The 111,863-nt window shown below is 66.1% G+C and carries 106 protein-coding genes, 1 tRNA gene, 1 other RNA gene and 1 pseudogene (1 of these 109 running past the window's edge); 71 read left to right on the top strand and 38 right to left on the bottom strand.

Annotation, left to right across the window (positions count from 1 at the left end; translation table 11 throughout):
- Positions 1–629 carry the beginning of an ABC transporter ATP-binding protein gene (locus M4J39_RS21780; protein ID WP_251730598.1) on the bottom strand. It extends 1,252 nt beyond the left edge of the window, so 629 of the gene's 1,881 nt are visible here — the first part of the coding sequence; it begins with the start codon at positions 627–629; its stop codon lies off the left edge, out of view.
- Positions 630–970: 341 nt separating this feature from the next.
- Between M4J39_RS21780 and M4J39_RS21775 the strand changes: the two genes are divergently transcribed.
- The 4 genes from M4J39_RS21775 to hemF all read left to right on the top strand — a co-directional run bounded on the left by M4J39_RS21775 (position 971) and on the right by hemF (position 3,706).
- Entirely contained in the window at positions 971–1,444 is a 474-nt protein-coding gene (locus M4J39_RS21775; RefSeq protein ID WP_251730597.1) for a tRNA (cytidine(34)-2'-O)-methyltransferase, read from the top strand.
- 79 nt (positions 1,445–1,523) lie between these two features.
- Positions 1,524–2,177: a glutathione S-transferase family protein gene (locus M4J39_RS21770; protein WP_251730596.1), complete on the top strand. Its 654-nt coding sequence runs from the start codon at positions 1,524–1,526 to the stop codon at positions 2,175–2,177.
- A 71-nt stretch (positions 2,178–2,248) separates the two neighbouring features.
- Positions 2,249–2,680 (top strand): BA14K family protein, encoded by a 432-nt coding sequence (locus M4J39_RS23135; protein ID WP_371875498.1) that lies wholly within the window; start codon positions 2,249–2,251, stop codon positions 2,678–2,680.
- 108 nt (positions 2,681–2,788) lie between these two features.
- Complete coding sequence (hemF, locus tag M4J39_RS21760) at positions 2,789–3,706, top strand: oxygen-dependent coproporphyrinogen oxidase (protein ID WP_251730595.1); 918 nt, start codon at positions 2,789–2,791, stop codon at positions 3,704–3,706.
- 4 nt (positions 3,707–3,710) lie between these two features.
- Here the strand turns inward: hemF and M4J39_RS21755 are convergent, their stop codons facing one another.
- The gene (locus M4J39_RS21755) at positions 3,711–4,433 is read right to left on the bottom strand and encodes an SDR family oxidoreductase (protein WP_251730594.1); all 723 of its coding nucleotides are present in this window, start codon (positions 4,431–4,433) and stop codon (positions 3,711–3,713) included.
- 137 nt (positions 4,434–4,570) lie between these two features.
- On the opposite strand from M4J39_RS21755, the gene M4J39_RS21750 reads away from it, so the two are divergent.
- The 4 genes from M4J39_RS21750 (at position 4,571) to M4J39_RS21735 (ending at position 7,679) form a co-directional block, all read left to right on the top strand.
- A complete protein-coding gene (locus M4J39_RS21750) occupies positions 4,571–5,200 on the top strand; it encodes a TetR family transcriptional regulator (RefSeq protein ID WP_251730593.1) in 630 nt (209 codons plus the stop codon).
- Positions 5,201–5,305: 105 nt separating this feature from the next.
- Complete coding sequence (locus M4J39_RS21745; protein ID WP_251730592.1) at positions 5,306–6,076, top strand: DeoR/GlpR family DNA-binding transcription regulator; 771 nt, start codon at positions 5,306–5,308, stop codon at positions 6,074–6,076.
- A 71-nt stretch (positions 6,077–6,147) separates the two neighbouring features.
- A complete protein-coding gene (locus M4J39_RS21740; protein WP_251730591.1) occupies positions 6,148–7,287 on the top strand; it encodes an MFS transporter in 1,140 nt (379 codons plus the stop codon).
- Between the two features lie 11 nt (positions 7,288–7,298).
- Positions 7,299–7,679, top strand: a complete 381-nt coding sequence (locus M4J39_RS21735; RefSeq protein WP_251730590.1) for a VOC family protein — start codon at positions 7,299–7,301, stop codon at positions 7,677–7,679.
- A gap of 3 nt (positions 7,680–7,682) precedes the next feature.
- Here the strand turns inward: M4J39_RS21735 and epmA are convergent, their stop codons facing one another.
- The gene (gene epmA / locus M4J39_RS21730) at positions 7,683–8,732 is read right to left on the bottom strand and encodes an EF-P lysine aminoacylase EpmA (protein ID WP_251730589.1); all 1,050 of its coding nucleotides are present in this window, start codon (positions 8,730–8,732) and stop codon (positions 7,683–7,685) included.
- A 107-nt stretch (positions 8,733–8,839) separates the two neighbouring features.
- Between epmA and efp the strand changes: the two genes are divergently transcribed.
- The 18 genes and pseudogenes from efp (at position 8,840) to ftsZ (ending at position 29,568) form a co-directional block, all read left to right on the top strand.
- Positions 8,840–9,409 carry an elongation factor P gene (efp, locus tag M4J39_RS21725; protein WP_251730588.1) on the top strand — a complete coding sequence of 190 codons (570 nt, stop codon included), beginning with the start codon at positions 8,840–8,842 and terminating at the stop codon, positions 9,407–9,409.
- A 156-nt stretch (positions 9,410–9,565) separates the two neighbouring features.
- The gene (locus M4J39_RS21720; RefSeq protein WP_251730587.1) at positions 9,566–9,727 is read left to right on the top strand and encodes an entericidin; all 162 of its coding nucleotides are present in this window, start codon (positions 9,566–9,568) and stop codon (positions 9,725–9,727) included.
- A gap of 567 nt (positions 9,728–10,294) precedes the next feature.
- Positions 10,295–10,798: a division/cell wall cluster transcriptional repressor MraZ gene (gene mraZ, locus M4J39_RS21715; RefSeq protein ID WP_371875497.1), complete on the top strand. Its 504-nt coding sequence runs from the start codon at positions 10,295–10,297 to the stop codon at positions 10,796–10,798.
- Complete coding sequence (rsmH, locus tag M4J39_RS21710) at positions 10,795–11,796, top strand: 16S rRNA (cytosine(1402)-N(4))-methyltransferase RsmH (RefSeq protein WP_251730586.1); 1,002 nt, start codon at positions 10,795–10,797, stop codon at positions 11,794–11,796. Before mraZ ends, rsmH begins: the two co-directional genes overlap by 4 nt.
- A complete protein-coding gene (locus tag M4J39_RS21705; protein WP_251730585.1) occupies positions 11,793–12,170 on the top strand; it encodes a hypothetical protein in 378 nt (125 codons plus the stop codon). The genes rsmH and M4J39_RS21705 overlap by 4 nt, the downstream gene beginning before the upstream one ends.
- Entirely contained in the window at positions 12,167–13,894 is a 1,728-nt protein-coding gene (locus M4J39_RS21700; protein WP_251730584.1) for a penicillin-binding protein 2, read from the top strand. The genes M4J39_RS21705 and M4J39_RS21700 overlap by 4 nt, the downstream gene beginning before the upstream one ends.
- A 108-nt stretch (positions 13,895–14,002) precedes the next feature.
- A pseudogene (locus M4J39_RS23130) lies at positions 14,003–15,439 on the top strand (UDP-N-acetylmuramoyl-L-alanyl-D-glutamate--2,6-diaminopimelate ligase); the annotation flags it as partial.
- Positions 15,440–15,460: 21 nt separating this feature from the next.
- A complete protein-coding gene (locus tag M4J39_RS23125) occupies positions 15,461–16,888 on the top strand; it encodes a UDP-N-acetylmuramoylalanyl-D-glutamyl-2,6-diaminopimelate--D-alanyl-D-alanine ligase (RefSeq protein WP_371875500.1) in 1,428 nt (475 codons plus the stop codon).
- A gap of 118 nt (positions 16,889–17,006) precedes the next feature.
- On the top strand, positions 17,007–18,110 hold the full coding sequence (mraY, locus tag M4J39_RS21690) for a phospho-N-acetylmuramoyl-pentapeptide-transferase (RefSeq protein ID WP_251730582.1): 1,104 nt from the start codon (positions 17,007–17,009) through the stop codon (positions 18,108–18,110).
- Between the two features lie 14 nt (positions 18,111–18,124).
- Entirely contained in the window at positions 18,125–19,534 is a 1,410-nt protein-coding gene (murD, locus tag M4J39_RS21685) for a UDP-N-acetylmuramoyl-L-alanine--D-glutamate ligase (RefSeq protein WP_251730581.1), read from the top strand.
- Positions 19,534–20,691: a putative lipid II flippase FtsW gene (gene ftsW, locus M4J39_RS21680; protein WP_251730580.1), complete on the top strand. Its 1,158-nt coding sequence runs from the start codon at positions 19,534–19,536 to the stop codon at positions 20,689–20,691. The genes murD and ftsW overlap by 1 nt, the downstream gene beginning before the upstream one ends.
- A 3-nt stretch (positions 20,692–20,694) precedes the next feature.
- Positions 20,695–21,834 carry an undecaprenyldiphospho-muramoylpentapeptide beta-N-acetylglucosaminyltransferase gene (gene murG / locus M4J39_RS21675; protein ID WP_251730579.1) on the top strand — a complete coding sequence of 380 codons (1,140 nt, stop codon included), beginning with the start codon at positions 20,695–20,697 and terminating at the stop codon, positions 21,832–21,834.
- The gene (murC, locus tag M4J39_RS21670) at positions 21,831–23,246 is read left to right on the top strand and encodes a UDP-N-acetylmuramate--L-alanine ligase (RefSeq protein ID WP_251730578.1); all 1,416 of its coding nucleotides are present in this window, start codon (positions 21,831–21,833) and stop codon (positions 23,244–23,246) included. The genes murG and murC overlap by 4 nt, the downstream gene beginning before the upstream one ends.
- A gap of 223 nt (positions 23,247–23,469) precedes the next feature.
- Positions 23,470–24,420: a UDP-N-acetylmuramate dehydrogenase gene (gene murB, locus M4J39_RS21665; RefSeq protein WP_251730577.1), complete on the top strand. Its 951-nt coding sequence runs from the start codon at positions 23,470–23,472 to the stop codon at positions 24,418–24,420.
- A gap of 61 nt (positions 24,421–24,481) precedes the next feature.
- A complete protein-coding gene (locus tag M4J39_RS21660; RefSeq protein ID WP_251730576.1) occupies positions 24,482–25,405 on the top strand; it encodes a D-alanine--D-alanine ligase in 924 nt (307 codons plus the stop codon).
- Positions 25,406–25,413: 8 nt separating this feature from the next.
- A complete protein-coding gene (locus M4J39_RS21655) occupies positions 25,414–26,310 on the top strand; it encodes a cell division protein FtsQ/DivIB (protein ID WP_251730575.1) in 897 nt (298 codons plus the stop codon).
- 29 nt (positions 26,311–26,339) lie between these two features.
- Positions 26,340–27,623, top strand: a complete 1,284-nt coding sequence (gene ftsA / locus M4J39_RS21650; protein WP_251730617.1) for a cell division protein FtsA — start codon at positions 26,340–26,342, stop codon at positions 27,621–27,623.
- 130 nt (positions 27,624–27,753) lie between these two features.
- A complete protein-coding gene (ftsZ, locus tag M4J39_RS21645) occupies positions 27,754–29,568 on the top strand; it encodes a cell division protein FtsZ (RefSeq protein WP_251730574.1) in 1,815 nt (604 codons plus the stop codon).
- A 71-nt stretch (positions 29,569–29,639) separates the two neighbouring features.
- Here the strand turns inward: ftsZ and M4J39_RS21640 are convergent, their stop codons facing one another.
- The 4 genes from M4J39_RS21640 to M4J39_RS21625 all read right to left on the bottom strand — a co-directional run bounded on the left by M4J39_RS21640 (position 29,640) and on the right by M4J39_RS21625 (position 31,960).
- Positions 29,640–29,939, bottom strand: a complete 300-nt coding sequence (locus M4J39_RS21640) for an AzlD family protein (RefSeq protein ID WP_251730573.1) — start codon at positions 29,937–29,939, stop codon at positions 29,640–29,642.
- Entirely contained in the window at positions 29,936–30,655 is a 720-nt protein-coding gene (locus tag M4J39_RS21635) for an AzlC family ABC transporter permease (protein WP_251730572.1), read from the bottom strand. Before M4J39_RS21635 ends, M4J39_RS21640 begins: the two co-directional genes overlap by 4 nt.
- 125 nt (positions 30,656–30,780) lie before the next feature.
- Positions 30,781–31,404, bottom strand: coding sequence for a bifunctional nicotinamidase/pyrazinamidase (gene pncA, locus M4J39_RS21630; protein WP_251730571.1), 624 nt, complete (start codon positions 31,402–31,404; stop codon positions 30,781–30,783).
- Positions 31,405–31,480: 76 nt separating this feature from the next.
- Positions 31,481–31,960: a GNAT family N-acetyltransferase gene (locus M4J39_RS21625; protein WP_251730570.1), complete on the bottom strand. Its 480-nt coding sequence runs from the start codon at positions 31,958–31,960 to the stop codon at positions 31,481–31,483.
- Between the two features lie 160 nt (positions 31,961–32,120).
- On the opposite strand from M4J39_RS21625, the gene M4J39_RS21620 reads away from it, so the two are divergent.
- Positions 32,121–32,972, top strand: coding sequence for a helix-turn-helix transcriptional regulator (locus M4J39_RS21620; protein ID WP_251730569.1), 852 nt, complete (start codon positions 32,121–32,123; stop codon positions 32,970–32,972).
- On the opposite strand, the gene recN is transcribed toward M4J39_RS21620, so the two are convergent.
- The 4 genes from recN to M4J39_RS21600 form a co-directional block, all read right to left on the bottom strand.
- Positions 32,959–34,623 (bottom strand): DNA repair protein RecN, encoded by a 1,665-nt coding sequence (gene recN / locus M4J39_RS21615; protein ID WP_251730568.1) that lies wholly within the window; start codon positions 34,621–34,623, stop codon positions 32,959–32,961. The genes M4J39_RS21620 and recN overlap by 14 nt on opposite strands.
- A 9-nt stretch (positions 34,624–34,632) precedes the next feature.
- Positions 34,633–35,460 (bottom strand): outer membrane protein assembly factor BamD, encoded by an 828-nt coding sequence (locus tag M4J39_RS21610; protein ID WP_251730567.1) that lies wholly within the window; start codon positions 35,458–35,460, stop codon positions 34,633–34,635.
- A gap of 227 nt (positions 35,461–35,687) precedes the next feature.
- Complete coding sequence (lpxC, locus tag M4J39_RS21605; protein ID WP_251730566.1) at positions 35,688–36,617, bottom strand: UDP-3-O-acyl-N-acetylglucosamine deacetylase; 930 nt, start codon at positions 36,615–36,617, stop codon at positions 35,688–35,690.
- A gap of 214 nt (positions 36,618–36,831) precedes the next feature.
- Complete coding sequence (locus tag M4J39_RS21600; RefSeq protein WP_251730565.1) at positions 36,832–38,646, bottom strand: M24 family metallopeptidase; 1,815 nt, start codon at positions 38,644–38,646, stop codon at positions 36,832–36,834.
- Between the two features lie 418 nt (positions 38,647–39,064).
- On the opposite strand from M4J39_RS21600, the gene M4J39_RS21595 reads away from it, so the two are divergent.
- Positions 39,065–39,277, top strand: coding sequence for a hypothetical protein (locus M4J39_RS21595; protein ID WP_251730564.1), 213 nt, complete (start codon positions 39,065–39,067; stop codon positions 39,275–39,277).
- 17 nt (positions 39,278–39,294) lie between these two features.
- On the opposite strand, the gene M4J39_RS21590 is transcribed toward M4J39_RS21595, so the two are convergent.
- The 10 genes from M4J39_RS21590 to M4J39_RS21545 all read right to left on the bottom strand — a co-directional run bounded on the left by M4J39_RS21590 (position 39,295) and on the right by M4J39_RS21545 (position 48,874).
- Complete coding sequence (locus tag M4J39_RS21590) at positions 39,295–40,206, bottom strand: ABC transporter permease (RefSeq protein WP_251730563.1); 912 nt, start codon at positions 40,204–40,206, stop codon at positions 39,295–39,297.
- Positions 40,203–41,297 carry an ABC transporter permease gene (locus M4J39_RS21585; RefSeq protein WP_251730562.1) on the bottom strand — a complete coding sequence of 365 codons (1,095 nt, stop codon included), beginning with the start codon at positions 41,295–41,297 and terminating at the stop codon, positions 40,203–40,205. The genes M4J39_RS21590 and M4J39_RS21585 overlap by 4 nt, the downstream gene beginning before the upstream one ends.
- A complete protein-coding gene (locus tag M4J39_RS21580; protein WP_251730561.1) occupies positions 41,294–42,802 on the bottom strand; it encodes an ABC transporter ATP-binding protein in 1,509 nt (502 codons plus the stop codon). The genes M4J39_RS21585 and M4J39_RS21580 overlap by 4 nt, the downstream gene beginning before the upstream one ends.
- Positions 42,803–42,810: 8 nt before the next feature.
- Positions 42,811–43,908, bottom strand: a complete 1,098-nt coding sequence (locus M4J39_RS21575) for a BMP family ABC transporter substrate-binding protein (RefSeq protein ID WP_251730560.1) — start codon at positions 43,906–43,908, stop codon at positions 42,811–42,813.
- Between the two features lie 25 nt (positions 43,909–43,933).
- On the bottom strand, positions 43,934–45,313 hold the full coding sequence (locus M4J39_RS21570; RefSeq protein WP_251730559.1) for an amidohydrolase: 1,380 nt from the start codon (positions 45,311–45,313) through the stop codon (positions 43,934–43,936).
- Between the two features lies 1 nt (position 45,314).
- On the bottom strand, positions 45,315–45,980 hold the full coding sequence (locus M4J39_RS21565; protein WP_251730558.1) for a glutathione S-transferase family protein: 666 nt from the start codon (positions 45,978–45,980) through the stop codon (positions 45,315–45,317).
- The gene (locus M4J39_RS21560; protein ID WP_251730616.1) at positions 45,977–46,816 is read right to left on the bottom strand and encodes an aromatic ring-hydroxylating dioxygenase subunit alpha; all 840 of its coding nucleotides are present in this window, start codon (positions 46,814–46,816) and stop codon (positions 45,977–45,979) included. The genes M4J39_RS21565 and M4J39_RS21560 overlap by 4 nt, the downstream gene beginning before the upstream one ends.
- A gap of 2 nt (positions 46,817–46,818) precedes the next feature.
- Positions 46,819–47,448, bottom strand: coding sequence for a Rieske 2Fe-2S domain-containing protein (locus M4J39_RS21555; RefSeq protein WP_251730557.1), 630 nt, complete (start codon positions 47,446–47,448; stop codon positions 46,819–46,821).
- Between the two features lie 208 nt (positions 47,449–47,656).
- The gene (locus M4J39_RS21550) at positions 47,657–47,905 is read right to left on the bottom strand and encodes an acylphosphatase (RefSeq protein ID WP_251730556.1); all 249 of its coding nucleotides are present in this window, start codon (positions 47,903–47,905) and stop codon (positions 47,657–47,659) included.
- A 96-nt stretch (positions 47,906–48,001) separates the two neighbouring features.
- Complete coding sequence (locus tag M4J39_RS21545; RefSeq protein WP_251730555.1) at positions 48,002–48,874, bottom strand: 50S ribosomal protein L11 methyltransferase; 873 nt, start codon at positions 48,872–48,874, stop codon at positions 48,002–48,004.
- A 166-nt stretch (positions 48,875–49,040) separates the two neighbouring features.
- On the opposite strand from M4J39_RS21545, the gene M4J39_RS21540 reads away from it, so the two are divergent.
- The 4 genes from M4J39_RS21540 to M4J39_RS21525 all read left to right on the top strand — a co-directional run bounded on the left by M4J39_RS21540 (position 49,041) and on the right by M4J39_RS21525 (position 54,644).
- Positions 49,041–49,691 carry a TetR/AcrR family transcriptional regulator gene (locus M4J39_RS21540; protein ID WP_251730554.1) on the top strand — a complete coding sequence of 217 codons (651 nt, stop codon included), beginning with the start codon at positions 49,041–49,043 and terminating at the stop codon, positions 49,689–49,691.
- A 109-nt stretch (positions 49,692–49,800) separates the two neighbouring features.
- Complete coding sequence (locus tag M4J39_RS21535) at positions 49,801–50,883, top strand: efflux RND transporter periplasmic adaptor subunit (RefSeq protein ID WP_251730553.1); 1,083 nt, start codon at positions 49,801–49,803, stop codon at positions 50,881–50,883.
- Positions 50,880–53,933, top strand: coding sequence for an efflux RND transporter permease subunit (locus M4J39_RS21530; protein WP_251730552.1), 3,054 nt, complete (start codon positions 50,880–50,882; stop codon positions 53,931–53,933). The genes M4J39_RS21535 and M4J39_RS21530 overlap by 4 nt, the downstream gene beginning before the upstream one ends.
- A 36-nt stretch (positions 53,934–53,969) precedes the next feature.
- On the top strand, positions 53,970–54,644 hold the full coding sequence (locus M4J39_RS21525; protein WP_251730551.1) for a hypothetical protein: 675 nt from the start codon (positions 53,970–53,972) through the stop codon (positions 54,642–54,644).
- A gap of 233 nt (positions 54,645–54,877) precedes the next feature.
- Here the strand turns inward: M4J39_RS21525 and M4J39_RS21520 are convergent, their stop codons facing one another.
- Complete coding sequence (locus tag M4J39_RS21520) at positions 54,878–56,512, bottom strand: bifunctional UDP-sugar hydrolase/5'-nucleotidase (protein ID WP_251730550.1); 1,635 nt, start codon at positions 56,510–56,512, stop codon at positions 54,878–54,880.
- Positions 56,513–56,710: 198 nt separating this feature from the next.
- On the bottom strand, positions 56,711–57,139 hold the full coding sequence (locus M4J39_RS21515) for a MarR family winged helix-turn-helix transcriptional regulator (RefSeq protein WP_251730549.1): 429 nt from the start codon (positions 57,137–57,139) through the stop codon (positions 56,711–56,713).
- Between the two features lie 404 nt (positions 57,140–57,543).
- On the opposite strand from M4J39_RS21515, the gene ectA reads away from it, so the two are divergent.
- The 9 genes from ectA to ehuA all read left to right on the top strand — a co-directional run bounded on the left by ectA (position 57,544) and on the right by ehuA (position 65,525).
- Complete coding sequence (gene ectA / locus M4J39_RS21510; RefSeq protein WP_251730548.1) at positions 57,544–58,044, top strand: diaminobutyrate acetyltransferase; 501 nt, start codon at positions 57,544–57,546, stop codon at positions 58,042–58,044.
- 51 nt (positions 58,045–58,095) lie between these two features.
- Entirely contained in the window at positions 58,096–59,385 is a 1,290-nt protein-coding gene (gene ectB, locus M4J39_RS21505) for a diaminobutyrate--2-oxoglutarate transaminase (RefSeq protein WP_251730547.1), read from the top strand.
- Between the two features lie 14 nt (positions 59,386–59,399).
- Positions 59,400–59,789 (top strand): ectoine synthase, encoded by a 390-nt coding sequence (locus M4J39_RS21500; protein WP_251730546.1) that lies wholly within the window; start codon positions 59,400–59,402, stop codon positions 59,787–59,789.
- Positions 59,790–59,829: 40 nt separating this feature from the next.
- Positions 59,830–60,759 (top strand): ectoine hydroxylase, encoded by a 930-nt coding sequence (thpD, locus tag M4J39_RS21495; protein WP_251730545.1) that lies wholly within the window; start codon positions 59,830–59,832, stop codon positions 60,757–60,759.
- 77 nt (positions 60,760–60,836) lie between these two features.
- On the top strand, positions 60,837–62,279 hold the full coding sequence (locus M4J39_RS21490; protein ID WP_251730544.1) for an aspartate kinase: 1,443 nt from the start codon (positions 60,837–60,839) through the stop codon (positions 62,277–62,279).
- 64 nt (positions 62,280–62,343) lie between these two features.
- Positions 62,344–63,207, top strand: a complete 864-nt coding sequence (gene ehuB, locus M4J39_RS21485) for an ectoine/hydroxyectoine ABC transporter substrate-binding protein EhuB (protein WP_251730543.1) — start codon at positions 62,344–62,346, stop codon at positions 63,205–63,207.
- 183 nt (positions 63,208–63,390) lie between these two features.
- The gene (gene ehuC, locus M4J39_RS21480) at positions 63,391–64,062 is read left to right on the top strand and encodes an ectoine/hydroxyectoine ABC transporter permease subunit EhuC (protein WP_251730542.1); all 672 of its coding nucleotides are present in this window, start codon (positions 63,391–63,393) and stop codon (positions 64,060–64,062) included.
- Between the two features lie 3 nt (positions 64,063–64,065).
- Positions 64,066–64,758 carry an ectoine/hydroxyectoine ABC transporter permease subunit EhuD gene (gene ehuD / locus M4J39_RS21475; RefSeq protein ID WP_251730541.1) on the top strand — a complete coding sequence of 231 codons (693 nt, stop codon included), beginning with the start codon at positions 64,066–64,068 and terminating at the stop codon, positions 64,756–64,758.
- On the top strand, positions 64,755–65,525 hold the full coding sequence (gene ehuA / locus M4J39_RS21470) for an ectoine/hydroxyectoine ABC transporter ATP-binding protein EhuA (protein ID WP_251730540.1): 771 nt from the start codon (positions 64,755–64,757) through the stop codon (positions 65,523–65,525). The genes ehuD and ehuA overlap by 4 nt, the downstream gene beginning before the upstream one ends.
- Before the next feature lie 16 nt (positions 65,526–65,541).
- Here ehuA and M4J39_RS21465 read toward each other — a convergent pair whose 3' ends face one another.
- Positions 65,542–67,956, bottom strand: coding sequence for an ATP-dependent helicase (locus M4J39_RS21465; protein WP_251730539.1), 2,415 nt, complete (start codon positions 67,954–67,956; stop codon positions 65,542–65,544).
- Between the two features lie 164 nt (positions 67,957–68,120).
- On the opposite strand from M4J39_RS21465, the gene M4J39_RS21460 reads away from it, so the two are divergent.
- Both M4J39_RS21460 and M4J39_RS21455 read left to right on the top strand, forming a co-directional pair.
- Complete coding sequence (locus M4J39_RS21460) at positions 68,121–68,915, top strand: RDD family protein (protein WP_251730538.1); 795 nt, start codon at positions 68,121–68,123, stop codon at positions 68,913–68,915.
- Between the two features lie 234 nt (positions 68,916–69,149).
- Positions 69,150–69,365: a hypothetical protein gene (locus M4J39_RS21455; RefSeq protein ID WP_251730537.1), complete on the top strand. Its 216-nt coding sequence runs from the start codon at positions 69,150–69,152 to the stop codon at positions 69,363–69,365.
- A 317-nt stretch (positions 69,366–69,682) separates the two neighbouring features.
- Here M4J39_RS21455 and ligA read toward each other — a convergent pair whose 3' ends face one another.
- Positions 69,683–71,839 carry an NAD-dependent DNA ligase LigA gene (ligA, locus tag M4J39_RS21450; protein WP_251730536.1) on the bottom strand — a complete coding sequence of 719 codons (2,157 nt, stop codon included), beginning with the start codon at positions 71,837–71,839 and terminating at the stop codon, positions 69,683–69,685.
- 331 nt (positions 71,840–72,170) lie between these two features.
- On the opposite strand from ligA, the gene M4J39_RS21445 reads away from it, so the two are divergent.
- From M4J39_RS21445 to M4J39_RS21415, 7 genes are all read left to right on the top strand, one after another.
- Entirely contained in the window at positions 72,171–75,848 is a 3,678-nt protein-coding gene (locus M4J39_RS21445) for an AsmA-like C-terminal region-containing protein (RefSeq protein WP_251730535.1), read from the top strand.
- Positions 75,845–76,372: a GNAT family N-acetyltransferase gene (locus M4J39_RS21440; protein WP_251730534.1), complete on the top strand. Its 528-nt coding sequence runs from the start codon at positions 75,845–75,847 to the stop codon at positions 76,370–76,372. Before M4J39_RS21445 ends, M4J39_RS21440 begins: the two co-directional genes overlap by 4 nt.
- Positions 76,369–76,884, top strand: a complete 516-nt coding sequence (locus tag M4J39_RS21435) for a dihydrofolate reductase (protein ID WP_251730533.1) — start codon at positions 76,369–76,371, stop codon at positions 76,882–76,884. Before M4J39_RS21440 ends, M4J39_RS21435 begins: the two co-directional genes overlap by 4 nt.
- A gap of 202 nt (positions 76,885–77,086) precedes the next feature.
- Entirely contained in the window at positions 77,087–78,220 is a 1,134-nt protein-coding gene (gene hflK / locus M4J39_RS21430) for an FtsH protease activity modulator HflK (RefSeq protein ID WP_251730532.1), read from the top strand.
- Entirely contained in the window at positions 78,220–79,134 is a 915-nt protein-coding gene (gene hflC / locus M4J39_RS21425; RefSeq protein ID WP_251730615.1) for a protease modulator HflC, read from the top strand. Before hflK ends, hflC begins: the two co-directional genes overlap by 1 nt.
- Positions 79,131–79,319, top strand: coding sequence for a DUF2065 domain-containing protein (locus M4J39_RS21420; RefSeq protein ID WP_251730531.1), 189 nt, complete (start codon positions 79,131–79,133; stop codon positions 79,317–79,319). The genes hflC and M4J39_RS21420 overlap by 4 nt, the downstream gene beginning before the upstream one ends.
- A gap of 207 nt (positions 79,320–79,526) precedes the next feature.
- Complete coding sequence (locus M4J39_RS21415) at positions 79,527–81,065, top strand: DegQ family serine endoprotease (RefSeq protein ID WP_371875496.1); 1,539 nt, start codon at positions 79,527–79,529, stop codon at positions 81,063–81,065.
- Between the two features lie 341 nt (positions 81,066–81,406).
- Here M4J39_RS21415 and M4J39_RS21410 read toward each other — a convergent pair whose 3' ends face one another.
- The 3 genes from M4J39_RS21410 to M4J39_RS21400 are packed head-to-tail and all read right to left on the bottom strand — an operon-like array spanning position 81,407 to position 84,599.
- Positions 81,407–82,423 carry a DUF4424 domain-containing protein gene (locus M4J39_RS21410; RefSeq protein ID WP_251730530.1) on the bottom strand — a complete coding sequence of 339 codons (1,017 nt, stop codon included), beginning with the start codon at positions 82,421–82,423 and terminating at the stop codon, positions 81,407–81,409.
- The gene (locus M4J39_RS21405; protein WP_251730529.1) at positions 82,420–83,214 is read right to left on the bottom strand and encodes a thymidylate synthase; all 795 of its coding nucleotides are present in this window, start codon (positions 83,212–83,214) and stop codon (positions 82,420–82,422) included. The genes M4J39_RS21410 and M4J39_RS21405 overlap by 4 nt, the downstream gene beginning before the upstream one ends.
- Positions 83,215–83,246: 32 nt before the next feature.
- Positions 83,247–84,599: a chloride channel protein gene (locus M4J39_RS21400; protein WP_251730528.1), complete on the bottom strand. Its 1,353-nt coding sequence runs from the start codon at positions 84,597–84,599 to the stop codon at positions 83,247–83,249.
- A 112-nt stretch (positions 84,600–84,711) separates the two neighbouring features.
- On the opposite strand from M4J39_RS21400, the gene ssrA reads away from it, so the two are divergent.
- The 5 genes from ssrA to M4J39_RS21375 all read left to right on the top strand — a co-directional run bounded on the left by ssrA (position 84,712) and on the right by M4J39_RS21375 (position 87,076).
- Positions 84,712–85,078, top strand: a transfer-messenger RNA (tmRNA) gene (gene ssrA, locus M4J39_RS21395).
- 145 nt (positions 85,079–85,223) lie between these two features.
- Complete coding sequence (locus M4J39_RS21390) at positions 85,224–85,823, top strand: SspB family protein (protein WP_251730527.1); 600 nt, start codon at positions 85,224–85,226, stop codon at positions 85,821–85,823.
- Between the two features lie 6 nt (positions 85,824–85,829).
- Positions 85,830–86,042 carry a DUF4169 family protein gene (locus M4J39_RS21385; RefSeq protein WP_251730526.1) on the top strand — a complete coding sequence of 71 codons (213 nt, stop codon included), beginning with the start codon at positions 85,830–85,832 and terminating at the stop codon, positions 86,040–86,042.
- Positions 86,039–86,272, top strand: coding sequence for a ribbon-helix-helix domain-containing protein (locus M4J39_RS21380; protein WP_251730525.1), 234 nt, complete (start codon positions 86,039–86,041; stop codon positions 86,270–86,272). The genes M4J39_RS21385 and M4J39_RS21380 overlap by 4 nt, the downstream gene beginning before the upstream one ends.
- Positions 86,273–86,287: 15 nt before the next feature.
- Positions 86,288–87,076, top strand: coding sequence for a TSUP family transporter (locus tag M4J39_RS21375; protein WP_251730524.1), 789 nt, complete (start codon positions 86,288–86,290; stop codon positions 87,074–87,076).
- A gap of 41 nt (positions 87,077–87,117) precedes the next feature.
- On the opposite strand, the gene serB is transcribed toward M4J39_RS21375, so the two are convergent.
- Positions 87,118–88,008, bottom strand: a complete 891-nt coding sequence (gene serB / locus M4J39_RS21370; protein ID WP_251730523.1) for a phosphoserine phosphatase SerB — start codon at positions 88,006–88,008, stop codon at positions 87,118–87,120.
- A 16-nt stretch (positions 88,009–88,024) separates the two neighbouring features.
- Between serB and miaA the strand changes: the two genes are divergently transcribed.
- The 6 genes from miaA (at position 88,025) to M4J39_RS21340 (ending at position 95,083) form a co-directional block, all read left to right on the top strand.
- A complete protein-coding gene (gene miaA, locus M4J39_RS21365; protein ID WP_251730522.1) occupies positions 88,025–88,963 on the top strand; it encodes a tRNA (adenosine(37)-N6)-dimethylallyltransferase MiaA in 939 nt (312 codons plus the stop codon).
- 252 nt (positions 88,964–89,215) lie between these two features.
- Positions 89,216–90,982, top strand: a complete 1,767-nt coding sequence (locus M4J39_RS21360; protein WP_251730521.1) for an acetolactate synthase 3 large subunit — start codon at positions 89,216–89,218, stop codon at positions 90,980–90,982.
- A 54-nt stretch (positions 90,983–91,036) separates the two neighbouring features.
- Positions 91,037–91,594 carry an acetolactate synthase small subunit gene (ilvN, locus tag M4J39_RS21355; protein ID WP_371875495.1) on the top strand — a complete coding sequence of 186 codons (558 nt, stop codon included), beginning with the start codon at positions 91,037–91,039 and terminating at the stop codon, positions 91,592–91,594.
- A 268-nt stretch (positions 91,595–91,862) separates the two neighbouring features.
- Positions 91,863–93,608 carry an acetolactate synthase 3 large subunit gene (locus tag M4J39_RS21350; RefSeq protein WP_251730612.1) on the top strand — a complete coding sequence of 582 codons (1,746 nt, stop codon included), beginning with the start codon at positions 91,863–91,865 and terminating at the stop codon, positions 93,606–93,608.
- Positions 93,609–93,617: 9 nt separating this feature from the next.
- Positions 93,618–94,271, top strand: coding sequence for a VOC family protein (locus M4J39_RS21345; protein ID WP_251730520.1), 654 nt, complete (start codon positions 93,618–93,620; stop codon positions 94,269–94,271).
- A gap of 62 nt (positions 94,272–94,333) precedes the next feature.
- A complete protein-coding gene (locus M4J39_RS21340; RefSeq protein WP_251730519.1) occupies positions 94,334–95,083 on the top strand; it encodes a pyridoxine 5'-phosphate synthase in 750 nt (249 codons plus the stop codon).
- Positions 95,084–95,258: 175 nt separating this feature from the next.
- On the opposite strand, the gene M4J39_RS21335 is transcribed toward M4J39_RS21340, so the two are convergent.
- On the bottom strand, positions 95,259–95,975 hold the full coding sequence (locus M4J39_RS21335) for an aspartate/glutamate racemase family protein (RefSeq protein WP_251730518.1): 717 nt from the start codon (positions 95,973–95,975) through the stop codon (positions 95,259–95,261).
- Between the two features lie 163 nt (positions 95,976–96,138).
- On the opposite strand from M4J39_RS21335, the gene M4J39_RS21330 reads away from it, so the two are divergent.
- From M4J39_RS21330 to M4J39_RS21320, 3 genes are all read left to right on the top strand, one after another.
- Positions 96,139–96,603, top strand: coding sequence for an Lrp/AsnC family transcriptional regulator (locus M4J39_RS21330; protein ID WP_251730517.1), 465 nt, complete (start codon positions 96,139–96,141; stop codon positions 96,601–96,603).
- A gap of 85 nt (positions 96,604–96,688) precedes the next feature.
- On the top strand, positions 96,689–97,198 hold the full coding sequence (locus M4J39_RS21325; protein WP_251730516.1) for a DUF1993 domain-containing protein: 510 nt from the start codon (positions 96,689–96,691) through the stop codon (positions 97,196–97,198).
- Positions 97,199–97,290: 92 nt separating this feature from the next.
- On the top strand, positions 97,291–97,881 hold the full coding sequence (locus M4J39_RS21320; protein ID WP_251730515.1) for a hypothetical protein: 591 nt from the start codon (positions 97,291–97,293) through the stop codon (positions 97,879–97,881).
- Positions 97,882–97,926: 45 nt separating this feature from the next.
- Here the strand turns inward: M4J39_RS21320 and fumC are convergent, their stop codons facing one another.
- Complete coding sequence (gene fumC, locus M4J39_RS21315) at positions 97,927–99,390, bottom strand: class II fumarate hydratase (RefSeq protein ID WP_371875499.1); 1,464 nt, start codon at positions 99,388–99,390, stop codon at positions 97,927–97,929.
- Between the two features lie 145 nt (positions 99,391–99,535).
- On the opposite strand from fumC, the gene M4J39_RS21310 reads away from it, so the two are divergent.
- The 3 genes from M4J39_RS21310 to M4J39_RS21300 all read left to right on the top strand — a co-directional run bounded on the left by M4J39_RS21310 (position 99,536) and on the right by M4J39_RS21300 (position 103,294).
- Positions 99,536–100,159: a TetR/AcrR family transcriptional regulator gene (locus tag M4J39_RS21310; protein ID WP_251730513.1), complete on the top strand. Its 624-nt coding sequence runs from the start codon at positions 99,536–99,538 to the stop codon at positions 100,157–100,159.
- 77 nt (positions 100,160–100,236) lie between these two features.
- Positions 100,237–101,256 carry a ketol-acid reductoisomerase gene (gene ilvC / locus M4J39_RS21305; protein ID WP_251730512.1) on the top strand — a complete coding sequence of 340 codons (1,020 nt, stop codon included), beginning with the start codon at positions 100,237–100,239 and terminating at the stop codon, positions 101,254–101,256.
- Between the two features lie 364 nt (positions 101,257–101,620).
- Complete coding sequence (locus tag M4J39_RS21300; protein WP_251730511.1) at positions 101,621–103,294, top strand: methyl-accepting chemotaxis protein; 1,674 nt, start codon at positions 101,621–101,623, stop codon at positions 103,292–103,294.
- Positions 103,295–103,467: 173 nt separating this feature from the next.
- Here the strand turns inward: M4J39_RS21300 and M4J39_RS21295 are convergent, their stop codons facing one another.
- Complete coding sequence (locus M4J39_RS21295) at positions 103,468–104,295, bottom strand: ergot alkaloid biosynthesis protein (RefSeq protein WP_251730510.1); 828 nt, start codon at positions 104,293–104,295, stop codon at positions 103,468–103,470.
- The gene (locus tag M4J39_RS21290) at positions 104,292–104,735 is read right to left on the bottom strand and encodes a nuclear transport factor 2 family protein (protein WP_251730509.1); all 444 of its coding nucleotides are present in this window, start codon (positions 104,733–104,735) and stop codon (positions 104,292–104,294) included. Before M4J39_RS21290 ends, M4J39_RS21295 begins: the two co-directional genes overlap by 4 nt.
- Positions 104,736–104,801: 66 nt before the next feature.
- Here M4J39_RS21290 and M4J39_RS21285 point away from each other — a divergent pair, with 66 nt between their 5' ends.
- Together M4J39_RS21285 and M4J39_RS21280 are read left to right on the top strand one after the other, a co-directional pair.
- On the top strand, positions 104,802–105,434 hold the full coding sequence (locus M4J39_RS21285) for a TetR/AcrR family transcriptional regulator (RefSeq protein WP_251730508.1): 633 nt from the start codon (positions 104,802–104,804) through the stop codon (positions 105,432–105,434).
- A 111-nt stretch (positions 105,435–105,545) separates the two neighbouring features.
- Positions 105,546–106,256 carry an NUDIX hydrolase gene (locus tag M4J39_RS21280; protein ID WP_251730507.1) on the top strand — a complete coding sequence of 237 codons (711 nt, stop codon included), beginning with the start codon at positions 105,546–105,548 and terminating at the stop codon, positions 106,254–106,256.
- A 72-nt stretch (positions 106,257–106,328) separates the two neighbouring features.
- Here M4J39_RS21280 and M4J39_RS21275 read toward each other — a convergent pair whose 3' ends face one another.
- A complete protein-coding gene (locus M4J39_RS21275; protein ID WP_251730506.1) occupies positions 106,329–106,751 on the bottom strand; it encodes a BA14K family protein in 423 nt (140 codons plus the stop codon).
- Between the two features lie 184 nt (positions 106,752–106,935).
- Between M4J39_RS21275 and M4J39_RS21270 the strand changes: the two genes are divergently transcribed.
- Both M4J39_RS21270 and M4J39_RS21265 read left to right on the top strand, forming a co-directional pair.
- The gene (locus M4J39_RS21270) at positions 106,936–107,847 is read left to right on the top strand and encodes a PhzF family phenazine biosynthesis isomerase (RefSeq protein ID WP_251730505.1); all 912 of its coding nucleotides are present in this window, start codon (positions 106,936–106,938) and stop codon (positions 107,845–107,847) included.
- Positions 107,848–108,091: 244 nt separating this feature from the next.
- Positions 108,092–108,167: transfer RNA gene (locus tag M4J39_RS21265), tRNA-Lys, on the top strand.
- Positions 108,168–108,224: 57 nt separating this feature from the next.
- On the opposite strand, the gene M4J39_RS21260 is transcribed toward M4J39_RS21265, so the two are convergent.
- From M4J39_RS21260 to M4J39_RS21245, 4 genes are all read right to left on the bottom strand, one after another.
- Positions 108,225–108,371 (bottom strand): hypothetical protein, encoded by a 147-nt coding sequence (locus M4J39_RS21260; protein ID WP_251730619.1) that lies wholly within the window; start codon positions 108,369–108,371, stop codon positions 108,225–108,227.
- 212 nt (positions 108,372–108,583) lie between these two features.
- Entirely contained in the window at positions 108,584–109,147 is a 564-nt protein-coding gene (locus M4J39_RS21255; RefSeq protein ID WP_251730504.1) for an invasion associated locus B family protein, read from the bottom strand.
- Between the two features lie 43 nt (positions 109,148–109,190).
- Positions 109,191–110,759 (bottom strand): ShlB/FhaC/HecB family hemolysin secretion/activation protein, encoded by a 1,569-nt coding sequence (locus M4J39_RS21250; protein ID WP_251730503.1) that lies wholly within the window; start codon positions 110,757–110,759, stop codon positions 109,191–109,193.
- A 329-nt stretch (positions 110,760–111,088) separates the two neighbouring features.
- The coding region (locus M4J39_RS21245) for an MBG domain-containing protein (protein WP_251730502.1) at positions 111,089–111,863 on the bottom strand (775 nt) is incomplete at its 5' end.

Genomic DNA, 111,863 nt, shown 5'->3' with positions numbered 1-111,863 from the left:
GACTTCCGGGCGATGGCCGGAATGAAGCGCCGGAGCACCATCAGGTAGGCGACGATCCAGATGATGAGCGGGATCGCGAGGCGAATGTCGGCCTCGATGAACAGCACCAGCGCCGACACCGTGTAGATCAGCACGAACCAGATGGCGTCCGCCGCCTGCGTGGTGGATTCGCGCAGGGACGGTCCGGTCTGGATGATCTTGTTGGCGACGCGGCCGGCGAAGTCGTTGTTGAAGAAGGCAATCGACTGGCGAAGCACATAGCGGTGGTTCTGCCAGCGGATCAGGTTGGTGACGCCGGGGGCGATGGTCTGGTGGATCAGGAGATCGTGCATGGTCTGGAACACCGGGCGAGCGATCAGGATCACCGCGCCCATGCCGATGAAAGCCCAGCCATGGCGGGACATCACCTCGGAGGGCGGAGTGGTGCTGAGATAGTCGACGATGGCGCCGATGTAGCGGAAGATCGACACCTCGATCAACGCGACGAAGAAGCCCACCACCATGACGGCGGCGAAGCTCGGCCAGACCTGGCGGAGATAGTGCCAATAGAAGGGAATGAGGCGGTCCGGCGGCTGGCCGCCCGGCCCCTTGGCATAGGGGTCGATCAGACGTTCAAAAAAGGCAAACATGACAGCACCGAATGCAGGCGGTGAGCCGGCGACCGGATGGCCGCGGCTGAAAGCTGGAGGTTGAAATCAGGGGGCGAATGGGTCCGGGACGGCGCACGCCATGCGGGCGCGGTCCGAAACTGGCCACGGATGTGCGAGCCGGAAAAACGGCCCGACCGGGTCAAGCTATAAGCAGAGAACCACCATTCGACGCTCCTCCTTGTGACTGGAGCCGGCAAACGGTAGCAGAAGGCGTTCTCAGTGCAACCGTTCACACGTCGGTGCGCTAATACGATTCAACAAGGGTGGCGGAAATGCCACTCTCCATCACGCCCATCGATCGAAATCCATCGGAATCGTTGATGATCGACCTTGCTCTCTACCAGCCGGACATCGCCCAGAACACCGGAACGCTGATCCGGCTCGCCGCCTGCCTCGGCACGACGCTGCATGTCATCGGGCCGGCGGGTTTCGACATGTCCGACCGCAACCTCAGGCGGGCCGGCATGGACTACATCGAACTGGCGACGGTGGTCCGGCACATCGGCTGGACGGATTTCGAGGCCTTTGCCACGACGGCGGGCCGGCGGCTGGTGCTGGCGACCACCAAGGGGTCGGTTCCCTATGCCGACTTCGTCTTCCGGGACGGCGACATCGTGCTGATGGGGCGGGAATCGGCGGGCGTGCCGGAGGCGGTGCACGAGCGTGCCGATGGCCGGGTGGTCATCCCGATGCGACCGGATGCCCGGTCGATCAACATGGCGTTGTCGGCCGCCATGATCATGGGTGAAGCGCTGCGGCAGACCGCTGGTTTCCCGATGCTTCAGGGAGCGTGATCGTCGGCATCATCGAAATGCGTTGGACGGCGGCATGACATTGTCCGATCTTCCGCGCTTCGGATTTCGGAGAGACGACATGAAGCTGCTCATCGCCAACAAGAGCTATTCCACCTGGTCACAACGCGCCTGGCTGGTGCTCAGGCACTTCGGCATTCCCTTCGAAGAGATCATGCAGCCGCTCTACGTCGATGGCTGGAAGGAAGCCATCCTGAAGCTGTCGCCGTCCGGCAAGGTTCCCTGCCTCCTGGATGGCGACATCACCGTCTGGGAAAGCCTGGCCATCATCGAGTATCTCGCCGAGAAGTACCCCGATCGCGGCATCTGGCCGGTCGACGCGGCGGCGAGGGCGCATGCCCGATCGGCGGCGGCCGAGATGCACGCGGGTTTCCAGAACCTCCGGCGCGACTACACGGCCAACTGGCGGCGGACCTATCCGTGGAAGGCGCGGGGCGACGGTTCGGCATCGGAGGACGCCAAGCGGATCTTCGCGCTCTGGAAGGAGGCGCGGCAACGGTTCGGCCAGGGTGGGCCGTTCCTTTACGGGGCGTTCACGGCGGCGGACGCCATGTATGCGCCGGTGGTCGGCCGCTTCACCACCTATTCCTGGGTGGTCGACGCGGAGACCGAGGCCTATATGGGGGCGGTGCGCAGCCTGCCTGCCTATGCGGCATGGGTCGAGGCCGGACGGGCCGAGCCTTGGACCATTGCCCAGTACGAGTACGACGAGTAGCGGCGGGGCTGGCAGGAACCCCTAGGGGCGTGGTGCGTTTAGGCACCATGCCCAGCCAGGAGGCTTCTACGATGTTCAAAGCCATTACCACCACCGTCCTTGCCGCCGTCATGGCGGCCACTTCCATCGTTCCCGCCGGGGCGACGTCATTCTCCATCGGCGGCTATTCGAGCCCGATCGAGATGGTTCAGTATCGGTCCGGGCGGCACTGGGATCGTGACCGTGCCCGCTACTGGCACGGTCATCGCGGTTATCGCCACCATCGCCCGGGTTATCGCCGTCACAATGACGGCTGGTGGTATCCGCTGGCCGCCTTTGGGCTTGGCGCGGCGATCATTGGCGGCATGGCGGCGCAGGCGCCACGATCGAGGCTCGGGCCTGCGATGCCGGTGAACCACGTGCGCTGGTGCCAGGGGCGCTATCGTTCGTACGATCCCCGGACCAACACCTTCCAGCCCTATCACGGGCCGCGTCGGATCTGCGTGTCGCCCTATTCTCGCTGATATTTGAACGGCGCGAGGCGGCGGCAAAACCCGCCGTTTCGCTTCGGCGCTTGGCAAGAACGGGTGAAAGCGCCTAAATCACGCTCCGTCAAAACCCGGAGTTCGTTCATGCCGACCAGCGCCGCCTCTCTCGCTTCGACCGAGCTGCCGCCCGACATCGAGGGCAAGAAGGCGCTTGCCACCGACTGGTTCGCCGACCTTCGCGACCGCATCTGTGCCGTTTTCGAGGAGATCGAGGACGAGGGGGCGCCCGCGGCGGGCATGGAGCCCGGCCGTTTCGTGCGGACGCCCTGGCAGCGCACAGATCACAGCGGTGCGCCCGGCGGCGGTGGCGCCATGAGCGTGATGCGCGGCGCCGTGTTCGAGAAGGTGGGTGTTCACGTCTCGACCGTGCACGGCGAATTCGCACCCGAGTTCCGGGCGCAGATGCCGGGCGCCGAGGAAGATCCGCGCTTCTGGGCCAGCGGCATTTCGCTGATCGCCCACATGCAGAACCCGCACGTGCCGGCCGTTCACATGAACACCCGCACGGTGGTGACGACCCGCCAGTGGTTCGGCGGCGGCGCCGACCTGACGCCGACGCTCGACGCCCGGCGGACCCAGGACGACCCCGACACCATCGCCTTTCACTCGGCGATGAAGTCGGCCTGCGCCGCCCATCCGCACATCGACTATGCCGACTACAAGGCCTGGTGCGACGAGTATTTCTTCCTCAAGCATCGCGGCGAGGCGCGCGGCGTCGGCGGCATCTTCTACGACTATCTGCATTCGGATGCCGGCTGGGCGGCGGATTTCGCCTTTACCCGCGACCTCGGGCTCGCCTTCCTCGACATCTTTCCCCGCCTCGTCCGTTCCAACATGCGCACCCCCTGGACGGCGGCCGAGCGCGAGGAACAGCTGGTGCGGCGCGGCCGCTATGTCGAGTTCAACCTTCTCTATGATCGCGGCACGGTGTTCGGCCTGAAGACCGGCGGCAACGTCGACGCCATTCTGTCGTCCATGCCGCCGCTCGCCAAATGGCCCTGATGCCTCACCAGGGCGTCTCGCCGTCGGGCTCCACAAAGCGCCCTGATACGGCGTCCTCGCCGAGCAGAGCATATTTGACCGGCAGCTTCGCCCCTTCCTCGGCCGTCATGAAGCCGGTGTGGCCGGTAAGGTCGGTCTTCACGTAGCCGGGGCTCACCGAGTTGACGACGATGGCGGTGTCGCGCAGCTCCGCCGCGAGCTGGACGGTGAGCATGTTGAGCGCGGCCTTGGAGGCGTTGTAGCCGATGAGGCGCGCGGAATAGTAGGGCGAGGTCGGGTCGCCGTTGACCGCGAGCGAGCCGAGCGAGCTCGACAGGTTGACGATCCGCCCGGCTGGCGATCGGCGCAGCAGCGGCAGCATGGCCTGCGTGACGGCCAGGGTGCCGATGAAGTTGGTCTCCATGATCCGCCGTGCCGCCTCGGGCGAAGCCGACGATGGCGGGCCGTCCTGGGCGTCGACGATGCCGGCGTTGTTGACGAGAATGTCGAGGCGGCCATGGCGGTCCCGTATCGTCTCGGCCGCTGCGGCGATGCTCTTGTGGTCGTTGAGGTCGATCCGGATGGGCTCGGCCTTCAGGCCTGAGGCGGCAAGCTCCTCCGACGCCGCCTGTCCCCGCCCGGCATCGCGGGCGCCGAGGACGACGGTGACGCCGGCCTCGGCGAGCTGTCGGGCAATCTCCAGTCCGATGCCCTTGTTGGCGCCGGTGATGAGGGCGATGCGTACCATTGAACTGTCCTTTCGTTCTCAAGTTTGTGCTAGACCTGAGAATATGAAGGATCGTTCAGTTTGAGGATTCGCTTTTGCTGACCAGCCCGCCGCCGTATCTGTCGCCGCGGAAAAGGCCGCGCCAAGCGCGTGCGGCCGTGACGCTCGACGCGATTTTCGAGGCGACCATTCAGGTTTTGATCGCCGACGGACCGCGCCGGCTGACGACGACGCGGGTGGCCGAAAGGGCCGGCGTCTCGGTCGGCACCATGTACCAATACTTCCCGCACAAGCAGGCGTTGTTCTATGCGCTCAACGAGCGCTACCTCGATATCGTCGCCGAGAAGGTGGAGGCCACCTGCCGGGCGCAGCGGGGCGCCGAGGCCGAGGCGATGGTCGAGGCGCTGGTGACAACCTACTGGCAGGCCAAGACGGAGCGGGCCGAAGTGACGCAAGCGCTCTACAAGTCCGTGGTCGAGCTCGACAACGAATCGCTGATCGAAGCCTTCGCCCGACGCGTCGACGTGGCGACCGCCGCCATGTTCGCCAGCGCCGCCAATACCGCCTTCGCCGATCTCAACACGGTGGTGCTGACGCTGCTCACCAGCATCTTCGGCACGGTTCGCAGCGTGTTCGAGCGCAATCTGCCGGTCGAGGAGGCGGAGGCCGTGCTGCGGCAACTCGTCCTGATGTGCGTCGCCTATCTGCAGGCGGTCAAACTTCCGGCCGAAGGCGTGACGGCATCGGTGCGCCGGCAAGCTCATCTTTCCGCGCGTGATGTCGCCTGATCCTCAGCGGATGGGACCCTCGCTCATTTGTGTACCGATTCATAAAATCGGTTCATACTTGTTTATGCGTGTTGTTGTTCTCGTTTGTGCACGCTATAAGGCGGCATGACCGATGAACTGCCGCTTGCCCGCCGTGATCTGATCGCCGCCCGTCTCGCTGAGGGGCAGTCGGTGGCGTCCGTCCAGTTGGCCGCCGAGTTCGGCGTGTCGGAAGATGCCATCCGGCGCGATCTCCGGGCGCTGGCGGCCGATGGGCTTTGCCGGCGCGTCTATGGCGGCGCGTTGCCGCTGGCCGTCAGGCCGCTGTCGGCGCGGCTGGGCGAAGGCGTCGAGGCCAAGCGGGCGCTGGCGGCGCGTGCGGCGACACTAGTCGAGCGGGGCGACCTGATCTTTCTCGATGCCGGCAGCAGCCATGTGGCGCTGGTCGACGCCCTGCCGGAAGACTTCGGGTTGACGGTGGCCACCAACTCCGTGGATGTCGCCGCCGCCGTGATGGGGCGGCAGGACCTCGATCTCCTGATGATCGGCGGGGCCGTGGATGCCGCCATCGGCGGGGCGGTCGACGCCGTCGCCATCGAGGCGGTGACACGCCTTGCCTTCGACCTGTCCTTCATCGGCGTCTGCGGCGTTTCGGCCGAGGACGGCGTCGGCGCCCTCAATCATGCCGATGCCATTTTCAAGCGCGCGGTGATGGCGACGAGCCGCCGGCGGGTCGCGCTTGTCACCTCGGACAAGTTCGAGGCTCGCGCGCCCTATCGGATCGGGCCGGTGCGCGCCTTTTCGTTTTTCGTGGTCGAGCAAGATGCCGCCGAGGCTTTTGTCCCTGGTCTTGTCAAAGCCGGGGCCGAGGTCGTCTCGGTTGGTGATCCTCCATGAGTTTCAGTTTTTCGCGCGTCCGCCGGTCCGGGACATCTCACGGATTTGGGGCGGATGCCTTGGGAGCCAACATGATATCCGCAGATCGACCGGCCACCCGGCTCGCAACGCGCCTCGCCTTCCTGGTGGCCGGCTTCGGCGTCGCCTGCTGGGCGCCGCTCATTCCCTATGCCAAGGCGCGCCTTGGCGTCGACGACGGCGTTCTCGGCGTGCTGCTGCTGTGCCTGGGCATCGGCTCGGTGGTCGCCATGCTGATGACGGGCATGCTGAGCGCCCGTTACGGCAGCAAGCCGATCATCATCGGCGGCGCCGTGGGCATGGCTCTGTTCCTGCCGCTTCTGGCGGTGGTGTCGACGCCGCTGACGCTCGGGCTGACGCTGTTCGTGTTCGGCGGCTCGCTGGGCTCGCTCGACGTCGCCATGAACATTCACGCCGTCGAGGTGGAAAAGGCGGCCAAACGGCCGCTGATGTCGGGCTTCCACGGTCTCTACAGCGTCGGCGGCTTCATCGGCTCGATGTTTGCCATCTTCCTGCTGTCGGTGCAGCTCGGGCCGTTGCCGACCATGCTGGTCGCTTCTGCGCTGATGCTGGCGGCGACGCTGGTCATCGCGCCGCGCCTGTTGACGGCGGCGAAGGCCGATGGCGGCCCGTTGTTCGCCGTACCTCGCGGCTTCGTGCTGCTGCTCGCCATACTCACGGCCATCGTCTTCCTGGTGGAAGGGGCGGTGCTCGACTGGGGCGCGCTCTACCTGACCGGCGCCGGACTGGTGGGGCCAGAGCAGGGCGGCATGGGCTACATGGTGTTCTCCATCGCCATGACGGTGATGCGGCTCGCCGGTGATGCTGTGGTCGGTCGAGTTGGCGACCGGGCCACGCTGTTCTGGGGCAGTGTGATCGGCATCGCCGGCTTCGCGGTGGTGCTCCTGGCGCCGTTCGCCGCCGTCGCCATGCTCGGCTTCCTGCTGGTGGGCTTCGGCCTTGCCAACATCGTGCCGATCCTGTTCCGCCGGGCCGGCAACCAGACGGTCATGCCGGGCGGGCTCGCCATCTCCGCCGTCACCACGGCCGGTTATGCCGGCGTTCTGCTGGGACCGGCCGGCATCGGCTTCGTCGCCCAGATGACCAGTCTTCCCGCGTCGCTGTGGATGCTGACGGCGCTGATGCTGCTGGTGACGCTGACCGCCGGTCGCGTGACCGGATCGATGCACTGAAGGAAATGCCCATGCGTCTTGCCCATGTCGCCCTGTGGACCCTCGACCTCGATGCCGCCGCCGCGTTCTGGGTGCGCTATTTCGATGCCGAGGTCGGCGAAGTCTACGAGAGCCGCAACCGGCCGGGCTTCCGGTCGCGCTTCGCGCGGCTGCCGGACGGTGGCGCCGTCGAGCTGATGGCCGGGCCGTGGGTCGAGCCGACCGCGGAGGTCGAACGCACCGGCTGGGATCACATCGCCGTCTCGCTGGGCAGCGCGGCCACCGTCGATGCGCTGGCCGCCCGCTGCAAGGCGGATCGATGCCTCGTCTCGGGGCCACGCTGGACCGGCGACGGCTTCTATGAGGCGGTGATCGCCGCGCCCGACGGCATCCGCGTCGAAATCACGGCGTAAAAGCTAGACCGGCGCCCAGACGACATCCTCGATGGAGCGGGCGCCGCTCGCCAGCACCACAAGCCGCTCGAAGCCCAGCGCGATGCCGGAGGCTTCGGGCATGTGGGCGAGGGCGGCGAGGAACTCCTCGTCGATCGGGTAGCGTTCGCCGTAGATGCGTTCCTTGATCTCCATCTCCTCCTCGAAGCGGCGGCGCTGCTCGGTCGGATCGGTCAGCTCGCCGAAGGCGTTGGCGAGCTCGACGCCGCAGGCATAGAGCTCGAAGCGCTCGGCAAGGCGCGGGTCGCGGGCGACGGGGCGGGAGAGGGCGGCCTCGCACACGGGATACTCGTAGAAGATGGCCGGCCGTCCGAAGCCGAGGTTCGGCTCGATGCTCTCGACGAGGATGCGCGAGTAGATGTCGGTCCAGCTGTCGTCGGCGACGACGCGGTAGCCGCGCGCCTCGGCCCGCGCGGCGAGGCCGTCGCGATCGGGCGCGCCGGGGTCGTCGGTGAGCGTTGCGAGAAGATCGATGCCGGCATGGCGCTCGAAGGCCTCGGCGACGGTGAGCCTTTCCGGTTCGGCGAAGGGATCGGCGGTGTGGCCGCGCCAGACGAACCGGTCGCGCCCGAGCGTTTCGGCGGCGAGCCGCATCAGCGCCACGGCGTCGTCCATCAGTTGCTCGTAGGGCTCGTTTGCCCGGTACCATTCGAGCAGCGTGAACTCGGAGGAATGCAGCGCGCCCTTCTCGCGGTTGCGGAAGACGCGGGCGAAATCGAAGATGCGCGTCTCGCCGGCCGCCAACAGCTTCTTGGCGGTGAACTCGGGTGAGGTGTGGAGGTAGCGCGGCGTCCGGCTGCCATCGAGGCCGACCTTTTCGGTGGCGAAAGCGTGCAGATGCGCCTCGTTGCCCGGCGAGACCTGCAGGGCGGGGCATTCGACCTCGGTGAAGCCGGTGTCCTCGAACCAGGAGCGGATGGCGCGCTTGATCTTGCCGCGCGCGGCAAGGAACGGACGGCGGGCAAGATGCCGTTCGACCGACCACCATGGCGATTCTCCGGCCGTTTCGTACATTCCGCCTCTTCCTTTTCCGCTTCAAAAATGTCAGGAGAGACGCGAAGCACGCCCGGAGCCAACGTTCCGAGGCCACGCCACCCTTTTGTCAGGATATCCGATACGTCATGGTCAAGGTCATCGCTAGCCAAATCCGCAAGGGCAACGTCGTCGAGCTGGATGACAAGCTCCACGTCGTCCTGCTGGCCGAAAGCTTCCACCCGGGCAAGGGCACGCCCACCACGCAGATCGACATGCGCCGCATCAACGACGGCGTGAAGGTGTCGGTGCGCTACAAGACCACCGAAATGGTCGAAAAGGCGATGATCGACGAACGTCCCTACACCTTCCTCTATGAGGAAGAGCATGGCTTCGCCTTCATGCAGATGGAATCCTACGAGCAGATTTCCGTTCCGAAGGAAGTGGTCGGCGATCGCGCGCCCTTCCTGGCCGAGAACATGGAGTGCCATGTCGGCGTCTATAACGACATTCCGGTGTCGATCGAGCTGCCGGCGCGCATGACGCTGGAAGTCGTCGAGACCGAGCCGGCGGTGAAGGGCCAGACGGCCGCTTCTTCCTACAAGCCGGCCATCCTGTCGAACGGCGTACGCACCATGGTGCCGCCCTTCGTCTCCGTCGGCACCCGCATCGTGGTGATGACCGAGGACGCCTCCTACGTCGAGCGTGCCAAGGATTGATCGGTTTCAACCGGCGAGAGTCTTGCCGGTTTGCCCATGCGACGCCCGGAAGCCAGTCTTCCGGGCGTTTTTCTTTGTCGGGATGGAACCGAAGACACGTTCCGCGCGTCTCTGGAACAGGCCGTTCGGCCGCGATCCAACTGGAAAGGATCTTCCATGTCCGTAAAATCCATCCTCAGCATCGGTGTCGTCGCTCTTTCGGTCGTCGCTTTCGGCGGCTGCGCCAACACCATCCGCGGCGCGGGCCAGGACACGGCCAATGCCGTCAATGCCACCCAGGCCGCCGGCAACAATATCGGCAATGCCGCTGCCCGCTGATCTTCCTCCGGCGTTCGCCGGCATGGGATGACATGGGCGAACGGGTTCGTTTCGGCCTCCAAACGCCCTTTTCCAGGCTCCGCCGGTCCGTGAGGATGGCGGGGCCTTTTGTCGTTCCACAAAAGCCGCTCAGTTTCTATTCGGCAGCTTCTGCCGGCCGAGGAGCCGGGCGGCTGCCCTGTGCGCCCGAGTTGGAAGAGATGGTCCGCCGATTGCCCTGTATATCTGCCGGGGATCGGCCCGATCCGGTCTCCCTGCGGCCGATGAACCACTTGTTAAGCCTAACGCCTCATAAATGTGGAGAGCTGCCCTCAGGCAGTGCGTGACGCTTGGCTTTCGTTGACGCCCATATGATCCCATGCTATCCCAAATCATCCCGGCAAGCAGGTGATCCGAACCCGATGTCTCCCTCGATTCGAGAGTCGGACGGGCATTCGAAGCGGGGGTCTGCCGAGACGGAGGCTTGCAAAATGCAACGACCGTCCTGGCCGTCGGTCGTGTCCGCGTTACGCGAGCCGCCAGGTCGGATTGCTTCGCAAGAGGCAGGGTTCCGACCCCAAGAACAGGATGTCAGGCACCGCTCGCGGCGGGCTGCGGGGATCGATGAACGGCTTCGTATCGCGCGTCACCAACAGGATCGACCGGAAGGGGCGGGTATCCATCCCGGCGCCTTTCCGTCAGGTTCTGGCGCGCGACGGCTTCGAGGGGCTCTACTGCTATCCCTCCATCGACATGGAAGCGGTGGACTGCGGCGGCAACCTGCTGCTCGCCGAGATCGAGCGCAATCTTGCCCGCTACGCCCCCTTTTCCGAGGATCACGACCTCCTGTCGACGGCCTTCTACGGCTCGTCGGACCGGCTGACCATCGACAGCGAGGGGCGCATCGGCCTGACGCCGGCGCTCCTGGACATTACCGGCATCACCACCGAGGTGACCTTCGTCGGCCAGGGCTACAAGTTTCAAATCTGGGAGCCTTCGCGCTTCGCGGCCTACGAACTGACGGCGCGCGAACGGGCGAGGGCGCTTCGGCGTTCGTCGAGGCCCGCCCCGCAGCCGGAGGGCGGCGCATGACCGAGCTTGCTGCCGCGCCGCACGTTCCCGTTCTTCTCTCTGAGGTGCTGTCCGCGCTGTCGCCGCTTGAGGGCGTCGTCGTAGTCGATGGCACCTTCGGCGCCGGTGGCTACAGCCGCGCCATTCTGGCCGGTGGCGCCGGTCGCGTCATCGCCATCGACCGCGACCCTACGGCCATCGAAGCCGGCGCCGCCGTGGTTGCCGCAAGTGGCGGCCGCCTGACGCTGGTGCCCGGCACCTTCTCCGAGCTCGACAGGCTGGCCCGGGAAGTCGGCGAAGCGTCGGTCGACGCCGTCGTGCTCGACATCGGCGTGTCGTCCATGCAGCTGGATCGGGCCGAGCGCGGCTTTTCCTTCCGCGCCGACGGTCCGCTCGACATGCGCATGAGCCTTTCCGGCCCGACGGCGGCCGACGTGGTCAACACGCTCGACGTCAAGGAACTCGCCCGCCTGTTCTGGATCTACGGCGAGGAAAAGCAGTCGATGCGCATCGCCAGGGCGATCGTGGCGCGACGCGACAGCCAGCCGTTCAGCCGCACGGCCGAGCTGGTCTCGGCTATCGAAAGCGTGCTGGGCGGCAAGCGCTTCGGCGAGATGCACCCGGCGACGCGCGCCTTTCAGGCGCTGCGCATCCACGTCAATGGCGAACTCGATCAGCTGTCCGATGCCCTGGCCGCCGCCGAACGCGTGCTGAAGCCGGGCGGCCGGCTCGTCGTCGTCACCTTCCATTCCCTCGAGGATCGCATCGTCAAACGCTTCTTCGCCGACCGCTCTCGCGAGCGGGCCGGCGGATCGCGCCACCAGCCGGAGGCCACCGTGCCGCCGGCTACCTTCCGTCTCGATGGGCGGCAGCCGGTCGAAGCCGGCGAGGCGGAGCTTTCCACGAACCCGCGCGCCCGATCGGCCAAGCTCAGGTTCGGCATTCGCACCGAGGCGCCGGCCCGTCCGATCGACCGCGCCGCGCTCGGCGTGCCCAGTCTTGCGAGGGAACGGCCATGACCCGCTATATCAACGCCCTCCTGGTGTTCCTGATGGTGCTGTCGGCGGCGGCCGTCTACGACATGAAATACGAGGCGGAGATCGCCGCCGAGAACATCAAGCAGACGCAGGCGGAAATCACCCAGGCGCGAGAGGACATCTCGCTGCTCAAGGCGGAGTGGGCGCTGCTCACCCGCCCGGCCCGCATGCGCGATCTTGTGGAGCGGCATCAGGACATCCTGAATCTCACGCCGCTGTCCTCCAACCATATCGGCACGCTCGCCGACATCCCCGAAAAGCCGGTGGCGCCGCCGGTCGAAGCGCCGGTCGAACGTTCGGCCGACGGTTCGGCGGTCCTGCCCCAGATTCAAGACGATACGAGACGGGTACAATGAACTTCCGGTTTGGTCCGTTCAGAAAGTCCGCCGAGCCGGTGGCCGCCGCCACCGGCCAGGAGTTTCGCGCATCGGCGCGGCGCGGCGCGGGCGATACCATGCGCGGCCGGATCATTCTCGCCTCGGCGTGCTTCATTCTCGTCTACGGCACCATCGTCGGCCGCCTCGTCCAGATGGGCGTCAGCCTGCCGCAGGAGTCGGTGACGCTGGGCAACGCCCAGGCGGCGGTGTCGGCCGCCCGTCCCGACATCCTCGACCGCAACGGCGAGATCCTCGCCACCGACATCAAGTTCGCTTCGCTCTATGCCGAGCCGCGGCGCGTCGTCGATCCCGACGAGGCGACCGAGCAGCTTGCCACCGTTTTCCCCGACCTCGGCACCGACGCGGTGCGCCAGCGCCTCGCTTCCAAGCAGGGTTTCCTGTGGCTCAAGCGTGAGATCACGCCGGCCCAGCAGGCGGCGGTGCATGCCCTCGGCATTCCCGGCATCGGCTTCCTGACCGAGAACAAGCGCTTCTATCCGTCGGGCCGGACGGTCGCCTTCGTGACCGGCCACGTCAACATCGACAACCAGGGCATCGCCGGCATCGAGAAATACATCGACGACCAGTGGCTCGGCGACCTGCAGAAGGCCGGCATGGCCACCAACCTCGAGCCGATCAAGCTGTCGATCGATCTGCGCGTGCAGCAGGTGCTGCACGACGAGATCACGGCGGCGATGCAGCGCTACACGGCGAAGTCCTCGGCGGCGGTGGTGCTCAACGTCAAGACCGGCGAAGTCCTCGGCATGACCTCGGCGCCCGACTACGACCCGATGAATCCGGCCGAGGCGCTCGACCCCAACAACATGAACCGCGCTTCGGCGGCGGTCTACGAGATGGGCTCGACGTTCAAGATATTCGCCACCGCGATGGCGCTCGATTCGGGCAAGGTGACGATGAACGACACCTTCGACGCCACCAAGGGCCTGACCATCGGCGGCTTCACCATCCACGACTTCCACGGCAAGCACCGCGTGCTGACCGTGCCGGAAATCTTCATCTACTCCTCCAACGTCGGCACCGGCCGCGAAGCGCTCAAGGTCGGTTCCGCCGGCCAGCAGGAGTTTCTCAAGCGCCTGGGGCTGATGGACAAGGTGCCGACCGAACTTCCTGAGATCGCCCGGCCGATCCTTCCCCGGCGTTGGTCGGATCTCGTCACCGTCACCATCTCCTTCGGCCACGGCATCTCCGTGTCGCCGCTTGCCACCGCCATGGCGGCCAGCTCGGTGATGAACGGCGGCATCCTCATTCCGCCGACCTTCTTCCCGCGCAGCGAAGAACAGGCCCGCCTGATCGGCAAGCGCGTGCTGAAGCAGTCGACGTCGGACCAGATGCGCTACCTGATGCGCCTCAACGTGCTGGCACCGGGCGGTTCGGGCAAGTCGGCCGACATTCCCGGCTATCGCATCGGCGGCAAGACCGGCACCGCCGAGAAGGTCGAGAACGGCCGCTATTCCAACAACAAGCGCTTCAACGCCTTCGTCGCCACCTTCCCGATCGACGATCCGCAGTATCTCGTGCTGGTGGTTATCGACGAGCCCAATCCCGAGCGTCCCGGCCTGCCGGCGACCGCCGGCATGAACTCCGGCCCGACGGCCGGCAACATCATCGGCCGCATCGCGCCGATGCTCAACGTCGAGCCGCGTTTCGACGACGTCGACGTGCCGCTGATGGCCGCTTACTGAGAAAACCGTCCCTCGCCGGCGGCGAAGCGAAGGACGGTGTGGATAGAGTGAGTTGTCCTCATTTAGATCGCAAATCGAGGACAGTGTGCGGCGTCCCGCGATCAAATAATGGACGGTCATATGAAACTCGCCGAACTTGCGCCCGACATCCTCACGCTCGATCCGGCCCTTCGCCGCGTATCGATTACCGGCGTTACCGCCGACAGCCGCGAGGTGGTACCCGGTTCGCTGTTCGTGGCGCTGCCCGGCACCCGTGCCAAGGGTACCGATTTCATTCCCCAGGCCATCGAGAAGGGCGCGGCGGTGGTGCTCGCCGACACCGAGGACGACCTGCCGTCCGGCCTCACCGTGCCCGTCCTGCGCGACAACGATCCCGCCCGGCGCTTCGCCCGCATGCTCGCCCGCTTCTATGGCCCGCAACCGAAGACAGTCGTGGCCGTGACCGGCACCAACGGCAAGACCTCGGTGGCCGCCTTCGTCCGGCAGATCTGGCTCGCCGCCGGCTACGAGGCGGCGTCGATCGGCACGGTCGGCGTGACGACCAAGGCCGGCAACGCCTACGGCAACATGACGACGCCGGATGCCGCGACACTGCACCGGACGCTGCACGACCTTGCCGCCGACGGCATCGACCACGTGGCGATGGAGGCCTCCTCGCACGGGCTCATCCAGCGCCGGCTCGACGGCGTCGAGGTGGCCGCCGGCGCCTTCACCAATCTGTCGCGCGACCACCTCGACTATCACGGCTCCATGGAAGCCTACATGGCCGCCAAGATGCGGCTGTTCGACACCATCCTGCATCCCGGCTCCGGCGCGGTGGTCAACCTCGATGACGTCTACGGCGAGGCCTTCGCTTCGGCGGCGCGCATCTCCGGCCTCGATCTCCAGACGGTCGGCGCCGCCGGCAGCCGCATCCGCATTCTCGACGTCGCCCGCGACGGCTGGGCGCAGGTCGCCACCGTCGACATCGGCGACGGGCCGCGTCCGGTGCGCATTCCGCTGGTCGGCGCCTTCCAGGTGTCGAACGCGCTGGTCGCGGCGGCGTTGGCCGCCGCCGACGGCTCGGTGTCGCTCTCCGACGCGCTCGACGCGCTCGACGGCATCAAGGGCGCCAAGGGGCGACTGGAGCTGGTCGGCTATGCGCCGTCCGACGCGCCGGTCTTCGTCGACTTCGCTCATACGCCGGCCGCCCTCGAAGTGGCCTTGCAGACGCTTCGCCCCTTCACCTCCGGCCGCCTGATCGTCGCCTTCGGCGCCGGCGGCGACCGCGACAAGGGCAAGCGGCCGCAGATGGGCGAGGTTTGCGCCCGCCTCGCCGACGTCGCCATCGTCACCGACGACAATCCACGCACCGAGGATGCCGCGACCATCCGGGCCGAAGTGATGGCCGGTTGTCCCGGTGGCGTCGAGATCGGCGATCGCACGACGGCGGTGCGCGAGGGCATCGCCATGCTCGGCCCGGACGACGTGTTCCTGATCGCCGGCAAGGGCCACGAGACCGGCCAGATCATCGGCCGCGAGACGGTGCATTATTCCGACCATGAGGCGGTGCTGGCGGCGCCGGGCGTGACGCCGGCCGACCGTTCGCTGTGGCCGGCCGACGACTTCGTCAAGGCGCTCGGCGGAAAGGCCGAAGGCGAGATCCCACCCGTCGACAGCATTTCCATCGACAGCCGCACCGTCGAACGGGGCGGGGCCTTCTTCGCCATCGCCGGCGACCGTTTCGACGGCCATGACTTCGTCGAGGGCGCGCTTGGCAAGGGCGCGGCGGTGGCCGTGGTGTCGAGCGAGAAGCGCGCCGCGCTGCCGGCCGACATCGGCCCGCTGGTGGTGGTCGACGACGTGCTCGCCGGTCTCGGCCGGCTGGGCGTCCGGGCGCGCGAGCGCACCGCCGCCAAGGTGATCGCCATTACCGGCTCGGTCGGCAAGACCTCGACCAAGGAAGCGTTGCGCGAGGCGCTGACGCCGTCGGGCTCGGTGCATGCCTCGGCCAAGTCCTTCAACAACCACTGGGGCGTTCCGCTGACGCTCGCCCGCATGCCCTCCGGCAGCCGCTACGGCGTGTTCGAGATCGGCATGAACCACCCCGGCGAGATCACGCCGCTGGTCGGCATGGTGCGTCCGCATGTCGCCATCGTCACCACCGTGGCGCCGGTGCACCTTGAGCATTTCAGCTCCGTCGAGGCGATCGCCGAGGCCAAGGCCGAGATCTTCTCCGGTCTCGAACCGGGCGGCACCGCCATCCTCAACCGCGACGGAGAGTTCTCCTCGCTGCTGGCCGAGCGCGCCCGCGCCCATGGCGCCAAGGTGGTGTTCTTCGGCGAACATGCCGAAGCCGAGGCGCGGCTCATCAAGTGTTCGCTGAACGAGACCTGCACCGCTATCACCGCCGACATCCTCGGCGAGGTCGTCACCTACAAGCTCGGCGCGCCGGGTCGGCACATCGCCCAGAACTCGCTCGCCGTCCTGGCGGCGGTCAAGATCGTCGGCGGTGACCTCACCCGGGCGATGCTGGCCTTGCAGGCGCATCAGCAGCCGAAGGGGCGCGGCAAGCGCCACGAACTCGTGGTGTTCGGCGGCACGGCGCGGCTGATCGACGAAAGCTACAACGCCAACCCCACCTCCATGCGGGCGGCCATCGAGCTGCTCGGCTCGGCCACGGTGGAGGGGCAGGGGCGCCGCGTCGCCGTGCTCGGCGACATGCTGGAACTGGGGCCGGGGGCGGCGGACCTGCACGCGGGGCTGGCCGAGCCGCTCAAGGCGGCCAAGGTGGATACGGTGTTCTGCGCCGGACCGCTGATGCACAACCTCTGGCAGGAGCTGCCGCGCGCCATGCGCGGCGCCTATGCCGAGACGTCGAAGGCGCTGACCGACACGCTTCTCGACGACGTCAGGGCCGGCGACGTGCTGATGGTCAAGGGCTCGCTCGGCAGCGCCATGGGGCCGCTGGTCGAGGCGCTGATCGCCCGCTTCGGCAGCGAGGCGTCGAGCTGAGTTGTCATGCCCCGACGCGGGTAGGCAACGCGTGGAAGAGGGACTAATACGGGGCCGCGCCGCGAACCACGAGGGCAAAGATGCCCGGACGCGACGATGGAATGGAGAGCTTTAAAAAATGCTGGTCTACTTGGCCGATTGGGCGGGGCAGTTGTCGGTCCTGAACGTGTTTCGCTACATCACCTTCCGCACCGGCGCGGCGGTGATCACGGCGCTTCTGTTCGTGTTCCTGTTCGGCCCGGCCATCATTTCCTCGCTGCGCATCCGCCAGGGCAAGGGGCAGCCGATCCGCGAGGACGGCCCGCAGACCCACCTTGCCAAGAAGGGCACGCCGACCATGGGCGGCCTGATGATCCTCTCGGGCATCCTGGTGGCGACGCTGCTCTGGGCCGATCTCGCCAGCCCCTACGTCTGGACGGTGCTGCTCGTCACCGTCGCCTTCGGCACCATCGGCTTCTATGACGACTACCTCAAGGTGACCAAGCAGTCGCACAAGGGCCTGTCGGGCCGCGCCAGGCTGATGCTGGAGGCGGTGATCGCCATGCTGGCCTGCCTCGTCATCATGTCGGCCGGGCAGGCCGGCGCCGTGCCCAGTGAGGAACACCTCGCCACGTCGCTGACCTTTCCCTTCGTCAAGACGCTGATGATCAACCTCTGGTACTTCTATGTGCCGTTCGGCGCCTTCGTGATCGTCTCGGCCGGCAATGCGGTGAACCTGACCGACGGCCTCGACGGCCTCGCCATCGTGCCGGTGATGATCGCGGCGGCGAGCTTCGCGCTGATCTCCTACCTCGCCGGCAACTACGTCTTCGCCAACTACCTGCAGATCCACTATGTGGTCGGCACCGGCGAGCTCGCGGTCATCTGCGGCGCGGTGATCGGCGCCGGCATCGGCTTTCTGTGGTTCAACGCGCCCCCGGCCGCCATCTTCATGGGCGACACCGGTTCGCTGGCCCTCGGCGGCCTGATTGGCACGGTGGCGGTGGCGGTGAAGCACGAGATCGTGCTGGCCATCGTCGGCGGCCTGTTCGTGCTGGAGGCGGTGTCGGTGATCATCCAGGTCGCCTCCTACAAGCTGACCGGCAAGCGCGTCTTCAAGATGGCACCCATCCACCATCATTTCGAACAGCTCGGCTGGACCGAATCGCAGGTGGTGATCCGCTTCTGGATCATCGCCGTCGTGCTGGCGCTGATCGGTCTGTCGTCCCTCAAGCTGCGCTGACGGAGGCTCCGGCGATGATCCCCATCACCTCGATGAAAGGCAAGCGAGTCGCGGTTTTCGGCCTCGGCGGTTCCGGGCTGATCACGGCCGAGGCGCTGATGGCCGGCGGGGCGGATGTCATCGCCTGGGACGACAATGAAGCGGCGCGCGCCGCCGCCGAGGCGCGCGACATTCCGGTCACCGACTGGCGGGGCAGCGAGTTCGGCGCCTTTTCGGCGCTGGTGCTGGCGCCCGGCGTTCCGCTCACCCACCCCGAGCCGCACTGGACGGTGAAGATCGCCCGCGACGCCGGCGTCGAGATCATCGGCGACATCTGCCTGTTCGCCCGCGAACGGACCTACCGGTCGCCGACGACGCCCTTCGTCGCCATCACCGGCACCAACGGCAAGTCGACGACGACGGCGCTGGTCCATCACATCCTGAAGTCGGCCGGCAAGGACGTCGAGATCGGCGGCAACTTCGGGCCTGCCGTGCTCGGTCTCAGCGACTTCGCGCCCGACCGCTTCTATGTCGTCGAATGCTCGTCGTTCCAGATCGACCTCGCGCCGGGCATCGACGCCAGCATCGGCATCCAGCTCAACCTCACCGAGGACCACCTCGACCGCCACGGCTCGATCGAGGGCTACGCGGCGGTGAAGGAGAAGCTGGTGGATGGCGCCAAGGTGGCGGTCGTCGGCGTCGACGATGCCTATAGCGCCGCCATGGCGACGCGACGCGAGTCCAAGGGGCTGGAGACGATCCGCATCTCGACGCGCGGCGCCGTGGCGCAGGGCGTCTGGGCGGTGTCGGGCCGGATCATCGAGCCGATGGGCCTTGCCCAGACGGTGGTCTACGACCTGCACGGCCATCCGATCCTGAAGGGCGTCCACAACGCCCAGAACGTGGCGGCGGCGGTGGCGGCGACGCGCCGGCTCGGCCTGGGGCTCGATCAGGTGCGCAAGGGCATCGAGACCTTCCCCGGCCTTGCCCATCGCATGGAGCCGATCGGCCGGTCCGGTTCGGTCATCCTCGTCAACGACAGCAAGGCGACCAACGCCGACGCCGCGGCCAAGGCGCTCGCCAGCTTCGACAACATATACTGGATCGCCGGCGGCAAGCCGAAGAGCGGCGGCATCGCCCCGCTCAGCGGCTTCTTCCCGAAGATCGCCAAGGCCTACCTGATCGGCATCGCCGCCGAAGAGTTCGCCGCCACCATCGACGGCGAGGCGCCGCATGCCGTCGTCGAAACGCTCGACCGCGCGGTGTCCGAGGCGCTGACCGACGCGCTGGCCGCCACCGAGGCGTCCGGCGGCGAGGCGGTGGTGCTCCTGTCGCCGGCCTGCGCCTCCTACGACCAGTTCAAGAACTTCGAGGTGCGCGGCGATCACTTCCGCGAACTCGTGCTGACCGACCCCCGCGTCAAGCCGTTCCAGGAGAAAGCCTGATGGTCTCGCGTGCCGAACGCAACCCGGTGGCCGACTGGTGGTTCACCGTCGACAAGCTCCTGCTCATCGCCTTCCTGGCGCTGATCTTCGGCGGCATCGTGCTGTCGCTGGCGGCAAGCCCCGCCGTCGCCGAGCGCATCGGCATCGCCGACAGCTACTACTTCGTGAAACGGCAGGCGATGTTCGCCATCCCGGCGATCGTCACGCTGATCGGGGTTTCCTTCCTCAACCCCAAGCAGATCCGCCGGGCGGCGCTGGCCGGCTTCGTCGTCTGCGTCGTGCTGCTGGTCCTGACGCTGCTGATCGGCCCCGAGGTCAAGGGATCGCGCCGCTGGATCACCATACTGGGCATGTCGGTGCAGCCGTCGGAGTTCATGAAGCCGATGTTCGCCATCCTCGTCGGCTTCCTGCTGGCCGAGGGGCAGAAGCGGCCCGACCTGCCGGGGCGCAGCTTCTCGATGCTGCTGCTCGGCATCGTGGCGGCGCTGTTCGTGGCCCAGCCCGACTTCGGCCAGACCATGCTGATCTGTCTCACCTGGGCGGGCCTGTTCTTCATCTCCGGCATGAGCTGGATGTGGATCGTGGCGTTCGCCGGGGCCGGCGTCACCGGCATCCTTTCCGCCTACACGATGGTGCCGCACGTGCGCTCGCGCATCGAGCGCTTCATGAACCCCGAAGCCGGCGACACCTTCCAGGTGCAGACCGCGCAGGAGGCCTTCATCAACGGTGGCTGGTGGGGGCAGGGGCCGGGCGAGGGCACCTTCAAGCGCATCCTGCCCGACAGCCACACCGACTTCGTGTTCGCCGTGCTGGGCGAGGAGTTCGGCCTCGTGCTCTGCATGTGCCTGGCGCTGGTGTTCGCCTTCGTGGTGCTGCGCGGCATGAGCCACGCCATGAGGGAGAACGACGGCTACGTCCGCCTCGCCACCACCGGCCTCATCATGCTGTTCGGCTTGCAGTCCTGCATCAACATGGCGGTGAACCTGCACCTGATGCCGGCCAAGGGCATGACGCTTCCCTTCATCTCCTATGGCGGTTCGTCGCTGGTGGCGGTGGCCCTTTCGATGGGCATGCTGCTGGCGCTGACCCGCAAGCGGCCCGACCAGACCCGGTTCGTGGCGCCGATGGAATTTTCGCCGCTGCCCGGCCGAGGCTGACCCATGACCCGCACAATCCTGATCGCCGCCGGTGGAACCGGCGGTCATCTCTTTCCCGCCGAATCCCTCGCCCATGCGCTGGCTCCGCGCGGTTTCGACATTCATCTCGCCACCGACCACAGGGCCAACAACTACGGCTCGGAGTTTCCCGCCCGCGAGATCCACATCATCGCCTCGGCGACCTTCGGCGATCGCTCGCCGCTCGGCCTCGCGAAGTCGGCCGCCAACCTGGCGCGCGGCGAGGTGCAGTCGCTGTCGCTGGTGCGCAGGCTCGACCCGGCCGTGACCATCGGCTTCGGCGGCTATCCGACGCTGCCGCCGCTCGTCGCCGCCTGGCTGACGAAGCGCCCGACCATCGTTCATGAGGCCAACGCGGTGATGGGCCGGGCCAACCGGTTTCTGGCGCCGCGCGTCACGGCCATCGCCACCACCTTCAAGGACACCGGCCTGATGGGCTCGGGCGCTGCCCGCGCCGTCGTCACCGGCAATCCGGTGCGGCCGAAGGTGCTGGCCGCCGTCGCCCCCTATCGCGAGCCCACCGAGGGCGGCAAGATCGACCTCCTGGTGTTCGGCGGCAGCCAGGGCGCGCGGGTGTTCGGCGATCTGATGCCGCCAGCGCTCGAGAAGCTGCCGTCTGATGTGGCGGCGCGGCTCCACCTCGTGCAGCAGGTGCGGCCCGAGGACATGGAGCGCGTCGGCGCCGTCTACGCCCGGCTCGGCATCGAGCACGCAATCGCGCCCTTCTTCGTCGACCTGCCGGACCGCATCGCCAACGCTCACCTCGTCGTCTGCCGGTCGGGCGCCTCGTCGGTGGCCGAGCTGACCGTCATCGGTCGGCCCTCCATCCTGGTGCCGCTGCCGCACGCGCTCGACAACGATCAGAAGACCAACGCCCTCGGCCTGGAAAGGGCGGGCGGCGCCATCATGGCCGAGCAGGCGTCACTGACGCCAGCCAAGATGGCCGATCTCATCACCGGTCTCGTTCGGGCGCCGGAGCGCCTTTCCGCCATGGCTGCCGCGGCCAGGGGCGAGGGACGTCCGGACGCGGTGGAACGACTGGCCGATCTCGTCGAGTTCATCGCTTCCGGCGGCAAGCCCGCCGATTTCGCTTCCAGTTTTGCTTCCAGGGAACTACGTCCATGAAAATGCCCCGCGACATCGGGCCGGTTCATTTCGTCGGCATCGGCGGTATCGGCATGAGCGGCATCGCCGAAGTCCTGCAGGATCTCGGCTACCGCGTGCAGGGCTCCGACCAGGCCGAGAATGCCAACGTCGAACGCCTTCGCGCCTCGGGCATTCCGGTGACGGTTGGCCACAAGGCCGAGAACCTCGGCGCGGCCGAGGTGCTGGTGGTCTCCTCGGCCATCAAGCGCGACAATCCCGAACTGGTGGCGGCCCGCGAGCGGCACCTGCCGATTGTCCGCCGCGCCGAGATGCTCGCCGAGCTGATGCGCTTCAAGCAGGCGATCGCCATCGGCGGCACCCATGGCAAGACGACGACCACCTCGCTGGTGGCGGCGCTGCTCGACGCTGGCGGGCTCGACCCCACCGTCATCAACGGCGGCATCATCAACGCCTATGGCACCAATGCCCGCATGGGCGCCGGCGACTGGATGGTGGTGGAGGCCGACGAGAGCGACGGCACCTTCGTCAAGCTGCCGGCCGACATCGCCATCGTCACCAACATCGATCCCGAGCATCTCGATCACTACGGCACCTTCGACGCCGCCCGCGCCGCCTTCCGGCAGTTCATCGAGAACGTGCCCTTCTACGGCTTCGCGGTGATGTGCCTCGACCATCCGGAGGTGCAGGCGCTGGTGTCCAAGATCGAGGACCGGCGCATCATCACCTACGGGCAGAACCCGCAGGCCGACGTCCGCTTCGCCGATCTCCGCATCGAAGGCGGCCATTCGCGCTTCTCGGTGGAGATCCGCGACCGCGTCACCGGCGTCGAGACCGTCATTCCGGCGCTGGAGCTGCCGATGCCCGGCCGGCACAACGTCTCCAACGCCACGGCGGCGATCGCCGTCGCCCATCGGCTCGGCATCTCGGCCGAGGCGATCCGCAAGGGGCTCGGCGCCTTCGGCGGCGTCAAGCGTCGCTTCACCCGCACCGGCGACTTCAACGGCGTCACCATCTACGACGACTACGGCCACCATCCGGTGGAGATCATGGCGGTGCTCAGGGCGGCGCGCGAGGGCGCGACCGGCAAGGTGGTGGCGGTGATGCAGCCGCACCGCTACAGCCGCCTGCAGTCGCTGTTCCCCGACTTCTGCAAGGCGTTCAACGACGCCGACACGGTGATCATCGCCGACGTCTATCCGGCCGGCGAGCAGCCGATCGAGGGTGCCGACAAGGACCATCTCGTCTCCGGCATCAAGGCGGCCGGCCATCGCGATGCCCGCGCCCTCGAAGGGCCGGACAAGCTGGCGGCCACCATCGCCTCGATCGCGCGGCCCGGCGACATGGTTGTCTGCCTCGGCGCCGGCAACATCACCCAGTGGGCCTATGCGCTGCCCGGTCAGCTCAAGGCGCAGGCGGAGGGCGAGGGATGACCGTGGTTCTCTCGTCGGGCCGCTTGACCGCTACAGAGGGCTACCCCTCTCCCTGTCCCTCCCCCACAAGGGGGGAGGGGACGATGGGACCAGCGACCAAGCCGTTGAAGTCGCGCCGAGTATTCCAGCTGGCCAAGTCGCACCAGCCGCGTTCCCTCCCCCCCTGTGGGGGAGGGACAGGGAGAGGGGTAACCCTTTCCAAACGCGAGCGGAGTATCCAGTCATGACCGTCTCGTTGCGCGACCGCCTCGGCGACACCTCGCATATCCGTGGTCCGATCGAGGACAGCCGGTCGCTGAAGGACCTCGTGTGGTTCCGGGTCGGCGGTCCGGCGGAGATCCTGTTCCAGCCCGCCGACGAGGCCGATCTCCAGGCCTTTCTGAAGCTCGTGCCGGCCGATGTGCCGGTCACGGTCATCGGTCTCGGCTCCAACTTGCTGATCCGCGATGGCGGGATTTCCGGCGTGGTGATCCGCCTGTCGGTGCGCGGCTTCGGCGGCACCGAGGCGCTGTCGCCCACCCGCATCCGGGCCGGCGCCGCCATTCCCGACAAATTTCTGGCCGCCAAGGCGCTGGAGCTCGGCCTCTCCGGCTTTGCCTTCTACCACGGCATTCCCGGCGGCCTTGGTGGCGCGCTGACCATGAACGCCGGCGCTCATGGCTCGGAGACCGCCGAACGGGTGGTCGAGGTGCGTGGCGTCACCCGCGAGGGCGAGTTGCTCACGCTGCCGGTCGGCGACCTCGGCTATTCCTATCGCCATTCGGCCCCGCCGCCGGGCTTCATCTTCACTTCGGCGGTGCTGGAAGGCATCCCCGCCGACAAGGAAAGCATTTCGGCCGCGATGAAGGCGGTGACCGAGCACCGCGAGGCGGCGCAGCCGATCAAGGCACGCACCGGCGGCTCCACCTTCAAGAATCCGCCGGGGCATTCGGCCTGGAAGCTGATCGACGCGGCCGGCTGCCGCGGCTTCAAGGTCGGCGACGCCCAGGTCAGCGAACTGCACTGCAACTTCCTGATCAACACCGGCGAGGCGACCGCGCATGACGTCGAGTTGCTCGGCGAGACGGTTCGCGCGCGCGTGCTGGAGACGGCCGGCATCCGCCTCGATTGGGAGATCAAGCGACTGGGCGCCTTCGCGCCCGGCGCAGAGGTCGAGCCGTTTCTCGGCAAGTGATCCGCACGGCGGAATTTGAGCGGCTGTATCGCGTCGGGCCGCCAGCAAGGGGGACAGAGCGATGGCCAAGCATGTGGCGGTACTGATGGGCGGTTGGTCGTCGGAGCGGCCGGTCAGCCTCAATTCGGGCAAGGCCTGCGCCGACGCACTGGAGGCGCGCGGCTACCGCGTCACCCGCGTCGACGTCGATCGCACCATCGCTTCCGTGCTGGAGGAGCTTCGCCCCGACGTCTGCTTCAACGCGCTGCATGGCATCTACGGCGAGGATGGCACCGTGCAAGGCATCCTCGAAGTGATGGACATTCCCTACACCCACTCGGGCGTGCTGGCCTCGGCGCTGGCCATGAACAAGCCCAAGGCCAAGCATGTGATGAAGGCGGCTGGCATTCCCGTGGCCGAACACAAACTTGTCCACAGGCTTGAAGTGGTTAACGAGCACGTGCTGGAACCGCCCTATGTGATCAAGCCGCCGGCCGAGGGGTCGAGCTTCGGCGTGCTCATCGTTCCGGCCGGCGCGGCCCATCCGCCGCAGGAACTCGCCCGTCCCGACTGGCGGTTCGGCGACATGGTGATGGTGGAAAAATACATTCCGGGGCGGGAACTTACATGCGGCGTGATGGGCGACCGCGCCCTCGACGTCATCGAAGTGTTGCCGCAAGGCGATGCTTTCTATGATTATGACGCCAAGTATAGGCCCGGTGGCTCCAAACACGTTCTGCCGGCCAACCTTTCACCCTTTATTTACCAAAATATTCAAACATTAGCCCTCGAAGCGCACCGTTCGCTCGGCTGCCGCGGCGTCAGCCGGGCCGATTTCCGCTTCGATGACAAGGGCGACGGCACGGGGCAGGTGATCTGCCTCGAAGTGAACACGCAACCGGGAATGACGGCGACCTCGCTCGTGCCGGAGATGGCCGCCTACGCGGGCATCGGCTTCGGCGAGCTGGTCAGTTGGATGGTGGAGGACGCAAGTTGCAGGCGATGACGACAGGCATGGCGAAGCCGGCGGGGCGAAAGAGGTTCTTCCTCTTCGGTCGTCGCGGTGTTTCGCGCCTGCGTCGCAAGCCCGTCTGGCGTCCGGCCGGCCTGCTCGCGGCGCTGCCGCGCGGCGCCGGCGTCGCCATGTCCGTCGCCTATCTTCTCGCCTGGGGCGCCTACGGCATGGTGCTGTCGGACCGTACCGGCGAAGTTCTGAACGACACCACCGCCGAGCTCGGCTTCCGCGTCTCCGCCGTCCGCATCACCGGGCAGCGCGAGATCGACGAGGCCGACGTGCTCGACACCCTGTCGATCCATTCGGGCCAGTCGCTGTTCTTCTATGACGCCGCCGCCGCCCGCGAGCGCCTGCAATCCATTCCCTGGGTGAAGGACGTCTCGGTCATGAAGCTTTATCCCGGTACGCTCCGGGTGATCATCGAAGAGCGCGTGCCGGCCGCCCTGTGGCAGCCGACGATCGACGCGCCCGTGGTGGTGATCGACAGCGCCGGCAAGGTCATCACCGACCGTCTCGAAACCCGCTATTCCCGTCTGCCGCGCGTGGTGGGCGAGGGCGCCCAGCTCAAGGTCGCCGAGATCACCTCGCTGCTCGACGACGTGCCGGACCTGCAGAAGAAGGTGCGCGCCTCGATGCTGGTCTCCGACCGGCGCTGGGACCTGTTCCTCGACAATGGCGTGCAGGTGATGCTGCCGGAAGTGAATGCGCAGAAGGCGGTGACCGAGCTGCAGGAAACCGACAAGGAATCCGGCCTGCTCGACCGCGACATCACCGTCGTCGACCTGCGCCTGCCCGACCGGCTGGTGGTTCGCCTCAGCGACGAGGCGCGCAAGGCCCGCGACGAGCTGGTGGCGGCGCGCAACAAGGCCCTCAAGAAGCGGGAGCAGGGCGCATGACGCACGCATCCGACGCCCGCGTTCAGCGCATGCGGCCGCTGCCGCCCAAGCGGCCGGTCATCGTTTCGGTGCTCGATGTCGGCACCTCCAAGATCTGCTGTGTCATCGCCCGGCTGACGCCGCGGCCGATCGGCGACATTCTGCCCGGCCGCACCCATCTCATCGAAGTGCTCGGTTTCGGCTATCAGCGCTCGCGCGGCATCAAGGCCGGCGCGGTTGTCGACCTCGACCAGGCCGAGAAGGCGATCCGCCTCGCCGTCGACGCGGCCGAGCGCATGGCCGGCCTGACCGTCGAGTCCCTGATCGTCTCGCTGTCCTGCGGCCGGCTCGGTTCGGAGACCTTCTCGGTCAAGTACGATCTGTCCGGCTCGGAAGTCAGCGAGCACGATATCCAGCGCGTGCTGGAGATCGGTGCGTCCTACAAGGTCAAGGACGGCCGCACCATCGTTCACGCGCTGCCGATCGGCTACGCGCTCGACAACAACCGCGGCATCCGCGATCCGCGCGGCATGATCGGCTCGTCGCTGTCGGTCGACACGCATCTGGTCTCGGCCGACGCCGTGCCGCTGCGCAATCTCGAGATTTCGGTCAACCGGGCGCATCTCGAAGTTGAGACCATGGTCGCCACTCCCTATGCTTCGGGCCTGTCGACGCTGGTCGACGACGAGACGCAGATGGGCGTCGCCTGCGTCGACATCGGCGGCGGCACCACCAAGATTTCCGTGTTCGCCGATGGCCAGTGCGTCCATGTCGACGCCTTCGGCCTGGGCGGCCATCACGTCACCATGGATCTGGCGAGGGCGCTGTCGGCCCGCCTCGTCGACGCCGAGCGCATCAAGGCGCTCTACGGTTCGGTGATCGCCACCGACAGCGACGAACGCGACATGGTCACCGTCGAGCCGGTGGGCGACGACGACGTGGCCCATCAAGTGACTCGCGCGCAACTGGTCGAAATCATTCGTCCGCGCGTCGAGGAGACTCTTGAGGTGGTGCGCGATCGGTTGCACGCCTCGGGATTCGCGGGTCGCGTCGGCCGGCGCGTCGTGCTGACCGGTGGCGCCAGCCAGCTGACCGGCCTGCCGGAACTTGCCCGCAAGGTGCTGGGCCGCAACGTCCGTCTCGGTCGGCCGGTCGGCGTCGCCGGCTTGCCGGAAGCGGCGCGTGGATCAGCCTTCGCCACGGCGGTGGGTCTGATGATCTATCCGCAGGTGGCGCAGATCGAACAGTTTTCCGGCCGGCGAAAATCGATGGCGTTGGCCGCCAACGGCGGCTTCGTTTCCCGCATGGGAGCGTGGTTTCGGGAGAGTTTCTGACCCGCGCCGGCAACGGCGCGGATCGGTGCGTAACAGGCGTGGGAAAGTAGCGTGCGGTTGCAGCGGCGGCCGCTGATTTGAGGACAGAGGACGTATCGGCGAGAGCCGCTTGCAGAATAACGAGGCAACCATGACGATTAACCTAAAGATGCCCGACCTCACGGAGCTCAAGCCGAGAATCACCGTCTTCGGTGTCGGCGGTGCCGGCGGCAACGCCGTCAACAACATGATTCAGTCCGGCCTGCAGGGCGTCGAGTTCGTCGTGGCGAACACCGATGCGCAGGCTCTGGCGTCCTCTCGGGCCGAACGCATCATCCAGATGGGCGTCGCCGTCACCGAGGGCCTTGGCGCCGGTTCGCAGCCGGAAGTCGGCCGCGCGGCCGCCGAGGAAGTGATCGACGAGATCAACGACCACCTCGCCGGCAGCCACATGGTGTTCATCACCTGCGGCATGGGCGGCGGCACGGGTACTGGCGCGGCGCCGGTGATCGCCCGCGCGGCCCGCGAGCACGGCATCCTCACCGTCGGCGTCACCACCAAGCCCTTCCAGTTCGAAGGCGCCCGCCGCATGAAGATCGCCGACGCCGGCATCCAGGAGCTGCAGAACTCGGTCGACACGCTGATCTGCATCCCCAACCAGAACCTGTTCCGCATCGCCAACGAGCGCACCACCTTCGCCGACGCCTTCGCGATGGCCGACCAGGTGCTCTACTCGGGCGTTGCCTGCATCACCGACCTGATGGTCAAGGAAGGCCTGATCAACCTCGACTTCGCCGACGTCCGCTCGATCATGCGCGGCATGGGCAAGGCGATGATGGGCACCGGCGAAGCCTCCGGCGAGAAGCGCGCCATCCAGGCCGCCGAGGCGGCGATCGCCAACCCGCTGCTCGACGAAGTGTCGATGCAGGGGGCGCAGGGCCTCCTGATCTCGATCACCGGCGGCAAGGATCTGACGCTGTTCGAGGTCGACGAAGCGGCCACCCGCATCCGCGAGGAAGTGGACTCCGAAGCCAACATCATTCTTGGCGCCACCTTCGACGACACCATGGAAGGCATGATCCGCGTGTCCGTGGTCGCCACCGGCATCGAGCCGGAGCTGGTTCGTCAGGAATCGGTCGTCCGCAACAACAGCGCCGATGCCGTGGGGCGCACCTCGCCGACCCGCCCCGTTCAGGTGACCACCTCTGCTGCCGCCGCCGTCGCGGCTCAGGAGGTGCGGCAGCCTTTTAACCAGCCGGCCGTGCGCCCGGCGGTGATCCGCGAGGCCGCCCCGGCCGCGTCGATCGCCCCTGCGCCCGCGCCGGTTCCGAACTACACCCAGGCCGCCGCCGCTGCCGCGCAGGTCTCCGTCGAAGCCATCGAAGCGGCGCTGGCGCTGCCCGAGGCGGCCATCGAACCCGAACCGGTTCGCTCCGTCACGACGCCGCACGATCCGCGCGTGTCGATCGAGCCCTACGAGCCGGCGATGAACCACTACGACGCGCCCGCGCCGGCCGCCCAGCCGCAGTCGGTCCGTGCCGCCGAGCCGGCGCCTGCCCAGCAGCCCTACGTGCCGCCGGTCGCCGAGCGTCCGTCGGCCGTCGCCCAGCGCAGCCGTGTGCCGTCGATCGAGGAGTTCCCGCCGATCGCCCAGCGTCAGGCCGCCTCGGTGCAGGTGCACCCGGAAGACCACGACGAAGAGCGCCGTCCGCTCGGCCTGCTCCGCCGCCTCGCCACCGTCGGCCTCGGCCGTCGCGAGGAAGAGGCGCAGCCCGAAGCGCCGCGCGCCGCTGCCCCGCAGCCGGCCGTGCGCCCCTCGGCGGCGAGCGAGTTCGTGAAGCGTCCGGCCGCGCCGGTCCAGGGAGCCGCCGGCCGCCTCGACCAGCAGGGCCGCATGGCGCCGCAGCCGGCGCCGCGCGCCGCCGACGACGACATGGAGATCCCGGCCTTCCTCCGCCGCAAGTGATCCGGTCACGAGCGTAAAAAGACAAAGGCCCGCGAAGGCGACTTCGCGGGCCTCTTTCTATTTGGGGCGCGTCAGAGAAAGGCGAACCGCAACAGCGCGGCGACGGCGACTCCGATGGCGACCGTGGCGATCAGCGGCAGCCGCAGCGCCAGGAGGAGCACCACCAGACCGGCCGCCGCCTCGATGGGGCCGGACATGACGATGGGGGCGATGACGGCCACCAGCACGGCGGGCGGCAGCGCGTCGAGGGCGACGCGGACCGGGCCCGACTTCGGCAGCCGGTCGGCGATCAGGAAGCCGAGGATGCGCGTGAAATAGGTGAGGGCGCCCATGGCCAGGATGGCGGCGAAGTTGACGGGATCGATGGTCATCGCGTCGTCTCCCCGGCCAGAGCCTTGGCGGGCCGCTCACGCGGCGCGGTGATCACGGCGGCGGAGATGCCGGCGATAGCGCCGGCGATCACGTACCAGGCACCCGGCACCGTGGCGTGGACGGCGACCGCCACGACGGCGCTTGCCACCAGCACCGGACCGGTGCGACGGGCGCCCTTCCAGAAGCCGAGGGCAAGTGCGATGAAGATGGCCGGGAAGGCGAAGTCGAGCCCCCAGGCCTCGGGGTGTTCGAGATAGGCGCCGAAGACGGTGCCGAGCACCGAGGCGGTTTGCCAGAAGAAGAACATGGTCAGCGCCACGGTGAAGTAGAAGGTGCGGCTGATCGGCCGGTCGAGGGCGCGACGCTCGCTGAGCGCCCAGGCCTCGTCGGTGAGCAGGAAGGCAGCGACCCAGCGCAGGCGGCCGAAGTGGGCGATCTTGCCCGACAGCGAGGCGCCCATCAGCGTATGGCGGAGATTGACCAGAAAGGCCATCAGCGCCAGCGCGGCGACTGGCGCCGGCGTGCTCCACAGGCCCACGGCGATGAGCTGCGAGGACCCGGCGAAGACGATGGACGACATGGCGAGCATCTCGGCCGGCGTCAGGCCCTTGGCCGTCGCCTGCTGGCCGAGGATAAGGGCAAAGGGCACGGCGGCAGCGACGGTTGGAAAAACCGCCACCAGACCGGCCCGGAAGTCGGCGAGAGGTGTTGTCATGTCCAGCTTTCCTTAGGTCAATATGGCTGACCTTTATAGGTCAGCGTGTATGACCTATTATTGGGGCACTGTCCACCCGAAAACCGCAATATCCGAGAAAATGACCGCCCGCCGCCGCAACAATCCTAAACGATCCGGTCGCTCGTGGTCCGCGCGATGCCGGCAGCGGCCATGTCGGCCCAGGCCCGTTTCAGCGAGCCGGAGAGGTCGATGGCGCGACAGGCGTCCTCGATCACGGTCACCTTGAAGCCGGCGCCGGCCGCATCCAGCGCCGTCCAGCCGACGCAATAGTCGGTGGCGAGGCCGACGACGTGAACCTCGTCGACGCCCCGCTCCCTGAGATAACCGGCGAGGCCGGTCAGCGTTTCGCGGTCGGCTTCGCGGAAGGCGGAATAGCTGTCGACGCCCTGATGCCAACCCTTGCGGATGACGAGCTGGGCGGAGGTCACGACGAGGTCGGGATGCAGGTCGGCGCCGGGCGTGCCCTGCACGCAGTGGTCGGGCCACAGCACCTGCGTGCCATAGGGCATGTCGATGGTGTCGAAGGGTTCGCAGCCGTGGTGGGCGGAGGCGAAGGAGGCGTGCCCCTTGGGGTGCCAGTCCTGGGTGACCACCACCTGCTCGTAGCGGGGCACCAGCGCGTTGATCACGGGCACGATGGCGTGGCCGCCGCCGACCGCCAGCGCGCCGCCGGGGCAGAAGTCGTTCTGAACGTCGACGACGATGAGGGCGGTGGTGGAGGAAGGCATGGCGCGACTCCGGGTTGGCTGGTCGGACTCGATTTATTGCACTGGCAAGGGGAGGCGGCAAGCGAGCTGGCGGGCCTCAGCTGGCTTCCTTCGGCCCAAGCGATTTTCGCATCGGCAGGCCGCCCTGCGCATTTGAGGCGTCCTGCGCCTCGGCATCCTCGTAGCCCATGGCAATGTAGAAGGTGCGGGCGGCCTTGGTGCTGGTCAGCGTGATTTCAGGGCACCCCAGAAGGCTGAGATAGGCCTCGAGCGATTTGAGGATCGCCTTGCTCACGCCCCTGAAGCGCGCCTCCGGCGCCACGTAGTTCAGCGTGATCTCACCGGAATGCGAGGCGCCGCCGACGCCGATAATGGCGCCATTCTCCTCTACCACAACGATGAAGCGGTCGGGCGCTTCGATCCAGGCGCGGACGTTCTCCGGGGTCTTGTTGGCGAGCCACTGCGCCAGTGTCTCGGCATCGCCGCTGTGATCGGACAGGCAGAGATCGCAGATGGACCGGCGCAGGACCGAGGCGGCCTCCTCTGCATCGGCGGCCATGGCGGGACGGATCAACATCTCGGATTCTCGACTAAGGCTTCTCGTGAAATCATAGGATGCTTTTCCCGCCGTCGGGAAGGGTATCAGCCCGTATGGCCGACCGGTTTCCCGCCCTCTTTTCGTTCAGCCCTTCATCCGGGTAAGATGGCGCCATTATCCCGGTATAAGGGCATTCCGCATGGACGCTCAGGTTCGCAATGACAACGCGCTCGGCGCCTTCCTACGCGATCGGCGCTGCCGCATGGACGCCGCCGCGCTGGGTTTCTCGATGGCGCGCCGGCGAACGCCGGGCCTCCGGCGCGAAGAGGTGGCCCAGCGGGCCAATGTTTCCGTCACCTGGTACACCTGGCTGGAGCAGGGGCGGGGCGGTGCGCCGTCGGCCGACGTGCTCGACCGTATCGGCAGGGCGCTGATGCTGACCGACGTCGAGCGCGAGCACCTGTTCCTGATCGCGCTCGGCCGGCCGCCGGAGGTGCGCTACCGCGAGAGCGAGGGGGTATCGCCGCGCCTGCAGCGGGTGCTCGACGCGCTGGAGCTCAGCCCGGCGCTCGTCAAGACCGCCACCTGGGACGTCGTCGCCTGGAACCGGGCAGCCACCGTAATGCTCGCCGACTACGGCGCTATGGCGCCGCACGAACGCAACGTGCTGCGCATGATGTTCTGCAATCCCGCGGTCCGTGCGCGCCAGCTCGATTGGGAGAGCGTCGCCCGCTTCGTCGTCGCCACCTTTCGTGCCGACGCAACCCGGGCCGGCGCGTCCGGCAACGTCGAGGCGCTGGTCGATGAACTGAGCCGGGCCAGCCCGGAGTTCCTGACGATGTGGCGCGAGAAGCAAGTCGGGCAGAATGGCGAGGGCACCAAGACGCTCCGCCACCCGACGCTCGGCGTGTTGTCGCTCGAATACTCGTCGTTCGTGGTCGGCGGGCGGCCGGATCTTTCCATGGTGGTCTACAACCCCGCGACGCCCGAAGTCGCGGCGGAGGTGCGGCGGCTGATCGAGGAGGCTAATGCCGCTGTCAGTGCCCCTTGAGCAACCGCTCGGCGGCGGCGCGGGCTTCCTCGGTGATGCGACTTCCGGCCAGCATGCGGGCGATCTCCTCGCGGCGGTGGCCGTCGGGGAGGCGCGATACCGAGGTGGCGACGCGGGCACCGTCGTCGACGCTGTCTTTCGCGATCAGGAAGTGATGGTCGGCACGGGCGGCGACCTGCGGCGCGTGGGTGACGGAGAGCACCTGCACCTTGCGGGCGAGGCGGGCCAGACGGGTGCCGATGGCCTCGGCCACGGCGCCGCCGACGCCGGTGTCGATCTCGTCGAAGACCAGCGTCGAGGCCGATCCCTTGTCGGCCAGAGAGACCTTCAGGGCGAGCAGGAAGCGGCTGAGTTCGCCGCCTGAGGCCACCTTCATCATCGGTCCGGGACGGGTGCCGGGGTTGGTCTGCACCCAGAACTCCAGCGTGTCGATGCCGTCGGCGGTGCGCGTCTCGGGGTCGGCCAGCTGGTTGACGATGAAGCGGGCGCGTTCGAGCTTCAGCGACGGCAACTCGGCGGCGACGGCGTCCTCCAGAAGGCGGGCCGCCTTCTCGCGGGCGGCCGACAGCTTGGCCGCGAGCTTGTCGTAGTCGGCGCGGGCGGTGGTGGCCGACTGCGCGAGCGCGTTGAGCCTGTCCTCGCCGGCGTCGAGATCGGCAAGGTCCGAGGCCATGCGGGTGGCCAGCGCGCCGAGGTCGTCGGGCATCACCGAATACTTGCGGGCGGCGGCGCGGATGGCGAACAGCCGCTCCTCGGTGCGCTCCAGCTCGGCCGGGTCGAAGTCGGCGGCGCGCAGGGCGGCTTCAAACACGGCGCGGGCATCTTCCAGCGCGTCGAGCGCCGTGGAGATCGATTGCAAGGCCGGACCGGCCAGCGCCGCCACCTCGCCCTTGCGCTCCAGGCGGCGCAGCAGGCCGGACAGCTCGGGCACCGGCGAGCCGGAGCCGTTGAGATGGTCGTAGGCCTCACGCAGGTCGACGGCGACCTTCTCGGCCCGCATCATTTCCTGGCGACGCTCGGCCAGCGCCGTTTCCTCGCCCGGTTCGGGAGCGAGTTTCTGCAACTCCTCGACCGAGGCGCGCAGGTAGTCGCCTTCGCGGCGAGCGTCGGCGATGCGGCGTTCGAGGTCGGCCAGCGCCTTCTCGGCGTCGCGCCAGGTGCGATGGGCGGCTGCGACCGCCTTCACGTCGGCTTCAAGGCCGCCGAAGGCATCGATCAGGCCGCGATGGATGGCGGGATCGACCAAGGCACGGTCGTCGTGCTGGCCGTGGATCTCGACCAGGGCGGCGCCGAGCTGGCGCAGGAGATTGGCGGAGACGGCGCGGTCGTTGACGAAGGCGCGGGTGCGGCCGTCGGCGGTCTGGACGCGGCGGACGATGACGTCGCCATCATCGTCGAGGTCGTTCTCGACGAGAAGGGCGCGGGCCGGGTGGCCGATCGGCAGATCGAAGACGGCGGTGACCTGTCCCTGGTCGGCGCCATGGCGAACCAGACCGGCGTCGCCGCGCCCGCCAAGGGCGAGCGACAGCGCGTCAAGCAGGATGGACTTGCCGGCGCCGGTTTCACCGGTCAACACCGTCAGACCGTCGGAGAAGGCGATCTCAAGCCGCTCGATCAGAACGATGTCGCGGATTGCGAGCGTCTGCAGCATGGCGTCCCGTCAGAGCAACGCGGCCTTGAATGCCTTGGAGATCCAGGATTGGCTGTTCTCGCGCGGCTCCAGACCATTGGTGTTGAGGAGCTTATAGGCGTCCTTGTACCAACGGCTGTCAGGATAGTTGTGACCGAGCACGGCGGCGGCCGTCTGCGCCTCGTCGACGATGCCCATGGCGAAATAGGCCTCGGTGAGACGCTCCAGCGCCTCTTCGATGTGACGGGTCGTCTGGTACTCCTGAACCACCACCTTGAAGCGGTTGATGGCGCCGATGTACTGGTTGCGGGCGAGATAGTAGCGACCGACTTCCATTTCCTTGCCGGCGAGCTGGTCCTTGGCGATGTCGAGGCGCTTGCGGCCCTCGGCGGCATAGGGGCTGTCGGGGTAGCGGTCGACCAGTTCCTGCATGGCCACCATGGCCTGCTGGGTCATCTTCTGGTCACGCGTGATGTCGGGCATCTGGTTGAAATAGGATTGCGCGATCATCCACTGCGCATATGCGGCGTCTTCCGAGCCGGGGTAGAGCGTCAGGTAGCGCTTGCCCTGGGTGATGGCCTCGGTGAAGTTGCCGCGCGTGTAGTTGGTGTAGGTGGTCATGATGAGGGACTTGCGCGCCCACTCCGAATAGGGGTGCTGCTGGTCGACCTCTTCGAATTTCTCGGTGGCCTTCTTGTAATCGCCCTGCTGCAGGTAGGCGATACCGGCGTTGTAGGACTGCTCCGCCGGGATTTCCACGAAGGGTTCCAGCGGCTCGTCGGACGAACACCCGACGAGGGCGGTGGCGCCTCCGAGGAGAACGAGCACGGCGGCCACACGAACGAAACTCTGCCTCATGAAAACCCCATCACCGTACGCAACCGCTCGCGGCCGCCATCCATCCCACGCGTACTGCCCGCCGGTCACCGCCCGATGCAAGCCGCCCATGGCTCCGGCGCGAGTCGGGCGCGCTCCGGATAACAGGAAGCTCTTTTATCGCAAAGCCGTCGCGGATGCTACGTGCCCGTGATGTTCGGCCACATTATGGCGAGAAGGCCGCGAAGCCCCGGAAAGCCGGGGTGTCGTCAGTCGCGCGAGGGCGCCAGCGCGGCGGTCTGAAGGATGCCGCCGGCCGTTTCGCGGGTCGTCACGGCGTCATGGACGATCTCGTAGGCGCCGGTGTCGGCAACCAGCGCCTTGACGGCCATCCAGTTGAGCTTGTGGCCGCCCTTATAGGAACGGAAGTGGCCGATGAAGGGCATGCCGATCAGCGACAGGTCGCCCACCGCATCGAGCGTCTTGTGGCGGGCGAATTCGTCCGGCCAGCGCAGCCCTTCGGGGTTGAGAATGCGGTCCTCGCCGATGGCCACCGAGTTCTCCAGCGACGAACCGAGCGCGAAACCCATCTTCCACAGCTTCTCGACGTCGGACATGAAGCCGAAGGTGCGGGCGCGGGCGATGTCGCTGGCAAAGCTGCGCGGATTGAGGTCCAGCACGTAGGACTGGTGGCCGATCAGCGGATTGGCGAAGTCGATGGTGACGTCGTAGCGCGTGCCGTCGTAGGGCAGGAACTCCAGCACGGCGCCGCCCACTTCGAGGTGCACCGGCTTGAGGACCCGCAACACTTTGCGCGGCGCGGCGAGACGGCGCAGGCCGGCCTCGGCGATCAGGTCGATGAAGGTAGCCGAGCAGCCGTCGGCGATGGGCATTTCCGGACCGTCGATCTCGACGACGACATTGTCGACGCCGGAGGCGGCCAGCGCGGCCATCAGGTGCTCGATGGTGGCGACGGTGCGGCCGCCTATGCCGATCATCGTGCAGAGCTCGGTGGCGACCACATTCTCGTGGCGAGCGGCGATCTCCACCTCCTCGCCGTCGGTGCGAACGAAGACGATGCCCCGGTCGGCGTCGGCGGGGTGCAGGACGATGGTCGCCGGCTTGCCGGAATGCACGCCGATGCCCGAGAACCGGACACTTTCGCCGAGGGTGGTCTGCTTGCCGTAGGACATTCGCATCGAGTATTTTCCAAAAAAGACCGGTAAGCGCAGTACGAGCCGAGCCGGCACATTTTTCATAAAACACACGGGAGCGCCCCAGGAAAGTCACTCTTTCTTACCGAGTGTTACGCTGTCGGCGACGTGTTTTCTCCTTGAGTTTCAAATGATTGCCGGAAGGGCAACTCGCGCGGCCGCAAGGCCGCGCGAAAGGCGTGAAAAAACCGAATCGGCGTCAGGCGGCCAGCGGCGCCGTGGCGGCGACAAGCCAGGCTCGGTCGGCTTCGTCGTTCAGAAGCGGCAGCAGCTTCTCGCGGACCTCGGCGTGATAGGCATCGAGCCAGGCGCGTTCGCGTGCCTCCAGCATCGACGGCCGGATCAGGCGGCGGTCGATGGGGCAGAGCGTCACCGTCTCGAAACCCATCATCGGCCGCTCGCCGCCATCGATCGGCTCAGGCGCGGTGACGATGACAAGATTCTCGATGCGGATGCCCCAGGCGCCGGCCTTGTAGAAACCGGGCTCGTTGGACATCAGCATGCCCGGCTCCAGCGGCACGTGGCCGGTCTTGGCGATGCGGCCCGGTCCCTCGTGAACCGAGAGATAGTGGCCGACGCCGTGGCCCGTGCCGTGGTCGAAGTCGAGGCCGGCCTCCCACAGTTTTCCGCGGGCGAGCACGTCGAGATGGGCGCCGGAGGTGCCCTTGGGGAAGCGGGCAAGCGTCAGGCGGATGTGACCGATCAGCACGCGGGTGAAGCGGTCGATCATCTCCTCGGTCGGCGTGCCGACGATCATGGTGCGGGTGATGTCGGTGGTGCCGTCCTGATACTGGGCGCCCGAATCGACCAAGAGGATGCCGTTCATCTCCACCTTGCGGTTGGAGGCGGTGCTGACGTGATAGTGGGGGATGGCGGCGTTGGGGCCGGCGCCGGCGATGGTGTCGAAGGAGATGTCGCGCAGCGCACCGGTGTCGGCACGGAACTCTTCGAGCTTCTTGGTGACGGCGATCTCGTCGAGCCCGCCCTTCGGCGCCTCGCGGTCGATCCAGGCGAGGAAGCGCACCATGGCGACGCCATCGCGAACATGGGCGGCACGGATGCCCGAGAGTTCGACGGGGTTCTTCAACGCCTTGGGCAGCAGCACCGGGTCGGCGCCGGCCACCACCTTGCCGCCGCCGGCCTCGACGCGGCGCACCACCTCGAAGGCGGCCGAGGCCTTGTCGACCAGCACGGAGCCGCCGAGCGCGGTCAGTGCCGGAGCGAAGCCAGCGGGCGGCTCGACGGCGGCGATCTGCTCCAGCCGGTCGCGGACGACGTTGTCGAGCTTGGCGCCGTCGATGAACAGGGAGGGCCGGCCTTCCTTGCGCAGGATGGCGAAGGACAGCGCCTCCGGCGTGTGCGGCACGTCCTCGCCACGGATGTTGAAGGCCCAGGCGATGGAATCGGGGCGCGTCAGCGCGGCGGCATCGGCGCCGGCCTTGCCGATCGCTTCGCCGAGGCGGGCGAGCTTGGATTCGGCGCTTTCGCCGGCCAGGTTTTCCGGGAACAGCGACACCCGGCCCTTGGGAGGCTCGGGACGATCCGTCCAGACCGCGTCGACCGGGTTGCCGTCGACGGCGACGAACTCGGCGTCGCTGGCGGCCAGCGCCGTCTCGAAGCGTCCGACTTCGGCGGCGGTCATCAGCCAGGGATCGAAGCCGATACGGTCGCCCTTCTGGGCGACGGTCTTCAGCCAGTCGTGCGGCGGCTCCTCGATGAGGTGATGAGGCTCGATGACCGTGAGGTCGACCTGCTCGCGCACCTGCAGGGTATAGCGGCCATCGACGAAGATGGCGGCGCGGTCGTCGAGAACGATGGCAAGGCCCGCCGAGCCGGCGAACCCTGTCAGCCAGAGCAGGCGGGCGGCGGCGGCGGGGATGTACTCGCCCTGATGCTCGTCGGCGAGCGGCACCAGGAAACCCTTGAGGCCACGCCGCTTCAGCTCGGCCCTCAGGGCGGCGATCCGCGCCTTGCCGTGGCTGGGATCGCTGACGTTATCGAATGTCTGGAACACCTCTGTCACTCCGCCATGCTCTTGAGAGCGTGAGTTGTGGCCCCTGCTTTCGGGTGCCGTCAAGGCGGCAGCCGGCCTTGATCGTCGGTGGCCCGGCCATTGCCGATCACTTCCCCGTTGGCTGCGTCCGTGGCGCTGTTGTCCCACCCGTCGGCTTTCGTTCGGCTTCAGGCAAGGTGGGGCGTTTATGCCGCGTTTATCCTTTGGGCCGAAATCCGGCGGCAAGGGAGGGTTGCGGCGAAAGGGAGGCGGCAGCCATGAGTCACCTGCAAGGGTGGCCTGCATTGTCACTCGTTCATACTAAAGTCTTAGTCTGCTACTACAAGAACAGTTCGGAGGGCTGGTTTCGCGTCCCATGAGGATAACGGCGCTTTTGAGAACCTTCGGCGGAAGCCGATGACATTCAAGAGGTGCTAAAATGAGCCGATTTGCCCCGACTACCGCTACATCCTACCGAAGTGGCGTTTTCCGCAGGACCTACGAGACCACGCTCGGCACGCGCGAGCGGCAGGCGCAGCGTTATGTCGCGCCCTATCTTGCCTCGCTCGACGATCAGGCCGGGCGCGAGCAGGGCTCCGGCCGCAGTTCGACCGGCATCATGCGGTCGCGCGCCATCGACGCCGCGCTTTAAACCTCAACCGTCGCGGTTCAAGGCTTGAAAGGCTCTCCGAGCGAGGCGACGCCGTTGAGCTTGAGAAGGCGTCGGTTCGAGGAAATGATACCGAGGACGACGATCGTCACCAGATAGGGCATGCTCGCCAGTAGCTGCGACGGCAGTTCCACGCCGCCGGCCTGCGCGGCGAGGCCGGCCAGCGAGACGGCGCCGAACAGGCAGGCGCCCCAGAAGATGCGGGCGGTCAGCCAGGTGCCGAACACGACGAGGGCGAGGGCGATCCAGCCTCGCCCGGCGATCATGCCGTCGGCCCAGAGCGGCGTATAGACCGTGGCGGCGTAGGCGCCGGCGAAGCCGGCCATCAGCCCGCCGAATGCCACGGCGGCGACGCGAATGGCGATCACCGGATAGCCGATGGAATGGGCCGCCTTCGGATTCTCGCCGACGGCCCTCAGCAAAAGGCCTGTTTTGGTGAAGGCGAAGGTGGCCCAGATGGCCAGGGTCGCGGCCAGCGACAGCCAGACGACCGGATCTTGAACGAACAGCCCGCCCACCACCGGCAGGTCGGAAAGGCCGGGCACCGAGAGCTTCGGAAGGCCTTTGACCGTCAGGCTCTCGTAGGTCTTGCCGAACAGCGCCGACAGACCCTGACCCAGAATGCCGATGGCAAGGCCCGCCGCCACCTGATTGGCCTGCAACCCCAGAGCCGCAAAGGCGAACAGCAAGGCCAAGAGCGCGCCGGCAAGGCCCGCGCCGGCGAAGGCCAGGACATGCCCACCGCCATGATAGACGATGATGAAGGCGATCGCCGCCCCGAGCGCCATCAGCCCCTCGACGCCAAGGTTGAGCACGCCCGCCCGTTCGCCGACGAGTTCGCCGAGCGCCGCCAGAAGAAAGGGCGTCGCCGCCGCCAGCATGCCGGAAAGGATGAACTCCACCGCGATCATGCCGCCACCTCGCTGACGGGGCGCGCGAAGGCGAGCCGGTAGCGCACGAAGGTCACCGCCATCAGATAGGCCAGCAGCAGGCTGCCCTGGAACACCCGCACGGCGGCGATCGGCAGATCGGCCGACACCAGCGCGTTGTCACCGCCGATGTAGATCGCTGCCATGACAACGGATGAGAAGATGATGCCGATGGGGTGCAAGCCACCGAGATAGGCGACGATGATCGCCGCGTAGCCGTAGCCGGTGGAGATCGAGCGCTGCAGCTGCCCGATTGGCCCGGCGACTTCGGCAGCTCCCGCAAGACCGGCTGCGAAGCCGCCGATCAGGAGCGATATCCAGATGGCGCGTCCCTCGGAAAAGCCGGCATAGCCGGCCGCGCGCGGGGCAAGCCCGCCAACCTCCAGCTTGTAGCCCATGAAACTCTTCTGCATGAACACATAGGCCGCGAGCGCCAGGGCGAGGGCGATGAGCAGCGACGCATTGACCCGCGTTCCCGGGATGATGAGAGGCACCATCGCGTCGTACTGGAACATGACCGACTGCGGAAAGTTGAAGCCGTTCGGGTCCTTCCACGGGCCGAGAAGCAGGTAGTTGAGCACCTGGGCGGCCACCAGGCTCAACATCAACGAGACGAGGATTTCGTTGGCGCTGAGGCGGACCCGCCAGAAGGCGGTGATCGCCGCCCACAGCGCGCCGCCGACAGCGCCGGCCAGCAGCATCGTCGGCCAGATCCATTGCCCTGTCGCCATCGGATACCAGACCGGCAGCGCGGAGGCGAAGATGGCGCCGATGATGAACTGGCCCTCGGCGCCGATGTTGAACACCTTGGCGCGATAGCCGATCGCCAACCCCTCGGCGATCAGGAGCAGCGGCCCGGTCTTGAGGAGGACCTCGGAGAAGGACGGGAAGGAGATGAACGGCTCAAGGATCATGGCGTGAAACACCGCCACCGGGTCCTTGCCCATGAAAACGTGGAGCAGCAGGTTGATGAGCGTCGCCGCCACCAGCGCCAGAAGCGGGGCAAGGATTTTCAGGGACAATGACGGCCGGTCGCGCTTGACGAGCATGGGCCGGATGCGAGTGGCGTTCATGCGGCGGCTCCCGCGCCGATCATGTAGCGGCCGATATCCTCGGGGCGGGTCTGGCGCGTTTCCAGCGACGGACTCAGCCGCCCGTGGCTGAGGACCTGAATGCGATCGCAGATGTCGAACAACTCGTCGATCTCCTCGGAAATCACCAGTATGGCAACGCCCTGGTCCCTGAGGGCCACCAGCTTCTGGCGAATGGCGGTCGCCGCCCCGATGTCGACGCCCCATGTCGGCTGGGCCAGAAAGAACAGCTTCGGCGCCAGCATCATCTCGCGGCCGACGATGAATTTCTGCAGGTTGCCGCCGGACAAGCCGCCCGCCTCGGCATCCGGGCCGGAGGTGCGCACGTCGTGATCGGCGATGCAGCGCCGGGTGAACTCGCTGGCCTCTCCCATGGCGATCAGCCCGCGCCGGATCAGACCCAGCGGATGGGCGGTGAGCAAGCTGTTGCGTGCCAGCGACATCCCTTGCACCGCACCGCGACCCAGGCGGTCTTCCGGCACGAAGGCAAACCCGAGCTTCCGCCGTTCGGCCGGACCGAGATGGCCGGCCGGCTCGCCCATCATCTGCACCTGCTCGCGGGTCTCGAAGGGCAGGCGGATTTCGCCGGAAATCAGCTCGGACAGTTCGGCCTGTCCGTTGCCGGAAATGCCGGCGATGCCGAGGATCTCGCCGGACCTGAGGGTCAGGGCCATGTCCTTGAGCGGCATGCCAAAGGGATCATCCGGCGTGTAGTTCAGGCCGATCAGCTCCAGCACGGTCTCGCCCGGTTTCGCCGGCTTCATCGGCGGGGGATCAGGCATGTCGCGCCCGATCATCATCCGGGCCAGGTCGTGGGCGTCGTGTTCGCGGGGATCGACGTTGCCGGTCACCCGGCCGGCGCGCAGGATGGTCGCGCGATCGCAGATGGCGCGAATTTCCTCGAGCTTGTGGGAAATGAACAGCACGGAGATGCCGCCGTCGCGCAGCCTTCTCAGCGTCTCGAACAGCTTGTCGACCGATTGCGGTGGCAGCACGGATGTCGGCTCGTCGAGGATCAGCAGCTTCGGGTCGGTCATCAGGCAGCGGATGATCTCGACCCGCTGGCGCTCGCCGACCGACAGTTCGTGGACATGGGCATGGGGATCGACCTCAAGGCCGAACTCGGCGCCCAGTTCCAGGATGCGCGCGACCAGCGCCCTGGCCTGCCCCGGCACCACGAGGCGGATGTTTTCGATGACCGTCAGCGTTTCGAACAGCGAGAAGTGCTGGAACACCATGCCGATGCCTCGTCGGCGGGCAGCCGCCGGCGAGGCCAGTGTCAGGGGCGCCCCTTCCCAAAGCATCTCCCCGCCGTCCGGCGTCTCCACGCCATAGATGAGCTTCATCAGCGTGGATTTGCCCGCGCCGTTCTCGCCCAGAATGGCGTGGATCGACCGCGGGGCGACGTCGAGATCCACGGCCTGATTGGCCCTGATCTCGCCGTAGCGTTTGGAGATGCCACGCAATGACAGGAGGGGCGTTGCCATGCGCGCTTTTACTTCGGCAGCGGCGTGGAAACGCCCTTCACGTGCCAGTCCATGGCGACGATGGCGGCGTCGTCCATCGCGGCGCCGGACGCCACGCCTTCGCTGCCGTCGGCCTTGGCGATCGGGCCGGTGAAGGGCGAGAAGCTGCCGTCGGCGATCTTGGCCTCGATGTCCTTGATCTTCGCCATGGTTTCCGAGGGTATCGCCGGGTTCCAGTCGACCGTCTGCACCACCTTGTCGGTCACGCCGAGGAAGGCGCTGGCGCCGGTGAAGTTGCCGGCCAGATGGGCGTCCACCTGGGCCTTGAAATAGGGCGACCAGTCGGTTGCGACGCAGCCAAGATAGGACTTCGGCGCGTAGCTCTTCATCGAGGAGTTGAGGTTGAAGGCATAGACGCCCGCTTCCTCGCAAACCGAGATCACCGAGGGGGTGTCCTGCGCATTGGAGAAGACGACGTCGCAGCCTTGCGCGATCAGCGCCTTGGCGGCCTCCTGCTCCTTGGCGGGGTCGAACCAGGAGTTCACCCAGACCACGGACACCTCGATGGCCGGGTTGACCGCCTGGGCGCCCAGCGTGAAGGCGTTGATCGAGGTGATCAGCTCGGGGATGGCGAAGGCGGAGACCGAGCCGAGCTTGCCGGTCTTGGACAGGGCGGCGGCGGCCATGCCCATCAGGTAGGTGCCCTGATAGTAGCGCGCGGCGAAGGGCGAGAAGTTCGGCGCCACCATGTAGCCGGAGGCATGCAGCACGGAAACGCCGGGATTGCGCCTGGCGATCTGCATCGCGCCGTTCTGGTAGCCGAAGGATCCGGCGACCAGGAACTTGTTCCCGTCGGCGACGGTCTTGTTCATGATGCGGTCGGCGTCTGGACCCTCGGGGATGTTCTCCAGAACGGTGATCTTGACGGCGTCGCCATAGGCGGCCTTCAGCGGCTCCAGTCCGGCCTTCAGGGCGTGGCCCCAACCGACGTCGCCGATCGGCGAGGGAACGACGAGCGCGATGCCGAGCGGCTCGGCGGCGACGGCGAAGCGGCCACCGACCGTGGTGGCGACGCCGGCGAGCGCCGCCGTCTTGATCAGGTTGCGACGGGTAATGCCTCTGGTCATTGTGGTTCGCCCTCTCTCGGCTGGATCAGAAGTCGATGGTTGCAAGCGTTGCCTCGGCGTCGGCGGCCATTTCCGCCTCGTCGATGCCGGGGAACTCTCCGTTGGCCCAAACGACGCGGCCGTTGATCATGGTGAGGTCGGTGGTCGTGCCGACGCCGAGTTTGGCCGGAAGGCTCAGCGGATCGTGGCGCGTACCCACGTAGTCCATGCGCCGGGTGTCGATGGCGAAGAGGTCGGCGGCCATGCCCGGCGCGAGACGGCCGATGTCGCTGCGTCCCAGAAGGGAGGCGCTACCCGTCGTGGCGAACCGAAGGAAATCGACCGGTGCCGGTACGGGATGGCTGCGGGACGACGCGACCAGACACTGCAGCATGTAGGCCGAATGGATGCAGTGCATCAGATTGGAGTTGTCGTTGGAGGCCGAGCCGTCGCAGCCGAGGCCGACGCGCACGCCGAGCGCCGCCATCGCCGGAATGTCCGTCACCTCGGCGCCGACGAGATAGACCGGCTCCGGACAATGCGAGACGCCGGTGCGCGACGCCGCCATCTTGGCCAGCTCGCCGTGGGTGAGTTCCCAGCAGTGGGCGTAGAACACGTCTGGACCGGCGAAGCCCATCTCTTCGAGATAGTCGACCGTTCGCTTGCCGTGGCGGGCCTCGATCACCGGGCTCTCGCCTTCGCCGACATGGGTGTGCAGGAAGACGCCCTTGTCGCGGGCAAGCGCCGCCGATTCCACGAAGGTCTCGCGATAGCTGTTGACCGGCTGGCAGGGCGAGATCACCACCTGCCGCAAGCTGAAGGGCGAGGCGTCGTGATAGCGGTCGATCAGCCGCTCGCAGTCGGCCAGGAACTCGTCCGTCGTCTCCAGCATCGCATCGGGGATGGTCGAGCCTTCGGACTTCGGCAACGTGTTGCCGCCGCGTCCGGCGTGGTAGCGGATGCCCAGCCGCTCCGCCGCCTCGAACTGCCGGTCGGCCAGATATTTGCCGGCGTGGCGCGGATAGCAGTACTGATGGTCGAGTGCCGTGGTGCAGCCGTGCTTGATCAGCTCGGCCATCGCCGTCAGCGACGAATGATAGAAGCAATCCTCGGTGAGCTGCGAGAAGATCGGGTAGATTCTATCAAGCCATTCGAGCACCGACAGCTTCGTCCAGTCGAGCTCGGCGCGATTGCGCACGAAGGTCTGGAAGAAGTGATGGTGGGTGTTGACGAGGCCCGGATAGACGAACCAGCCCGAGGCGTCGATCACCTCGGCGCCCTCGGCCTCCGGCGTCGCGCCAAGGCCTGATCCAATGGCGCGGATCGCCGGGCCGGCGGTCAGGATGTCGACATCGCGCCGAACGCTCGGACCGGCGCCGTCGTCCACCATCACCGCCGCGCAGTTCTTGAGAAGATAACTGGTCATGTCAAACCGTCTCCGGCGTTTCGGTTGAAAGCGGTTCCGGCTTGAGCTCGTGCAGGCGGTGGATGCCCGGCATCTCGATAAAACCGGGCAGCATGCGGATGGCTCGCGTCCAGAGACGGATCGATGGATAGGGGTCGAGCGACACGCCGCCGTCCGGGGCGAGGGCCACATAGGGGAAACAGGCGATGTCGGCTACCGTCGGCCGGTCGCTGGCCAGGAAGGTCTGACCCAGGATGCGCCTTTCGGTGAGGGCTGCCTCAAGCTCGCGGAGGTCGAGGGTGCCGGCCCGCTGCAAGGCCGGCAGGTCGCCGGGCTCCGACAGCATCTCGGTTGCGCGCGCGCCGCCCAAGTGGTCGGTCAGCCGACGCGAGAAGGCGAGCCATTGCTGGACGCGAGCCGCATTCGCCGCATTGTCGTCGCCCAGCCATGTCGGCGCTTCGAGCCGCGCCAGATAGACCAGCATGGCGGCGCTTTCGGTGAGTATCAGGTCGCCATCGAGCAGGATCGGGATCGACCCGGCGGGATTGAGCGCGCGCAGGGGCTCGGATTCGTGCTCGCGGCCGGGATGCACGTCCACCGCCCGAAGGTTCAGCTTCACGCCGGCCAGCGCTGCCATCAGGCGAACCTTGTAGGCGTCGGGCGAGAGTATGTAGTCGTAGAGGATCATTGGGCCACCAGCTGCGCGCCATAGGTGAACTGATGCCGCTTCAGCCAGCGGCGATAGGCGACCGAGGTGAGGTCGGCGCGGGTCGGAATCTCCCGCCCGGGGTCCAGAGGCAGGAGGCGCGGGATCTGGTTTTCCAGAATCGAGCGGTCCTGCAGGAAAATCATCTGCTGGAAGTGGATGAGATCGGTCAGCGCCGTCTCGTCATCGAACAGCGCCATCCACGGCCAGACGTCGCAGAGCTCTTCCGTCAGCGGCTGGACGAACAGCGTGATGACGTCCCATTCGCCGGGGCGTGCGGGGCAAGTCTTGTAGAGCACCGTCGAGGTCGGCGCCGGTACCCGGTACATGTAATCGGTGGTGATGCCGCCGGTCGCCGACTTCGCGGCCTGCGGCTGGTAGAATTGCACCTTGGTCGCCCAGACCTCGTCCTCTTGCTCGCGGATCTCGACGTCGTACTTGCCGACTTCCGTGTGGGGTTCGGCACCGAGGATGTCGGTGTGGACGAAGGGGAAGTGGGCGATATCCAGGAAGTTCTCTACGGCGCGAAGCGGCGAGCAGCGCACCCGCACGACGCCGACCTCGACCAGGCGGCGGCCGGGCTGATCGGCTTCGGGAATGTCGAACAGCTCCTTCGCAGGATCGCCGAGCGACGTCCAGACGTGGCCGTAGCGGACGGTGATCCGGAGATCGCGGCCGTCGGCGGTGACGACCCGGATCGGCTCGCCGGGGAGAACCGTGATCGGCGTTCCCATCAACTGCGTGGCGCGTCCGCCGGCCGGCAGCTGGCTGGCGAGCGCCACCGGGTACCACTGGTCGATCATCGGTTGGCGGTCCATGGTCATGACGCAAGGTCCTTGCGGCCGAGCCGCTCGCAGTCGCGCCGCCAGCCTTCGGCGGCCCTCGACGCGGCGACGCACTCGACCTCGGAGGCGGCCGCGTCGACCATGACATGGGCGACCGTTTCGCTGCCGCCGGTCCCGACGATCAGCAGAAGCGCGTCGATGCCGGCCAACCGCATCCGCACGTCTCTGCTGCCGGCGATGAGCTCGGCGTCCGCGCCGACGGTGATCGAACGGAGCGGCTTGAACCCCTCCAGCGCGGGCGGTGGCGTTTCGGGTTCTTCCTGGGCGATCCAGATCACGCCGTTCCGCTCTTCCGCCGCATAGTTCGCCGCCTTGATCGCCGCTGGCGGGGCTAGGTCGGGGTGGGCGGGAATGCGCTGGCACTGGCCGTTCCGGCCATAGCTCCAGCCGTGATAGATGCAGGACAGCGCCTCGCCGCGCACGAAACCGTAGGAAAGGCGCATGCCTCGGTGCGGGCAACGGTCGGCCAGGGCGGTGAGCTTGCCGCTTGCGCTGCGCCACAGCGCCAGGATGCCGGACGGCGTGTGCGCGGGAACGACTGTCGCGGCCGGCAGGTCAGCCGAAAGGGCCACCGGGATCCAGTCGCGGTGCATCTCAACAGGCATGGATTCGTCTCAAATCAAGAATGTCGACGAGGGGACTCTGCCGAAGGGCGTCCGCCTCACTTCACCTAAGTAGATATCCTATGCATAATATTATTGCATCTACAGACGAGATCAAAATTTAAGCATACGCGGCGGGTGCGTGCCAACAGTGAAGGCGAAGAGCCTTCCAAAAAGGCGGCCGCTTGCCGGGCCGCTTTCGGTTCCGTCGTCAGGCGGAAGGACTCGGCGTGCGATCGATGGTTTCGACCCAGACGTCGATCGGGCCGAGCAGGCAACCCATTTCCATGGCGTCGATCAGATCGATGGGGCCGAGGAGGTCGATGTCCACCTGCTCCGCATCGGCGTGGCGTATTTCGCCATCAAGGCCGAGCCGGGCCGCATGGCGGGTAATCCACGGCAGAAAGCTGTCAGCGCCGAGGCGACCACGGATCGTCAGGCGTTCGCGGGCATCGAGCATGGGCGGAGCATCTCCATTCGGTCGGCTTGAAGGCTAGCAGACCGGAGTTCGCTTTCGCCACCCCGTCGGGGTTGCTTTCTCGCCAGATGCCCGGCCTCAGCCGGCGTAACGCAGCACCAGGGTGCTCCAGACGTCCTTGACGAGGTGCCGCTCGCGCACGAAGCCCTGTGCGCGGAAGGCGGCCAGCACGCTCTCGGCCTGGGTTCTGAGGATGCCCGAGAGCACCACGGCAGCGCCCGGCAGGGCGTGGGCGCGGAACTGCGGCGACAGCATCTTCAAGGGATCGGCCAGGATGTTGGCGACGATCAGGTCGAACTTGCGGCCGACGATGGCCGGATGGGCGAAGCCGGCGGCCGTGACGGCGGTGACGAGATTGGCGGCGCCGTTGATCTCGGCGTTTTCCAGCGCGATCTCCACCGCCAGCGGATCGATGTCGGAGGCGAGCACCGGTCGCTTGGTGGCGAGCGCGATGCCGATGGCCAGCACGCCCGATCCGGTGCCCAAGTCGAACACGTTGTCGAAGCGGTAGACGGCGAGCAGGCGGGAGAGGGCGGTCAGGCAGCCCCAGGTGGTCGGATGGTGGCCGGTGCCGAAGGCCTGGTTGGCCTCGATCTGCAAGCCGATCAGCCCCTTGGGGATGCGGTCGCGGTCGTGGGCGCCATGCACCACGAAGCGGCCGGCCACCACCGGGCTGAGGCCTTCGAGACTCTGCGCCACCCAGTCGACATCCTCGGGAACCGGCTCGACCGTCACCAGCGCGGCATCGACGATGCCGCCGAGGGCAGCGCGTGCCGGCGCCAGAATCTCGTCGCCGTCCTCGGCGAAGAAGAAGCCGTCCACCGCCCAGCCGCCGTCGGTCTCGTACCAACTCACCGGACCGGCCTCGACGAAGGCAGCCTCGACCGCATCGGCAATCGTCTCTGCGGCCGCCGCATCGGCGGCGGGGATGTGGAGCTGGTACTGGCGCATGGCGGTTCCTGAAACGGGTTCCCGGGGGCAGGGTTCCTGCGCTTTAGTCCGTGCCCCTCGTCTTGTCAAAGCGCCCGAGGCCTTCCGCGTTGCGAACGGGCGAATTTCCCTTGCAAGCTCGCTCCACTCAATATATGTACACTCGTACATATTAAGCGGAGTTGCGATGGTGCAGGAGTCGGAGAAGCCGGCGGGGCCGCGCGGACGGCGGACCAAGGACATGCCCAGCGGGCGCGAAGCGTTGCTTTCGGCGGCTATCCGGCTGTTCGCTGCCCAAGGGTACGACGGAACGGACATCAGAGGCGTGGCCGCGGCGGCCGGCGTCGGCGCCAACCTCGTCCGGGTGCATTTCGGCGGCAAGGCGGAGCTGTGGACGGCGAGCGCCGAGCGGGTTCTGTCGCGAGCCGCGCCGATGATGGAGCTTGTCGAACAGATCTCCGGGGACTCCGCGATGAAGGTCGAGGAGCGCCTGGCGATCATCATCCGAAAGACGGCCGAGTTCTACAAGGACAACCCGGAGATCCGAGACTTCGTCTTCAGGTCCATCGCCGATGGCGGCGAGCGGGCGGATTTCGTCGCCGACAACCTGCTTGTGCCGGCCTATGCTTCGGGCAATGCGACCTTTGAAGAAGCGATGGCGACGGGGATCATCCGCAGCCGTCATCCGGCGCTGTTCTTCATCATCCTGACCAATGCGCTCAGCCAACCGCACGGGTTTCCCGACATTCTGGCCAAGCTGGCGCCGGAAATCCCGAGGGATGACTCCTACCTATACCTGTCCATGTCTGTGACGGAGCTCTTCTTGCACGGCATCTAGGACCGTTTCACCAGCAGTTCGGCTTCGGTCTATCCGGGAAAGCGCGGCTTTCCCCGGCGGCGGAGCCTTGTCTTCCGGCGGGTGCCACCCGCTATACGAGAGGTGCGAGATGCGTGGTTGGCTTTCGGTGGCGAGCGTCGCGACGGCGGTGGTCGCCAGCCTGTTGGGCGGATGCGAGCAGGACAAACCGCCGGTGCCGGAGGCCCGTCCGGTCAAGTCCGTGGTGGTCGGCCAACGGCCGGCCGGCGAGCCGGTGATGCTGACCGGGCAAGTGAGGGCGCGCACCGAGATCAACCTGGCGTTCCGCCTGAGCGGACACATGATCGATCGCGTGGTCCGCGTCGGCGATCAGGTGGCGCCGGGGCAGGTGATCGCTCATCTCGACGACCAGATCCAGAAGAACACGCTGTTGCAGGCCGAGGCGCTCTTGTCGGCCGCCAGGGCGCAACTGGTCGAGGCACGCAACACCTACGCGCGGCAGAACGGCCTCCTGAGCAAGGGCTTTGCCAGCAACGCCCAGTTCGACCAGGCGCGGCAGGCGCTGGAGTCGGCCGAGGCTCAGGTCGCCTCCGCAGAGGCGCAGGTGAAAAGCGCCAGGGAGCAACTCGGCTACACCATCCTGACCGCCGATGTCGCCGGCACCGTCATTACCACCGGCGCGGAAGCCGGCGAGGTGGTGGCCGCCGGCCAGCCGGTGGCCCAGATCGCCAGCGACGGCGGCCGCGACGCGGTGTTCGCCGTGTCGGGCCAGATCATTCGTGCCCTGCCGGAGAATCCCGCCTTCACCGTCGCTCTGACCGAGGACGCCGCGATCGGCACCACAGGCCATATCCGCGAGATCGCGCCCCAGGCCGATCCGGTCACTCGGACCTACACCGTGAAGGTGGCGCTCGACAATCCGCCTGAGGCGATGCAGCTCGGTTCGACGGTGTCGGGCACCACGCTGCTCGACGCGCCGGAAGGCATCGAGGTGCCATCGTCTGCCCTCGTCCACGGCGGGACGGCGAGCGCCGTCTGGGTCGTGGACACGAAAGACCTGAGCGTCTCGCTGCGCGACGTCACCGTCGTCCGATACGAGCCGGCCAGTGTCATTCTTTCGGGTGGACTGCAGCCGGGCGAGACCATCGTCACTGCCGGCGTGCAGTCGTTGCATCCGGGGCAGAAGGTGCGCCTTCTGGGAGGCTCGTCATGAAGGGTTTCAACCTTTCCATCTGGGCCATCGGCAACCGATCGCTGATCCTCTACTTCATGCTGGTGATCTCGCTCGCCGGCGCCTGGTGCTACACCGGCCTCGGGCGCGGCGAGGATCCTTCCTTCACCATCAAGACCATGGTCGTCGTGGCGCAGTGGCCGGGCGCGACCATCGAGGAAACGCTGAAGCAGGTCACCGAGCGCATCGAGCGCAAGCTCCAGGAAACGCCGCATCTCGACTACGTCAAGAGCTACACCCAGGCCGGCGTGACCACCATTTTCGTGACGCTGGAGGGCTCGGCGCCCAAGGCCGAGGTTGCGGACATCTGGTATCAGGTCCGCAAGAAGGTGGGCGACATCAAGGACACGCTGCCGCAGGGCGCCCTCGGCCCGTGGTTCAACGACGAGTTCGGCGACACCTACGGCATCGTCTACGGCTTCACCTCCGACGGCTTTTCCAGCCGGGAGCTGCGCGACTATGTCGAGGACATCCGGTCGCGCCTGTTGCAGATCCCCGACGTGTCGAAGATCGACATGCTCGGCGTGCAGGACGAGCGCATCTACATCGAGTTCTCGACCGATCAGATCGCAGGCCTCGGCCTCGACAAGACGTCGCTGATCGCCGCCCTGATGGCGCAAAACGCCATCGCGCCGGCCGGCGTGGTGGAAACCGAGAACGAGAAGATCCTGGTGCGCACGTCCGGCGGCTTCAAGTCGGAAAAGGACATCCTGGCCGTCAATTTCGCGGCCAACGGCCGGCTGATCCGCCTCGGCGACATCGCCAAGGTCACGCGCGGGCCGTCCGATCCGCCGCAGCCGCTGTTCCGCGTCAACGGCAAGGAGGCGATTGGCCTCGCCGTTGCGATGCGCGACGGTGGCGACGTGCTGGTGCTCGGCGATAACATTCGCGCCGCCATGGCCGCCATCATGGCTGATCTCCCGCTTGGCATCGAAATGCATGAGGTGGCCGATCAGGCGGAGACCGTCGAGCACGCGGTGGGCGAGTTCACCGAGGCGCTGTGGGAAGCCATCGGCATCGTTCTCATCGTCAGCGTGGTCAGCCTCGGCTTCCGGGCCGGCTCGATCGTCGCGTTGTCGATCCCCCTGGTTCTCGCCATCGTCTTTGTCGCCATGCAGATCCTGGGCATCGACCTGCAGCGCATCTCGCTTGGCGCGCTGATCATCGCGCTCGGTCTCCTGGTCGACGACGCGATGATCACCATCGAAAGCATGATCACCCGGCTTGAACGGGGCGAAAGCAGGGAAGAGGCGGCGTCCTTCGCCTACCGGTCCACCGCCTATCCGCGCCTTGCCGGCACGCTGGTGACCATCGCGGGCTTCGTGCCGATCGGCTTTGCCAAGTCCATGGCCGGCGAATACACCTTCTCGATCTTCGCCGTGGTCGGCATCGCCCTCATCGCCTCGTGGTTCGTGGCGGCCCTGTTCTCGCCTCTGCTCGGCGTATGGATCCTGAAGAAGCCGAAAGGCGAACACCACGAGGTCGGTAACGGGCCGATCCTCCGGGCCTTCCGCGCCGTCCTCTCCACCGTCATGCGCTGGCGTTGGGCGACCATCGGCCTCACACTGGCCGTGCTCGCCGTCGCCATCTACGGCATGCGCTTCGTGCCGCAGCAGTTCTTCCCCTCCTCGGACCGCCCCGAGTTGCTGGTCGACCTGAAGCTGCCGCAGAACGCCTCCATCGAGGCCTCGCGGGAGATTTCGGCCAGGATCGACAAGATGCTGTCGGATGACGCCGACGTCGATCACTGGAGCACCTATGTCGGCCGCGGCGCCGTGCGCTTCTACCTGCCGATGGACCTGCAACTGCCCAACGACTTCTTCGCCCAGTCGGTGGTGGTGACCAAGGGCCTCGCCGAGCGCGACCGCGTCAAGGAGAGGCTCGAGAAGGCGCTGACCGAGGAGTTCCCCAATGTCATCGGTCGCGTCTATCCGCTGGAGCTCGGTCCGCCGGTCGGCTGGCCGATCCAGTATCGCGTCAGCGGCCCGTCCGAGGACAAGGTGCGCGAGATCGCCTATCGCGTCGCGGCGGCCATGAACACCGACGGGCGCGTTGAGAAGATCAACTACGACTGGATGGAGCCGGTCAGGACGATCAAGATCCATGTCGACCAGGATCAGGCGCGACTGCTCGGTCTCAGCTCGCTGCAGGTGTCGCAGGCGGTCAACGCCATCGTTTCCGGTGGAACGGTCACGCAGGTGCGCGACGACATCTATCTCGTCAACGTCGTGATCAGGGCGAAGGCCGAGGAGCGCATGTCGCTGTCGACCATCCGCACCCTGCAATTGCCGCTCTCCAGCGGCAAGTCGGTGCCGCTCAGCCAGGTGGCCCAGGTGGACTACGGCCTCGAAAGCCCGCTGATGTGGCGGCGCGACCGCAGCCCGACGCTGACGATCGCCGCCGACGCGGCGCCCGGCGCCATGCCTGCCTCGATCGTGGAATCGCTGAGCGGTCCCATCCACGAGATCGCCGCGAGCCTTCCTTATGGCTACCGCATCGATGCGGGCGGCGCGGTCGAGGAGAGCGGCAAGTCGCAGGCCTCGGTGATGGCCGTGGTTCCGTTGATGCTGTTCCTCATGGTGACCATCCTGATGGTGCAACTGCGCTCCTTCAACGGCGTGTTCATGGTGCTGAGCGTGGCACCGCTCGGGGTGATCGGCGTGGTGATGGCGCTGTTTGTCGCGCAGAAACCCCTGGGCTTCGTCGCCATGCTGGGCGTGCTGGCGCTGATCGGCATGATCGCCCGCAACTCGGTGATCCTGATCGACCAGATCGAGCAGGAGAAGCGAGCCGGTCTCGACGACTGGAACGCGGTGATCGAGGCGGCGGTAATCCGCTTCCGGCCGATCCTGCTCACCGCCTCGGCGGCGACGCTGGGCATGATCCCAATCGCCCCCACCATCTTCTGGGGTCCGATGGCCTACGCCATCATCGGCGGTCTCGCGGTGGCGACGGCGCTGACGCTTCTGTTCCTGCCGGCGCTCTATGTGGCCTGGTTCCGGATCCAGCCGGCCGGCGCCTCGCCGGGCTGAGGTGCGCGCCCGCTTCGGGGGTTGGGGGACGATGCGATGTCGAGAAAGGTTCGGATCGGCCGGGCTTCCCTGCGGCGCCTCCTGGTCCGCGGGGCGACCTCCGGGATCGCCGCGCATGTCGTGAGGGCCGTCACGACCCATCACGACCGGACTTCGGGCCGCTTCGGCGCCCCTGCGGACTGGCGGCGGCTCTGTGCCCTCGGGGCGATGCTCTCGGGTCTCGCCGGGCTCCCGGTCGCCTCTTTCCTGGTTGGCGGCCTGACCGGCGACTACCTGACCGACGACTACCTGACGGGGTTGGCCTCCATCGTCGGCGGGCTCCTCCAGGTCCTGCTCATCCTGCGGATCGGAAGCCCGGACGTTTACGGTGACTGGGTCTCGCTGGGCATGCTGGATGCCTGCCTCGGCATGTTGCTCACGTTCGATCCCGGCCTGGCACTCTGGACTTCGCCGGCCCTGTTCGCGCTGCTGCTTGCCGCGTCGTCGCTTGTCCGGATCTGGATCGGCCTCACCCTTGCCACAGGCAGCGCCTTCACGTGGCTCGGAACCAGCGGCCTGATGGGTTTCTTCCTGCTGCTGTGGCTGGTGGGAGCGACCCATGCGCTCAGCGGGTTCGATCGCCTGATAGCGTTGGACCTTGTGCTTCGCGTGGACCTCTTTCTACGCGGGGCGGCCATCGTCGGTTTCGGGCTGTCGCTGTCGCGCGGCTGATCGACGCCAGCCGTTTCGAGGGACCGGTACGTCCTGCAAACGGAACGACGGGCGAAGCCTGGAGCCCCGCCCGTCGTGTCGATCACACCCTGAGGCCTTGCCGTTATATGCGTTCCGCTTGATCCGGACTCATCCGGCCCAAGCGGGTTTCGGCCTGACCGGCCGACGCCCGGTCGGGCGCTTCCGCTTCCGTCAGGTTCCGCCCGAAAGGTCTAAACCCGTCGGAAACGGTATTACTTCTTCGGAGGCACGTAGTCGGCCGGGGTCGCGTCGGTGATGCGACCGTCGGTGTAGGGCTTGTAGGGGTTGTGGGTGGTCAGGTACTCGGCCACCGCGTCCTCGAGGTTCGGACCGTAGTCGTAGGCGTTGACCGCTTTGGTGGCGAAGGTCTTGAAGCCGTCGCCGCCGCCGCGCACGTAGTTGTTGGTGACGACGCCATAGGTCTTGGCCGGGTCGAGCGGCACGAAGGCGTCGCCCTCCTTCACCTCGACGGAGGTGATCCGGCTGCCGACCGGCTTGGAACGGTCGAAGGTGTATTTCAGGCCCGACACCTGCGGGAAGCGGCCGGCGCCTTCATCCACCTGGCTGACGCCATTCTCCAGCGCTTCCTTGATGCCGGCGCCGTCGATCTGGAAGGTGGCGATGGTGTTCTGGAACGGCAGCACCGTCAGCACCTCGCCCATGGTGACGTCGCCGGCATCGATCGACGCCCGGAGACCACCGCCGTTGGCGATGGAGATGGTGATGCCCTGGCTGGCAACGCGGTCGAGCGCGGCGTCGGCGACGAGATTGCCCATGGAGCACTCAACGGCGCGGCAGGACTTGCGATCGCCGTCGATGGTTTCGGCGGCCGAACCCACCACCTTGGCCTTCAGCTCCTCCAGCGGCTTGCCCAGTTCCTTGACGCGTGCGGCATATCCCTCGTCCGGCGTCACCGAAGCGTCGAGCAGGACCGGCGCGCCCTTGGTGGCGGTGACGACGCCCTGGTCGTTGAAGTTGACGGTGAAGTCGCCGAGATACTTGGAATAGGCATAGGCGGTGACGATGGGTACCGCGACGCCCGACGGGTTCTTGACCAGCGTCGGATAGGGGCCGGACGCCTTCTCGTCGGTGGACGACAGATAGGTGTGGCTGTGGCCGCCGACGATGACGTCGATGCCGTCGACCTTCGACGCGATTTCCTGGTCCTTGACGTAGCCGACGTGGGTGAGGGCGACGATCTTGTTGACGCCCTCGGCCTCGATCTCCTTCACCGCCTTCCGGAGGTAGGCGATCTCGTCCTCGAAGGTGATGTCCTTGCCGGGCGAGGAGGTCTCGGCGGTGTCGGTCGCCAGCACCGAGACGACGGCCACCTTCTCGCCGCCGAACTCCTTGATGACGTAACCCTTGTACTTGCCGTCGAGCAGCGAGCCCTTGGCGGCGATGGTGTTGCCGGAGATGATCGGGAACTTCACCGCGCCGATCAGCTTGTCGAGCTCCTCCGGGCCGTCGTCGAACTCGTGGTTGCCGATGGCCATGGCGTCGAAGCCGATGCCGTTCATGAACTCGGCGACCGGGGCGCTCTTGAACTTGCTGTAGTAGAGCGAGCCCTGGAACTGGTCGCCGGCATCGAGCACCAGGAGATTGGCGTCCGCCAGCTCCTGGCGCTTGGCGTCGATGGCGCTCTTCACGCGGGCGATGCCGCCGAAGCACTCGCCGGCGTCGCTCTCCTTGGCCGAGCAGGTGGAATCGTACTTGTTGATCGGCTCGATGCGGGAGTGAAGGTCGTTGATGTGCAGGATGGTGAGCTGGAAGTCGGCCAGCGCCGTACCGGCCGACAGCGCCAGTGCGCCAGCCGAAAGAATGCCGATGGCCAGTCTTTTCGTCATGCTCCTGTCTCCCCGTTCATGCGGCGCCGGCCGTGTGGCGCGGTCGCTCAGGCAATCTTGGCGTGTTCCGTCTGTCGGCTTCAAGCCATGACGGGTAGTTTTGCACGGCGAGGATCGGTTTTTATGACAGGGAGGCCGCCCATGATCACCGCCGACGCATGCCCGAAGGCCGGGCCGGCGATTGCGAGTGGGGCAGGGTCACCTGCCGGTTTCCGTCCGCTCCGGCTCCTGTCCCGCCAGAAGCTCTGATGCGTCGAGTACCGCCGCGACGCCCGGCTCGTGATTGCCGAGCATGGCCGCGACGCGTTCCAGGGAGGCGATCAGCATGGCCTGTTCCCAGTCCTCAAGATCCATGAACTGCTTGTTGAACTGGGCGTGCGCCCCGTTTGGCGCGATTGCGAGGGCCTTTCTTCCAGCCTCCGTCAGTGACAGCCAGACCTGACGCCGGTCATGTTCGCCCCGGCGGCGCTGGATCATGCCCATGGCTTCCAGCTTCTGAAGCAGCACGGTGGTCGTCGCCTGTGTGATGCCCATGCGGGAGGCGACATGCCCGGCAGTCTGCTCGCGCTCTTCGTCGAGGATTTGCAGGAAAATGAGCTGCGAGGGCGTCAGGCCGGTCTCTCTCATGACTTGTTTGCTGTTGAGTTCCGTCGTTCGCAGGATTCTGCGCATCGCGGTCAACGCACGCTTGGTCCGATCTTCCAACATGGCACCCTATCGATCATCGGTGCGATCATACCCTGCATGCTCGCCGAACCCAAGCCGGCCTCGCACCGTTGACAATCGCAAAATAGTTAGTTCGTACTAATTATATTGTTGGTTCGTCGAATTTTCGACGCTTTGTTGAAAATGAACATTTTGTGTGGGCCTAAACGCCGGATTCTCAGGAATTTTCCAGACATTCGGGCGTCGTTCAACCCCTGCTCGGTCCTATGGGTGGTTGACACTTAGTTTTTTGTAGCTAAGTTGTAGCCATGATTTACGGCGAATCCATTTTGACAGCTACAGACACGTGGCGCAAAAAGGCGCCCGTGGTCAGGGTGCCCCGAGCGAGCGACGGTCCGGGCGTCTGGAGCCTGATCGACTCGACCCCGTCGCTCGACAAGAACTCGCTCTACTGCAACTTGTTGCAGTGCAGCCATTTCGCTTCGACCTGCGCCATTGCCGAGCTGGATGGTTCGGTCGTGGGGTGGTTGTCCGGTTACGTGCCTCCACAACGTGGGGACACGTTGTTCGTCTGGCAGATTTGCGTCGGCCAGCGTGCTCGCGGGCAGGGTTTGGGCAGGCGCCTCATCGCGGACGTACTGGCTCGACGTACCTCAAGCCATGTCCGCTACCTCGAGTGCACCATCACCGAGGCTAACGCCGCATCCTGGGCCCTGTTCGATTCCGTGGCCCGGGCGATGGACGCCGAGACGCGGCGATCCGAACTCTTCTCGCGGGATATCCACTTCGGCGGCGCCCACGACAGCGAGATCGCCCTGACGATCGGGCCGTTCAGACAGGACCGGGTCGCGTCCCTGAGGGGCTGATCCACGTTTCGCACGCCACTCTTGTCCACAAAAAACAGAGGAGACGCGCCAATGACAAAATCATCAAACGTAACGACCCTTGCCACGTTCGATCGTGTCGAGAGCCGGGTTCGATCCTATTCGCGAAGCTTCCCCAAAATGTTCGACAGGGCATTGGGCGCCAGGATCTACGACAGCGAGGGACAGTCCTACATCGACTTCCTGGCCGGCTGTTCGAGCCTGAACTACGGGCACAACGACCCCGACCTCAAGGCGGCGTTGATCGATTACGTCACGCATGACGGGATCGCGCACGGCCTGGACATGTTCACCCAGGCCAAGGAGCTGTTCCTTTCGAGTTTCGAACGCCTGATCCTCAAGCCGCGCGGGCTGGACCATCGGGTCCAGTTCACGGGGCCGACCGGCGCCAACGCGGTGGAGGCCTCGTTGAAGCTGGCGCGCAAGGTCACGGGCCGCGACAACGTCATCTCCTTCACCAACGGCTTTCACGGCGTGACGCTGGGGGCGCTGGCGGCGACGGGCAACGGCAAGCACCGGGGCGGGGCGGCGACGCCGCTGTCCGGCGTCACCCGGGCGGCCTTCGACGGCTACTACGGCCCCGACATCAACACCGCTGATCTCCTGGACAGCCAGTTGTCCGATCCCTCCAGCGGCATCGACGCGCCGGCGGCCATCATCGTGGAAACGGTGCAGGGCGAAGGCGGGCTCAACGCGGCATCGCCGGAGTGGCTGCGCCAGATTCAGGACATCGCCCATCGCCATGGGGCGCTGTTCATCATCGACGACATCCAGGCCGGCTGCGGCCGCACCGGCGGCTTCTTCTCGTTCGACGGCATGGGGTTGAAGCCCGACATCGTCACCATGGCCAAGTCTCTGTCCGGCATGGGATTGCCGTTGGCGGTGACGCTGATCAAGCCGCAGTACGACGTCTGGAAGCCGGCCGAGCACAACGGGACCTTCCGAGGCAACAACCATGCCTTCATCACGGCGGCGGCGGCACTGGAGAAGTTCTGGGCCGACGGCGGCTTTGCCGACGAGGTGGCCGAGAAGGCGGGGTATCTCGCCCGTCGCCTCGAAGCCATCGCCGACGAGTACGGCCTGCGCGTCAAGGGGCGCGGCATGATGCTGGGCATCGAAACCGGCAGCGGCGAGCAGGCCTCCGCCATCTGCAGGCGTTGCTTCGACAACGGTCTGATCATCGAGACCTCCGGCAGCTTCGACGAGGTCGTCAAGGTGCTTGCCCCGCTCACCATTGCCAAGGCGGACCTCGCCGCCGGTCTCGACATCATGGAAGCGGCCTTCGGCTCGGTCTTGGGGGCACGCCGGGCAGCGGCCGAATAAGGAGAAACGAAACAATGATCGTCAGAGAGCTCACCCAAACCCGCGGCACCGATCGTCTGGTCAAGGCCGACGGCTGGGACAGTACGCGCCTGCTGCTGGCGGGCGACGCCATGGGCTTCAGCTTTCACATCACCCGTATCTACGCCGGTACCAGCCACGTGTTCCACTACAAGCACCACTTCGAGAGCGTCTACTGCATCTCGGGGGAGGGCACCATCGAGGAGCTCGACACCGGGGTGGTTCATCAGATCCGGCCGGGCGTCATGTATGCGCTCGATCTCAACGACCGGCATCAACTGTCGGCCCATAGCGAGATGGTCATGGCCTGCTGCTTCAACCCGCCGGTGAGCGGCCAGGAGGTCCATCGCGCCGATGGCTCCTACGCTCCCCTCGAAGACGCGTGAGCCCGTCCCGCTTTCCAACCGAACAATGAAAGGCGTCGACATGACACTCGCAGCCATCAACAACGCCAATCAAGACGACTATCCGACCCGCCTGCCGCAGGAGCGCTGGCTTGAACGCAAGGACCCCACCGTCTGGCGGCAGTGGAGCCCGGAAGCGCCGCTCACTCGCGCCGAAATGCAGGCGTTCGACAAGAACGGCTTCCTTATCCTCGAGAACGTGTTCTCCGAAGCGGAGATCGCCGCGCTTCAGGGAGAGTCGGCCGGACTCCGCTCGGGCGGCGCCGATCTGGCGCCCGAGGACGTCATCACCGAACCGGATTCGGACGAGGTCCGCACCGTGTTCCGCCTCGACGAGCAGAGCGCCCTGTTCGCTCGCCTCGCGCGCGATCGGCGCGTTGCCGGCCGTGTCAGCTTCCTGCTCGACGACGACGTCTACCTTCATCAGTCGCGCCTCAACTACAAGCCGGGCTTCACCGGCAAGGAGTTCTACTGGCACTCCGATTTCGAGACCTGGCACGCCGAGGACGGCATGCCGCGCATGCGGGCGATTTCAGCCTCGATCCTGCTGACCGACAACGGCCCGCTGAACGGTCCGCTGATGCTCATCCCCGGCTCGCACCGGACCTTCGTGGCCTGCGCCGGCGAGACGCCGGAGGACAACCACAAGACCTCGCTGAAGCGCCAGGAAATCGGCGTGCCGTCCCACGAGAGCCTGACCCGGATGGCCGAGAAGTTCGGCATCGACTACGCCGCCGGGCGTGCCGGCACGGTGATCCTGTTCGACTGCAACACCCTGCACGGGTCGAACGGCAACATTACGCCGTTCCCGCGTTCGAACGCCTTCTTCGTCTACAACGCCTGGTCCAACCGTCTCGGCGCTCCCTTTGCCGCCAAGGCGCCGCGACCGGCGTTCCTGAGTTCGCGTGATCCGCAGGCGCCGCTCGCCATCGAGAGCGGCGAGCTGGGCTGATCGAACCGAGTGACGACCAACACAGGCAGCGCTTCCCTTTCCGGGGAAGCGACTGGGAACCCATGACCGAGACGAACATGAGCCATACCGTTGAGAAGATCGGCGGCACCTCGATGTCCCGAACCGGCGAACTGCTGGATACCGTGTTGATCGGGGACCGGAAGGGAGCTGCACTCTACAACAGGATTTTCGTGGTGTCGGCCTATTCCGGCATCACCAACGCGCTGCTGGAACACAAGAAGACCGGCAAGCCCGGGGTCTACGCCCTTTTTGCCGACGCGGGGACAGGCGCGGCGTGGACCGATGCCCTGACCGCCGTCGCCGACCAGATGCGGTCGCACAACGAGCGCATCTTCACCGACGCCAATGACCGCCGGATCGCCGACGGCTTCGTTCACGAGCGGGTCGAAGGCGTTCGCTCGTGCCTGACCGACCTGCGGCGCCTGTGCTCGTCGGGCCATTTCCGGCTCGACCAGCACCTGCTGACGGTTCGGGAGATGCTGGCCTCGCTGGGCGAGGCGCATTCGGCCTTCAACACCACGCTGCTGCTCGACCGGCGCGGGGTTCGTTCGCGTCTCGTCGACCTCACGGGCTGGCGCGACGACCGCGAATTGCCGCTCGACGAGGTGATCGAGCACGGCTTTGCCGATGTCGACGTCGCGTCCGAGCTCCCCATCGTCACCGGCTATGCGCAGTGCCGCGAGGTGCTGATGGGCACCTATGACCGGGGCTACAGCGAGGTCACCCTGTCGCGGGTGGCCGTGGTCACGGGCGCGCGCGAGGCGATCATTCACAAGGAGTTCCATCTCTCCTCGGCCGACCCTTGCGTGGTTGGGCTGGAGAACGTGCGGGTGATCGGCGAAACCAACTACGATGTCGCCGACCAGCTCTCCAACCTGGGCATGGAAGCGATCCATCCGCGCGCGGCCAAGGGGTTGCGGCAGGCCGGGATTCCTCTCCGCGTCAAGAACGCCTTCGAGCCGGAACACGAGGGAACGGTGTTTCGCGCCGACCTCGGGGCCGGCGCGCCGGAGGTGGAGATCGTGACCGGCATCCGGAACGTCTTCGCCTTCGAGTTCCACGACCAGGACATGGTGGGGGTGAAGGGCTACGATTCCGCGATCCTCGACGCGCTGAAGCGCCACAGGGTCGGCATTCTCTCCAAGACGTCGAATGCCAACACCATCACCCACTTCCTCAAGGGCAAGGCGAAGGCGATCGAGGCAGTCCAGGCCGACCTCGCCAAGGCTTTCCCAACCGCTCAGATGACCCTGCGCAAGGTGTCGCTCGTCTCGGCGATCGGTCGCAACATCGGCGACAACTCGATCCTGACGAGCGCCATCGGCGTCCTGGCGGCGGCCGGCATTCACCCGCTCGGCGTGCACGACCTCATCCGCAAGGTCGACCTGCAGATCGTCGTCGAACCAACCGATTTCGAGGCCGCGATCTCGGCGCTGCACAAGGGGCTGGTCGAGGACTGGGCGCAGGCGGAACCGGCACGACTTTCCGCGGTCGCCTGACCGTAACCGGTCGTCATCAACGGGGTGAGACCGGACATTTCCTATCCAATTAAAGGAGGACGACATGACCATTTTGAACAAGACGACCATGCTGGCGGTTTCCACGCTGGCCCTCATGGCGGTGGCCGGCGCGGCCAGCGCCGCGTCGCTTGAGAAGATCCGCGAAGACGGGACGATCCGCATCGCCGTCGCCAACGAGATTCCCTACGGCTATGTCGACCCGCAGGGCGAGGCGAAGGGGGCCGGTCCGGACGTCGCCAAGGCGCTGATGAAGGAACTCGGCATCGAGAAGATCGAGTGGGTCACCACCAACTTCTCCTCGCTCATTCCGGGCCTGAAGGCCGACCGCTTCGACATGGTCGCCGCCGAGATGGCGATCCTTCCCGATCGCTGCGGTCAGGTGTTGTTCTCCGAGCCCAATACGTCCTACGGCGAAGGGCTGCTGGTGGCCGAGGGCAACCCCAAGGGCATTCACGCCTATGCCGACTTCGCCGAAAAGCAGGACCTGAAGGTGGCCATCATGGCCGGCGCCGATCAGTTGGAGATGATGCAGAAGCTGGGCGTGTCGGAAGGCAGCCTGGTGACCATCGCTTCCAATGCCGACGCCATCTCGACGGTGTCGACTGGCCGCGCCGACGCTTACGCCGCCACCGGCCTGACCGTGAGCGGCCTTGCCGAGCAGGGCAAGGGAGTCGAGGTTGCCGGCGAGTTCACCGATCCGGTGATCGATGGCGAGGAAGTGCGCAGCTGGGGCGGCTTCACCTTCGCCATGGGCAACGAGGAATTGCGCGACGCCGTCAATGACGCCCTCGCCAAGTACAAGCAGACGCCCGAGTGGTCCAAGGTCCTGACCGGCTACGGCTTCACCCAGGCCGATGTCGACGGTTCGGGCAAGCACACGACGGCCGAGCTCTGCGCCGCCGAGTAGCCGATCTCTCCCGAAAGCTGCTTTGGGCGGGTGCTTCGGCGCCCGCCCTTGGCGCGTTACACCTCCAGAGCGCGTCCGGCTCGTTGCATCGGATCGACGCTCCAAGATTTGTTTTGGAAGCATCATCTTATCGATCCTCGCGACACTCCGGTCGGATGATGCCCAAGTAGGCTGGATCAATTCATGCAATTGACAGACTATATTGCGCCGCTGATGCAGGGCGCCTGGGTCACCGTCCAGCTGACGCTGTACTCGACGGTCCTGGGCGCCATGCTTGCCTTTGCCTCCGGCATCGGCAAGCTATCCCGCAACCGGGCGATCAACGCCATTTGCGTGGCATATATTGAACTTTTCCGCGGAACCTCGCTGCTGGTTCAGCTTTTCTGGCTGTACTTTGCCTTGCCGCTCGCCGGCAGTGCGATGGGCCTCGACCTGCGGCTTCCCCCGGTTCTTGCCGGCGTGCTGGCGCTCAGCCTCAACATCGGAGCCTATGGCGCCGAGGTGGTTCGGGGCGCCATCACGGCCGTCCATCAGGACCAGCGCGAAGCGGCGCGGGCGCTGAACTTCAGCGAACGGCAGACGCTGTGGGACATCGTGATCCCGCAGGCCATTCCGGAGATGATGCCGCCCTTCGGCAATCTTGCCGTTCAGAACCTCAAGGATACCGCGCTGGTTTCGCTCATCAGCCTCGGCGACCTGACGTTCAGGGCCGAGCAGATCCGCAACTACACCCAGGACAGCACCACGATCTACTCGATGCTGCTGGTGATGTACTTCGGCATGGCGCTGGTTCTCACGGTCATGATGCGCGGCCTGGAGCGCTACGTCACCCGTTGGCGCAGGGCGAGGAGCTAGGCCATGCTGTTCGGTTTCGAATGGGACCTTTCGAGTCCCGCGGCCTATGCCGCCTCCATCCTTCCGATCCTTCTGATCGGCATGTGGGTGACGATCCAGGCGACGGTGATCGGCTTCATCGTGGCGCTGGTGCTGGGACTGGTGTGGGCCGTGCTGAAGGCCGCCCCGTTCCGGATCATCGCCTGGCCGGCGACGGTCATGACCGAGTTCATCCGAGACACGCCGCTGCTGGTGCAGCTGTTCTTCCTCTACTACGTGCTGCCCGAATACGGCATCGTGCTGCCGGCCTTCATGACCGGGACGCTGGCGCTCGGCATCCAGTACAGCGCCTATACCTCGGAGGTGTACCGCGCCGGCATCGAGGCGGTGGCCAAGTACCAGCACGAGGCGGCGCGCGCGCTGAACCTCACGCCTGCCCGCACCTTCACCCATATCGTCGTGCCGCAGGCGGTGCCGCGCATCGTGCCGGCCATGGGCAACTATCTCGTCTCGATCATGAAGGACGTGCCGGTGCTGTCGGTGGTGACGGTGCTGGAGATGCTCAACGTCGCCAAGATCGTCGGCGACAGGACGTTCAACTATCTCGTGCCGCTCTCCATGGTCGGCGGCCTTTATCTGGTCATGACGCTGGTCGCGTCGGCGGGCGTGCGCCTGCTCGACGGCTGGCTGCCCAAGCAGGGGGTACCCTTGAAATGAACGACCCCATCATCAAGTTCGACAAGGTCATCAAGCGCTTCGGCGACCTGACCGTGCTCGACGAGCTCGACTTCGAGGTCGGGCGCGGCGAGAAGGTGTCGATCATCGGCCCGTCGGGGTCCGGCAAGTCGACCGTGCTGCGCATCCTGATGACCCTCGAGGGGATCGACGGCGGCGTGGTGACGGTGAACGGCGAACCTCTCTGGCACGAGGAGGGGCCGGACGGTCTCAGGCCGGCCAGCGAGGCGCATCTGCACAAGATGCGCACCCAGCTCGGCATGGTGTTTCAGCAGTTCAACCTGTTCCCCCACATGACGGTGCTCCGCAACATCACCGAAGCACCGGTCAAGGTGCTCGGCCTCAGCAAGGCCGAAGCCAAGGGGCGGGCCGAGGAGTTGCTGGAGCTGGTCGGCCTCGCCGATCAGGCGCAGAAGTATCCGCACCAGCTGTCCGGCGGCCAGCAGCAGCGGGTGGGCATCGCCCGGGCGCTCGCCATGCGGCCGAACGTACTGCTCTTCGACGAGCCGACGTCGGCGCTCGATCCGGAACTGGTCGGCGAGGTGCTCAACGTCATCGGCCGGCTGGCCGAGGAGCACGATCTGACCATGCTGCTGGTCACGCACGAGATGCGCTTCGCCCGCGAAATCTCGGACCGCGTCTGCTTCTTCGATCAGGGGCGCATTCGCGAGGAGGGCACGCCCGAAGAGCTGTTCACCGACCCCAAGGAAGATCGCACCCGCGAGTTCCTGAAGGCGGTTCTGGATTAGCCTCGTCCAACGTCGATCAAGTCTTGTCGAGGAAGCTGTCCACCACCCGCTTCTGGCCGGCCTTGTCGAAGTCGACGGTGACCTTGTTGCCGTCGACGGCGGAGACCGTGCCGGGGCCGAACTTGACGTGGAACACCCGGTCGGCGACGTCGAACTTCGGCGCGCCCGATACGACCGACTTGGCGATCAGCTCGCCCTCGATCAGCTTGGGCTGCGCCCGGCCATAGGACGATTGCGTCGGGGCCGAGAAGCCGCCACGGCCGCCCGCCGCTTTCTGGGCCTTCTGCGCCCGCTGCCAGCCGGGTGTTTCGTAGTTCGACTGGAAGCGCTCGACGCTGTCGAAGCGTGAGGCGCCGTAGGGGTTCTGGCGGCCGAAGGACGAGCCGTAGCCCCCATAGGCGCTGCCGGTTTCCTTGATCTCGACATGGGCGGCCGGCAGCTCGTCGAGGAAGCGCGAGGGGATCGACGACTGCCAGGAGCCGTGGATGCGGCGGTTGGACGTGAACCAGATCAGGCAGTGCTTCTTGGCGCGCGTCAGTCCGACATAGGCAAGGCGGCGTTCCTCTTCGAGGCCGGCTCTGCCGCCTTCGTCGAGGGCGCGCTGGTGCGGGAACAGACCTTCCTCCCAGCCGGGCAGGAACACCGTGTCGAACTCAAGCCCCTTGGCCGAATGCAGCGTCATGATGGAGACGGCGTCGAGTTCCTCGCCGCTGTCGCGGTCCATCACCAGAGATATGTGCTCGAGGAAGCCTTCCATGCTCTCGAACTCGTCCATGGAGCGGATGAGTTCCTTGAGGTTTTCGAGCCGCCCCGGCGCTTCGGCCGAACGGTCGTTCTGCCACATGGCGGTGTAGCCGCTCTCGTCTAGGATCAGTTCGGCGAGTTCGGTGTGTTTCATCGCGGGCACGAGGTCGCGCCAGCGTTCGACGCTCGCGAGGAAGTCGCGCAAGGACGTGCGCGTCTTGCCCTTGAACTCTTCCGTGGCGACCAACTGCCGCGTCGCCTCGGTGAGCGGTACGCTTTCCGCGCGGCCATAGTCGTGCAGGGTGCGGACGGAGGTGTCGCCGATGCCGCGGCGGGGCGTGTTGACGATGCGCTCGAAGGCGAGGTCGTCGGCCGGCTGCATGACGATGCGGAAATAGGCGAGGGCGTCGCGGATCTCGGCCCGTTCGTAGAAGCGAGGGCCGCCGATGACGCGATAGGGAATGCCCGAGGTGACGAAGCGGTCTTCGAACTCGCGCATCTGGAAGGAGGCGCGCACCAGGATGGCGATGTCGTTCAGCGCCGTGCCGTTCCTCTGGCAGCGCTCGATCTCGTCGCCGATCGATCGCGCCTCTTCCTCCGAGTCCCAGGCCGAGGCGACGAACACCTTGTCCTCGTCCTCGGCCTGCGGCAGGTCGGTGAACAGCGTCTTGCCGAGCCGTGCCTCGTTGTGAGCGATGAGGTGCGAGGCGGCGCCGAGAATGTGGGCGGTGGAGCGATAGTTGCGCTCCAACCGGATCACCTTGGCGCCGGGGAAATCGCGTTCGTAGCGCAGGATGTTGTCCACCTCGGCGCCGCGCCAGCCGTAGATCGACTGGTCATCGTCGCCGACGCAGCAGATGTTGTGCGAGCCCTGGGCGAGCAGGCGCAGCCAGAGATACTGGACGACGTTGGTGTCCTGATACTCGTCGACCAGGATGAAGCGGAACCGCTTGTGATAGTCGGCGAGAACGTCGGGGTTCTGGCGCAGGAGCGTCACCGCTTCGAGCAGCAGGTCGCCGAAGTCGACCGCATTGAGCACCTTGAGGCGCGCCTGATAGGCGGCGTAGAGCTCGCGCCCCAAGCCGTTGACATAGGCGCGCGCCTCGCCCTCGGGAATGTCGGCGGGGCGAAGGCCCTTGTTCTTCCAACCGTCGAGGGCCGAGGCGAACTGGCGCGCCGGCCAGCGCTTCTCGTCGATGCCTTCGGCCTGGATCAACTGCTTGATGAGGCGAAGCTGGTCGTCGGTGTCGAGAATGGTGAAGTTGCTTTTGAGGCCGACCAGTTCGGCGTGCTTCCTCAGCATGCGGACGCCGATGGAGTGGAAGGTGCCGAGCCAGGGCATGCCCTCGACGACGCCGCCGACCAGCTGGCCGACGCGCTCCTTCATCTCGCGCGCCGCCTTGTTGGTGAAGGTCACCGCCAGGATCTGCGAGGGAAAGGCCCGCCGCGTCGCCAGTATATGGGCGATGCGGGTGGTCAGGACGCGCGTCTTGCCGGTGCCGGCGCCGGCCAGCACCAGCACGGGACCATCCAGCGCCTCAACCGCCTCGCGCTGCTCGGGGTTCATGCCGCTGAGATAGCCGACGGCGCCACCGGAGGGGCGGGCGGCGGCCATGGCGCGGGCGGCGATGCCGAGCGAAGGAGAGGCGTCGAAGTCGGTATCGTCGTGATTCTGGGAAGCAGTCATGACGAGAACAATAAAGCAACGAAGCGACGGGCGCGAGAGTGTCGTGGGCTTTTGGAGCCCCTGTCTCTCCCGCCATCGGAAATAGCATTCTGGTTGTGTTTATCCCGACTTGACCTCCTGCGCTCCATGCCTAGCAGTTGCGAGGGGCTTTAGGGGAGGGGCGCGTGGAGACGGATAGTCGGCCGAAACGGTATTTCTGGCGGCGCCTCGGCGCTTTCCTTATTGATTTCGCTCTCGCCTACGCTTTGGCGGTGGTCATTCTCATGACCGTCGATGCGGTAACAGGAGGGGACTTTTACTACTGGAAAGGGGTTTATAGTCAAACCGCTTGCGTGACTGCTCCCCCGTCTCCCCTTCTGGACGAACTCAACAAGGTCCTTCCCGCTGTTCCTGATTGGCAAAGAACGGAGGTCGTTTGCCGAACCCTGCCCGCAGGCGGAAAACCGAGTTACGTGCTCACTGTGAAAAATGAGATACGGGAGGGGAAAACCACTCGTCTCCAGTATGTTGGCGCTTCAGTCACCGCTTCGGGCGATCGGCTCAACACCAGCCTTCAGCTCGATCCTACGGTTTCTGTGGCCTATTTGTTTATGCTTGCCTGGGCGCGCTATTTTGGGCGCTCGCCCGGCAAACGTTTTCTTCGGCTTACTGTGCGTGCCTGCGACTGTGGGGGTGACACTTCTCCCCATCTACTCCGGCGCGAGTTCTTCCGCCTCGGGCCGCTACTCCTGTTCTCGCTGGTCGGCGTTGCCGCTGGTCTGACCGCATGGTGGTTTGTTGGCTCGATGACTGACTACCTCTGGCTGATAAGGCAAATGCTGGATGCTCCCATTGCATGGGCTGTCCCCAACGCCGTCCTGAGTTTGGCCCTTGCGGTCTACTATCTCTTCCCATTTCTCCGCTGGCGCGGACAAGCTTTCTACGATCGGTTCGCCGGAACAGTGGTTGTGAAGGACTGAGCCTTCGACGGGGTGTCATTGGTTAATGGAAGGTAGTTTCCTTGGTATTTTTCACTAACGTTGTGTAGTTTCTGAAATGGTCCAAGGAAAGCCTATGTTTTCGATTTTGTTCTGAACCGTATTTGTGGAGACTAGAAAGGGAGTTTCCGGTTTTCGTTTACCGGTCCTTCAAGGATTGGGCGCCAAATCGTCTCGTTGGCCGCCGATCAGGCCTTTTCTCCAAGGAGAGAGGACATGAAGATGACCTCCGATGGGACGCTTACCGCAATCAACACTTATTTCATCGGAGTGCCTCCGGCCAATGTCGGCCGCGCAATGGCGGTGAACGTCGAAGATGCCGACAATGAGGCCTGGCGGCTCGAACCCGGCCACTATCTCGATACGGTGGGCGGCCTCGTCGCCGCGACGCCGGAACTGGCCTCGCTGGCCATCTCCTGGTCGCGTGGCTGAGCGCATGCATAGAAATCCTGTCGGCCGGGCTTCCGGGCTCGATTTTCGCGCCTGCGGCGCCCACCGCACCAAGGACGTTGGCGACGAAGCGTTTTCGCCGCCGATGCCCTGGCTGTCTCCACGGCGCAAGACGGCGCGGCACTTCTGCCCGGTCTGCGCTGACCCGCTGAGAAGAGGTGCTCGCTTGAAGCAACCTTCAGCACGCTCGGACGCGTTGCTCGTTTAGGCTTGTCAGGGGCACTGCCCGTTGGCGTTGCCCGCTTGGTTTTTCCAAAATGCTTTGCCGGCCGGATCGAGGTGTCCGGCCGGTGCTCGCACTAAAGGCCCTTGATCCGGTCGAGCCAGGCGTCCTCGTCGATCACCTCGATGCCGAGTTCGGACGCCTTGGCGAGTTTCGAGCCGGCGCCAGGGCCCGCCACCACCAGATCCGTCTTCTTCGACACGGAGCCGGCCACCTTGGCGCCGAGACGTTCGGCGGTGGCCTTGGCTTCGTCGCGCGTCATCTTCTCCAGCGAACCGGTGAAGACCACCGTCTTGCCGGCCACCGGGCTGTTGGTTGTCACCGGCGCCTCGGCGTCGAGCGGCGTAATCTCCTGGAGCAGGGCGTCGATGGCGTCACGGTTGTGATCCTCGCCGAAGAAGTCGGTCAGCGCCTCGACCACCACGGCGCCGACGCCGTCGATGGCGTCGAGTTCGGCCAGCGTTTCCGGGTCGCGGTCGGCCGCCTTCTTCATGGCATCGTAGAAGTGGGTCCACGAGCCGTAGGCGCGGGCGAGCAGCTTGGCGTTGCCCTCGCCGATGTGGCGAATGCCTAGGCCGAAGATGAGACGGTGCAGGTCGATCCGGCGGCGCGCCTCGATGCTTTCGAAGAGGTTCCGAACCGAGGTCGCGCCGAAGCCGGGGAAGTTGGATAGGCGGTTGAGGCCGGTGGCTTCGCGCCGGGCAAGCGTGAAGATGTCGACCGGCGTCCGGATGGAAAGGTGCTCGTCTTCGAGGGCATGGAAGAACTCGATCTGCTTGTCGCCGAGACCCTCGATGTCGAATGCCAGGCGCGAGACGAAGTGCTTCAGGCTCTCCACCTGCTGGGCCGGACAGATGAGGCCGCCGGTGCAGCGGCGCACCGCGTCGATCTTGCCGGTCTTCTCATTGGTGTCGCGCACGGCGTGGCTGCCGCAGCGCGGGCAGAGGGTGGGGAAGGCGTAGGGCAGGGCGTCATCGGGGCGTTTGTCGATCAGCACGTCGACCACCTGGGGGATGACGTCGCCCGCGCGCTGGATCACCACGGTGTCGCCGACGCGGATGTCGCGGCCGTCGCGCAGCGGCAAACCGTCCTGGCCGATGCCCTTGATGTAGTCCTCGTTGTGCAGCGTGGCGTTGGAGACGACGACGCCGCCCACCGTCACCGGTTCCAGCTTGGCAACCGGTGTCAGCGCGCCGGTGCGGCCGACCTGGATCTCGATGGCCTTGACGGTGGTGGAGGCGCGCTCGGCCGGGAACTTGTGGGCGGTGGCCCAGCGCGGCGAGCGCGAGCGGAAGCCGAGCCGCTCCTGTAGCGCCAGGCTGTTCACCTTGTAGACCACGCCATCGATGTCGTAGCCGAGGTCGGCGCGCTGGCTCTCGATCAGCCGGTAATGGGCGAACAGCTCCTCCTCGGAGTGGCAGAGCACCATCAGTGGGTTGACCGGGAAGCCCCAGTCGGCGAAGCGCTTCACCGTGTCGTACTGGGTCGAGGCCAGGGGTTCCGAGAGGTCGCCCCAGGCATAGGCGAAGAAGCTGAGCGGTCGGCCGGCCGTCACCTTCGGATCGAGCTGGCGGAGCGAACCGGCGGCGGCGTTGCGCGGGTTGGCGAACAGCCTGCCGCTCTCGTTCATCATCCGCTCGTTGAGGGCGGCGAAGTCGGCCTTCTTCATGTAGACCTCGCCGCGCACCTCGACGACATCGGGCGCACCGGCCGGCAGTTCGTCGGGGATCTCGGCGATGGTCCGCACGTTGGCGGTGACGTTTTCGCCGGTGGTGCCGTCGCCGCGCGTCGCCGCCGTGACGAGGCGGCGATCCACATAGCGTAGCGACATCGAGAGGCCGTCGATCTTGGGCTCGGCGGTGAAGACGGGCGTCTCGCTGGCGCCGAGGAAGCTCTTCACCTGTTTGACGAAGTCGTGGAGGTCGGCCTCGCTGAACAGGTTGTCGAGCGACAGCATCGGCCTGACGTGGCGGACCTGCGAAAACGTCTCGGAGACGGGTGCGCCGACCTTGAGCGACGGCGAATCGGAGCGGACGAGCTCGGGAAAGCGCGCCTCGATCTCGCGGTTGCGGGCGCGCAACGCGTCGTAGTCGGCGTCCGAGATCTCCGGCGCATCGTTGGCGTGATAGAGCCGGTCGTGGCGGGCGATCTCGGCGGACAGGCGCTCCAGTTCGGCGGCGGCCTCGTCCTGGGTGAGGTCTTCGACGGGAATGGAATTCGTTTCGGCCGACATCGCGCGTCTCCCGTGGGACTCTTTTCGGCTCCGGTTAAAGCCGAATACTCGGGCAGGGCGCAAGATCCCAGGTGGCGGCGACAGCTTCCGTCACCATGAGGACGATGCGCGGGACGGAGGCGACGTCCGCGCCCTGTGAATGGTGAACTATGTCTTAATCCCCGTTTCCCAGCGGCGCTGCGATTTGCTAAGTCTTTGGGAGAGGGGCGGACGGCGCCATGGTGCGAACCTTGCAGGGCGGCGTGGAAGTTTATCGGAGCATCGCGCGGTTGGACGTGAGTCGCGCCAACGTCTCCGAAGTGGGTATACGGGAGCCAAGACGCTGAATTCGTTGTATTTCGGTATCGGATTCACGGTCATCCTGGCGCTCCTCGTGGCGCTGGTCGGGCCGCTGTTTGTCGATTGGACGGCCTATCGAGCCGCTTTCGAGACGGAAGCCGCGCATGTTCTGGGACACAAGGTGTCCGTTCGCGGGACGGCCGACGCCAGCCTGTTGCCCTATCCCTCGCTCTCCTTCTCCGACGTGGTGATCGGCGACGATCCCAACGCGCCGCTGATGACCGTCGGCCGGTTCAACATGGAGATCGAGCTGTTTCCGCTGCTGTCGGGCGAAATCCACGTCACCGAGATGCAGGTGGTGCAGCCCGAGCTCAACGTCCGCATCGACGAGAACGGCGCCTTCGAGTGGATGGCGGCCGAAGGCGGCATCGGCATCAATCCCAGCCGCGTGATGCTGTCGGGCGTCGACATCGAGGACGGCCGCCTCGTCATTGCCGATGCGCGCCACAGCCAGCCGGTGGTGATGGACGGCATCAAGGCCCGGCTCGACGCGCCGGCGCTGGCCGGGCCCTACAAGGTGGACGCCACGGCACGGGTCGGCGGCGACACCCTCGCCATCAAGGCGGCGACCGGCGCCGCCGACGGCAGCGGCGCCTTCGCGCTCAAGGCCAACGTGCGCTCGGCGGCCCACCCGGTGGCGGCCAGCTTCGACGGCCAGCTCAAGTTTGCCAACCACCGGCCGACCTGGGCCGGCAAGGCGACGCTCGACCGGGTGATCGCCAAGGAAGACCAGGCGACCTTGCCCTGGTCGCTCACCGCCGATCTCGACGTTTCCAACCGGGCGGTGCTCGCCAAGGCGCTGGAGTTCCACTACGGAGCGGAAGAACGGCCGTTCACCATCTCCGGCGCCGCGACGCTGGATCTCGCCGCGGTGCCGAGCTTCGAGGCGGTGCTGTCGGCCCGTCAGATCGACCTCGATCGTACGCTCGGCGCAGGGCCGGACAAGCCGGTCTCGCTTGACGGCGCGCTCACCGCCTTCGGCGCGGCCATTGCCAGCCTGCCGGTGCCGAGCGTCCCCGGGCGCATCGGCTTTGACATTCCCGGCGTGGTGGTCGGCGGCAGCATCATTTCCGATCTTCGAGCCGATCTTGTCACCGCCGCCTCGGGCTGGACCATCGACACGCTGGAAGCGACGTTGCCGGGCAAATCGTCGCTCACGGCGCATGGCCGGCTCTCCACCGCGCCGACCATCGGCTTCGATGGCGACGTCTCGCTCGCCTCCGACCAGCCGGCGACGCTGATTGCCTGGTGGGCGCCCAACCGGCCGAAGGTCGGGCTCGATCCCTTCCGCTTCTCGGCCAAGGTGGCCGCGTCGATGGATGGGTTAAGGCTCGACGACGTCGACGCCCGTCTCGACGAGGGGCGTATCAGCGGCTCGCTCGATTTCCTGCCGGGCGTGGCCGGCCGCAAGCCGCGTCTGACGCTGGCGCTCGATGCCGATCAGTTGAGGCTCGCCGACGTGCAGACGGTGGCCGGCCTCGCGACGGGGCAGGGCGTCGGGGCCGACGTCGTAGTCAAGGCGGCCATCGGTGCGCTGATCGCCGGCGATACCCGGGCCGAGGGCTTCGACGTGTCGGCCTCGCTCATCGACGCCACGCTCGACGTCGACCGCCTGTTCGTCCGCTCGCTGTCCGGCGCCCGCGTCACGGCGGCGGGCACCATCCGCGACGTGACGACGACGCCCGACGGCTCGATCCAGATGCGCGTGTCGGCCGAAAAGCTGGAGGGCGTCGCCGACCTCGTCCGCGCTCTCGCGCCCAATACGCCGGTGGTCGGCTTTCTGCGCGACGCAGCGCCCCATCTCGGACCGGCGAGCTTGGAGGGCACCGTGCTCGCCAGGGCATCGGGCGAGGGGACCGACGTCAAGGTCGAGCTGAACGGTTCGGCGGCGGCCACCGACATACGCGGCGAACTCGCCTTCAAGGGGCGCGTCGATGCCTGGGATACCGCCGACGTGTCCGCCGACGTCAGCCTGACCGGCCCCGACGGCGCCGAGCTGATGCGCCAGTTCGGCCTCGCCGTGCCGGATGTCGACCGGCCGGGCGACGGCAGCCTTACCCTGTCGGCCATGGGCAAGTCGAAGGAGGGCCTCGCCGTGGTGGTGCGCGGCGCCATGGGGCCGACCGAGGTGACGCTCAACGGTTCGGCGACGCTCGCGCGCGGCGCGCCGCCCAGCGCGGAGCTCGACCTCGACCTGAAGTCGCCGGACGTCGGCTCTCTCCTGGTGCTCTCGGGCAATATCGTTCAGGGCGTCATGCGATCGACGCCGGCCGACGTCGCGGCCCATCTGTCGATCGGCAACCGCAAGGTCCTGGTCAACCGCATCGAAGGCAAGCTCGACGAGGTGCCGACGGTCGGGGACATTTCCATCGACTTCGCCCCGGCCGTGCCGAGGGTGACGGGCACGCTGTCTTTCGACGAGGGATCGCTCGCCGGTCTCGGCGAGGCCATCCTGGGACCGGCCGTCTTCGACTTCCCGATCGTCCAGAGCCGCAATCCCTGGCCGGAGGCGCCGTTCGGCGCGGCGTTGATCGACGGCTTCGACACCGACCTCGCCCTCAAGTTCGGCCGGCTCGACATCGAGGGCGGGCCTGCGGCCAAGAGCGTGGCGCTGTCGCTGTCCAGCAATGCCTCCGGCACCGGGCTCGACGGCATCGAGGCGACGCTGGCCGGCGGCAAGCTTTCCGGCGACCTGATGATCAAGCGGGATCTCGACGGCACGGCCGGCGTGTCCGGCACGCTGCGCCTCCAGGGCGCGGCGGCCGAGGAGTTCGCCTGGCGGCGCGACGGCCGGCCCTTGGTCACCGGCGTGCTGGGCGTCGACGTCCAGATCAATGCCACGGGACGGACGCTGGCCGGCTGGATGTCGTCGCTGACCGGCGGCGGCAGCTTCTCGCTCAGGGATGGTCGGCTCGCCCACATGACGACGCGGGCGTTCGGTCAGGTGATCCGGCTGGCCGATGCCGGCAAGGAGCTCAGCGAGGATCGCATCCGTCAGGCCTTCACCGACAACGTCGACATGGGCGATCTCGCCTTCGAGCGGCTCGATGCCGCCTTCACGCTGGCTGGCGGCACGCTCAGGGCGCCCAACATCGTGGTGACGACGAAAGACGGCGCCAGCTCCGGTTCGGCGACGGTGGACATCGCCCGCCTGACGGTCGACAGCGAGTGGCGCCTGTCCCACGACGTCGGCGACGCGGCGGCCGGCGGCGGCGTGCCGCAGGTGTCGGTGCTGTTCAAGGGGCCGCTCGCCAACCCGTCCCGTCGCGTCGACGTCACGGCCTTCGCGTCCTACCTCGGCATCCGTGCGCTGGAGAAGGAGACGCAGCGCGTGCTGATGATGCAGGCCGACATTCTCGAACGCGAGCTTCTGTCGCGTCAGGTGCTGCGCGACCGCGAGGCTCTGGACCGCCGCAATCGCCTAATGCTTGAGGCGCGCGAGCGCGCCGCGGCGGCGGCACTGGCCGAGAAGGCCAAGGCGGCGGCGCTTCTCGCCGCCCAGAAGGCGCGGGCGGAGAAGGAAAAGGACAAGGCGGCGGGCGACCCGCTCGACGCCATCGGCAAGATCCTGGAGAATGGCGCGCCGGCGGCGCCGGGCACCAAGCTGAAGCAACTGCCGAGCTCCGACGTCGGCTTGCCGCCGGGCGGCGTGACGGAGACTGCCCCATGAGCTCATCGCCCTCCCGCCTCGGCCGCCACGCCCGCCGACCCAAGCCGACCACCCGCGCCGCCACACCCGACGACATCGAGGTCATCTCCGGCTTCATTCGCTCGCTCGCCGCCTACGAGAACCTGTCCGAGAAGATGGTGGCGACACCGGAGGACTATGCGGCCGCCCTTTTCGGCGACAATCCGCGCGTGTTCTGCGAACTTGGCTTCATCGGCGACAAGCCGGCCGGCATCGCCGTCTGGTTCTACTCCTTCTCGACCTTCCTCGGCCGGCACGGGCTCTATCTCGAAGACATCTTCGTCGATCCGGCGGCGCGCGGGCAGGGCGTCGGCAAGGCGCTGCTGGCCCGGCTGGCCCGGCGTTGCGTCGACGAAGGCCTCGGCCGCTTCGAATGGACGGTGCTCGACTGGAACAAGTCGGCCATCGATTTCTACGCGGCCATGGGCGCGCCGCTCAACGATGCCTGGGTTCCGGTGCGCATGACACCCGAAGCCATCGAGAAACTGGCGAAGGAGTGCCCGTGAACCGTCCTCTCCTCGACATCGTCGTTGCCATGGCCGAGAACGGCGTCATCGGTCGCGACGGTGGCATGCCCTGGCATCTGTCCACCGATCTCAAGTACTTCAAGGCGCTGACGCTCGGCCGCCCCATGCTCATGGGGCGCAAGACCTTCGAGTCGATCGGCAAGCCCCTGCCGGGCCGCGAAACCCTCGTGGTGTCGCGCGATCCGACCTTTCGGCCGGATGGCGTTACCGTGATTGGCGATCTCGGCGCCGCCCTCGACGCGGCGGCCGCGAGCGCCGAGGCGAAGGGGGCCTCGTCCTACGTGGTGGCCGGCGGCGGCGCGCTCTACGCGGCGACGATCGGCCGGGCTGACCGCCTGTTCATCACCCGGATCGCTGCCTCGCCCGACGGCGACACGCGCTTTCCGACGGTCGATCCGGCGCTTTGGGAGCTCTCCGCCAGCGAGCCCATGGTGCGCGGCGAGCGCGACAGCGCCGACGCCGTTTTCGAGACGTGGATTCGCCGCGGCTGACCGCGCCGAAAGAATCACGCGCGGACGGTTGATCGGAACATCCAGACACCCCAAATGGCGATTGAACTCTGCGCGCGTTGAAGAGCGAGGCGTTGCCTCCTATGATCGCCGTCAGACCGAGCCGGAGCGTTTCCCGTCGGGCAGCCTTGCCTGACCATCACGGAAGCGCTCCTGATTTTTACTTACGGAGGAAGGGACCCTAATGCCCTGGAGCAATCAGAGTGGTGGCGGCGGCTGGAAAGGCGGCGGTAACGGACCGTGGGGACAGCCGCCCAGAGGGCCGCAGGGTGGCGGTGGTGGCGGCAACGAGCCCCCCGACCTTGAGGAACTGCTCCGGCGCGGACAGGACAAGATCCGTCGGCTTCTGCCCGGTGGCGGTGGTGGCGGACGGCCCGGGCAGGGCGAGCCCACCGGCATTCTGACGGCGTTGCCGCTGATCGCGGTGGCCGCGGTCGGATTCTGGCTCTACCAGAGCATCTACGTGGTCCAGCCCGATCAGGTCGGCGTGGAGCTGCTGTTCGGCAAGGTCAAGCCAGAGCTCAACGAGCCGGGTATCCATTTTGCCTTCTGGCCGATCGAGCAGGTGGAGACGCCGGCCCTGCTCAAGGAAAACCAGGAAGTGCTCGGCGGCGTTGCCGCCGGTGGCGCCGACTCCATCATGCTTTCGGGCGACCAGAATCTGGTCAGCGTCGAGTTCTCGGTGCTCTGGCGCATCGCCGATCCCGTCAAGTATCTGTTCCGTGTCGCCGACCAGCCGGACATCGTCCGCAAGGTTTCCGAATCGGTGATGCGTGAAGTGGTCGGGCGCACCCGTGCCGACGAGTTCCGCACCACCGGCCGCGAAGCGGCGCAGACCGCGGTGCGCGAGCGCATCCAGCAGACGCTGGATTCCTACGACGCCGGCGTATCGATCACCGCCGTCAACGTCACCCGCGCGGATCCGCCGCTGGAGGTGCAGGACGCCTTCGGCGAAGTGCAGCGCGCCCAGCAGGACCAGGACAAGTTCAAGCAAGACGCGCAGGCCTATGCCAACAAGCGGCTTGGCGAGGCGCGCGGCGAGGCGTCGCAGATCCGCGAGGCGGCGCTCGGCTATCGCGACCAGGTGATCGCCGAGGCGACCGGTGGCGCACAGCGCTTCACGTCGGTTTACCAGGAGTACGCCAAGTCGCCCGACATCACGCGCGAGCGCATCTATCTTGAAACCATGGAGGGCGTGCTCTCCAAGACCAACAAGGTGATCCTCGACAGCGGCTCGACGCAAGGCGTGCTGCCCTACCTGCCGTTGCCCGAAATCGGGCGTCCGGCGACATCGGCCAGCACGGGAGGTACCCAATGATGCGCACGATCGCTTTGCCCTTCGTCCTGATCGTCGTCGCCGTTGCCGCGCTGGTCGTCTATTCGTCGGTCTTCATCGTCACCGAACGCGATCAGGCCATCCAGTTGCGCTTCGGCGAGATCCAGCGGGTCATCACCGAGCCCGGAATCTACTTCAAGCTGCCGACCAACATTGTCGACAGCGTGCAGATTGTCGACAAGCGTCTCAACACCATCGAGATCGACAACAACGTCGTGCAGGTGCGTGACAGCCGCCAGTATGTGGTGGATGCCTTCGCGGCCTACCGCATCGTCAATGCCCGGGCCTTCCGCGAGAGCGTCACCGGCAACATGGCGATGGCGGAAATGCGGCTCAGAACCCGTCTCGATTCGGCGTTGCGCCGCGTCTACGGCACGCGCTCATTCGGCGACGCGCTGTCCGAGGAGCGGGCGGCGATGATGCTTGAGGTGGCGGAGTTCGTCCGTCCGGAAGCGGCCAATCTCGGCATCGACATCGTCGAGCTCAGGATCCGCCGCACCGAACTGCCGAACAACGTGCTCGAACAGACCTACGACCGCATGCGGTCGGAGCGTCTCGCCGAGGCGGCCGAACTCAGGGCCGAGGGTACGCAGGAAGCCGCGCGCATCCGCGCCGAGGCCGATCGTCAGGCCACCGTGCTTCTGGCCGAGGCGCGTCGTGATGCCGATATCCTGCACGGCGAGGGCGATGCCGAACGCAACCGCATCTACGCTGAGGCCTATGGCGCCGACAGGGGCTTCTTCGAGTTCTATCGTTCGATGCAGGCTTACGCCTCGTCGCTGGCCAATGGCACGACCATGCTGCTCAAGCCTGACTCGGAGTTCTTCCGCTTCTTCGGTGGATCGACCGGGATGGCGGGGAACGCGGCGGCTCCGGCCGTTCCGGCCCAGCCTTGAACGACTTCCTGGTCGCCGTCGGCCTGATGGTCGTCCTTGAGGGGCTGCTGTACGCGGCAGCCCCTTCGCTGATGCGCAAGGGGCTCCGCCAGCTGCTGGAAGCCTCCGACTTCTGGCTCAGGACCGGTGGCGTTGCTGCGATGGCGGTCGGCGTCGCCGTCGTCTGGGCGGTGCGGGGCGGATGACCGGCCGTCAGTCGTGCGCGGGTGGGGTTTGTCTCCATCCGTGAAACGGATTATGACTTCGCCGAATGCGTAGGGCGCGGTCGCTGATCGCGCTCATCCGGAACAGAGGCTTCACCGCCCTTGCTTCCGGTTTTGTTTTCTAGCGTCCAGGCGCTCCGGAAGGCCTGGGACTTCGCGGACGGACGCTCCAGTGGAGGAAGACCGGCTATGGTCTCATGGAACAGGACAGTGCCGGATGTCGGCCGGCGGCGCGGATCGGGGCTCGCGGCGCTGATGCTGGCGGCGGCGCTCGCCCTTGGCGGCGCCGGCACGGCCACCGCCGAGCAGGGGCCGGACTCCGTCGCTGATCTGGCCGAGAAGCTGATCGGCGCGGTGGTCAACATCTCCACCACCCAGACGGTGGCCGAGACGCGGCAGGTGCCGCTGCCCCAGGTGCCGGAAGGCTCGCCTTTCCAGGACTTCTTCGACGAGTTCTTCGACAAGAACGGCAATGGCAAGGGCGGTGACCCCGGCGATGGCGCCGATAACGGCGACGGTGGCTCCGACGAGGGCGGCGACCCGCGCAAGGTGCAGTCGCTCGGCTCGGGCTTCGTGATCGACGGCGCGGGCATCATCATCACCAACAACCACGTCATCGAGGACGCCGACGAGATCGTCGCCAACTTCTCCGACGGCAGCAAGCTGAAGGCGGAGCTGGTCGGCCGCGACGCCAAGACCGACCTCGCGGTGCTGCGCGTCAAGCCGGACAAGCCGCTCACCGCCGTCAAGTTCGGCGACAGCGAGAATATGCGCGTCGGCGACTGGGTGATGGCGATCGGCAACCCGTTCGGCCTCGGCGGCACGGTGACCACCGGCATCATCTCGGCCCGCAACCGCGACATCAACTCCGGCCCCTACGACAACTACATCCAGACCGACGCGGCCATCAACCGCGGCAATTCCGGCGGTCCGCTGTTCAACGAGAAGGGTGAGGTGATCGGCATCAACACCGCCATCATCTCGCCGTCGGGCGGCTCGATCGGCATCGGTTTCGCCATCCCCTCGGAGATCGCCGTCGGCGTCGTCGACCAGTTGCGGGAGTTCGGCGAGACGCATCGTGGCTGGCTCGGGGTCAACATCCAGGAAGTGACCGATGATCTTGCCGAAAGCCTCGGCATCGATCGGCCGCAGGGCGCGCTGGTGGCCGGCGTCACCGAAGGCGGGCCGGCAGCGGCCGCCAAGCTCGAGCCGGGCGATGTGATCGTCGCCTTCGACGGGCATGCCATCAAGACCATGCGCGAGCTGCCCCGCCTCGTCGCCAATACGGCGGTCGGCAAGGAAGTATCCGTCACGCTGATCCGCAAGGGCAAGGAGCTGACGCTTCCCGTCAAGCTCGGCCGCCTTGAGGAAGGCGAGAAGATGGCCGAGGCGACGGGTGACGAGCCGGCGGCCGAACAGCCGAAGGACGAACCGAAGGTTCTCGGCCTGACGCTCGGCGCTCTGGATGACGACGCCCGGGAAAAGTACCGCCTCAACGCCGAAGTTCGTGGCGTCGTGATCACCGGCGTCGATCCGGCGAGCGCGGCGGCCGAAAAGGGCATCGCGGCCGGCGACCTGATCGTCGAGGTGGCGCAGGAACAGGTTCTGTCGCCCGACGACGTGACCAAGACCGTCGAGAAGCAGAAGACGATGGGCCGCAAGTCCGTGCTGCTGCTGGTCTCCAACGCCAGCGGCGATCTCCGCTTCGTCGCGGTGAGAATGGAGTGACGGACGCCACCGTCCGAAAGAGAACGGCGGTCGGTTCCTCGCGGACCGGCCGTTTTTCATTGGTGGATATCGACTGTCTCGCAGACGGGCAGCCATCCGCTATGGAGACGCCTCGGGTCTCACCCCTCTCTCCAACTCTCCCCCACAAGGGGGGAGAGAGCGCGTCGAGCTGACCTGCGCGAGTTCGCGATCTGGTGTTTCTGGTTGAGCCGGGCCGGACTGTCTCCACCTTGTGAGGGAGGGAGCAGGGCGAGGGCTGTGGCAGGTTCTGGAAGGAAACTCTTCCGTGCCCTCTCCCCCCTTGTGGGGGAGAGTTGGAGAGAGGGGTACTGGCACGACCCTCAGTCGGTCGGGCGGCGGATCAGCGCTATGTCGATGTTGCGCTCGGGGTAGAAATCGGTGGCGGTCAGCTCGAAGGTGGTCGGTCCGGTCTTTTTGACGCCGTCGCCGCAGAAGGACACCAGCGTGTCGGTATCGCCCTTGTCGACCGTCAGGTGGAAGCGGCCGATGGTTCCGCCCCAGTTGGCGCCGGTGGTGAGCACGTAGGAAATCCAGCTTTCCTGGAGGTAGGTATTCGTCGTCCGCGCCGCATCGAGGCGCTTGGCGACAGCCCTGAGGAAACTGTCGTCGAAACAGTAGCGCTGCTTCTCCCTCTCGAAGCCCTCACCAGCGAAGGGATCGTTCTCGTCGGGGCCGAGAAAGGCGAGGCCGGCCGTGGCGCCGACGCTGGGCGTGTAGCGGTGGGCGACGCGCAGGTCGCGACCGGCAGGGAAGGTGGTGCGCCACCAGTAGGTGGTCTTGAGCCGCCAGACCGGCACGTACTCCGTCTTCCAGCCGCTGCCGTCGTCATATTCCATGGGAATGACGATGCCGCGCTCGATCCAGTCGGCGACCGTCTGCTTCGGCAAGGCGGCGAGGGCATCGGTCGTCGCCGCGCCGAACGGCAGCAGCGGGATGCCGTGCTGTTCGAGGAGGGCGGTGATGTCGACCTCGACGGCGAAGGCGTGACGGTCGATTTCCGGCTTCACCGGCTGGTCGTCGATCGTCACGGAGAAGTTCATGAAGTTGTCGGACTCGGGATTGGGGACCGAGACCATGAAGTCGCCGCTGCCCTCGATATCCGGCATGGGAAAGGCGACCACCGTTGTCCGGTCACGGTCGCCGTCGTTGTGGAAGACGTAGTCGACGCGGACTTCCTTCGGCGAGATGTAGAGATCCTCGCTCTGCATCTGGACATTTTCCGCATAGACGAAGGTCAGCCCGCCGGCGGCCAGTTCCGCCATGGTGTCGTTGGCATGAACCACGACCGGCACCCCCGCGAAAGCGGCGGCGATTCCGAAGGCGGGCAGTCTCTTCATACGGCGACCTCGGCCTTGATGTGCGGATGCGGATCATACCCCTCGACGGCGATGTGCTCGAATCGGAAATCGCGAACGTCGGTTATCCCTTCGGCGAGCTTCAGCCGGGGCAGGGGGCGCGGTTCGCGGGTGAGCTGCAGCCGGCTCTGGTCGAGGTGGTTGCGATAGAGGTGGGCGTCGCCGAGCGTGTGCACGAAGTCGCCGGGCTTGAGGCCGGTCGCCTGTGCCATCATGGCCGTGAGCAGCGCGTAGGAGGCGATATTGAAGGGCACGCCCAGGAACACGTCGGCCGAGCGCTGGTACATCTGGCAGGAGAGACGGCCGTTGGCGACATAGAACTGGATGAGGAGGTGGCAGGGCGGCAGCGCCATCTTCGGCACGTCCACCGGGTTCCAGGCGGTGACGATCATCCGGCGCGAGTCGGGGTTGCGGCGGATGGTCTCCTGAACCTCGGCAATCTGGTCGATGGTGCCGCCATCGGGCGTCGGCCACGAACGCCACTGGTGGCCGTAGACCGGACCGAGATCGCCGTTGTCGTCGGCCCATTCGTCCCAGATGGAAACGCCGTTGTCCTTCAGGTACTTGATGTTGGTGTCGCCCTGCAGGAACCAGATCAGCTCATGCACGATCGACTTGATGTGCAGCTTCTTGGTGGTCAGAAGCGGGAAGCCCTCGGCGAGGTCGAAGCGCATCTGGTGGCCGAAGACCGATAGTGTGCCGGTGCCGGTGCGGTCCTCCTTGGCGGTGCCGGTGTCGAGGATGAGCTTCAGGAGGTCGAGATATTGCTGCATGACGGTCCGCTGCGTGCGAGGGGCAGAAGAGACTAGCCGGAGTCGCGCGCCGAGTCAGCCTGGGGCGCCGTGTCATCCGCAGGGGGCGCCGGGGGCGGAACGGCGAAGTTGCGGGCGAGGGCGTGATAGACGCCCTCCGGCGCGATGAGGCTGGAGATCTTGCCGGCGATCAGCGCCACCAGCATCAGCGGCAACAGCATGGAGTGGTTGAGCGTCATTTCCTGAACGATCACCACCGAGGTCAGCGGCGCCTGCACCACGCCGGCGAGGTAGGCGCACATGCCCAGGAGCGCGATGGCCTGGAGGGCATCTACGTTCAGAAGATAGGCGACGTCGAGGCCGAGGCCGGCGCCGATGGACAGCGAAGGCGAGAAGATGCCGCCGGGAATGCCCGACAGGGTCGAGGCCAGCGTCGCGAGAAGTTTCGCCGGGCCGTACCAGAGGCCGACGTCGGCCGGTGTCTGGTGGATGGCGGCGCGCGCCGCTTCGTAGCCGGTGCCGCTGACGTCGCTGCCCGAGGCGAGGCCGAGAACGGCGACCAGAAGGCCGAGCAGGGCGGCGGTGGCGATCGGGCGGCGGCGAATGAAGGCGCCGGCCTTGCCGGGCACGCCGCGCGACCAGACGACGTTGAGGCGGTTGAACAGGCCGCCGAGTGCGCCGCCGACAATCGCTACTACCGGAACGGCGACCCAGGCGACGCCCTGTGACAGCGTCACGTAGGACGAGCCGAAATAGGTGTAGTCGCCGAGCAGCATCTGCGCCGTCAGGCCGGCGAGCATCACCGTCATGATGACGATGCCGCTCGCCTTGCTATCGAAGGACCGGCTGAGTTCCTCGATGGCGAAGACGATGCCGGCCAGCGGCGTGTTGAAGGCGGCGGCGACGCCGGCAGCGCCGCCGGCCAGCAGCAGCGACGAGCGACGGATGGAGGCGACGCGGCCGGCCGCCTGCATGATGGCGGCGCCGACCTGCACCGTCGGGCCTTCGCGGCCCAGCGAGCCGCCGGCCAAAAGGCCGAGCAGCATCAGCAATATCTTGCCGCCGGCGATTCTCAGCGAGACGAGGTGCCCTGACGGCTCGGCGGACGGCAGCTTGCGGGCGGCGATCACCTGCGGAATGCCGCTGCCCTGCGAACCGGGAAACAGGCGCCGGGCGAGGAAGCACGAGAGTGCGAAGCCTGCGGGCGTGACGATGAGCGGCAGCCAAGGCAGCGCGGCGACGCCGGCGCGAAAGACATCCTGGGCGAGATCGGCGGCGCGGGCCATCAGCACGGCGGCGATGCCGACGCCGATGCCGCCGACCAGGAACAGGATCTGGCGGCGGAGGCGGGACGCCTCGACGCGGGAATAGCGGGCGTAGACTTTCGGCCGATGCAGTCGCAGCATGGGAACTCGCCGGTTTTGTGCTTTTCAGCGCTTCTATCGGACCTGGAAAGGGGCACGGTCAAGGTTGGATGGTGCATGGCGGCGTCCCGCGATGGGGACGGATCGTTTGCCGCCTCTTCACAGGCGGGCCGGCAGCCCCTATATGTCTTCCTGCCGGAGCAATCCGGCTATGGTGATAAACGGACTGCGTAATAAACCATTCGGACCCGGGGGCGGTACCCGGCGCCTCCACCCAAGGCCTTGCAAAGCCAATCGGCGCAAGGCTTTCGGCGGGGGCGAAATAGGATCGACGGGGGCGTAAAGGCGGCTCTTTCACTCGGCATTGTACCACCGTTATCGGGCTAACCTTATAGTTGCGAATGACAACTATGCTCCGGTGGCCGTCGCCGCGTAATGCGGTGCCCAAACTGGGAATCAAGCCCTAGGGGGTTGCACCTTTAGGCGGGGTTCGGAGGCACCTGGCAACAGAAGCCTCCACTTAATTCTCTTCCCAACTTTGCCGTGTTTCCCGCGCTTTCGGCGATCCGCCGCGAAGCCGTTTACACTGTTGCGCCGGATGCTTTAAACTGCCGGCAACGACGCGGCCCCATCGGTCGCCTGCGATTTCCTCAAGGCGGAGCCTCAATGCCCAAGGACATGATCCGTTACGACGTTCTGGCTCAGGAGGCCTTCCGCGGCCTTGTGAAGAAGGTGCTGGCGGAAGTGGCGCATGCCGGCCTGCCGGGCGAGCATCATTTCTACATCATCTTCGATACCCGGGCGCCGGGCGTGCGCATTTCCGCCCGCCTCAAGGAGCGCTACCCGGACGAGATGACCATCGTCATCCAGCACCAGTATTGGGAGCTGGTGGTGAACGAGACCAGCTTCGAGATCGGCCTTTCCTTCTCCGGCGTGCCCGAGAAGCTGGTGGTTCCCTTCGCCTCGGTGCGCGGCTTCTTCGATCCGTCGGTGGAGTTCGCGGTGCAGTTCCCGCTGGTCGACGAGAGCGGCAACGCCGCCGACATGCCCGAGGAAGGCCCGCTCAAGGCGATCGGTCCGGCAAGCGGCGAGGCCAAGATTTCCGCCCGTCCGCCCAGAGGGCAGGCCGCCAAGGAGCCGGCCGCCAAGCCGGAAAAGCCCGCTGCCAAGGCGCCCGAGGAGCCCAAGCCCGCCGAAGAGGCGAGCGAGGAGCGCGCGAGCGGACCGACGGTGGTATCGCTCGACGCATTCCGCAAGAAGCCCTGATCGGCGATGGGCGAACTCGTCAATCTTCGCCGGGCACGCAAGGATCGTGATCGCCGCCGCCGCGAGGACGAAGCGGCGGAAAACCGCATGAAGTTCGGCCGCAGCAAGGCGGAGAAGCAGACGGCCAAGGCGCAGGACGCGCTGGAGGCGCGCCGCCTCGATGGCCATCGTCTCGATTCCCCCGCCGATCCGGAGCCGTCGCCGGACACCTCCTCATGAACGTCAAACGGTCGCTGTCGCTGGCCGGGCATCGGACCAGCCTGGCGCTGGAGCCGGAGTTCTGGACGGCTGCCGAGCGTCTCGCCGAGCGGCGCGGCCAGAGCCTTGCCGCCTTCGTTCTCGACATCGACCGCACGCGCGGCAATCGCAACCTGGCGAGCGCCGTCCGCGTAGCCGTTCTCGCCCATCTCACCGCTCCCGCTTCTCTGCCAGAGCGCGCTTCCTCCTGATCCCGAGTCCGCATCTTGGTTGAGCTTTCCCTGCACCTCCTGACGGCGCTGTTCTTCGCCGCCCTCGTCGCCGGCTTCATCGATTCGATCGCCGGTGGTGGTGGCCTCATCACCGTGCCGGCGCTGATGCTGGCCGGCTTCACGCCGCTCCAGTCGCTAGGTACCAACAAGCTGCAGGCGCTGTTCGGTTCGGCCTCGGCGACGCTTGGCTACGCGCGGGCGGGGCAGGTCGATCTCCGCGCGCAGTTGCCGATGGCGCTGATGTCGGCTGGCGGCGCCGTGTTGGGGGCACTTCTCGCCACGGTGTTGCCGGGCGACTGGCTGCAGATCGCCATGCCGATCATGCTGATCGTCATCGCCGTCTACTTCGCCTTCAAGCGCGGCCTCAACGACCTGGACCGCCACGCCCGGATCACGCCGTTTCTGTTCACGCTGACATTCGTGCCGCTGATCGGCTGCTACGACGGCCTGTTCGGGCCGGGCACCGGCTCGTTCTTCATGCTGGGCTTCGTGTCGCTGGCGGGTTTCGGGCTGCTGAAGGCGACGGCGCATACCAAGATGCTCAACTTCGCGAGCAACATCGGCAGCTTCTTCGTGTTTCTCGCCTCCGGGGCCATCTTCTGGAAGCCCGGCCTAGTGATGGGCGCTGGTCAGTTCCTCGGTGCGCAGCTCGGCTCGCGCCTGGCCGTCAGGGGCGGCGCCAAGGTCATCCGACCGCTCCTGGTGATCACCTGCATCTGCCTTGCGATCAAGCTCCTGGCCGATCCCGCCAATCCGGTGCGGATGTGGGTGATGGGGCTGTAGGGGAGCGCGTCAGGCCCAACTCTGTGTCTGGTGAGGCCGAATTACACCGCCGCGAATTCCTCGCGGGTGAAACCCTGAAGGTAGAGAACGGCGGTGAGATCGCCGTGGCGGATCGACACCTCTGCCGCTTCCGCCACCTTGGGCTTGGCATGGAAGGCGACGCCGAGGCCGCTTTCGTTGATCATGTCGAGATCGTTGGCGCCGTCGCCGATCGCCACCGTCTCGTGGTGGGCAAGGCCGCGCGCCTGACGGAGTTCGATCAGCGTGGCGAGCTTGGCCGCCTTGCCGAGGATCGGTTCGGCGACGAGGCCCGATAGCCGGCCATCCTCGGTCAGCAGGCTGTTGGAACGATCCTCGTTGAAGCCGATCATGTCGCGGATGCGGTCGGTGAACAGGGTGAAGCCGCCGGAGACCAGGGCGGTATAGGCGCCGTGCGCCCGCATGGTGCCGATCAGCTCGCGGCCACCCGGCGTCAGCGTGATGCGTTCGCGAAGCACCTCGTCGACGACGGCGGTGTCGAGCCCCTTCAAAAGGGCGACGCGCTCGCGCAGCGCCGGTTCGAAGGCGATCTCGCCGCGCATCGCCCGCTCGGTGATGGCGGCGACGTGCTCCTTGAGGCCGACGAAGGCGGCGAGCTCATCGATGCACTCCTGGCCGATCATGGTGCTGTCCATGTCGGCGACCAGAAGCTTCTTGCGTCGCCCTTCGGCCTCGATCACCGCGAAATCGACGGCCGCATCGCCGACGACCTCGGCAACGCGGTGCACCGCCTCGCTATGCGAAAGATAGTCGGCGACGGCGATGTCGGCGGCGATTCCTTCGGCCAGCACCTTGTGGGCGTCGCCGCCCAAGCGCCGCGACACGCTGACGGTCAGAGCATCGGTCACTTGCGGATTGACCGGAGATGAGACAAGCGTTGCGACAAGCGACATTGGGGAGGCTCCAGGCGTGACGGCGGAGACGGTAGAAAGGCGCGCGGTTCTGATAGCCGGACCGACGGCGAGCGGCAAGTCGGCTCTGGCGCTGGCGATCGCCGAGCGCTGCGACGGCGTGGTGATCAACGCCGATTCGATGCAGGTCTATCGCGAACTGCGCATCCTGACGGCGCGACCGTCGCCGGAGGACGAGGCGCGGGCGCCGCATCGCCTCTATGGCCATGTCGGCAGCGGCGAGGGCTACACCGTCGCCCGCTATCTGGACGATCTGGAAAAGACGCTGAAGGAGGTCGCCGGCCGGCCGGCGGTGATCGTCGGCGGCACTGGCCTTTACTTCAACGCCATGACGCAGGGTCTGTCGGATGTCCCGCCCATCGACGAGCGGGTGCGTGCCTTCTGGCGCGAGCGGGCGCGGACGACGAGCCCGGCCGCGCTGCACAAGGAGCTGGCCGTCGTCGATCCCGTGCTCCACGGGCGTCTGCATCCCAACGACACGCAGCGGGTGCTCCGGGCGCTGGAGGTGGCCGACAGCACGGGGCGGCCGCTGTCCGAATGGCAGGAGAAGCGCTCGCGGCCGGCGATCCCCGGTGGCGGCATGGCCCGTGTCGTCATGGCGCCGGCGCGGGACTGGCTGCACGAACGCATCGAGGAACGCTTCCATGCCATGGCGGCGGCGGGCGGGCTCGACGAGGCGCGGGCGTTCGACGCTCTGCGCCTCGATCCGGCGCTGCCGGCCATGAAGGCGATCGGCGTGCCCGAGATGATGGCGGCGGCGCGGGGCGAAGTGGACGTCGAGGACGCCATCGAGGCGGCGGTGACGGCGACTCGGCAATATGCCAAACGGCAGGAGACCTGGTTCCGCAACCAGATGCCCGAGTGGCCGCGCCTCGATCCGGCGGCGTCGCGACATTTTCTTGCTGTGGTCGACGACATTGCGCAACGAATGAAATAGGCTCTTGACCTGTCAGCCGGCTGCCGGTACGTTGCCGGCCAATCCGGGGTTGTCCCGGCGAACGAACCAGAGGGCGGCATGCGTTCCCTTCTCGTAGTACTTACATGGCGCACCGTGTCGGAGGTCTCCAGCTGAGGCCTGCCGGTAAATCATGGTGCGCGGAAATCGGGTCCCTCTTCGGGGCCTTTTTTATTACCTGAACAACGCAACGAAGCCCCGGGACGACGGGACGAGAGCTTGAGGTAACAGGCGATGACACGGCAGATGACAGGCGCGGAAATGGTCATCCAGGCGCTGATCGACCAGGGCGTCGACACCATTTTCGGCTACCCGGGCGGCGCGGTGCTGCCGATCTTCGACGAGCTGTTCCAGCAGGAGGAAGTCCGCCACGTCCTCGTTCGCCATGAGCAGGGCGCCGGTCACGCCGCCGAGGGCTACGCCCGCTCCACCGGCAAGGTCGGCGTGGCGCTCGCCACCTCCGGCCCCGGCGCCACCAACATGGTGACGGCGCTCACCGACGCGCTGCTCGACTCGATCCCCATGGTGTGTATCACCGGTCAGGTTCCGACGACGCTGATCGGCACGGACGCCTTCCAGGAGGCCGATACCGTCGGCATCACGCGGCCCTGCACCAAGCACAACTGGCTGGTGCGCCGCATCGAGGATCTGCCGGGCATCCTGCACGAGGCCTTCCGCATCGCCACCACCGGACGTCCCGGCCCGGTGCTGGTCGACATCCCCAAGAACATCCAGTTCCAGACCGGCACCTACGAGAACTGCAAGGACAAGGCGCTGACGCAGTATCATCCGGCGGTGAAAGCCCCGGACGCGGCCATCCGCGAGGCGGTCGAGCTGATGGCGGCGGCCAAGAAGCCGATCCTCTATACGGGCGGTGGCGTCATCAACTCCGGCCCGAAGGCAGTGGCGCTGCTGCGCGACTTCGTCAAGCTGACCGGCTTCCCGATCACCTCGACGCTGATGGGCCTCGGCGCCTATCCGGCCTCGGGCAAGAACTGGCTCGGCATGCTGGGCATGCACGGCACTTATGAAGCCAACCTCGCCATGCACGACTGCGACGTGATGGTCTGCATCGGCGCGCGCTTCGACGACCGCATCACCGGCCGCATCGATGCCTTCTCGCCCAATTCCAAGAAGATCCACATCGACATCGACCCGTCCTCGATCAACAAGAACGTGGTGGTCGACCTGCCGATCGTCGGCGATGTCGGCTCGGTTTTGGAAGACATGATCGCGGCATGGAATGCCCGCAAGCCGGTGCAGGACAAGGCGGCGCATGCGGCGTGGTGGAAGCAGATCGACGGTTGGCGGGCGAAGAAGTGCCTGACCTATCGGCCGTCGGCCGAGGCGATCATGCCGCAATACGCTCTCGAGCGGCTGCACGCGCTGACCAAGGATCGCGACACCTACATCACCACCGAGGTGGGCCAGCACCAGATGTGGGTGGCGCAGTACTACGGTTTCGAGGAGCCGAACCGCTTCATGACGTCGGGTGGCCTCGGCACCATGGGCTACGGCCTGCCGGCGGCCATCGGCACCCAGCTCGCCCATCCCGGCGCTCTGGTGATCGACGTGGCGGGCGACGCGTCGATCCAGATGAACATTCAGGAGCTGTCGACGGCGGTGCAGCACAATGCGCCGGTCAAGGCATTCATCCTGAACAACCAGTACATGGGCATGGTGCGCCAGTGGCAGCAGCTGTTGCACGGCAACCGGCTCAGCCATTCCTACGTCGACTCGCAGCCCGATTTCGTGCGTCTCGCCGAGGCCTATGGCGCGGTGGGCATTCGCTGCTCGAAGCCGTCGGAGCTCGATGACGCCATCGAGGAGATGATCCGCATCGATCGGCCGGTACTGTTCGACTGCCACGTGGTCAGTCTCGCCAACTGCTTCCCGATGATCCCCTCGGGCAAGGCGCATAACGAGATGCTGCTGGGCGCCGACGTCTCCGACGAGGAGATCGAGACGGCCATCGGCACCGCCGGCAAGGTTCTGGTGTGAGGCGCGGCACTTTGCCCCTCGCATCCTCCGCAACGCTTTATCGGAAATGACATCATGATGATCGTCGCAGGTCAGTCCCAGTCCGCCTACTTCCTGGAAGAAGAGCTACCCTCCACCGAGCGTAGCCATACGCTGTCGGTGCTGGTCGACAACGAGCCGGGCGTCCTCGCCCGCGTCGTCGGCCTGTTCTCGGGGCGCGGCTACAACATCGAAAGCCTCACCGTCTCGGAGATCGAGCACTCCAGCCACATGTCGCGCATCACCATCGTGACGACGGGGCGACCGCCGGTCATCTCGCAGATCATGCATCAGCTCGGCCGTCTGGTGCCGGTGCACAAGGTGATCAACCTTACCTGGGCCGGCGACGCGCTGGAGCGCGAGCTGGCCTTGGTCAAGGTTGCCGGAAAGGGCGAAATGCGCGACGAGGCGCTGCGCCTCGCCCAGGCTTTCAATGCCCGCATCGTCGACGCCACGCTCGACTCCTACGTGTTCGAGATCACCGGTGCGCCGGCCGACATCGACCGCTTCGTCGGGTTGATGAAGGAATGCGGGCTGGTGGAACTCGCCCGCACCGGCCTCGCGGCTCTGGCCCGCGGCAAGACGGGAATCTAGCGGCTCCGGCTCCGACGCCTGCATTCGGGGGAACTCATCTTCCCTGTAAGTGTCGGAGCCGCCACCAACCGGCAGTCAGGCCGGTATGTTGTTTCGGTGTTTTGTTCAGAGGACGTCATGCCTTCCTTCTGCGTAGTACTTGATTGGCGCACCGTGTCGGAGGTCTCCATCTGAGACCTGCGGTCAGTCATGGTGCGCGAAAGTCAGGTCCCTCACGGGGCCTTTTTTATTGTCCCTCATTCCGAGGTATCAGGCGATGACACGGCAGATGACAGGCGCGGAAATGGTCATCCAGACACTGGTCGACCAGGGCGTCGACACCATTTTCGGCTATCCCGGCAGCGCGGTGCTGCCGATCTTCGACGAGCTATTCCAGCAGGAGGAGGTCCGCCATGTCCTCGTCCGCCACGAGCAGGGTGCGGGACATGCCGCCGAGGGCTATGCCCGCTCCACCGGCAAGGTCGGCGTGGCGCTCGTCACCTCCGGGCCCGCCATTGCCAACATGGTGACGGCGCTGGCCGACGCTCGGGCCGATTCCATCCCGATGGTGTGCATCACCGGCCAGGTTCCGACGACGCTGATCGGCACGGACGCCTTCCAGGAGGCGGACACGGTGGGTATCACGCGGCCCTGCACCAAGCACAACTGGCTGGTGCGCCGCATCGAGGACCTGCCGGGCATCCTGCACGAGGCCTTCCGCATCGCCACCACCGGACGTCCCGGCCCGGTGCTGGTCGACATCCCCAAGAACATCCAGTTCCAGACCGGCACCTACGAGAACTGCAAGGACAAGGCGCTGACGCAGTATCACCCTGCGGTGAAGGCCCCGGACGCGGCCATCCGCGAGGCGGTCGAGCTGATGGCGGCGGCCAAGAAACCGATCCTCTATACGGGCGGCGGGGTCATCAACTCCGGCCCGAAGGCGGTGGCGCTCTTGCGCGAGTTCGTCAAGATGACCGGCTTTCCGATCACCTCGACGCTGATGGGCCTCGGCGCCTATCCCTCGTCGGGCAAGAACTGGCTCGGCATGCTCGGCATGCACGGCACCTTTGAAGCCAACCTCGCCATGCACGACTGCGACGTGATGGTCTGCATCGGCGCGCGCTTCGACGACCGCATCACCGGCCGCATCGATGCCTTCTCGCCCAATTCCAAGAAGATCCACATCGACATCGATCCATCGTCGATCAACAAGACCGTCATGGTCGACCTGCCGGTCGTCGGCGATGTCGGACAGGTGATCGAAGACCTGATCGCCGCCTGGACGGCCCGCAAGCCGGTGCAGGACAAGGCGGCGCTTGCCGCCTGGTGGAAGCAGATCGACGCTTGGCGGGCGAAGAAGTGCCTGGCCTATCGTCCGTCGGCCGAGGCGATCATGCCGCAATATGCCATCGAGCGGCTCCATGCGCTGACGAGGGGGCGCGACACCTACATCACCACGGAGGTTGGCCAGCACCAGATGTGGGTGGCGCAATACTACGGCTTCGACCAGCCCAACCGCCTGATGACGTCGGGCGGGCTCGGCACCATGGGCTACGGCCTGCCGGCGGCCATCGGCACCCAGCTCGCCCATCCCGGCTCACTGGTGATCAATGTGGCGGGCGACGCCTCGATCCAAATGAACATCCGGGAACTGTCGACGGCGGTGCAGCACAACGCGCCGGTCAAGACGTTCATCCTCAACAACCAGCATCTGGGCATGGTGCGGCAGTGGCAGAAGCTCTTCCACGGCAACCGGATCAGCCATTCGACCACCGACGCGCAACCGGACTTCGTGCGCCTCGCCGAAGCCTATGGCGCCGTTGGCATCCGCTGCTCGAAGCCATCGGAACTCGATGACGCTATCGAGGAGATGATCCGCATCGACCGCCCGGTGCTGTTCGACTGCCGCGTGGTCAACCTCGCCCACTGCCTCCCGATGATCCCGGCGGGCAAGGCGCACAACGAGATGCTGCTGGGCATGGACGAGGAGAACGAGACGGTCGGCGGTGGCGCCGACAAGGTTCCGGCGTGAGGCGCGACGATGGCATTGGAACTCGATCATCTGTTCGTTTTCGTCGAGCCGGACGAAGCGGCGCCGGGCGGCCGCGCGTTCGAGGCTCTCAAGGCGCTCGGGCTCGAACCGTCGTTCACGCGCCGGCACGTGGGGCAGGGGACGGCAAACGTCTGCTACGCCTTCGACAACGCCTATCTCGAGCTCTTCTACGTCCTCGACGAGCGCGAGCTCGAGGCGACGTCGCTCGGCCGTGCCGACTTTATCGCCCGGGCGGCGTGGCGGGAGACCGGCGCCTCACCCTTCGGCATTGCTTGCCGAGGCGAGATGCCGGGAGATAGCTGGGTCTACGGCAACCCCAGCTTCCCACCGGGCGTATCGATCACCATCTCGACGGAAGGCGACGATCCGGCGATGCCGCTGGCGTTCACCTCGCCCGGCAACGCACCGCCGTCCGAATGGACCGACGGGCGGGCAGGGCGACGACAAACGGCGGCCGGCTTCACGCGCCTCACCATCGAGCGCCTGACGCTGTCGAAGGTGCCGGTGGCGGGCGACGCCCTCGATGCCTTCCACCGTGCCGGCCTCGTCGAGGTACTGGAGATCGCCGAGGGCGAGCCCGAGATGCTGATCGGCCTGGCCCCTGGCCGGCGGCTCCGCGTGCCGGCGTTCATCCCCACCTGATGGTTGCTTGTGCCATACGGGCTTGGGGATTATCGTCGCGCGTCCCAACGTAGGCCCTTGCGATGTCTCACACCAAGCTCTCCGTCAACGTCAACGCCATCGCCCACCTGCGCAATCGGCGCGACCTGCCATGGCCGTCGGTCGCCGGTCTCAGCCGCATCGCGCTGGAAGCGGGCGCCGCCGGCATCACGGTGCATCCGCGTCCGGACGAACGGCACATCCGCCATACCGACGTGTTCGCCTTGCAGGAGATGCTGAGGACCGACTGGCCCGGCCGCGAGTACAACATCGAGGGCTATCCCACCGAGGACTTCCTGAAGCTCTGCGAGGCGGCCCGCCCCGATCAGGTGACGCTGGTGCCGGACATGCCCGGCCAGAACACCTCCGATCACGGCTGGGACTGCGTCGCCAACCAGTCCTTCCTGTCGGACGTGGTGCGGCGCATCCAGGGCGAGGGCATGCGCGCCTCGATCTTCATCGACGCCGATCCGACGCAGGCGGCGGCCGCCGCGCTCACCGGCACGCGGCGTATCGAGATCTACACTGGACCCTACGGCCATACGTTCGATCCCAACGAACAGCGGGCGCGGCTCGAAGAGGTGGCGATGACCGCCGAGGCGGCGGTGAAGCTCGGCATGGCCGTCAACGCCGGCCACGACCTGACGCTCGACAACCTGCCGCCGCTGGTGAAGCGGACCCCGCACATCGCCGAGGCATCGATCGGTCACGCGGTAATCGCCGATTGCCTTGTTTACGGCATGGCCGAGACGGTGCGCCGCTATCGCTGCGCGCTGGGGGATTCGGACGCGTGATGGCGTCTGATATCTTTGATGCGCCCCATTCTGCCTGAGGTCCTGCGCCTGCGCGCAGGATGACAGAATTATATAATTGAAACAAATGTCTAGCTGTCATCCTGCGCGCAGGCGCAGGACCTCGTGCAGGAAGGGGCAAGGGGGGCGATATAGCGCTCCCCTCGCAAAGTTGCCCTTACTCCGCTGCCGCCTTCATCTCTCCAGCCAGCGCGAAATCCACCGCCGCGTTCGCATGGATCGTCGTGCTGTCGAAGCCGGGCAGAGGCAGCTTCTCGGGGTCGAGCAGCAGGCAGATTTCGGTGCAGCCGAGAATGACGGCATCGCACCCGTCCTCATCCTTGGCCTTGGCGATCAGGTCGAGGAAGGCGGCGCGGGACTCGTCGCGGACGACGCCGGCGCACAGCTCGTCGAAGATCACGTCGTGAACCACGGTGCGGCCGGCCTCACCGGGCGTGGTCATGGCAAGGCCGTGGGCAGCCATGCGGCGGGCATAGAAGCCGTGTTCCATCGTGTAGCGCGTGGCGAGCAGCAGCGGCCGGCGAACGCCGGCGGCGGAGAGCGCCTTGGCCGTCTCGTCGATGATGTTGAGGAGCGGAATCTTGACCGCTTCGGCGACCTCGTCGGCGACGAGGTGCATGGTGTTGGTGCAGATCAGCACGCAGTCGGCGCCGGCCCGCTCAAGCCCCTGGGCCGCTTGGCCGAGATGGGCCGCGGCGGCGTCCCAGCGGCCGGCCTTCTGCAGGTCGACGACGTCCTGAAAGTCAACCGAGTGCATGACCAGCCTGGCCGAGTGCAGGCCACCCAGGCGGGTCCGCACCGCCTCGTTGATCATCTGGTAGTAGACGGCGGTGCTCTCGAAGCTCATGCCGCCGATGAGGCCAATGGTGCGCATGACAGTTCCCCTTGTCGCGATGGCCGATCATAGCTCCGATACGGCGCAAGGCGTTTGCAAGCGTCTGCGCTTGATGATGCGCACGCGCAATTATCTGGCGCTATCACGTCAGATCGTGCAAAATGGGCGCGCCGTACTCTGTGGATGAGGGAATCTAGGGCGCATGCTCGACGAACGCGATCGGAAGCTCCTGGAGCTCCTGCAATGCGACGCCGGCCTGTCGGTGGTCGATCTCGCCGACCGGGTAGCGCTGTCGGTGTCGGCCTGCTCGCGGCGCATCCAGCGGCTGGAGGCCGAGGGTTATATCGCCCGCCGCACGGTGGTGCTCGACCGGGCTAAGCTCGGCGTGCCGACCACCGTCTACGCCTTGATCCGCACCGCCCATCATTCGGCGGAGTGGATGGAGCGCTTCGCCGCCGTCATCGCCGACATCCCCGAGGTGGTGGAGGCGCACCGCCTCACCGGCAATGTCGACTACATCCTGAAGCTGGCGCTGCCACGCGTCGAGCACTACGACGTCATCTACAAGAAGATCGTCCGCAAGGTTGAACTGTTCGACGTCAGCGCCGCCATCTCCATGGAAACGCTGAAAGACGGAGCGCCATTGCCTGTCGACTATGCGAGCTGAACGTCCGTGCCCTGAGCTGGCGAGGCGCTGCGCAGCTGTCACTTCCTGACGGATGGATCGGGCACTCTCCCGTCGGGAGAGAAAAATGATCGGTCTTTACGATATTTCCGTGCCGGTGTTCGCCCGCTATCTGGAGCGGCTCGACGGGCTCGTCATCATCACGGCGGCCCATGCCGCCGATAGCGATTTGCCGGAAGAGGCGCTGCTTCAGTCCCGCCTCGCGCCGGACATGTTGCCCTTCGAGGCGCAGGTGCGGATCGCCGCCCGGTTTTCGCTCCGGGCGCTCGGCCCGCTGGTGCCGCGCTTGCCCGATCTCCGGTTCGAAGAGGCTGCGTCCTTCGCGGCGCTCAGGGATGACATCGCCGCCGTCTTCTGGCCGCTGTCGCGCCTGACGCCCGACGATCTCGACCAGCGAGACACGGGGATCGTCACCGATCGCGCCGGTCTCGCCGACATCGAACTGCCGGCGGCGCGCTTCATTGTCGAGTACGCGCTGCCCAACATGCTGTTTCACCTCACCACCGCCTACGCCATCGCCCGCTGGGAGGGCGTGAAGCTCGGCAAGGCGGATTTCGACGGGTGGCACAGGTACTAGACTTCCGCTTCTGGGTTACTCTAGCGTCGTTATTGTGAGCCCAAATAGTCTGCGGCTGACATGTCAATGAAAGCGGAACGAAAGTGCAGAGCATGAGACTTTGGAAAGAAGTCGCCCTCGTAGGGCTCTTCCTCCTGGCGGCTCCCCAACAGAGTTTTGCCGACTGGCCGGGTCTTCTGGAGGCCCCTCCAGGGTTTAACAATCTTCCCTTTTCGCTTCCGGCGGGTGACGCACACTGGTGCTACAATCTTCGCCGCGAGCTCAAGCCAGTTTTGAAGGAAGAAGCTTCATTCTTGTTTGAAGGGCAGAAACGCTACCTCGCCGAGCTCCTAGCCAGCGGTAGTGCGAAGATCTTTCGCTTGCCGCACTCAGACGTTGCTGTGGTGGCACGGCGCGGTTGTGGTGAAGTTTGCAAGGTCGATATTGTGATAAGATCTACTTATAACTTTGAGATATATCATAATGTTACGGTTGGAAATCGCGCCTCGGTCGAGGTGAATACAAGTAATGATGACTGGAAGTCGCGTTTTGGGTTTGTTGCGGCAATACATGATCTTAGGCGTAACGGAAAAAAGTCAGCCTTTGTCTATCAGATGAGCCGAAGCGCCAGCCGAACCAAGGCCAAGGATAGCGTCGAGTATGGCTTCGAACCGGAAAAGTATGACGATTGTCAGACAAAGTGACGCAGGGCGCGCGCCCCTGCATCACACGTCATCTGGATGGGCCGCTCACTCCGGCCCGATCATCCGCTCCGGCCGCACCAGGGCGTCGAACTCGGCATCCGTCACGTAGCCGCCGCCGACGGCTTCCTCGCGCAAGGTGGTGCCGTTCTTGTGGGCCGTCTTGGCGATCTTGGCGGCGGTGTCGTAGCCGACCTTGGGGGCCAGCGCGGTGACCAGCATCAGGGAGCGGCCGAGGGCGGCCTTGATGTTGTCTTCGCGCGGCTCGATGCCGACGACGCAGTTGTCGGTGAAGGAGATGGCGGCATCGGCGAGCAGCGTCACCGATTGCAGGAAATTGTAGGCCATCACCGGATTGTAGACGTTGAGTTCGAAGTGGCCCTGGCTGCCGGCGAAGGTCAGCGCGGCGTGGTTGCCGAACACCTGGACGCAGACCATGGTCAGCGCCTCGCACTGGGTCGGGTTGACCTTGCCCGGCATGATCGACGAGCCCGGCTCGTTCTCCGGCAGCGACAACTCGCCGAGGCCGGAGCGCGGGCCGGAGCCCAGAAGGCGGATGTCGTTGGCGATCTTGAACAGGCTGGCGGCGACAGTGTTGAGGGCGCCGTGGCTCATCACCATGGCGTCGTGGGCGGCCAGCGCCTCGAACTTGTTGGGCGCCGAGGTGAAGGAGTGGCCGGTCAGCTCGGCAACGCGGGCGGCGATCTTCTCGGCGAAGCCCTTGGGGGCGTTGAGGCCGGTGCCGACGGCGGTGCCGCCCTGGGCGATCTCCATCAGCATCGGCAGCGTCTGCTCGATGCGCTTGATGCCGTTCTCCACCTGCTTGGCGTAGCCGGAGAACTCCTGACCAAGGGTCAGCGGCGTGGCGTCCTGGGTGTGGGTGCGGCCGATCTTGATGATGTCGGCCCAGCTCTTCGCCTTGGCGTCGAGCGCCTTGTGGAGGTGGTGCAGCGCCGGCAACAGCTTCTCGATCACCTCGGAGGCGGCGGCGATGTGCATGGCCGACGGGTAGGTGTCGTTGGACGACTGGCTCATGTTGACGTGATCGTTGGGATGCACCGGCTTCTTGGAGCCGAGCGTGCCGCCCAGGATCTCGATCGCCCGGTTGGAGATCACCTCGTTGGCGTTCATGTTGGTCTGGGTGCCGGAGCCGGTCTGCCAGACGACGAGCGGGAAGTGGGCATCGAGCTGACCGTCGATCACCTCCTGCGCCGCCGCGACGATGGCCTCGCAGAGCTTGGGATCGAGCTTGCCTAGATCGCGGTTGACCTCGGCGGCGGCGCGCTTGAGGACGCCAAGCGCCTTGACGATGGCCTTGGGCTGCTTCTCCCAGCCGATCTTGAAGTTGCCGAGGGAGCGCTGCGTCTGGGCGCCCCAATAGACCGATGCGTCGACGTCGATGGGACCGAAGGTGTCGGATTCGATACGGGTGGACAAACGCGAACTCCCCTGTCTTGCCTGTCGTCCGAGGCGGCGGGACGTTAGGCGATTTTCATCAGGGATTCCACCCATGCCCGAGGAGAAAGGCGGCCGCTTCACCGAAATGTGGTTGTGACGGGGAGGCGCTTGACAAGGGGCGCGGCTGGAACTAGAACACGGGAACCGTACCGTACGGTACATTCATTTCGACCTAGCGACAGAGAGCGACCGCCTCATCATGGAGCCCTTCACCCCCCGCCAGAATGCCGTGCTGGAATGCGCGCTGCAGCTCTTGGTCGCCGGTGGCGAGCGGGCGTTGACCACCGCCGGGCTTGCCCGTGCGGCCAACTGCTCCAAGGAGAGCCTCTACAAGTGGTTCGGCGACCGTGACGGGCTGCTCGCGGCGATGATCACCTACCAGGCGAGCAAGGTGAGGACGCCGGGGCCGCGCGACAGCATGCCGACGCTCGACGATTTCAGTCGCAGCCTTGTGGTGTTCGCCGAGGATCTGATGGGCGTGCTGGGCGGCGACGTGTCCCTGGCGCTCAATCGCCTCGCCATCGGTCAGGCCGACCGCGACGGCGCCCAGCTTGGCGCGCTGGTGCGCGAGCATGGTCGGTTGCCGATCGAGACCCGCGCCCGCGCCCTGCTCGAACTGGGCCGCCGGCACGGCTACCTCAAGTTTTCCGACACGCACGAGGCCTATGAGACGCTCTACGGCCTTATCGTGAGGGACAATCACGTCCGCATGCTGCTCGGCGAGTCGCCGGCGGGCCTTTCGGAAGATCGGCCGCGGCGGGCGCGGCTGGCAATCTCGCAGTTTTTCCGTCTCTTTGGGCACGGCGCCCAGGACATCGAGTAACCCGATTTCATCTGTGAAATGGCGGCCGGCGGGGGTCGGCCGCTTCAAGAACGCCAGTGGCGAGGAAGGACAACAACATGCGTGTCTATTATGATCGTGATGCCGATCTCAACCTGATCAAGGGTAAGAAGGTCGTCGTCGTCGGCTATGGCTCCCAGGGCCGCGCCCATGCGCTCAACCTCAAGGACTCCGGCGCCAAGGAGATCGTCATCGCCCTGCGTCCGGGTTCGGCGACGGCCAAGAAGGTCGAGGCCGACGGCCTGAAGGTCATGTCGGTGGCCGACGCCGCCAAGTGGGGCGACTTCCTGATGATCGCCACGCCGGACGAACTGCAGGCCGACATCTACCGCGACGAGATCGCCCCGAACATCCGTGACGGCGCCGCCATCGCCTTCGCCCACGGCCTCAACGTCCACTTCGGCCTGATCGAGCCGAAGGCGACCCTCGACGTCGTCATGATCGCCCCGAAGGGCCCCGGCCACACGGTGCGCGGCGAGTACCAGAAGGGCGGCGGCGTGCCCTGCCTCGTCGCCGTGGCGCAGAACGCCTCGGGCAACGCCCTTGAGCTGGCGCTCTCCTACGCCTCGGGCGTTGGCGGCGGCCGTTCGGGCATCATCGAGACGACGTTCAAGGAAGAGTGCGAGACCGACCTGTTCGGCGAGCAGGTCGTCCTCTGCGGCGGCCTCGTCGAGCTGATCCGCAACGGCTTCGAGACGCTGGTCGAGGCCGGTTATGCGCCGGAGATGGCCTATTTCGAGTGCCTGCACGAAGTGAAGCTGATCGTCGACCTCATCTACGAGGGCGGCATCGCCAACATGAACTACTCGATCTCCAACACCGCCGAGTGGGGCGAGTATGTCTCCGGCCCGCGCATCATCACCTCGGAGACCAAGGCCGAGATGAAGCGCGTGCTGAACGACATCCAGTCGGGCAAGTTCACGTCCGAATGGATGCAGGAATACAAGGCCGGTGCCGCCCGCTTCAAGGGCATCCGCCGCAACAACGACAGCCACCAGATCGAGGCCGTCGGCGAGAAGCTGCGCGCCATGATGCCGTGGATTGCCAAGAACAAGCTGGTCGACAAGGCTCGCAACTGATCGCGAGTTGGCAACGCCTGTTCTATGCCTTTACAGCGCTCGTCCTGTTCGAGCGAACACAAGGTTCGGGATAGGTAGCCGTGTCATTTCTAGATGAACGAAGCCGGAGAGCCTCGGGTTCTCCGGCTTTCTTGCGTCTGCTCGGAGCTGGCTGCTCCCGGGTTAGCCTTTCGGTACGGTCTACGGGTTTTCCCGCGAATTGCAGGTTGCATCTACAACCTTTGTTCAGCAATGCAACCAAAAAGCGCTCTCTGGCTAAATATATCGCAAAACGAATATTCCACCTGTTAACAACTCGGCAATGGAAACATTTCTATTCTTTGGAGAAGCAGCCAAGACTGCCTAGTTCCAGGACCGCGAGAAAATGAAAATCCAAGGAAAGCTCTACTCGATCGTCGCCGTGCTGGGTGTCATCGCCATCGGCGTGGCGCTGCTCGGCATCCGTCTCATGCAAGGCTACAACGAGCAGGTCGATGCCTTCCAGTTGGCCTCGCAGCGCGCCTATGACGGCGAGCATCTCAACCGGTTGATCACCGCCGTGGTGATGGATTCACGCGGCATTTATGCCGCAAAAGATGTCGAGAAGGCCAAGCCTTTCGCCGATGGTATCGTCAAGAGCCTCAAGGCGATCGATGACCTGCTGGTCGAATGGTCGTCGCGCGTGCCAGACGATCGCAAGGCGGCGTTCGATGCGGTGGTGGCCAAGGCCAAGGAGTTCAAGACCTTCCGCACCGAGACGGCCCGCCTGGGCATCGAGGAGTCGCCGGCCGCCGCCAACGAGCAGGGCAACAACGACGCCAATCGCAGCAACCGCAAGCAGTTGCAGGCCGACGTCGACAAGCTGGTCGACCTCGACCGTCAGGATCTCGACGCGGTGCGCGCGTCGATCCACGATTATTTCGTCGCCGGCCGCCAGACTCTGATCATCTTCGCCATCGTCGGCATCCTGGCCGGCATCGGTATCGCTTCATGGATCGGCACGGCCAAGATCGCCGGCCCGCTCAAGCGCGTCAACGGCGCGCTCGCCGGTCTCACCCAGGGCAACATGGACGTTTCCATTCCCCAGAAGATCGGTCGCGACGAGATCGGCGTTCTGTGGAGCACCGTTGGCACCTTCCGCGACACGCTGGTCGAGACCGAGCGGCTCAAGGCGGCGCAGGCGGACGCCGAGGAGCAGCGCCGCATCGAGCAGAAAGCGCTGCTCGACAGGCTGGCTCGCGAGTTCGAAGCGGAAGTTGGTGAGGTGCTCGCCACCGTGACCCAGACCGCGCAGTCGACGCTCAAGGCCGCCGAGGTGATGGTTGCCGACGCCGAGGAAACCTCCGGCCGATCGATGGCCGTGGCCAGCGCCTCCGAGCAGACCTCCGCCAATGTGCAGGCCGTGGCCGGCGCATCGGAAGAACTGTCGTCGTCGATCGCCGAGATCGGACGGCAGATCGGGGAGGCCTCGACCTTGATCGGCGCCGCCGTCGAGCAGGCCCGCCTGACCGACCATGACGTGCGGTCGCTGGCCGACAGCGCCTCCAAGGTCGGCACTATCGTCGCCATGATCCAGGCCATTGCCGAGCAGACCAACCTCCTCGCCCTCAACGCCACAATCGAGGCGGCGCGGGCCGGCGAGGCGGGACGCGGCTTCGCCGTCGTTGCCTCGGAAGTCAAGGCGTTGGCCAGCCAGACGGCCAAGGCTACGCAGGACATCGAGGCGCAGATGGGCACCATCCAGGGCGCCACTCAGCAGTCGGTGGAGAAGATCGCCGATATCTCCCGCCGCATCGCCGAGCTCGACCACATCACGTCGTCGATCTCCGGCGCCGCCACCCAGCAGAATGCGGCGACCGGCGAGATTGCCCAGAACATCTCCGAGGCGGCCGTGGGCGCCGCCGAGGTGGCGCAGACCATCGTCGGTGTCCGCACCACCGCCGAAAAGAGCGGCGCCGCCTCGCGCGATCTCCTCGATCGCATGTCGCACCTCGCCAAGCAGTCGACGGCGCTGGAGCAGAAGGTGGCGGCGTTCGTCGGCACCATCCGCGCCGCCTAGACGGACCTGCCCCAGGTCATCTCCGCATTGCTTCGATCCCCGTCGGTCTCCGGCGGGGATTTCGTTTGGTCAGGAGCGGTTCGGTCACGCGCGCATCGCGCCGTTCGGGCTCGTGACGGGCAGCCGATAGGTGAGGGGTTCGGTGGAGAGGCGCGTTTCCATCCTGATGTCCATTACATCCATGCGGTCCGCTCCGTGGCGACGAAGGTGCCCAAGGAGCTGGCCGGGCGGCCAAGAATGTTGGGTACTTCAGGTGAAACCCGAGCCTCGGACCCATGCGAGATAGCCGTATCCATCGCGGCAAGAACGCGGGCATAGGCCGGTTTCATGCCTGAGGCTACGAAACGGTCGGCGAGTTGATCCTCCGTCAACCGGACATGCTCGATCCGCTTGCCGGTGGCAGCGCCGATCATGTTTGCGACATCGTCGTAGCTGAGCGACGCCGGGCCGGTCAGGATCGCGTCGCGGTTAAATGGGGTCGGGCTCGTTAGTGCTTCCACGGCCACCGCAGCGATATCACCCGCGTCAATGAAGGCGATGCGGCCGTCGCTCGTCGCCGAGTACACACGACCTTCGTTGCGTATGGTCTCCAGGTGCTGCTGTTCGGAAAAATTCTGCATGAACCAGGTTGGTCGTAGCACCGTCCATTCCGGCGCGTGCTCTTCGAGGTAAGCGTGAACGGAGCCCATCATCGGCCCGCCCTTGGGCAGTGAAGACGCGCTGAGCAACACGAGACGCCGGACGCCCCGCCGCAGCGCTTGTTCGAGGAACGGTCGCATCGCCTCCAGCGGTTCGGCGACATTGGATGGCGCAAGCAGGTAGATGGCAGAAACATCGTCGAGCGCAGTGGCGAAGGTGGCCGGATCGGCCCAATCGAAACGATGGTTGGCGCCGGCGCCCGTTCTCGAAACCGGCCGCACCGCCCGTCCGGCGGCTGAAAGTAGGGCGGTGATGCGGCGGCCCGTCTTTCCGGTTCCCCCGGTGATCAGGGTCACGCTCATTTCGGGCCGTCCTGCAACAGAGCATCGCCCAGGGCGGCAAGTCCCACGAGGGGATTCCAATAGTCGACATAGCGGGCAATCTTGCCGTCCTTCAGCGTGATGACGGAAATATAGCGCTGGTTATAAGGCTGACCGGTCTTGAGTCCGCGTCCAATGCATCCGAATTCCAGAATGGCGACGTTGGGGTTCTGCGTCAGATGCACGGTTGGCTCCGTCAAGGAATCGATCGCCATCACGCCACGGAAGCCGTCGAGATAGGCGGCCAGAGCCTCGCGTCCCTCGACGCGGGTGGTTCCGTCGGGGGGAGCATAGGGGAACTCCATCACCCCATCAGGCGCCATCATTTCCACGAAGCCGTCAGCCTCCTGATCGACCAGAGAGCCGAGCGCTCCCTTGAGCATGTCGGAAAAGCTCGAGAGGTTGATTGCCTTTTCTGCCACTTGCTCCTATCCCCATCATCGATGGAACGGATACGTTCCGTCGCAACCGATATATGGAGTGTGCGGATGGAACGCAACCGTTCCGACGAAAAAAAAGACAAGCGCCGTCGGACGCCGAGTGGCGCCGCCATCATGCAGGAGAGGGTGACGCGGGCGATCGAACGCGCCGTATTCCGCGAGTGGGCAGCCACGGGATACGCGGCTCTCAGCATGGAGGCCGTGGCTCGTCGCGCCGGTGTCGGCAAGGCTGCCCTCTACCGGCGTTGGCCGTCGAAACTGGCCATGGTGTCGGACGTGATCACCCGCGTCGATCTGTTACTGGCCAGCAAGGTTGAGGGAAGGACGCTGCGGGATGATGTTGCGGCATTGCTCCGGCAGGTGCGGCGCATGTTGCGCAACCCGCTGGTGGCGCGAATCCTGCCCGATCTCCATGCCGAAATGCCGAGGAATCTCGATCTCGCGGCCGCTATCCGTTCCAATGTGCAGGTTAACCGGCGTGCGCGTGCCGAGGAGATACTTGAAAGGGCGATCATGCGTGGCGAACTGCCTGTCGACATCGACAAGGATTTGGCGATCGACATGCTGGGTGCGCTTCTCTACTGGCGGATGATCGTCATCCATCAGCCAGCTGACGACGCTTATCTCGACCGGTTGACCGATTTCGTCTTGCGAGCCCTCGGCGTCTCGATCGGGCATTGACTTCGGTCCAGACGAGCGCTGGCTCTTTCTCAGATAGGACGCACAACACGCTGGCGTCTTATTGCACGACTACTCTACGGTTCGATTCCATTGGTCTTCGCGGAACCTCCCATGCTCTACGACATCACCGACATCCGCCTTCGCCTCAGGCCCGGCGCGTGGCCCATCGCCGACGAGATGCGTCCCAGGATCGACGCGCATTGGGCGGCGTGCATCGCCGCCAACCCGCATCTCTGGAACGGTCGCGTGCTGGGCACCATCGCGCCGGGCGAGCCGGGCGGCATCGCCATTGACGGCGGCGTGCTGACGGGAGAGGCGGTGGAAGGCGATTTCGCCGGGTTCCTCGCCTGGCGCGATTGGGGCTTTCCGGAGATCGGCATCCGCAACCTGTTCGGCTCGGCGCTGGTGCTGTCGTCGGATGGAGCGCTGATCCTCGGCAAGATGGGCGCGACGACGGCCAATGCCGGCAAGATCTATCCGCCGGGCGGCAGCCTGGAGCCGTCCGACGTCGATGCCGACGGCAATGTCGGGGTGATGGCGTCCATCGAGCGGGAACTTCGCGAGGAAACGGGGCTGAGTGCCGCCGACGCGGTGACGGACGGTATGCTGGCCGCCTTCGACGGGCCGCGCGTGTCGATCGGGCGGGTGTTCCGGTTCCCGATGCCGGCCGAAGAACTCGTCGCCGTCATCATGGCCGAGCTCGACCGGCAAGAGGACCGCGAGCTGGAGCGGGTCATCGCCTTCCGCTCCGTCTCGGAACTCGATCGTCCGGAGGTCACCTGCTACAGCCGGGCCTTCGCGGCCCGACTTCTGGCGGGATAAAGAACCGCCCGCCTGGAGGTCGCGGCGGGCGGGGGAGGTACTGCGATCTGCCTGGGGTGGTGGCTTTTCCTGTCAGCCGCCGAAATACGGCGACTGGCAGGGGCGCAGGTTTCCGCGGTTGTCGACCCACGTATTGTCGTAAGGATTGTAGGAGCGATAGCGCCCCGAGCACCAGGCCTGATGCTCGCTCGGCGCCGCCGCGTAGACCGGGGCCGGCTGCCGATAGACGACAACCGGAGCCGGCCGGTAGACGACGGGCGGCTCGTAGTAAACGGGCGGAGCCGGCTCGTAATAGACGGGCGGCGGAGGCGGCGAGGCCAGCGCGGCGCCCAGGATGGCGCCTCCGAGCAAACCGATCGCGCCAGCGGCGGCGACGTCGCCGCCATCGTAGCGATGGTGCCTGTGATGATAGCCATCCGCCAAGGCCGGCAGCGCCAGCGAGGACAGGACGGCGGCGATGGCGACAGGGGCGGCAATCCTAGACAGCCTGGACATTTCACGTCTCCACGCCCGGTCGTCGAAGCTTGACGCACCGGTGCATCCTTTCCGTTAGTCATAGCTGGTAATTTTGGTCGCATTTTGGAAGGGGCGTGGTGAAATTCGGGTGATAACCGACGTGGACTAAAACCGAAGTCACCACTATGGTGGCCGGCACCCGTGCGCCTCAGGAGAGAACCAAGTGGCTCGTCGATATGCGATTCTCGATGTTTTCACCGCGAAGGGACTGACGGGCAATCCGCTGGCGGTCGTGCTGGATAGCGCCGGCCTCGACAGCGCCGCCATGCTGGCGATCACCAAGGAATTCAACCTGTCCGAAACCGTGTTCGTGGAGCCGCCGTCGCGGCCCGGCACGTCGGCCAGGATTCGCATCTTCACGCCCGGGCGCGAACTGCCGTTCGCCGGTCATCCCACCGTTGGCACGGCCGTGCTGCTCGCTCACGAGCGACTGCAGGGAATCGAGCGCGAAACCGACGCCATGGTCGTTCTGGAAGAGCAGGTGGGTGTCGTCCGCTGCGGCGTCACCATTTCGCCGGAACGATCGGGCCGTGCCGTGTTCGACCTGCCGAAGCTGCCCGAAGAGCGGCCGTTCCATGGCGACGTGGGGCTCGCCGCCTCGGCGCTGGGGCTGAGCCGGGGCGATATCGGTTTCGAGAATCACGTGCCCTGCGTCTTCGACGGCGGCGGTCCGGTGTTCGTCTTCCTGCCTCTGGCCGGCCTCGATGCCATGCGCCGCATCCGCGTCGACAAGTCGCTGTGGGCGGGCGCCTTCGGTTCCGCCGAACTCGACCTGTTCGTCTATACGCGCGAGGTGGTGACCAACGGCCACGACTTCCATGCCCGCATGTTTGCGCCGCATCTCGGCATCGGCGAGGACCCGGCCACCGGTTCGGCCGCCGCCGCCTTCTCGGCCGTGGTGCGCCGCTTCGACCGGCCGGCCGATGGCGAGCATCAGCTCGTCATCGAGCAGGGCTTCGAGATGGGACGGCCGAGCCTTATCGAGCTCGAGATCATCATCGAGAAGGGTAAGCTCACTGGCGGTCGCATCGGCGGCGAGGCGGTGATCGTCGGGCGCGGCGAACTCTACGTCTGACGCCGGATTATCGGATCGATGGCAAACGCGGCGGCCCGAAAGGTGCCGCCGTTTGTTTTCGTGCGACCGCGCGGGGTCTCGCTCGAGTGAGTCTCAGGTGTGGAGTGATCTCGTCTAATATTTTGAAAACAAAGGATTTTCATTTTTTTCGCCTAACAGACCGAAAAGAGCTTGCGCCCGATCTCTGCCATGGTTATAAGCCCGCCATCGCTTCCGGACGACACCAACGTCCGGCGAGAAAAGTGGGCGCGTAGCTCAGTTGGTAGAGCAGCTGACTCTTAATCAGCGGGTCTACGGTTCGATCCCGTACGCGCCCACCACTTTTCCCAAGATAATCAACAATTTGCCTATAGTTCTCTGATTCCAGGCCAAGAGGTCTAGGCCACCGAGTTTTTGGTGCTTCTCGGCCTTGCGGCGTTCTGGATGGCCGCCAACAATGTGTCTAGTCCGGCAATCGGGACGCCGCTCTCGTGCTCCTTCAGGATGCCGATGATCTGCTCTTCGCTGAAGCGACTACGCTTCATGTCCTGATCCTCTCAATGGGCCAGAACGAACTTCAAACCGGATTATGCTCGTTGCGCTTGATCCGGAGTCTTCCGGCTCAAGCGGGTTTCGGTCTGACCGGCCGCTGGCCGGTCGGGCGCCTCCGCTTTCGTCGGGTTTCGCCCAAAAGGTCAAAACCCGACGAAAGCGGTATTAGGCCGAAGGGGCAACGTCAACTTGGCGAGACCTGTCGTCAAACTCCGGCATCCATGGCATTCTTGAATCCCGCGAGTGAAAGGGGGAGTGCGACAGGCTGACGCTGCGCATCGACGAAGCTGAGCGTCGCCGGCTTGTCGGAGGTCTTCATGGCGCTGACAGTCGCATCGTCGAGATTGGTCTGCGCAAAGCAGACCTGGACGCACTGTTTGAACTCGATCTTGAGCGGAGTCTTGGCACCGGGCACGCTGAGACTGACACCGTCCGGCAGCCAAACGCCCGGAGCGAGCTGAATGACGACTTGGATCGGTTCGGCCGGAGCGGGGCGACCGACGACGACGCGAGCGGCAACCCCCTTACCGTCGCCGGCGAGAACGGCTCCGGCTGCCTCGCACGTTTTGCCGCCGTCCTTGCCGACAACGCAATGCAGCTGCCAGTCGCGATAGAGCGCCGTGGTCGCCTGGGGCGTATCGGCATTGACGTCGTTCGCAGCGCCAGCAGCCTGAGCGCAAGCCGGGCCAAGCGCGGCCGGACCCATGACAGCGAGGGTGGTCGACATGAGCAGGAGAGCGGGGAGGGTGCGGGACTTCTTGTTGTTCATGTACATCACCTTTGAGATAAGAGGGAAGTAGCTGGGAAAGCGGTCAGAATTTGACGTCAAGCTGGCCAAAGACCGTCCAGTCTCCGGCCTTTGTCGAGCTGGCGTCGGTCATGGCCCGCCCGACGACGAGGCTACCGGTGACATGATCGGCGACGACCATATCGAGGCCAGTGCCAAGCGAGATCATCGTCTCGGAGGTCTTGCTCGAAAGATCCTCGCCCCAGGCAGCATCGGCGAATAGGTAAGGTGAGAAGCTTGCCGTGATCGGCGAGTCGGCCGGGGTGGAAAGCGTCGGCGCGCGCAACTCGTTGCGAAATATGACACCTTGATCCACCGCGACAGCGGAAAAGTCGTAGCCGCGCGAGCCGGAGGTGCCGCCGAGTGCCAGCCGTTCGGTGTCGGGCAGCGCCGTACTGGCGAACACGCCGGTGAGCTGATTGACAAGCGAAAAGCCATCGTTCCCCAAAAGCGGCGGCAACTGGGTGTGCCGCGTCAGGTTGACGACGCCGTAGAGGTAGGAGGCGTTGGTGACCCGGCCGTTGGTATAGCTCGACCACGCGGCGTCATCGGAGTTTGCAAGGGTAGCCCCAGGATTGGCGACGAGGCTTACATCGAACGCGGTCTGTCCATGGGAATCGCTGATGGTGTCGGTCCAGCCGAATGCGAACTCCATCAGCGCGGCGCTGCCGGAAGACACCTCAGAACCGGAATAGTAGACTTTGCGCTCAAGGCCCTTGAAAGTGACGACGCCGTAAAGATCGCCCCAGTAATGCCCTGGAAAAAGGTTCGAAACCGCTGTGCGGTAGGTGATCGGCAGCTCGAAGGTGAGGTTCTGAACCGAAGTGAGGGCGTCGATATCCTGTCTTGTTGCCACGAGGTTTGGTGCAAACTCAATCTCTTGACGTGCAAGGGTCGGGACAACGATCCGCGCCGCTTCGCTGAGGTAGGCCGGATAGTCGCCGTCGGAAAGCAAGAGGCGATCCGGATGCGCGATGAGATTGTCGCCGCCCGTCAAGAGCACAGACAGCGTCGCGCCGTTGGCCCACGGCAGGAAAACGCCGGCGCCTAGCGAGTAGCGCTGGAGGCCGGTGGCATTCGACCCGCTGTTCGACCAGCCCGCCGACAGCGTCCAGGGCTTGGCCTCGTCGACTTCTAGCGAAAGGTTGGAGAGAGCAATCGCCTCGCCGGGCGAGAAGACCGCGCCGACGTGGCGATAGGGATTGCGGTTAAGCCAGTCAATGTCTTCGCTGAGCTGGCTGCCGTCGATCGTATCGCCGTTCTTGAGGCGGATGCCCGCTTCGATCACGTCGGCGTCGGGTGGCGAGCTTCCATTGGTCCCGTCGACCCTGACTGTGCCGGCGCGGAAGGCTATCACCCTAAGCTGGATGACACCGTCGGTGATCTCCTGCGGCGGCGCCGTCACCGAGATGAACGGCATCCCGAACGAACGATAGACCGCGGCGACTGTCGCCTGCAACGCGGCGATCTCATGGGCGGAAAGAGGCTTGCCGAGGGCGGGGAGCAGCGCCGAGGCCAAGGCTGCACGCAACCCGCCCTTGCCTTCAGGCTGCGGAGCGGCTTCGACGATAACGCCGTCGGCGGGCTCGGCCAAGACCGCGTCATCCTCTCCGATCAAGGTGACGCCGACTAGGTCTACGCCATAGGGCGTGGTGTCGTCCGACCCGTAGGTCGCGGCGTCGATCGTGATCGCGCTCGGCCTCGGAGACGGCACAACGACCCGATGGCGTTCGATCGGGGCGCCTTGCGTCGCCGGCTGGGCCTGCCCCGGCGGTGACAGCACCATCATCAGTGCCGCGAGTACCGCCCTCCTGCACCCCAAAGTCCATCTCATGCGTTGCATTCAGCCTTTACCCCAATCTTTTTTAGCAACACCGGCTCCCCCGTCTCTCTAGCCAATTTCTCACGGCTCCCGTGCCTTACCTATCCGCCGTCGCTCGCCACATTGCAGGGATAGGGAATGCCGGCAGATGCCGCGCCGGCAACGCCCACGCTGCACGCCGGCTCGGCAAGGGAGGAAGCCGCTGACGCCTCACCATCGCCATCGTCGGCGAAGACGCCCAGGATGGCGAACGTCCCGGGAGCAAAGACCAGAGTCCTCGTTCCGGTATTGGTCTGCGAAGCTGCATCGTCTGGCATGCTGTCGCTGGAAACGGCACCCGTTATCATGTTGTAGGTATCGTAGACGGAGTTGTCGAAAGCGACATTGGAAGCCGGGGAAACCGATGCCGTGCGCAGTTGCGCTGAGGTCTCAGGCAGGACAAAGCTCAGTGTCGTCCCTGGTGTCGGACTGATGCGCCCCTGGGCGAAGGCGTTATGGTCCGGCTGGCTCGCGTCTGCGAACAGCCCAACCGCCAAAGTGATCGGGTTGATGGTCAGGGCTCCCGCGACATAGCTGATGTCGTAGTTGCCTGAGGTGAGGCCGGAGGCGGTGAGGGTGTAGCTGCCGGCGTTGGCCGCACCCTGAGACGTGCCGCCGTAGGTCAGCGTTCCGCCGAGCACCGACGCGGTCTCGCCATTGACCAGACCGGCGTAGGTGACGCCGTTGCCACCGGTGTAGGCGAGACCGTCGTAGGTCTTGGCCGCGCTGTTGGCGGTGACCGTCAGCGAGGCCTTGTTCACCGTCAGGGCTCCCGCGACATAGCTGATGTCGTAGTTGCCGGAGGTGAGACCGGAGGCGGTGAGCGTGTAGCTGCCG

Source organism: Pleomorphomonas sp. NRK KF1 (assembly GCF_023721755.1).
GTDB lineage: Bacteria > Pseudomonadota > Alphaproteobacteria > Rhizobiales > Pleomorphomonadaceae > Pleomorphomonas.
This window is presented reverse-complemented; position numbering and strand designations above follow the sequence as displayed.

What these genes read in the sequence shown, in the direction of transcription:
- M4J39_RS21755 (WP_251730594.1), bottom strand. Translation starts at nt 4,433, where the DNA reads ATGGTACGCATCGCCCTCATCACCGGCGCCAACAAGGGCATCGGACTG.
- mraY (WP_251730582.1), top strand. Translation starts at nt 17,007, where the DNA reads ATGCTGGTCTACTTGGCCGATTGGGCGGGGCAGTTGTCGGTCCTGAAC.
- M4J39_RS21405 (WP_251730529.1), bottom strand. Translation starts at nt 83,214, where the DNA reads ATGCAGCAATATCTCGACCTCCTGAAGCTCATCCTCGACACCGGCACC.
- M4J39_RS21620 (WP_251730569.1), top strand. Translation starts at nt 32,121, where the DNA reads ATGGACGCTCAGGTTCGCAATGACAACGCGCTCGGCGCCTTCCTACGC.
- M4J39_RS21565 (WP_251730558.1), bottom strand. Translation starts at nt 45,980, where the DNA reads ATGATCCTCTACGACTACATACTCTCGCCCGACGCCTACAAGGTTCGC.
- M4J39_RS21575 (WP_251730560.1), bottom strand. Translation starts at nt 43,908, where the DNA reads ATGACCAGAGGCATTACCCGTCGCAACCTGATCAAGACGGCGGCGCTC.
- M4J39_RS21325 (WP_251730516.1), top strand. Translation starts at nt 96,689, where the DNA reads ATGATCGGTCTTTACGATATTTCCGTGCCGGTGTTCGCCCGCTATCTG.
- ehuB (WP_251730543.1), top strand. Translation starts at nt 62,344, where the DNA reads ATGACCATTTTGAACAAGACGACCATGCTGGCGGTTTCCACGCTGGCC.
- M4J39_RS21775 (WP_251730597.1), top strand. Translation starts at nt 971, where the DNA reads ATGATCGACCTTGCTCTCTACCAGCCGGACATCGCCCAGAACACCGGA.
- murC (WP_251730578.1), top strand. Translation starts at nt 21,831, where the DNA reads ATGAAAATGCCCCGCGACATCGGGCCGGTTCATTTCGTCGGCATCGGC.
- hflC (WP_251730615.1), top strand. Translation starts at nt 78,220, where the DNA reads ATGCGCACGATCGCTTTGCCCTTCGTCCTGATCGTCGTCGCCGTTGCC.
- hflK (WP_251730532.1), top strand. Translation starts at nt 77,087, where the DNA reads ATGCCCTGGAGCAATCAGAGTGGTGGCGGCGGCTGGAAAGGCGGCGGT.
- M4J39_RS21340 (WP_251730519.1), top strand. Translation starts at nt 94,334, where the DNA reads ATGTCTCACACCAAGCTCTCCGTCAACGTCAACGCCATCGCCCACCTG.
- pncA (WP_251730571.1), bottom strand. Translation starts at nt 31,404, where the DNA reads ATGCCTTCCTCCACCACCGCCCTCATCGTCGTCGACGTTCAGAACGAC.
- M4J39_RS21500 (WP_251730546.1), top strand. Translation starts at nt 59,400, where the DNA reads ATGATCGTCAGAGAGCTCACCCAAACCCGCGGCACCGATCGTCTGGTC.
- M4J39_RS21745 (WP_251730592.1), top strand. Translation starts at nt 5,306, where the DNA reads ATGACCGATGAACTGCCGCTTGCCCGCCGTGATCTGATCGCCGCCCGT.
- fumC (WP_371875499.1), bottom strand. Translation starts at nt 99,390, where the DNA reads ATGGGTGGAATCCCTGATGAAAATCGCCTAACGTCCCGCCGCCTCGGA.
- recN (WP_251730568.1), bottom strand. Translation starts at nt 34,623, where the DNA reads ATGCTGCAGACGCTCGCAATCCGCGACATCGTTCTGATCGAGCGGCTT.
- M4J39_RS21610 (WP_251730567.1), bottom strand. Translation starts at nt 35,460, where the DNA reads ATGAGGCAGAGTTTCGTTCGTGTGGCCGCCGTGCTCGTTCTCCTCGGA.
- epmA (WP_251730589.1), bottom strand. Translation starts at nt 8,732, where the DNA reads ATGTACGAAACGGCCGGAGAATCGCCATGGTGGTCGGTCGAACGGCAT.
- M4J39_RS21310 (WP_251730513.1), top strand. Translation starts at nt 99,536, where the DNA reads ATGGAGCCCTTCACCCCCCGCCAGAATGCCGTGCTGGAATGCGCGCTG.
- M4J39_RS21335 (WP_251730518.1), bottom strand. Translation starts at nt 95,975, where the DNA reads ATGCGCACCATTGGCCTCATCGGCGGCATGAGCTTCGAGAGCACCGCC.
- M4J39_RS21440 (WP_251730534.1), top strand. Translation starts at nt 75,845, where the DNA reads ATGAGCTCATCGCCCTCCCGCCTCGGCCGCCACGCCCGCCGACCCAAG.
- M4J39_RS21260 (WP_251730619.1), bottom strand. Translation starts at nt 108,371, where the DNA reads ATGAAGCGTAGTCGCTTCAGCGAAGAGCAGATCATCGGCATCCTGAAG.
- M4J39_RS21530 (WP_251730552.1), top strand. Translation starts at nt 50,880, where the DNA reads ATGAAGGGTTTCAACCTTTCCATCTGGGCCATCGGCAACCGATCGCTG.
- ilvC (WP_251730512.1), top strand. Translation starts at nt 100,237, where the DNA reads ATGCGTGTCTATTATGATCGTGATGCCGATCTCAACCTGATCAAGGGT.
- M4J39_RS21700 (WP_251730584.1), top strand. Translation starts at nt 12,167, where the DNA reads ATGAACTTCCGGTTTGGTCCGTTCAGAAAGTCCGCCGAGCCGGTGGCC.
- M4J39_RS21350 (WP_251730612.1), top strand. Translation starts at nt 91,863, where the DNA reads ATGACAGGCGCGGAAATGGTCATCCAGACACTGGTCGACCAGGGCGTC.
- M4J39_RS21585 (WP_251730562.1), bottom strand. Translation starts at nt 41,297, where the DNA reads ATGAACGCCACTCGCATCCGGCCCATGCTCGTCAAGCGCGACCGGCCG.
- ehuA (WP_251730540.1), top strand. Translation starts at nt 64,755, where the DNA reads ATGAACGACCCCATCATCAAGTTCGACAAGGTCATCAAGCGCTTCGGC.
- M4J39_RS21255 (WP_251730504.1), bottom strand. Translation starts at nt 109,147, where the DNA reads ATGAACAACAAGAAGTCCCGCACCCTCCCCGCTCTCCTGCTCATGTCG.
- M4J39_RS21545 (WP_251730555.1), bottom strand. Translation starts at nt 48,874, where the DNA reads ATGCGCCAGTACCAGCTCCACATCCCCGCCGCCGATGCGGCGGCCGCA.
- M4J39_RS21535 (WP_251730553.1), top strand. Translation starts at nt 49,801, where the DNA reads ATGCGTGGTTGGCTTTCGGTGGCGAGCGTCGCGACGGCGGTGGTCGCC.
- ftsA (WP_251730617.1), top strand. Translation starts at nt 26,340, where the DNA reads ATGCGGCCGCTGCCGCCCAAGCGGCCGGTCATCGTTTCGGTGCTCGAT.
- M4J39_RS21520 (WP_251730550.1), bottom strand. Translation starts at nt 56,512, where the DNA reads ATGACGAAAAGACTGGCCATCGGCATTCTTTCGGCTGGCGCACTGGCG.
- lpxC (WP_251730566.1), bottom strand. Translation starts at nt 36,617, where the DNA reads ATGCGAATGTCCTACGGCAAGCAGACCACCCTCGGCGAAAGTGTCCGG.
- M4J39_RS21705 (WP_251730585.1), top strand. Translation starts at nt 11,793, where the DNA reads ATGACCCGCTATATCAACGCCCTCCTGGTGTTCCTGATGGTGCTGTCG.
- murB (WP_251730577.1), top strand. Translation starts at nt 23,470, where the DNA reads ATGACCGTCTCGTTGCGCGACCGCCTCGGCGACACCTCGCATATCCGT.
- M4J39_RS21465 (WP_251730539.1), bottom strand. Translation starts at nt 67,956, where the DNA reads ATGACTGCTTCCCAGAATCACGACGATACCGACTTCGACGCCTCTCCT.
- efp (WP_251730588.1), top strand. Translation starts at nt 8,840, where the DNA reads ATGGTCAAGGTCATCGCTAGCCAAATCCGCAAGGGCAACGTCGTCGAG.
- ilvN (WP_371875495.1), top strand. Translation starts at nt 91,037, where the DNA reads ATGATGATCGTCGCAGGTCAGTCCCAGTCCGCCTACTTCCTGGAAGAA.
- murD (WP_251730581.1), top strand. Translation starts at nt 18,125, where the DNA reads ATGATCCCCATCACCTCGATGAAAGGCAAGCGAGTCGCGGTTTTCGGC.
- M4J39_RS21550 (WP_251730556.1), bottom strand. Translation starts at nt 47,905, where the DNA reads ATGCTCGATGCCCGCGAACGCCTGACGATCCGTGGTCGCCTCGGCGCT.
- thpD (WP_251730545.1), top strand. Translation starts at nt 59,830, where the DNA reads ATGACACTCGCAGCCATCAACAACGCCAATCAAGACGACTATCCGACC.
- M4J39_RS21625 (WP_251730570.1), bottom strand. Translation starts at nt 31,960, where the DNA reads ATGTTGATCCGTCCCGCCATGGCCGCCGATGCAGAGGAGGCCGCCTCG.
- rsmH (WP_251730586.1), top strand. Translation starts at nt 10,795, where the DNA reads ATGACCGAGCTTGCTGCCGCGCCGCACGTTCCCGTTCTTCTCTCTGAG.
- ftsZ (WP_251730574.1), top strand. Translation starts at nt 27,754, where the DNA reads ATGACGATTAACCTAAAGATGCCCGACCTCACGGAGCTCAAGCCGAGA.
- murG (WP_251730579.1), top strand. Translation starts at nt 20,695, where the DNA reads ATGACCCGCACAATCCTGATCGCCGCCGGTGGAACCGGCGGTCATCTC.
- M4J39_RS21655 (WP_251730575.1), top strand. Translation starts at nt 25,414, where the DNA reads ATGGCGAAGCCGGCGGGGCGAAAGAGGTTCTTCCTCTTCGGTCGTCGC.
- M4J39_RS21330 (WP_251730517.1), top strand. Translation starts at nt 96,139, where the DNA reads ATGCTCGACGAACGCGATCGGAAGCTCCTGGAGCTCCTGCAATGCGAC.
- M4J39_RS21390 (WP_251730527.1), top strand. Translation starts at nt 85,224, where the DNA reads ATGCCCAAGGACATGATCCGTTACGACGTTCTGGCTCAGGAGGCCTTC.
- hemF (WP_251730595.1), top strand. Translation starts at nt 2,789, where the DNA reads ATGCCGACCAGCGCCGCCTCTCTCGCTTCGACCGAGCTGCCGCCCGAC.
- M4J39_RS23135 (WP_371875498.1), top strand. Translation starts at nt 2,249, where the DNA reads ATGTTCAAAGCCATTACCACCACCGTCCTTGCCGCCGTCATGGCGGCC.
- M4J39_RS21415 (WP_371875496.1), top strand. Translation starts at nt 79,527, where the DNA reads ATGGTCTCATGGAACAGGACAGTGCCGGATGTCGGCCGGCGGCGCGGA.
- M4J39_RS21455 (WP_251730537.1), top strand. Translation starts at nt 69,150, where the DNA reads ATGAAGATGACCTCCGATGGGACGCTTACCGCAATCAACACTTATTTC.
- M4J39_RS21280 (WP_251730507.1), top strand. Translation starts at nt 105,546, where the DNA reads ATGCTCTACGACATCACCGACATCCGCCTTCGCCTCAGGCCCGGCGCG.
- M4J39_RS21590 (WP_251730563.1), bottom strand. Translation starts at nt 40,206, where the DNA reads ATGATCGCGGTGGAGTTCATCCTTTCCGGCATGCTGGCGGCGGCGACG.
- M4J39_RS21740 (WP_251730591.1), top strand. Translation starts at nt 6,148, where the DNA reads ATGATATCCGCAGATCGACCGGCCACCCGGCTCGCAACGCGCCTCGCC.
- M4J39_RS21595 (WP_251730564.1), top strand. Translation starts at nt 39,065, where the DNA reads ATGAGCCGATTTGCCCCGACTACCGCTACATCCTACCGAAGTGGCGTT.
- M4J39_RS21345 (WP_251730520.1), top strand. Translation starts at nt 93,618, where the DNA reads ATGGCATTGGAACTCGATCATCTGTTCGTTTTCGTCGAGCCGGACGAA.
- ectB (WP_251730547.1), top strand. Translation starts at nt 58,096, where the DNA reads ATGACAAAATCATCAAACGTAACGACCCTTGCCACGTTCGATCGTGTC.
- M4J39_RS21285 (WP_251730508.1), top strand. Translation starts at nt 104,802, where the DNA reads ATGGAACGCAACCGTTCCGACGAAAAAAAAGACAAGCGCCGTCGGACG.
- mraZ (WP_371875497.1), top strand. Translation starts at nt 10,295, where the DNA reads ATGTCAGGCACCGCTCGCGGCGGGCTGCGGGGATCGATGAACGGCTTC.
- M4J39_RS21735 (WP_251730590.1), top strand. Translation starts at nt 7,299, where the DNA reads ATGCGTCTTGCCCATGTCGCCCTGTGGACCCTCGACCTCGATGCCGCC.
- M4J39_RS21570 (WP_251730559.1), bottom strand. Translation starts at nt 45,313, where the DNA reads ATGACCAGTTATCTTCTCAAGAACTGCGCGGCGGTGATGGTGGACGAC.
- M4J39_RS21385 (WP_251730526.1), top strand. Translation starts at nt 85,830, where the DNA reads ATGGGCGAACTCGTCAATCTTCGCCGGGCACGCAAGGATCGTGATCGC.
- M4J39_RS21320 (WP_251730515.1), top strand. Translation starts at nt 97,291, where the DNA reads ATGAGACTTTGGAAAGAAGTCGCCCTCGTAGGGCTCTTCCTCCTGGCG.
- M4J39_RS21380 (WP_251730525.1), top strand. Translation starts at nt 86,039, where the DNA reads ATGAACGTCAAACGGTCGCTGTCGCTGGCCGGGCATCGGACCAGCCTG.
- M4J39_RS21515 (WP_251730549.1), bottom strand. Translation starts at nt 57,139, where the DNA reads ATGAGAGAGACCGGCCTGACGCCCTCGCAGCTCATTTTCCTGCAAATC.
- M4J39_RS21275 (WP_251730506.1), bottom strand. Translation starts at nt 106,751, where the DNA reads ATGTCCAGGCTGTCTAGGATTGCCGCCCCTGTCGCCATCGCCGCCGTC.
- M4J39_RS21555 (WP_251730557.1), bottom strand. Translation starts at nt 47,448, where the DNA reads ATGCCTGTTGAGATGCACCGCGACTGGATCCCGGTGGCCCTTTCGGCT.
- M4J39_RS21490 (WP_251730544.1), top strand. Translation starts at nt 60,837, where the DNA reads ATGAGCCATACCGTTGAGAAGATCGGCGGCACCTCGATGTCCCGAACC.
- M4J39_RS21300 (WP_251730511.1), top strand. Translation starts at nt 101,621, where the DNA reads ATGAAAATCCAAGGAAAGCTCTACTCGATCGTCGCCGTGCTGGGTGTC.
- serB (WP_251730523.1), bottom strand. Translation starts at nt 88,008, where the DNA reads ATGTCGCTTGTCGCAACGCTTGTCTCATCTCCGGTCAATCCGCAAGTG.
- ehuC (WP_251730542.1), top strand. Translation starts at nt 63,391, where the DNA reads ATGCAATTGACAGACTATATTGCGCCGCTGATGCAGGGCGCCTGGGTC.
- M4J39_RS21295 (WP_251730510.1), bottom strand. Translation starts at nt 104,295, where the DNA reads ATGAGCGTGACCCTGATCACCGGGGGAACCGGAAAGACGGGCCGCCGC.
- M4J39_RS21770 (WP_251730596.1), top strand. Translation starts at nt 1,524, where the DNA reads ATGAAGCTGCTCATCGCCAACAAGAGCTATTCCACCTGGTCACAACGC.
- M4J39_RS21360 (WP_251730521.1), top strand. Translation starts at nt 89,216, where the DNA reads ATGACACGGCAGATGACAGGCGCGGAAATGGTCATCCAGGCGCTGATC.
- M4J39_RS21400 (WP_251730528.1), bottom strand. Translation starts at nt 84,599, where the DNA reads ATGCTGCGACTGCATCGGCCGAAAGTCTACGCCCGCTATTCCCGCGTC.
- M4J39_RS21640 (WP_251730573.1), bottom strand. Translation starts at nt 29,939, where the DNA reads ATGACCATCGATCCCGTCAACTTCGCCGCCATCCTGGCCATGGGCGCC.
- ligA (WP_251730536.1), bottom strand. Translation starts at nt 71,839, where the DNA reads ATGTCGGCCGAAACGAATTCCATTCCCGTCGAAGACCTCACCCAGGAC.
- M4J39_RS21560 (WP_251730616.1), bottom strand. Translation starts at nt 46,816, where the DNA reads ATGGACCGCCAACCGATGATCGACCAGTGGTACCCGGTGGCGCTCGCC.
- ftsW (WP_251730580.1), top strand. Translation starts at nt 19,534, where the DNA reads ATGGTCTCGCGTGCCGAACGCAACCCGGTGGCCGACTGGTGGTTCACC.
- M4J39_RS21580 (WP_251730561.1), bottom strand. Translation starts at nt 42,802, where the DNA reads ATGGCAACGCCCCTCCTGTCATTGCGTGGCATCTCCAAACGCTACGGC.
- M4J39_RS21540 (WP_251730554.1), top strand. Translation starts at nt 49,041, where the DNA reads ATGGTGCAGGAGTCGGAGAAGCCGGCGGGGCCGCGCGGACGGCGGACC.
- M4J39_RS21410 (WP_251730530.1), bottom strand. Translation starts at nt 82,423, where the DNA reads ATGAAGAGACTGCCCGCCTTCGGAATCGCCGCCGCTTTCGCGGGGGTG.
- M4J39_RS21635 (WP_251730572.1), bottom strand. Translation starts at nt 30,655, where the DNA reads ATGACAACACCTCTCGCCGACTTCCGGGCCGGTCTGGTGGCGGTTTTT.
- M4J39_RS21660 (WP_251730576.1), top strand. Translation starts at nt 24,482, where the DNA reads ATGGCCAAGCATGTGGCGGTACTGATGGGCGGTTGGTCGTCGGAGCGG.
- M4J39_RS21720 (WP_251730587.1), top strand. Translation starts at nt 9,566, where the DNA reads ATGTCCGTAAAATCCATCCTCAGCATCGGTGTCGTCGCTCTTTCGGTC.
- M4J39_RS21525 (WP_251730551.1), top strand. Translation starts at nt 53,970, where the DNA reads ATGTCGAGAAAGGTTCGGATCGGCCGGGCTTCCCTGCGGCGCCTCCTG.
- ehuD (WP_251730541.1), top strand. Translation starts at nt 64,066, where the DNA reads ATGCTGTTCGGTTTCGAATGGGACCTTTCGAGTCCCGCGGCCTATGCC.